This is a genomic window from Leifsonia shinshuensis, assembly GCF_013410375.1.
GTDB classification, from domain to species: domain Bacteria; phylum Actinomycetota; class Actinomycetes; order Actinomycetales; family Microbacteriaceae; genus Leifsonia; species Leifsonia shinshuensis.
The window spans coordinates 4,107,299-4,218,224 of record NZ_JACCFL010000001.1 but is presented as its reverse complement, the minus strand read 5'-3'; the positions used below and the strand labels follow the sequence as shown (position 1 = coordinate 4,218,224).

Below are 110,926 nucleotides of genomic sequence, written 5' to 3'. Positions count from 1 at the left end.
CGGCCGGAGCCCAGCAGCCGGCCGCCCAGAGCCTCGGCCAGGGCGGCGGCGTCCGCGTCGGCGGCAGCCGCCATCCGCTCACCGAGCCGCAGCGCCCGCAGAGAGGTGCCCACGATGCCGTGATCGCGCAGGTCGCCGACGGTGAAGCCGGCCATCAGGACGGTGCCGGTGCCGCCCGCTTGCACGACCGCCGCCCGCACCTGCGATTCGACGTCGGCGGCGCGCGTGGTCTCCACGACGGCGACGCCCCTCCCGGTGTCGCACACGGTGACGATGCCGGAGAGCCCGTCGACCAGGAGGGACACCTGATCGAGGCGCGGCAGGGCGCGACCCATGCAGTCCGCGTCCACGACGTCGAGACGGTCGGCCAGCAGCAGCGGCGCCAGCCCGTTCATCCCGCCGCCCTCCAGCGCGCACACCGCGGCGGCCCGCACTCCCGTCCAGCGCTCCGCGGCGGCCAGGAGCGGGTCGAAGGCGGTGGCCGGCGGGATGCGCTCGCTGAGCAGATACGTGGAGCCGGCGAAGGCGACGGTCACGCACGGGGTCGTCGGGTCGAGGTCGTCCACCGCGTACAGGGGGAGGGGCCAGATCGGCGCACGCTCCGCCATCAGCTGGAGCAGGGTGGCGCCACCGCCGCCGCCCGATCCGAGCAGCGAGAATCCCCGGCTCAGTGCGTCGAGACGCTCCAGGCCGAGGGTTCTCATGCTGTCAAGGTTAGGGGCTGCGGCGCCGCCCTGCGGCGGCGATTCAGGCCGAACCGGCCGGCGCGAGCGAGCGGCTCTCGACCGGGACGAACTCCTCGGTCAGCCCGAACGCGCGCGGCCCGAAAGCGGCCAGCGCCTCCGGCGTCCGCATCATCTCCGGGGTCGAGATGCCCAGCACGCGCACGCGCTGGCCGTAGCGCAGCCCTTCCGTCGTGATCGGCTCGCCCGACTCGATGTCGGTCACGCAGATCAGGTCGGGCACGATGGCCACCAGCGCGCCGTCGCGCAGGGCGATCAGGTTCTCGTTCTGGAACCGGATCTCCAGCTGCGAGTCGTCGCCGGCCGCCAGAGCGGAGATGGTCGCCCTGCCCTTGGCGAAGCCCTCTGTGGTGCGCCGCTCGACGTCGGTCACCTTCCCGCTGAACAGCTCCCGTACCTCCGAGTAGAGGGTCGTGGACAGGGTCTGCGCGATCGCCTCGAACGGTGAGCGGTGCGCCTCCCGCGCCTCGCGGATCGCCCGGCCGAGCGCGAGCGCCATCGACAGGGTGCGCGGGACGGCGGTGCGGCGCACGTCGGCGCCGGTCATCGCGTACTCCGCGATGTGGCCGACGCCGCCCAGGCGGATGGTGACGCCGCGGGCCAGCCACTCCATCTGCCGGTCGTCGTCGCCGGTGTCGATGACGACGGTCTCGCCGCGCTCGCCGGCGAGGGCGAGCGGGGAGCCGTGGACGCCGTAGACGGCGAAGGTCTCCATCGACAGCTCGGGGAAGGCGCGGCCCATGCCGTCGGCGTCCACCACCGGCAGCCCGGTCTCGGCGGCGACGATCAGCGGGATCATCGAGTTGATGCCGCCGCACTCGATCGGCATGGTGGCGTCCGCGGTGCGGCCGAGGTGCGCCTCCAGGGTCCGGAGTGCGAGCGTCGGCTCCGTGCCCGCCGGGATCTTCTCGATCATCACGGTCGGCGCGCCCATCTGCGCGGTCGGGACGACGAACAGGTCGTCGGCCAGATCGTCCGGGTCGAGGACGGTGATGGCCCGGTCGCCGAGCACGCGCTCGACCAGCATCTGGCCGATGTACGGGTCTCCGCCCCCTCCCGTCCCGAGCAGGGTGGCCCCGCGGGCGAGGTCGGGCAGGTCGGCCGCGGTGAGCGTCCAGCTCATGCTCCGGCCTCCACCAGCTGCCGCTCCGGCGTGCCGTCGAAACGGTGCGAGGGGAGGTCGTAGCCGAAGTACGCGGGACCCACCATCGCGAGCGCTTCCGCCGTGTGCCAGCGCGGATCGCTCGGCGCGGCCACCACCCGGACGCGCTGACCGTAGCGCAGGCCCTCTGTCGTGATCGGCTCGCCGCTCTCCGCATCGAGCACGATGATGAGGTCGGGCGTCGTCGCGAAGGTGACATCGCCCGACTGGGCGATCAGGTGCTCGTTCTGGAACGACAGCTCCAGCGCGGCCACATCGCCGGCGGCCTCGATGCGCGCGCGCCCGCGGGCGAACCCGGTCGTCGTCGCGCGCTCCACGTCGACCACCTTGCCGGAGAAGAACTCCCGGCCGGCGAGCCGTTCGACGGTCGCGGCGACCGGGTCGGTCTTCGCGAGCCGCGCCTCGGCGATCCCGGAGCCGATCGCGAGGCTGTGCGAGAGCGAGCCGCCGACGAGCGCGTCCCGCGCGACCGCACCGCTCATCGGGAAGCCGGAGATCATGACCGAGCAGCCCATCTCGACGCAGGCCACGCGGGCGATCCGCTCCGTCCAGTGGTTGTCGACGGTCTGGAGCACGCCGACATTGCCCTTCTCGTCGCTGAAGGCGAGCGGCGACGCCGTCACGCCGTACAGCGTCGGCAGCACCATCTGCAGCTCCGGGAATGCGCGTCCCATGCCGTCGGCGTCCAGCAGCGGGAGTCCGAGCGCGGCCGCAGCGGCGACCGGGATGGTGGAGTTGACGCCGCCGATCTCGGCGCACGCGACGTGGGTCACCGGCCGCCCGAGATACGTTCCGAGGGCATGGACGGGCGCCACCACCTCGTCGAGGCTGGGGAGCTTCTCCACCATGACGGTCGGCGCGCCCATCATCGCGACGGTGAGCACGAGCGCGTCGTCGGGCACCTCGTCCAGACCAACGACGGTGACCGGCCCGTGCTCGGCGAGCGCCTGCCGGGCCAGCAGCGAGCCGATGTACGGGTCGCCGCCGCCGCCGGTGCCGAGCACCGCCGCGCCGCGCGCGAGATCGCCGATGGCGTCCGCGGTCAGAGTCCAGCTCATACCCGCACCCCCATCGACAGGTCGCCGACCGCCTTGACGCGGATGCGCGTGGCGTTGCCGGGCAGGTACGGGATCGGCACCTCGTCGAAGTCGACGATCGCCACCGACGCGGGGGAGGCGCCGGCGGCGATCGCCTTGTCCACCGCCTCCGCCCGAACGGCGGCGATGGCTTCCTGGCGCCGGCCGGGCTCGACGGCGTACACCTTGTCGATCTCGCCCCCGACCTGCGCGATGGATGCGCCGATCGCGTTGGCGACGGCGTAGTTCTCCGGCCGGTGCACGGCGCCGAAGATCGGCAGTTCGTCCGGCAGCAGGATGGAGCCGCCGCCGACGGCGACCACCGGGATGGGGTCGGGCGAAGTGCGCATCCGGTCGACGGCCTCCGCGACGCGCTCGGCGATGCGGGCGAGGACGCGCTGCACGAAGGCGGGGTCGAGGTGCGCGACCTTCGACGGGTCGCCGACCGTGGCGCGGCCGGCGGCGACGGCGATGTCTGTCGCCGTGAGCGTCGAGCCGCCGAAGACGAGCGCCTCGGTGGTGAGCCGGTAGCCGACGGACTCCGGGCCGACCTCCGCGGTCTCGGTGTCGACGATGGAGCCGCCGCCGATGCCGATGGAGAGCACGTCCGGCATGCGGAAGTTGGTGCGGACCCCGGCGACCTTCACCTCGTTGGCCGTCTCGCGCGGGAAGCCGTTGATGAGCAGTCCGATGTCGGCCGTCGTCCCTCCGATGTCGACCACCGCGCAGGTCTCGAGACCGCTGGTGAGGGCAGCGCCCCGCATCGAGTTGGTGGGGCCGGAGGCGAACGTCGCGACCGGGTAGAGGCGCACGTAGTCCTCGTCCATCAGCGTCCCGTCGTTCTGGCTGAGGAAGATCGGCGCTTCGATGCCCTGAGCGCGGACGGCGGCCGTCAGGCCGTCGACGATCTCGGAGGCCAGCTCCCGCAGCGCCGCGTTGATAATGGTCGCGTTCTCGCGCTCCAGCAGGCCGATCCGCCCGATCTCGTGCGACAGCGAGATGGCGACATCGTCCCCGAGCTCCGCGGCGAGGACCGCGGCGGCCTGCGTCTCCACATCGTGGTTCACCGGCGAGAACACGGACGAGATGGCGACCGACCGGACGCCGTGCGCGGCCATGTCGGCCGCGATGCCCTTCAGCTCGGCGACGTCGAGGGCCGAGATGGGCCGCCCGTCGAACTCGTAGCCGCCGTGCGCGAGGTAGCCGCGGCCGCCGATCGCCTCGATCAGCGTCTCCGGCCAGTCCACCAGCGGCGGGAGTGCCTTGGTCGCGGGGAGGCCCAGCCGCAGCGCGGCGGTGGGCGCGAGCCGCTTGGCCTGCACGAGCGCGTTGATGAAATGGGTCGTGCCGATCATCACCGCATCGATGTCCGCGCCGTCGAAGCCGCGCGCCTCGCGCAGCGCCTCGATGGCGCTGACGATGCCGCTCGTCACGTCCGGGCTGGTCGAGTTCTTGACGCCGGCGAGGGTGGTCCGGCCGTCCATGAGCACTGCGTCGGTGTTGGTCCCTCCGACGTCGATGCCGATGTGCATAGGTTCCGCTTTCTGCTGTGCCGCGTGCGCGTGGACGGCGCACGCGGCTGGTGGATCGATGGTGCGCGGGTGCGCCGCTCAGTTCGTGGCGACCGCCTCCGGTCCGGCCGGCGCCGCCGGCTCGGAGTCCGCCGGATCGGCCTGCTTGGTGGTGGCGCGACCGACGCCCCGCACCAAGCCGAGCTTCCCGGCGACCGTGTAGAGCACGATCGAGAGGAGCAGCGACCAGATCGCGGGGATGCCCCAGGTGACGAAGTAGCCGACGAGGGAGGAGACGAGCCAGATGACGAGGGTCGCCGGGACGATCCGCGGCGCGAACTCGGGCAGCCGGCCGGAGCTCCGCGTCGCGTCGAGGTCGCCCCGCCACTTCCGGACGAAGAAGTACTCGGCGACCATGATGCCCGCGATGGGCGGGAAGGCGACACCGAGGACGATGAGGAAGCTGGTGAACGCCCCCAGGATGCCGGCTGCTGCGAGGATCGTGCCGACCACGCCGAGCACGATGGTGGTGGTCACGCGGTGCAGGTTCTTGGAGAACGCCGTCGAGATGAAGTTCACGAGGCCCAGCGTGGAGGAGTACAGGTTCCAGTCGTTGATCTTCAGCGTTCCGGTGATGACGATGATGAGCCCGATGAAGCCGATCGAGGAGGTCACGATCGCCACGATGTCGCCGGTCGCGGCTGCGTGGGCGAGGAGCACGCCGGCCAGCCCGATCACGAACTCGCCGAGGCTCACTCCGACCACGGTCTGCTTCACGACGTCCGCGCGGCTCCGGTTGAACCGGGTCATGTCGGCGGTGATGATCGCGCCGACGATGAGGCCGCCCGCGACGATGCCGGTGCCCTGCCAGACGGTCATGGTCGGGCCGGGAGCCGGGGAGGTGAGCAGGTCGCCGAGGGAGTGCTTGCTGAGCTCGGTGATCACCGACCAGCCGACCAGGATGAGGAAGAGCGGCACGGTGATGTTCGCCAGCCACTGCATCCCGACGAAGCCGTAGGCGACCACGGCCGTGACGGCGAGGCCGAAGATCACGCTCCACGCCCAGATCGGCAGGACCCCGGGCATGAGGGCGTCGAGCGACTGGGCCGAGATGGCCGACTGGATGCCGAACCAGCCGATGAGGCTGATGCCGATCGCCAGGCCAACGAGGGACGCTCCGATCTCGCCGAAGCCGGTCCAGCGGGCGAGCAGGGCGGTGTTGAGGCCCTCCTTCTGCCCGATGATCCCGACGATGCACATGATGACCTCGAGGATGATGGAGCCGAGCAGCAGCGCGAGCGCGGCCTGTCCGAAGGTCATGCTGTAGCCCAGGGTGGCCCCGAGCAGGAACTGCGAGAGGGCCGAGACCTGGCCGAAGCGCTGCACCGCGATCCCGAACCACGGCTTGCGGGCGTCGGGGGTAACGCGGGAGAGGGCGAAGTCGTCGGCATGTGCTGTACGTGCCATGAGGGTGTCCTTCTGACGGGGGAGGGAACGGTTGCGACAACCGTAGGCATCCGACGAAGCCGACGGAATGTGCGGATCGCCTGAATCGGCCGCCGATCTGTGCACATCGCACAGGCACTGGGTGGACCCGCCTGTCCACTCGGTAGCCCCGGATCCCGCAGCGTCACCGGGTGCTAGCGTCGCGGGCATGACGATCACCTCCCTCCTGGACCTGCGTTTCGCGGCCGACCATCTCGAAGACGGCCCGCGCGCCCTTCTCGACATCCTCGCGGACACGCGCGCGTTCGAGGGTTGTCTCGGCGTGCAGATCGTCACGGACGTCTCCGACCCTGCCCACGTGGTCGCGATCGAGCACTGGACATCGCTCGAGCACGACGACGCCTACCGCGCCTGGCGGGCGGGACCCGGCGCTTCGGGGCTGGGCGAGTATTTGGCCGGGCCGCCGGTACTGACGCGGTTCAGGGACGGCGTCTCGCTCTGACTCGTGAGGCCTTTCAGGTCTCGAGCAGGTTGAGGCGGACGACCTTGCGCACGGCGTCGATGCGCGAGGTGGCGCCGAGCTTGGCGTAGATGTTGGTCGTGTGCCTCTTGACGGTGCCTTCGGTGATGTTGAGGCGCGTGCTGATCTCGCGGTTGGTGTAGGCCTGCGCGATCATCCGGATCACCTCGAGCTCTCGCTCGGTGAGGACGCCGTCCGGCTGGTTCCTCTGCGAGGTGTCGTCGGGTGGAGTGGCCGCAAGGGGTTGCGCTGCGGCGATCAGCTGGCGGAGCGCGGTCTCGCTGATGCTCTTGTTGGCGAAGGCCGATGCGCCTGCTCGGGTGAGCTGGCGCTGGAGGACCGCGTCCGTGTGCATGGTCAGGATGACGACCGCCGTTCGCGGCGATCGCCGTCGAACCGTGCGGATGGTCTGCTCCGTCGGCGGACCCGGCATCTCGACATCCAGCAGCAGGACGTCGGGGGTGGTCTCCTCCACGAGCCGGATCGCGGTATTCCCGTCGCTCGCCTCGCCGACGACGTCGAAGTCGCGCTCGATGAGGGCGCGCACCCCCTGGCGGAAGAGCGCGTGGTCATCGGCGAGCACCACCGTCCGGGTCATCCGGACACCGCCCGGAGAGCGATCGTCAACGTCACGGTGGTCCCGGCGCCCGCCCGGGAGTCGATCGCGAGATCGGCGCCGATGAGCTCGGCGCGTTCCTGCGCCGCGATGAGGCCGAGGGCGCCCGGGCGGATCGTGTCCCGGCCGAAACCGACTCCGTCGTCGGCCACGCTGATCCGCAGGTCCTCGGCTCCCCACTTCGAGACGACGATGATGCGCTCGCCGTGGGAGTGGCGGCGAGCGTTGTGGATGGCTTCCCGAACGATGATGAACGCCTCCTCCTGGACGCCTGTGGGGAGGGTCCGCGGGGTCCCCTCGCTCGAAGCGTCGACGCGCGGCGGTTCCGTGCCGAGGTCGGCGACGTAGTCGAGGATGGCCTCGTCGAGGAGCTTCTCGCCGACCGAGTGGCGGAGGTCGAGAGCCACGGAGCGCGTCTCCTCCAGAGCCGACTCCAGCAGGCCGAGCGCTTCGGCGAGCTGCCCGGCAGCCGCGTCCGTCGGTTGGCGAGCGAGCCGGACGCGTTGGATTCCCGCGGCGATGCCGTGCGCGACCCGGTCGTGGAGTTCGCGCGAGATGCCGAGGCGTTCCTCGGTGTGCGCGACGGCCAGGCGTTCGAGCAGTGCGTCGACGTAGCCGAGCGAAGCCGGGACGACCTCGTCCATGATCGCCGCGTTGAGGGCGCGGGCGACCGCCGCCGCGTCATCGTGGTCGGACGCGAGTTCGGTCAGCGCGATGTCGAACAGGAGGGTCGCCGCGGCGAGACTGTCGCTCGGATGGATGTTCTGGGCCGCTCGTGTCCTCCCCACGCCGGAGGACCGTGCTGGAGGGGGCGCTTCCTCGATGGAGACGCCGAGCCGTTCGAACGTGCTTCGCAGGATCCGGTGCACTTGCGCGGCGACCTGTCGGGTGACCAGCGGGTCGGACGCGAGAGCATTCCCGTGCGCGGTCAGCCTGCGAACGAGTTCGGTGGTGATCCGGGACTCGAGGCAGGCGGCATCCTCCACAGACGCGGGGATTCCGGGGGCCACAGGACAATGATGGCTGTTCGGGTGCCGGGCTCCCGCCAACCGGGATGTTACTTTCGCTACATTCCGTCACCCGTCCCATCCCCATTAGCGTGACAACGTGCGTCGCACCGGGGGGACGGCGACGCTGGGTGGCAGGTGAGCGGGGGGCCTGCCACCCGAGCATCACGTCCCGGGAATTTCGACTCTCGTCACGCTCCGAGCAGCGTGCCAGTGTGTTGCGTGCACGGCGATGAGAAAACCCCCGCGCGCACGCGCCTTCTCTCTCCATCGACATCGGGAGGAACAATGTCATCCACTCGACCCTCTGCGCGATTCCCCGGTGAGTTCCGGCCAGGGAAGCTGACGACGCGATGAACATCGACCTGACCGGCAAGGCCGCCTTGGTCACCGGCTCGACGGCGGGGATCGGCCTGGCGATCGCGGCCTCGCTCGCCGCCAGCGGTGCGTCGGTGACGATCAACGGCCGCGACGCCGACCGGGTCGCGGAAGTGGCCGCTCGACTCGGGGTGAACGGCGTGGCCGGGGATGTGGCGACGGCGGAGGGCGCTCGCCGGATCACCGACGCGCTCCCGGACGTGGACATCCTCGTCAACAACGCCGGCGTCTTCGTCGCCGAGCCGGTCTTCGAGATCAGCGACGACGGGTGGCGGGAGGTGTTCGAGATCAACGTGCTCTCCGGCATCCGGCTCGCCCGCCACTACGCGCCGCGCATGGCGGGCCGCGGCAGGGGGCGGGTCATCTTCATCAGCAGCGAGGCGGGCATCCAGCCGCCGACGAGCATGGTCCACTACGGGATGACCAAGACAGCCCAGTTGGCGGTCTCGCGCGGCATGGCGCAGGAGCTCGCCGGAACCGGCGTGACCGTCAACAGCGTCCTGGCCGGCCCCACCATGAGCGAGGGTGTCCTGGCGATGTGGGACGACATTTACCCGGGACTGAGCCGGGAGGAGCAGGAAGCCCGCTTCGTCGAGGAGGGGCGGGCGGCCGGCTCGCTGCTCCACCGGGTGATCAGGCCGGAGGAAGTCGCGAACCTGGTCGCCTACCTCGCCTCGGACCTGTCCTCGGCGACGACGGGCAGGGCGCTCGGTGCTGATGGCGGCCTCGTGCCCACCGTGTTCCCCTGAGCCGGCGCCGCACACACGAGGAGCGTCGGTCGGACAGGAGGCGAACGTGGACGATGCGGCGTTCTTCGAACGGGCCACCCTCGCTTCCGCCGCGACCATCGACGATGCCGATGCCGTCCGTCAACTGCGCACGCTCTTAAGCGCGGAGGAGATGAGCGCCTGGGAGGCGGTGAAGAGCAGCGCGTTCCCGGTCGCCGTGCCGGTCGGGCACGACGACCCTCGTGACTTCTACTGGGCGAAGTGGGGAGCGTTCGGGCTCGAAGGGACCTCGCCGCACTCCTACGAGGAGGCGATCGCGGACCTCGCGGGCAAAGTGCGGACCTGGGCTGCGGCCATCGACGCGACGAGCTCAGGCGCCGGCGAGCGAGAAGTGGCCATGCTCGCCCGCCTCCTCAGCGAATCGACCGACGCTGAGCTGTTCGTGAATTTGCTGGTGCGGGCCAGTTTCGACCAGGGGCCGCTCCGGTTCCGCATCGCCGAGTTCGTCGACGAGACCGGAACCGCCTCGCAGCGGGCCATCCCGTTCTTCGACGGAGAGTCGCCTGCGGAGGTCGATGTCCATGTCCGAGGCCGCACGACGACGTACCAGGCGAACGTCCGAGGCGGAAAGGCGATCTATTCGCCGATCGGCTTCGCGCCCAGCATCGTCGACACCGTCAGACAGGAGGACCCGACTGTGGATTTCGACGTCCAGTTCCCTCGCCCCGACCTTCGCCCCAGAACCGTCGGAGCCGGTCGATGGGGCGCAGACCGCGATGACCCCGACCGGGCGCTGATCGATCGGATCGCGACGACCCCGCACCCCGTCCGTCGCGGAAAGCTTCCCCGGCCGCCCGGGCTGCACCGGGTCGGCGGCGGCCGGTGGATCGACGACGACGGAGAGCCGGTGACGGATCCGGCGGTGCTCGAGCGCCTGCGGAGCCTCGCGATCCCGCCCGCGTGGGTCGAGGTCTGGGCCTCAGCGGATCCGACCAGTCGCGTGCAGGCCACCGGTGTGGATTCGCGGAATCGCACCCAGTACCGCTACTCGGACGCGGCAGTCGCGGAGGCCGCCGAGAACAAGTTCGCGCACATGATCGACTTCGCCCGCCACCTTCCCCGGCTGCGTGCGGCGGTCGCCGCCGACCTCGGCGACGCCGATCACGACAGCGCGACCAGGGTCGCCGCGACCGTGGTGCGCCTCCTCGACCGGGGCCTGTTCCGGGTCGGGAACGCCGAGTACGCGCGCGACAACCACACGCACGGCCTGACCACGCTCGCTCGCAGCGACGTCGCCGTCGCGGGCGAGACGCTCACCTTCGACTTCGTCGGCAAAGAGCACCTGAACCTCCACCTGCAGCTCGCCGACCCGGTCGCGGCGAAGTTCGTGCGGCAGCTGTTGGAGGTCGACCGGCCGCCGGACAGCCTGCTCTTCGTCATCGAAGAGGAGGGCGCACTGCGCCACATCGACAGCGCGACCGTCAACGCGTACATCCACATGCTCGTGGGCGCGGGCGCGACGGCGAAGACATTCCGGACCTGGGGAGCGACGGCCGTCGCCGCCGCGGTCGCCGGCGGTGCGGAGTTCGAGCCGGCAGCAACCGGTCGTCGCAAGCCCGACTCCCTCGCCTACGCGGCGGCGGCCCACATGCTCGGCAACACCCCGGCGGTCGCTCGGCAGTCGTACGTCCATCCGGATGCGCTCAGTTCCGGTCGCAGCGCGGCCGTGCGCGCAGCGGTCGAACGGGCCGCGGACCAGAACGACACACGCGATGTCCGGATCCTGTTCCACGACGAAGAGCTTCAGCAGGCGATCTGGCGCGATCTGCCGCGGCACGCTGCGCGCTGAAGCAGCGCTTGACAACCGCCTCTCGTTCAGGTCTATATTTGGATCTAATCCAAATCCTAGACCTAAACGAGAGGCTCTCATGCGACGAGGCATGACGATCACGGCGGCCCTCACCGCCGTCGCACTGTGCTCCATCGGCCTTGCAGGCTGCTCCGCAGGGAGCGCGGGATCGGGCGACACCCTGCACGTGATCCGGTCCGAGTCGTTCGACGGCTGGAATCCCGACTCGGCGGCGGCGTACGCGACCTACCAGACGCTCGACAACGTGCTGGAGCCCCTGCTGAAGTCCAACCCGGACGGGCACAACGTCGACGCCGGCATCGCGACGAAGTGGTCGTACGACGACGCGGCGAAGACGTGGACGTTCACCCTCCGCCCCGGCGTGAAGTTCACCGACGGCACCCCGGTCACCCCGGCCGACGTGATCTTCTCGGCGGGCGTCTGGGCGAAGGGAAAGAACTACGGGTCGCTGTACGGCGACATCGGCAGCGTCACCTCTCCGGACGCGCACACGGTCGTGTTCCACATGACCGACACGAACACGATCCTGCCGGTCCTGATGACCTGGAGCTCCTCGGCGATCTTCCCGAAGGACTTCGGCGGCAAGACCGAGGACGCGTACTGGCAGAAGCCGATCGGAGCGGGCGCCTACGCGGTCGACTCCTGGTCGACGGGCGGCGAGACCGTCCTGAGCGCCAACCCGCACTACTACGAGAAGATCGGCGCGAAGCGCGTCGTCATCGACACCGTCACCGACTCCAACCAGGCCGCCGCGATGCTCCAGTCCGGGCAGGCCGACATCTCGCAGTACCTCGCCCCGCAGGACGCGAGCATCTACGGCTCGACACTGAAAGCCCTTCCGTCCAGCCAGATCGAGCATCTGAGCTTCAACACCACGCACGCAGCGCTCGCCGACCTCCACGTCAGGAAGGCGATCGCGTACGCCATCGACTACGCGGCGATCGTGAAGGGCGCGTTCAAGGGATACGGGACGCCGGCGAAGGGGATCATCCCGTCAGGCCTCGCCAACTGGTCCGCCCCCGACGTCCCGGGTTACACGCACGACCTGGAGAAGGCGAAGGCGGAGCTCGCGCAGGCCACGACGAAACCGGCCTCCCTGGAGATCGTGTACGACGCCTCCAATCAGAGCGACAACGACGTGGCCCAGATCCTCAAGCAGGATCTCGCTCCGCTCGGCATCCAGCTCAAACTGAGCCCGCTGGAGACCGGCGCGTTCCTCGACCGCGCATACGGGCTGACGGCGGACCTGACCCTCTGGTCCTACGGAGCCGTGTCACCCGATGTCGTCGATCCGCTCGCCTGGATCAGCGGGACCTCCTGGCTCTTCAGCGGCGTGAAGACCGACGAGGTGACGGCGCAGTTCCACGCGTACGCGTCCGCGCCGTCCGCGGCGGACAAGAAGGGCATCATCCGGCAGGTGCAGGACGACGGGATTACCGAGCTCCCGGCCGCCGCCCTCGCCCAGTTCCAGGTGCTGTACGCGGTCGCCGCGCGGGTCCACGGATTCGCGCCGACGCCGTGGGGCATGTACCACTGGAGCGACATCACCCTGAGCGGGAGCTGATCGTGTCCGGCCGGTACGCGTTCGTCCTGCGCCGGGTCGCCTACGCCATCCCGCTGACCCTGTGCGTGGTCCTGCTGGTGTTCCTGCTGCTCAAGATCACCCCGGGAGACCCGGCCCGGCTCGTCGTCGGACTGCGGGCATCGCCCGAGCAGCTCGCGATCGCGCGGCAGCAGCTGGGGCTCGACAAGCCGGCGATCGTGCAGTTCTTCGACTACGTCGCGAACGTCTTCACCGGTGACTTCGGCTTCTCCTTCAAGTCGCAGCAGCCGGTGACGGCGGTGATCGCGGAGCGGCTGCCGGTCTCGCTCTGGCTCCTCGGCTTCGCCGCCCTGTTCTCCGTGATCCTCTCGGTTCCCGTGGCGATCGCCTCCGCCCGCAAGCCGGGTGGCGTCTTCGACCACAGCGCTCGCGGCGCGGGCCTCCTGCTGTTCGCGATGCCGTCCTTCTGGACGGGGATCATCCTGGTGCTGCTCGTCGCGCTGCCGACCGGCTGGTTCCCGGTCGGCGGCTTCGGGTACACCACCGTCGACCACCTCCGCTCGATCGTCCTCCCGGCGATCACCCTCGCCGTGACGATGGCGCCGCTGCAGATCCGCAGCCTGCGGGCGAGTCTGATCGCCGTGCGGGAGTCGGAGTACATCACGGCCGCTCGCACCCTGGGGGTCAGCTCGGCCCGGGTGACCAGGCGCTTCGTGCTGAGGAACGCGTCCCCGCCCACCGTCTCGGTCCTCGCCCTGAACATCGGCTACATGCTCTTCGGCGCCGTCGTCGTCGAGACCACCTTCGCCCTGCCCGGCCTCGGTCAGGGGATCGTGCTGGCGTCGAGGCAGCGCGACATCCCTCTGATCCAGGGCTACACGATCGTCTTCGCGATCGCGGTCATCCTCGTGTACCTGATCGCCGACGTGGTCACGGCGATCCTCGATCCCCGATTGAAGGTGGACTCATGACGACCCTGGCACCCGCCGGCCCCGCCGCACCCGCATCGGCCGCGGTGGCCGTGCCGTCCCGCAGCAGGCGCGTCCCGCCGCCGGCGATGGTCTGGGTGGGCCTCGGCATCGTCGCCGTGTTCGTGGTCGTGGCTGGGCTCGCCCCGGCCGTCGCGCCGTACGATCCGCTCGCCCAGAACGTCACCGACGCGCTGGCGGCTCCATCGTGGCAGCACCTGCTCGGCACCGACGAGCTGGGCAGGGACGTGCTGTCCCGCCTGATCTGGGCGGCGCGGATCGACCTGCTGATCGGCTTCCTCGGAGCCGCTCTCCCGGCCGTGGTCGGCACCGTGCTCGGCGCGCTGGCCGGCTACTTTGGCGGCTGGGTCGACACCCTCGTCATGCGGGTCTCCGACCTCGTGCAGGCGTTCCCGAGCTACATCCTGGTCATCGCGCTGGTCTTCGTGCTCGGCGCAGGACCGGTGTCGATCCTGGTGTCGATGACACTGGTCTCGTGGGTCGCGTACGTGCGGCTGATGCGCACGGAGATGCTCCGCGTCCGCGAGTCCGACTACATCGCCGCCGCGAAGGTCTCCGGCTTCTCGCGCCAGCGGGTGCTCTGGCGGCACGCGTTCCCGAACTCGATCGGGCAGAGCCTGGTCTACCTGCCCTCCGACATCGTCGCGGCGACTCTGGGGCTCGCCGCCCTTTCGTTCCTCGGTCTCGGCATCCAGCCGCCCACGCCGGAGTGGGGAGCGATGATCGCCGAAGGCCAGCCCTACATCCGCGAGCAGTGGTGGCTCGCGACCGTCCCAGGCCTCGTGATCGTCGTGTTCGGACTGGGCCTCAGCATGATCGGCGAAGGAGTGGAAGCATGGGGACGCGAATGAGCGAGCCGGTGCTCGTCGTGCAGGACCTGGCAGTCGACCTGACCATCCGTGGCGAGGCCTTCTCGCCGGTGGACCGCGTCAGCTTCAGCGTCGCGCGCGGCGAGACGCTCGGGATCGTGGGGGAGTCGGGTTCGGGCAAGAGCCTCACGCTGCGGGCGGTGCTCGGCGTGCTGCCGGCGAACGGCACGGCGCGCGGCCGGGTGGAGCTCATCGGCCGGCCGGGAGCGAAGCGCGGTTCGGCCCGGCGCATCGCGATGGTGTTCCAGGAGCCGATGCTCGCGCTCAACCCGACCATGCGCGTGGGGGAGTTCATCGCGGAGGCCGTGCGCACCCACACCGGCGTCTCGCTGCGCGCCGCGCGCGCCCGCGCCGTCGAACTCATGTCCGATGTCGGCATCCCCCGGGCCGCCGAACACGCACGGGCGTGGCCGCACGAGCTCTCGGGCGGGCTGCGCCAGCGTGTGATGATCGCCGCCGCCCTCGGGACCGACCCTGACGTGCTGCTCTGCGACGAGCCGACGACCGCGCTCGACGTGACGATCCAGGCGCAGATCCTGAGGCTCCTCACGCGCGTGAGCGCGGAGCGCGGGATGGCGATGGTCTTCGTCTCGCACGATCTCGCCGTCATCGGCGAGATCAGCCAGCGCATCGCGGTGATGTACGCCGGGAGGATCGTCGAGACCGGAGCGACGGCGGAGGTGCTCCGGCATCCCCAGCATCCGTACACGGCCGGCCTGCTCTCGTGCACGCCGTCCGCCGTCGAGGCGGGCGAGCCGCTGGAGACGATCCCGGGCAGTCCGCCCGACCCCCGGGCCTTTCCCGTGGGATGCCGGTTCGCGCCGCGCTGCCGGTTCGCTGCGCCGGAGTGCGCGCACGCGCCCTACGAGCTCGCGGCGGCTCCGGGCGGCGCGACGGCGTGCATCCGGGCCGAGGTCGTCGAGGAGATCAGCGCATGACCGTTCTGCCCCTGCGTTCGCGCAGACCATCGGAGTTCGTGCTCGAGGCCCACGGGGTCACCGTGAGCTATGGGAGCCGACGGCATCACGGGCCGCTGGCCTTGGACGGCGGGGAGCTCAGCCTGCGGGCGGGGGAGTCGGTGGCCATTGTCGGCGAGTCCGGTTCCGGGAAGTCCACGTTCGCCAAAGCGCTCGTCGGCCTCGTCCCATGCATCGGAGGCGAGCTCCGGCTGGAGGGCGAGCGGCTCGGGCAGCGGCGCAGCCGGGAGCAGGTGCGTCGCCTGCAGATGGTGTTCCAGGATCCGAGCTCCTCGCTGAACCCGTCGATGACGGTCGGGCGCATGCTGGAGGAGCTCCTCCGCTTCCATCGCATGGTGCCGAAGGCGCGCGTGAGGGAGCGCGCACGGGAGCTGCTGGAGATGGTGGGGCTGCCCGCCTCCACGATCACGGCACTGCCGCGCCGGTTGTCGGGAGGGCAGCGACAGCGCGTCGGGATCGCACGCGCACTCGCGGTCGAGCCGACCGTGCTGATCGCCGACGAGTCGACGGCGGCGCTCGACGTCTCGGTGCAGGCGGCCATCCTCAATCTGCTGGCCAGGCTGCGCGCGGAGCTGGGACTGACACTGCTGTTCATCTCGCACGACCTGTCGGTGGTGCGCCACATCAGCGACCGGGTCATCGTCATGAAGGACGGGCGCATCGTCGAAGACCGGGACACCGCCGGGCTCTTCGCCGCGCCGGGTGCGGACTACACCCGGGAACTGCTCGCCGCCGCGCCCAGGCTCTGACGGCTCCGCCGCTAGCATCGAGGAAGCCGGAGTCGGCGGCTGAGGGAAGGAGCTGACGTGGACCGTCTCACCAAGGGCAAGCAGCGCGAGGAGAACGTCCTGCGTGCCGCAGCGCAGGCCATCGCCGATCTCGGTTACGGGAACGTCCGGGTCTCCGACATCGCCGAGCGGGCCCAGATGACGCCGGGCCATGTCACTTACTACTTCCCTTCCAAGAACGAGCTGCTGCTGCTGGCGATCCGCCGCAGCGAGGAGGAGCTCATCGAGACCTCGCGCGCCCGCCTCGCCGCGATCGAGGACCCCTTCGAGCGGCTTCGGCAACTCATCAGCCTGTCGGCCGCCAACGGTGCCCAGGACGAGGGCTGGGCGCTGTGGCTGAACGTCTGGGCCAATGGGATGCTCGACGACACGGTGTCGGTCGAGCACAACCGGCTCGAGTCGCGCTGGTTCGAGCTCCTGATCGAGGTGATCGAGTACGGACGCGACCGGGGCGCGTTCCCGGTCGATGATGTCGCTGACGTCGCCGAGATGATCTCGGCCCTCATCGACGGCCTCTCCATCCAGGTGACCGTGGGGTCGGAGCGCGTCGACCGGGACCGTGCTCTCCGGTTGTGCGAGGTGGGCGCTGCGCGCATCCTCGGCGTGAACCCGTAGCTCCAGAGCGGGGTTCTCACGGGTCTTGCGCTTTATTTGGATGTCATCCAAAATTGGATAACATCCAAACTGGAGGACATCGTGACCACTCTTCCCCTCACGCCGCTCGCGGCGGGCTACCGAATGCCCGCCGAGTGGACGCCGCACGCAGCCACCCTGATGATCTGGCCGGCTCGCCAGCGCATGTGGGGCGACCGCTACGAGTCGGCCTGCGCCGAGTACGCCGCCGTCGCCTCCGCGATCGCGGCCTTCGAGCCGGTGTTCATGGTCTGCCAGCCCGGCGAGGCCGCCACCGTCCGCAACTTCTGCGGCAGCGGCGTCGAGCCGCTGGAGTTCGGGGCCGACGACTCGTGGGCGCGCGATGCCGGCCCGATCTTCCTCACCAACGACAGCGCCGAGGTCGTCGCCGTCAAGTTCGGGTTCAACTCCTGGGGCAACCGCTGGCATCCCTACGACCAGGACGCGCTCATCCCCGACCGCGTCGCCGCGCACTTCGGCGTCCCGCTGTTCAGTGCGCCGCTCATCCTGGAGGGCGGCTCCTTCTTCATCGACGGCGAAGGGACGCTCATCACCACCGAGCAGTGCCTCCTGAACCCCAACCGCAACCCGGCGCTGGGGCGCACGCAGATCGAGGAGCTCCTGCACGACTATCTCGGCGCCTCGAAGGTCATCTGGCTGCCGTACGGACACAGCCTCGACACCGGCCCCGTCGGCACCGACGGCCACATCGACGGCGTCGCCCAGTACGCGGGTCCCGCACGGATCTTCCTGGAGTACCCGACCTCGCCCGAATCGAGCGAGTACGACCGTGCCCGCGCGAACCTCGCGGCCCTCGAAGGCCAGACGGACGCCCTCGGGCGCCCGCTGCAGATCGAACTCTTCGACCCGCCGCTCGACGCCGAGGTCTCCTACGCGAATCACTATCTGGCCAACGGCGCCGTCATCGTCCCGGTGGACTCCGGGGCCGACGTCGCGGATGCGCTCAGCGCGATTCAGGAGATCTACCCCGAACGCGAGGTCGTCGGTGTGAACGCGGAAACGGTCGCGACGGGCGGAGGCGGGCCGCACTGCATCACGCAGCAGATCCCGGCGGGGGTGCTCTAGGCGGTACTCGACTCGTCCGGCCTCTTCGACGTCGCGGCGGCTACTCGTCGTCCGCTGCGCGGGCGGCGCCCAAGCGGTCGAGGATGGTGAGACACGCCCCCAGCGCGGGGCGGAGGTCTCGGTCGGTGTCGTCGGCCGCGAGTTCCGGCTCGGAGTCGATGATGGCGCGCACCTCCGGGGACATCGAATCGAGCTGGCCCCGTTGTCGGAGCGCCCGAGTCGCCAGGAGCAGTTCAGAGGCGAGGACTGTGCGCCAGGAGGCGAGGGCGCGCTCGAGCTGGAGCACCCCTTGGCTCGCGAACGTCGCGTCCTCTTCCACGCCGCCGGAGAGGACGGTGGTGCCGCTGGCGGCGGGCGTCGCTGCTGCGCGGATCTCCGCGCCCGCCGCCGCGAGCACATATTCGACGATCATCGTCCCCGATGACCCGTCAGGCCCGGACGCGAGGAACCGGGCGAGGTGAGTGTAGTCGGGGTCGTTCAGCATCCGGACGCGCGCTGTGCTCAGCGGGACGTTGGCGGCCAGTGCGTTGAGGGCCGCGTCGATGTCCAAGGCGAGCTCGAGCTGGAAGAAGCCGCCGTGGTGCACTGCGTCGACGTGTTCACCGTCCAGGACGAACAGCGGGTTCTCCTGCGCGACCGAGGCGAGCGATTCGACGGTCTCGATGACCCGGGCCATCGCATCGTGCAGGGCTCCGGCCGCGAGTGGGAACGCGCGGATCCCGAACGGGTCCTGAACCCGGGCGCGCTCGGGGAGTCGCTGGGTGCGGAAAACGCGGCGGATCCGGGCCGAGACCTCACGAACTCCTGCGGAGGCTGAGGCTTCCGCGGCGGGCGCGGACCAGTGTTCGGCATTGGCTCCCACAGCGAAGGCGGTCAGCGCGAAGATCTCGATGGAGGCCGATTCCAGTCGCCGGAATGCGGCAGCGGCGAGGGCGGCTCTGCCGATCGTCAGGGCGCTGCTGCTCATGAACGGGAGGGCGCTGTCCGCTCCGAATGGGGCCAGCGGCGCCAGGGGGCGGCTCGCCGGGAGCTCGCCGGTGAGGGTGAGCGCTGTGCGCGCCAGCGCGGACAGGTCCGCCGTTCCGATGCTCGCGCCGAGCTCGTGCACGGTCGGGAGTGCGTCCTCGTTCAGCATCCCGGCGACGCCGTCGAGGATGTCGGGGCGGATGCCCGAACCGACAATGCTCAGCTGGTTCAAGCGGACGGCGAGCATCGCCCGCACTTGTTCGCCGGGAATCGGTGCGCCGACCTCCACTGCGTGGCTGCGCAGCAAGCGCATCCCATGCTCCGTGTCGCCTGCGGGGACCGCGGTTGTGCGATTGAATCCCACCCCGGTGGTCCGCCCGTATGCGCGGAGGCCTGATGCACCCGCGATGCGCTGATGCGCCTCGGCGACGGCCGCCCGCGTGTCGGCGCTCACGGCGACGGGCGCATGATCGCGGGCGATGGCCCGAATCATCTCAATCGTCATCCTGCTGTCCGGGGACATCCGGCCTCCTCGTCGAGATCTCGAAATTCGCACTTGCCGAAAACGCATTGCCGCGGGATGATAATACGCACAGCGGCCCCCTCTCCCACAAGAGAGAGTTTCGGCGGCCACTGCGACGACGAGGAGGTCTGGCACGTGGAGACGAACACCCGCACCGTGGAGCGTGCTTTCGACCTTCTTGCCGCGGTGTGCGATGCGGGTTCTCTCTCCATGGTGGAGGCCGCCCGAGCCGTCGACCTGTCTCCGAGCACCGCGACCCGGCTGCTCCGGACGATGACCCAACTGGGGTTCCTGCGCAGGGACATCACGAACTCGTACGTTCCGGGTGTGCGTCTCATCCAGCTGGGGGCGCACGTCCTCAGCAACGACGAGCTCATCCGCCTGTGCCAGCCTGTGATGAACCAGCTCGCCCAGTCGACTGGCGAGTCGATCTACCTGAGCATCCGGGGTGTGGACGACACCGCTGTCTACGTCGCCATGGCGGAAGGCACCTCCTCCGTCCGCCACGTCAGCTGGATCGGGCGCACCTTCCCCCTCGCAGGGTCTGCCGCAGGGCAGGTTCTGCTGGGACACCTCGGTGAGGCGGGGTTCGAGGTCGAATCGAACCTGATCGAACCCGATGTGACCGCCATCGCCGCGCCCGTGACCACCAACGGCCGCGTGGTCGCCGCGATGTCCCTTCTCGCCCCCACCTACCGCGCCGACACGACGACGATCCAGAAGCTCGGCCACGAACTGGCCGAGAGGACCGGGTCCGTCTCAGCCCTCCTCACCCGCAGCGCCGACGCAAGCGAGCCGGTCGCGGAGCTGGAGGCAGCATACGAGGTCCCGGCCGGCTGAGACCGGCCGAGACCGACGAAGTCCCTGCGTCCCCGACAGGGCTCAAGCATTCGAGCGAAGGAGCACCGAATGATCGGTCTGAAAGATGTGACCAAAGAGTACCCGGACGGCACCACCGCCGTTCACAGTCTCAACCTCGAGGCGCCCACCGGAAAACTGACCGTTCTGGTCGGACCGTCCGGATGTGGCAAGACCACGACGTTGCGCATGATCAACCGGCTGATCCGCCCCACCTCGGGCACGATCGAGCTCGACGGTGTCGACACTGCCACCCTCGGCGACGTCCAGCTCCGTCGGAAGATCGGCTACGTCATCCAGAACGCGGGGCTCTTCCCGCACCGCACCGCGCTGGACAACGTCGCCGCGTTGCCGATCCTGCTGGGCGAGAAGAAGGCGCCCGCCCGAGCGAACGCGATGGAGCTGCTGGAACGCGTGGGCCTCACCGCCGACCACGCCCGGCGCTACCCGTGGCAGCTCTCCGGAGGTCAGCAGCAGCGCGTCGGGGTCGCCCGGGCCCTCGCGACCGATCCGCCATACCTTCTCATGGACGAACCGTTCAGCGCGGTCGACCCCATTGTGCGGAATCAGCTGCAGGACGAGTTCCTCCGGCTGCAGCGGGAGATCGGCAAGACCATCGTGATGGTCACCCACGACATCGATGAAGCGCTCAAGCTGGGCGACCAGGTGGCGGTTCTGCAGGAGGGCGGCTTCCTGGCCCAACTCGACACACCGCAGCGGCTCCTCGAGCGCCCGGCCAGCCCTTTCGTGGCGGACTTCCTCGGCAACGGGCGCGGCTTCCGCTCGCTCCAGTTCGCGATCGGTGACGCCGTCGCCCGGCTCGCGGACGAGAGTCGCGTCGGCTTGGGCGCCACACCGCGCACGGACGGTTGGCATGTCGTCGTGGACGACCGGGAGCGTCCTCTCGGCTGGACCCGCGCCGCGAGCCCCGTCCGCGAGCAGGATGTCGACGTGAGCGGCACGGTCGCGCGCGCCGACGGGTCGCTCCGCGAGCTCTTGGACGCCGCCCTCTCGTCACCGACCGGGCGCGGACTCGTGGTCGACACGAGCGGCGTGTTCCTCGGGACGGTCAGCATCGAGGACGCCTCGCAGCTCGCCGCCGAAGCCCATCGCGGACGTGCGGCATGAACTCCCAGCTCGCGTGGCTGCAGAACAACCTCGCCTGGATCGCCCAGCTCACCCTGTCCCACCTCTACCTCTCGATCATCCCGGTCATCATCGGCCTGGCGATCGCGCTCCCCATCGGCTGGCTGGCCCACCGCTACCGCAAACTGCTCCCCGTCATCGTCGCCGGATCCTCCCTGCTCTACACGATCCCGTCGCTCGCCTTCTTCGTCCTGATGCCGGTGATCATCGGAACGAAGATCCTCGACCCGCTCAATGTCGTGATCGCGCTCACCGTCTACACGATTGCGCTCCTCGTCCGCGTCGTCGCCGACGGCCTCGGCTCCGTTCCGGAGGAGGCGGTGCAAGCCGCGACCGGGATGGGATACACAGCCGCTCAGCGGCTGGTCCGCGTCCAGCTCCCGGTCGCCGTTCCGGTCATCGGAGCCGGCCTGCGCGTGGCCGTCGTCGCCAACGTCAGTGTGGTCTCGATGGCGGCGTTGATCGGGATCCCCCAGCTCGGGTCGCTCTTCACATACGGTCTGCAGGTCTTCCAAATGCTTCCGGTGATCATCGGAATCCTGCTGAGCGCCGTGCTGGCGCTCGGGCTCGACCTCCTGGTCCAAGGCTCCATCCGCGGTCTCACCCCGTGGAATCGCAGAATGCGCGGTGCGTCATGAACTATCTGAGCTGGCTCGCCGACCCGGCGAACTGGAGCGGCCCGGGAAGCATCCCGGTCCAGATCCTGGTCCACCTGGCGTACTCGCTGATCTCGCTGGTCATTGCGATGTTCATCGCACTCCCGCTCGGTGTCTACATCGGGGTGACCGGCAAGGGCGTGAACCTCATCGCGGGCATCGCGAACACGCTGAGGGCGCTCCCGTCGATCGGTGTGCTCGTCCTCGCCGTCATGCTGGTGTCCCTCGCGTTCACCAACGACCTCGCCTACCAGATCCCCACGATCATCGTGCTGGTGATGCTCGGGATCCCGCCGGTTCTGACCAACACCTACGCGGGCATCCAGGCGACCGACCCCGCCGCGGTCGACGCTGCACGCGGGATGGGCTACTCCACCCGTCAGGTGCTGTGGCACGTGCAGATCCCGTGCGCGCTTCCGCTCATGCTCTCGGGCGTCCGGAGCGCGTTCCTGCAGATCATCTCGACGGCGACGATCGCCGCCGTGGTCTCCCTCGGCGGGCTCGGCCGCTTCATCATCGACGGCGGTGCCACGAGCAACTACCCCGAGATGGTCGGCGGCGCCATCGTCGTCGCAGCGGTCGCCTTGGCCGTAGAGCTCATCCTCGTCGGGGTGGGTCGGCTGGTCGTCTCGCCGGGCCTGCGTCGCACGAGCACCCGACGCGCACGCGTCTCCTCGGCGAAGCCGGAGCCCTCGACGGCGACGATCGCCTTCGATCTCACCCCCTGATCCCACAGATCCTCTGAACCATCGAACCAGGCGCGCAGCGTCAGGCCGGTGTCCGGCATGCCCCGGGACCCGGCAGCCCACCCCTCCATCCAGCCACCGAACCCCCTTGCACTTCCCTACCCCGAAGGAGTTCTCCACCATGAACCGTCGACTCATCCTCGCGGCCGCCGTCGCTGTCACAGCCGTCACCGCCCTCGCCGGCTGCGCAGCGGGCGGCGACCCGTTGAGCAACGGCTCGGGCAGCACGTCCGGCTCGGACAGCATCATCATCGGCTCGCTGAACTATCCCGAAAGCGAGACCCTCGCCGCGATCTACTCCCAGGCCCTGCAGGGCGCAGGCGTGAAGGTCCAGGAGAAGTTCAACATCGGAGCGCGCGAGATCACAATGCCAGCCCTCAAAGACGGGTCCATCGACCTGATCCCGGAGTACTCCGGCTCCGTGCTGACCTACCTCGACCCGAAGTCCACCGCGAGCGCACCGGATGACGTGATGACCGAACTGCAGAAGAAGCTCCCGTCCGGGCTCAAGGCGCTCAAGCAGTCCGCAGCACAAGACAGCGACGTCCTGGCCATCACTCAGGAGACCGCGGACAAGTACAAGCTCAAGAAGATCTCCGACCTGAAGGATGTGGCCGGCAGCTTCACCGTCGGTGGGAACCCCGAGTTCCAGACCCGCCAGGCCGGGATGGTCGGCTTGAAGTCGGTGTACGGTCTGACGTTCGGCGGCTACAAGAACCTCGACGAGGCCGGCCCGCTGACGATCACCGCCCTCGCCAACGGTCAGGTCCAGGCCGCCGACATGTTCAGCACTGACCCGTCGATGGACGAGAAGCACTTCGTCGCACTGGAGGACGACAAGCATCTCTTCGCAGCGCAGAACGTCTTCCCGCTGATCGCCGCGGGCAAGGCGAGCGACACCGTCCAGAAGACCCTCGACGCCGTCTCCGCCCAGCTCACCACCCAGGAGCTGATCTCGCTGAACGAGAAGGTCACCAACGGTCAGTCCTTCCAGAAGGTCGCCACCGATTGGCTGAACGCCAAGGGCCTGAAGTAGACCGCCGATACGGCGAGCGGAAGCGAACCATGTCGAAGAGAAATCCTGAAAGGCCGATGACGTGATCGAAACCACCACCACCCTCCGCGAAGCGACCAGGGCCCCGCGCGGCACGGAGCTCAGCGCGAAGAGCTGGCAGACCGAGGCGCCGCTGCGCATGTTGATGAACAACCTGGACCCGGAGGTGGCTGAGCGGCCCGACGATCTGGTCGTCTACGGCGGCACCGGCCGGGCCGCGCGGAGCTGGGAGGCGTACGACGCGATCGTCGCGACGCTCCGCGACTTGGAGGCGGATGAGACGCTGCTGGTGCAGTCGGGCAAGCCGGTGGGTGTGTTCCGCACCCACGAGTGGGCTCCGCGGGTGCTGATCGCCAACTCCAACCTGGTCGGGGATTGGGCGACCTGGCCCGAGTTCCGCCGCCTGGAGGCGCTCGGCCTGACCATGTACGGGCAGATGACCGCGGGCTCGTGGATCTACATCGGCTCGCAGGGGATCCTGCAGGGCACCTATGAGACGTTCGCGGCGATCGCCGACAAGCGGTTCGGGGGATCCCTGGCCGGGACGCTCACCCTGACCGGCGGCTGTGGCGGGATGGGCGGCGCACAGCCCCTGGCCGTCACCCTCAACGGCGGCGTCGTGCTGATCGTGGACGTCGACCGCACCCGCCTGCAGCGCCGCGTCGACCACGGGTACCTGGACGAGCTCACCGACGATCTCGACGACGCCATCGCCCGGGTCCTCGCCGCCAAGGACGAGCGCCGGGCGCTGTCGGTCGGGCTGGTTGGCAACGCCGCCACCGTCTTCCCGGAACTGCTGGCCCGCGGGGTGCCGATCGATATCGTCACCGACCAGACCAGCGCCCACGACCCGCTCAGCTACCTCCCCGAAGGCATCACCGTCGCGGAGTGGCACGACCGTGCCGCCGCCGATCCGGAGGCGTTCACGATCGCCGCGCGGCTGTCGATGGCGAAGCAGGTGCAGGCGATGGTCGGCTTCCTCGACGCCGGCGCCGAGGTCTTCGACTACGGCAACTCGATCCGCACCGAAGCCCAGCTCGGCGGCTATGACCGGGCGTTCGCGTTCCCCGGCTTCGTCCCCGCCTACATCCGCCCGCAGTTCGAGGAGGGCCGCGGCCCGTTCCGGTGGGCGGCGCTCTCCGGCGACCCGGCCGACATCGCCGCCACCGACCGGGCCATCCTGGAACTGTTCCCGAACGACCACAAACTGGCCCGCTGGATCACCCAGGCCGGCGAGAAGGTCCACTTCGAGGGCCTCCCGGCGCGGATCTGCTGGCTCGGCTACAAGGAACGCCACCTCGCCGGGCTGAAGTTCAATCAGATGGTCGCCTCCGGGGAGCTCTCCGCCCCGATCGTGATCGGCCGTGACCACCTCGACTCCGGCTCGGTCGCCTCCCCCTACCGGGAGACCGAGGCGATGAAGGACGGCTCCGACGCGATCGCCGACTGGCCGCTGCTGAACGCACTGCTCAACACCGCCTCCGGCGCCACCTGGGTGTCCCTGCACCACGGCGGCGGCGTCGGCATCGGCCGCAGCATCCACGCCGGCCAGGTCGTCGTCGCCGACGGCACCCCCCTCGCCGCCCAGAAGATCGAACGCGTGCTCACCAACGACCCCGGCACCGGCGTCATGCGGCACGTCGACGCCGGCTACGAGCACGCCGCCGACATCGCCCGCGAACGCGGACTCCACATCCCCATGGTCGAGCACAGTCCCATGCAGGAACGGTGATGGACACAGCGATCGCACCCCGGACGCAACCGATCCCGACCCTGGTCGAGACCGCTGGACACGCCGTCGTCCGCACGCTGGAGGAGCACGGCATCCGCCGCGCGTACGTCGTCCCCGGGGAGAGCTACCTCGACGTCCTGGACGGCCTGTACGAGTCGACCATCGACACCATCGTCTGCCGGCACGAGGGCGGCGCCGCCTACATGGCGGAGGCCGAGGGGAAGATCGGCCGTCTGCCCGGCATCGCGATGGTCACCCGCGGACCGGGAGCGGCGAACGCGCATGTCGGCCTGCACACCGCGTGGCAGGACTCGACCCCGATGATCCTGTTCGTCGGGCTGATCCCCACCGCGCATCGCGGACGGGAGGCGTTCCAGGAGTTCGACATCCAGGCCTGGTTCGACTCGGGCGCGAAGGCCGTCTTCGTCCTGGACTCGGCGGCTCGCGCGGCCGAACTGGTCGCCGAGGCGATCTTCACGGCGCGGTCCGGCCGGCCGGGCCCGGTCGTCGTTGGGCTCCCCGAGGACGTCCTGACCGAGAAGATCCCCGGGCTGCGCCATCCCGAGCTCCCGGTGGCGGGCGGCGGGCTCACCCGCCGCGACGGGATCGCGCTGGCGGGAGCCCTGGCACGGTCGGAGCGACCGCTCTTCGTCACGGGCGGAAGCGACTGGGACGACGATACGACGCAAAAGCTGACGGCTTGGCTGGAGCGCCACCACATCCCGGCGGCCGCCGAGTGGCGAACCGAAGGGGTCGTCCCCTTCGACTCGCCGTCGTACGCCGGCCCGATCGGCTACGGCCGGCCCAAGCCCACCGTCGACATCCTGGACCAGGCGGACCTGCTGATCTACGTCGGCACGGTCCCCGGCGACGTGCTCACCGGCGGCTTCCACGCCCGGCAGGGCTGGAGCAAGGAGAACGTGCTCGTCTCCATCGACACCCGGCTGCGCGGGCGGTCCGGAGCCGTGACGCAGCACATCGTGGCCCGTCCCGGTCACTTCGTGCGCGATCTGGTCGAGTTCGACATCCAGACACGGCCCGAGTGGGCTGCCTGGACGTCCCAGCTCCGCGCGCAGCAAGTGGCGTTCTCCGACCTCCCCGCCGTCGGCGAGGCGGAGGGCCCGGCCCGGATGGACACGTTGATGGCGAGCCTCGTGCCCTTGCTGGAGCGCGACGCCATCGTCACCTTCGGCGCGGGCGAGCACACGAACTGGGCGCACCGCTACTTCCCGGCCGCGACCTTCACCTCGATGCTGAGCGCCGGCAACGGGTCGATGGGCTACTCGGTGCCGGCCGCGGTCGCAGCGAGCCTCAACTTCCCGGGCCGCCAGGTGGTCTGCATCGCCGGAGACGGTGAGTTCCTGATGAACGGCCAGGAGCTTGCGACCGCGGCGCAGTACGGCCTCAGCCCGCTGGTGGTCGTCATGGACAACCAGGAGTACGGCACGATCCGCACCCACCAGGAGCGCAACTACCCCGGTCGCGTCTCTGGGACGCAGCTGCGCAATCCGAACTTCGCGACGCTCGCGGACGCGTACGGAGGCCGGGGCTACCGCGTCGAGGCGGACGGACAGGTCGGCGCGGCCGTCCGGTCGGCATTGGACTTCATCGCCACCACGGGAAGCTTCGCGCTCATCCACCTCCTCGTGGAACAACGGCGGCAAGCGTACTAGGGCTGCCGCCACCCGGCTCGTCGCGCCGGCCCGCGGGTCTTCGTGGGGCCCGGCCGGCGCGACGGCCGAACTCTCGGAACAGGAGAAGGGAAGATGAAACTGCTGTCGCGGGCTTCGCGCGAAGTCCGGCCGTGGAAGAACGCCTGCGGGGTCAGCGAGGACATCATCGTCGCGCCGACCGTCGATGCGAGCGGGGACCCGTCCTGGCGAGTCGCGCTGGCGACAGTCGACCGCGATGTGCCGTTCTCGAGTTTCCGCGGAATGGACCGGATCCTCATGCCCATCAGCGGCGCCGGGATGGAGCTGGCGGTCGACGGCGAGTTCAAGCGGCTGCCGCGCTACTCCATCCTCTCGTTCCGTGGCGAGGCCTCCGTCGCCGCGCGAAACGTTCGCACGCCGGCGCAGGACATCAACGTCATGATCGACCGGAGCGCGGGCGCCGCAGCGATGGCGCGACGCTACGTCGTGGGCTCGACGCCGCTCCGGAGAGCGGCCGACGGCCAGGTCACGGTCATCGTCGCCCTCGCTCCGACGCTTCGGCACAACGGCAAGCCGCTGCGGATCGGCGACGCCCTCCTCCTCGACGACACGGACGGGGGATACCTCACGGGATTCGGGGAGACGGCGCTCGTCCGCATCACGCTGGCGCGGTGATCTGCGCCGGAGGCCATCCGCTCGGAGAAGGCACTAGCTTACTCTGTAAGCCTGTTATACAGTTTTACAATGATCGGGCTGGATAACCGTGCGACAGCCGGCGCGTAGAGGAGTCGAAACCGTGGCGAACGACCCAGACACCGCACCGGCAGCGAGGATCGCGACGACGACCCCGATCGCGACCCTGTCGGTCGCCGACGCGGCGGAGGCGCACCTGCGCGCGCTGTTGTTCGGCGGCGCCTTCGAGGCCGGGCAGGAGCTTCGCGACACGGTGCTCGCGCGGGAGCTCGGCATCGCCCGGCCCACGGCCCGGACCGCGGTGCTCCGGCTGATCTCCGAGGGGCTCCTCGAGCGGCGGCCGGGGCGCAGCGCCCGAGTGCGCACGTTCACCGCCGCCGATGTGAAAGACAGCTACGACGTCCGTCGGCTCATCGAGTTCGAAGCGGTGCGGATCATCACCCAGCAGTCCCGGAGCACGACCCGGATCGAGGAGGCGCTCGCCGACTTCAAGAAGGCGGGCGACAGCTGGGAGGCCGGACCGGACGCCGACGCGCGGTTCCACACCGCCGTCGTCGCCGCGACCGGCTCGCCCCGGCTGACGAGGATGTTCGACGCGCTCGCGACGGAGATGCGGCTGATGATCGGGCTCCTGCGTTCCCGCTACGCCGATCTGACCGAACTCTACGACGAGCACGCCGTCCTGCTCGCCGCCCTCCAGTCCCGAGACACCGGCGCAGCGCTCACCCTGTGGGAGGAGCACATCAGGGACGCCGAGCGCTACCTGACGGCGTCGCTCACCGAGCACGAGTGATCGACCTCCCGGCCGGGCCGAGGCCGTCATCGCCCTCAACCGACGAAGGAGCACCATGACCCGTGACCTCACCGACTACGACGCACTGAGCTTCGATTGCTACGGCACTCTCATCGACTGGGAGGCGGGGATCGCCGCCGTCCTCGGACCGTGGGCGCGCCGTTCCGACCCGTCGATCACCGACGAGGACGTCCTCGTCGCCTACTCGGAGCATGAGGCCGCCGTCGAGGCGGAAGCGCCGGCCACCCTGTACCCCGACGTCCTCCGCGAGGCGTTCCGGCGCACCGGTGCGGCCCTCCGCTTCGAGGTCAGCGACGAGGACGCCGACGCGCTCGGCGCCTCCGTCCCGGACTGGCCGGCGTTCCCCGACTCGGCCGCCGCGCTCGCGCGCCTGAAGGCGCACTACACGCTCATCATCCTCTCGAACGTCCATCGCGACGGGTTCGCCGGCAGCAACCCCCGGCTCGGTGTGGAGTTCGACGAGGTGCTGACCGCACAGGACATCGGCAGCTACAAGCCCGACCCGGCGAACTTCGACGCGCTGCTGACCCGGGTCGAGCGGCTCGGCGCGAGCGGACGGCTGCTGCACGTCGCCCAGTCGCTGTTCCACGATCACGTCCCGGCGGCGCAGAAGGGGATCCCGGGCGTGTGGATCAACCGGCGCCACGACCGGCCGGGCTGGGGCGCCACTCCCGACCCTCGCGTCACGGTGACCCCCGCGCTCGAGTTCCCGTCGCTGGCCGCGTTCGCGGACGCTGTCGACGCCGCCTTCGCGAAGCGAGTGGCGCAGCGCGGCGCGCTGGAAGGCGCCCGGGAGTAGGGTCCGCGCCGCATCCTCGACTACCGCGGCGCCGGCAGATCCACGTTCCAGTGGCGTGACACGAGCATGATCCATTCCTCGTCGTGGTCGCCGTGCCCGGGTGGGCCGTGCGAGATGAAGAACCTCGAGACCACGCGCTGCGAGCCCTCGGCGTCCCCGTAGAGCACGTCGACCGAGAACCCGTCGCCCGCGGCGCCGGAGCGCACCACCCGGTAGTCCTCCGAGTCCGGCTCGCGGATGGCCACCTGGCAGAAGCCGGGGTCGTTCGTCGGCACGTAGATGTCGCGGGTGAGCCGGTAGAAGTCGTCGAGCGGGGGAAGGGGCGACCTGGCGTCCAGGGTGACGTGCCAGCCGTGCAGGATCGCGACGCCGGCTCCGGCGTTGCGCACGGACATCACCAGGTAGGCGGCCCCCTCGGTGATCTCGAGGGCCGCGCGGCCGCCCGGTGCGGTCAGCCAGCGGCCGTCCGCGAACCGCACCTTCTGGGGTGGGTCGGACCAGTTGGAGGGGAGCAGGATGGGGCGGATGCCTTCCAGGAGTGCCCGTTCGGCGACCCGCGCGGAGCGGTTGGCGGACCGGGTCGAGGAGAAGGTGGCGGCCGCGAGCGCCGTGGTCCCTACGGCCGTGCCCAGGTCGGCGATCAGCACCCAATCAATCACGGGCGCCATTCAACGCCACCGGGAGGGGCGTGCGGAAGAGGCCGCGTCGGCGGTGCTCCGCCTCCTCCCGCGCGCTCAGGCCGGCGGCGCGTCCGCGGTCAGAGCCTGGAGCGCCTCCAGCAGCGCCGCGCGCCGGTCCTCGTCGAGGGGCGCGAAAAGCTCGTCCAGCACCCCGGACGCCACCCGGTATCCGTCCTGGAGGGCGGCGCGTCCCGCATCCGTCAGCGCGTGCTCGAGCCGGCGTCCCCGGCCCGACGACCGGGTGATGAGGCCGCGGGCGAGGAGCCGGTTCGCGAGGGTGCCGAACGACTGGTCGCTCTGGAAGGTCGCGACGGCGAGGTCGTGCCCGGACGCGTGCGGCATCCGCTCGATGGCGCGCAGCGCGTCCCACTGCACGAGGCTGATGCCGACGTCCTGAAGCGCCGCGTCCATCGTGCGGTGGTTCCGGTACTGCGCGCGCTTGATCGTCTGGCCGAGCACTTCCAGGTTCGTCGTCATGGTGCTATCGTATCAACATCATTAAATAAACATGTTGATTTAGGAGTCGACCATGACTTTTCTCCATGACATCCCAGACATCCCCGTCCTCCAGGCCGGCGACCCCGCGACGCGGACCGTGCTCGTGCTCCACGGCGGCGGCGGGCCGCAGACGGTCGCCCCCATCGTGGGCCACGTCGGCGCGACGATGCACGCTGTCGCGCCGACGCACCCCGGGTGGGAGGGCACGCCCCTCCCCGCATCGATCGCCTCGGTCGCGGACCTCGCAGCCGACTACCTCGACCGCCTGTCCACTGCCGGGGAGCGGGACGTCGTGCTGATCGGCTCCTCGATCGGCGGGTGGATCGCGCTCGAGATGGCGCTGCAGGCCGCCGCGGAGGAGCGCTACGCCGGGCTGATCGGCGCCGTGGTCGCCATCGACGGCGTCGGGGCGGTGGTCGAGGGCGAGCCGATCGCGGACTTCTTCGCCCTCGACGCCCGTGGCCTCGCCGAGGCCGCCTGGCACGACCCCGACCGCGGCTACCGGGACCCGGCGTCGCTGACCGACGAGCAGCGTGCCATCCAGCAGGCGAACGGCCGCACGATGGCGACCATCGCGGGGGCGGGGATGAGCGACCCCGGCCTGCTCGGCCGGCTCGGCGCGATCCGGGTCCCCACCCTGGTGGTGTGGGGCGAGAGCGACCGGATCGCCACGCCGGCGTACGGACGTGCCGTCGCTGCCGCGATCCCGGGCGCGCAGTTCGCGGAGATCCCCGCGGCCGGGCACCTTCCCCACCTGGAAGCGCCGGAAGCGACCTGGGCGGCGATCGATCCGTTCCTCGCACGGGTCTGAGCGGGTGCCGGCGCGGGATCGGTCGGGCCGGCGGCGACCTGCGGGCGCGTCCCGGCGGTAGGCCCGCCGACCTCGGCGACGATGTCCTCCCGTACGCGTCGGAGGCCTTGTCCACCCGCTCGGCTCTGCGGTAATACGAGCGCATGCCCCGGGAGCGCGGTGAACGTCCGGACCTGGTCCCGATTCTCGGCCAGCTCCGGTCCTATCGGCGCGCGTGGCTCCGGGGCGACCTGATCGCCGGGGTCACCGTCGCTGCCCTCATCGTCCCGAAGAACCTGGGGTACGCCGGGATCGCGGGCATCCCGCTGCAGAACGGCCTCTACGCGGCCGCAGCCGGCGCGATCCTCTACGCGATCTTCGGCACGAGCCGGCAGATCTCCATGGGCCCCAGCTCCGGCCTCGCGGCGGTCGCGGCCAGCGCCGTGCTGGCGGCCGGCATCACCGGCGAGCAGGACGTCGCCTCGTTCGTCGCGGGCATCACGCTCGCCTCCGGGATCCTGTTCCTGCTGCTCGCCGTCTTCCGGATGGGCTGGATCGCGCAGTTCCTCTCGCGGGCCGTGGTCACCGGGTTCCTCTTCGGCGCCGCGATCGATGTCGTGATCGGGGAGCTGCCCAAGCTCACCGGGACCGAGACCAGCGGCGCCAACCCGATCCAGGAGCTGTGGTCGTGGTTCGGGACGCTGAACGACGCGCACCGGACGACCGTGCTCGTCGGGGCCGTCTCGCTGGTCGTCGTTTTCGGGCTCCGGGCGATCGCGCCGCGCGTGCCTGGCGCGCTGGTGCTCGTCGTGGGCGGACTGCTGGCCTCGGCGCTGCTCGGCCTGCAGGCCAAGGGCGTCGCCGTGGTGGGGGAGGTGCCGCGGGGCCTGCCGCTGCCGCGGCTCCCGAACGGGCCACTGCTGTGGGATCACGCGGGCACCGTCGCACTGGCCGCCGTGGCGCTGGTGATGATCGGCTTCTCCCAGACCGCGGGCGACGCGCGCACGTTCGCGGCCAGGCACCGCTACCGGATCGACATCAACCAGGAGTCGGTCGCCCAGTCCGCCGCGAACATCGGCGCGGGTCTGTTCCAGGGGATGCCGGTCTCCACGAGCCTGTCGGCGAGCTCGCTCAACGACCGCTCCGGCGCCAGGACCGGGCTGGCCTCGCTCACCTCGGGCGTCACGGTGCTGCTGACCCTCCTGATCCTCGCGCCGCTGTTCTCGATCCTGCCCAAGGCGGTCCTCGGGGCGCTCATCATCGAGGCCGTGGTCAGCGGCATGATGGACGTCCCGGAAATGCGGCGGCTGTTCCGGGTGAAGAAGGTCGACTTCTGGATCGCGATCGTCGCACTCCTCGCGACCCTGGTCTTCGGCGTCCTCGCCGGCGTCATCATCGGGATCGGGCTCTCCCTGGCGTGGCTGGTTTCCGTGGCGACCCACCCGGAGATGCCGGCCCTCGCGCGTGAGCGGGGCACGCAGGTGTTCCGCGAGGTCGACAGCCACCCGGACGACGAGCTCCTGCCCGACGTGGCCGTGGTCCGGTTCGACGGCGGCCTGTTCTTCGCCACCGCGGACGCTCTGGAGGACCACCTGCGCGACCTCATCCAGGCCAACCCGGGCCTGACCGGGATCGTCCTCGACTGCGGCGGCGTGAACTTCGTCGACGCCCAGGGCGCGGCCACCCTGGCGGATGTGGTGACCCTGACCCGGGACGCCGGCGTCCACCTCCGCTTCACCCGCCTCAAGCCAGGTCCGCGGGCCGTCCTCGACAAGGACGGCGTGATCGCACTCATCGGGGCCGACCACATCCACGGCAACATCCACCGCGCGGTCGAGGCGGAACGCAGCGCTGCCGGCGGTCGAAGCGCCACCGACGACGCGTAATGCCGTCAGCCGTCCGACACCCGCGCCTGGATGGTCCGGATCGTCGACCCGAGGACCCCCGTCGTGAGCAGGCCCGTCCCCAATGGCCCGGCGGGATCCTCGCCGAGAAGCGGCAACCGGGCGAGCGCCGCACGCGTCCCGTCGTCCAGGTGGGCGAGCTGCCAGCGGATCTCGTCCTCGGCCGCGTCGGGACCGGCGTCCGGTGCCAGCGTCACCGCCTTCACCGCATAGGCGGCGGCGCCGAGCGCGTGGGCGCCCATATGCGCGACCGCGGCGGCCTGCGCCGCCGACCGGGCGGCAGCGACGGCGGCGGGCGAGCTGACCGCGGCCGCGGCGCGCCCCGCGACGAACCGGATCCGGATCTCCTCCGCGGCCGGGCGCTCTCCGCGGGCGAACCCCTCGGCGCGGGCGATCGCCTCCCGCGGCGTCGAGTCGTCCGGCGCCTCCGCTTCGAACAGGGGCAGCACCCGGGCGGCGCAGTCGGCGGCCCACGCGGCTACGATGCGCCGGTCGGCGAGGCTCAGACTCTGTGATGAGACCACATCGGCATCCTGCCACGAGCGCTCCGGGTGACGGCGGCGGCCGTCGCGCACGCCGCACCCGCACGCGATCCGTCCACGCGGGGACTATCGCCGCGACCCCTTCCGGTGGACACTACCGCAGGAGGAACTAATGAGAGCATCCCGCATCGTCCTCGTCTCGGCCGTGGCCGTGGCGGCGCTCACCTCGGCCGCGCTGGCCGGGCCTCCCGGGACGGTCGCTCCCGCGTCAGCGGCCGAACAGGCGTGGAGCCAGTTCGGGAACGGGCCGTCGCACTTCGGGGTGAACAGTGCGGAGACGGAGATCGGGCCCTCCACGGTCGGGGCGCTCGCACCGCTGTTCACGGTCTCGCTGCCCGGCGCGGCCGACAGTCCTCCCGTCGAGCAGCCCGCCGTGGTCACCGCGGGCGGCACCCGCGACCTCCTGTTCACGACCACCAAGGCCGGCTGGATCGTCGCCCTCGACGCGGTCACCGGCGCGACCGTCTGGTCGCACCAGTACGGTCCGGGATCCTGCCGCATCAACGGCGGCTCGACGCCGTGCTACACGACCTCCTCGCCGGCTATCGACCCGAGCGGCGCGTTCGTGTACAGCTACGGGCTCGACGGCAAGGTGCACAAGTACGCGACGGGGACCGGCGCGGAGACGGTGGACTCCTCCTGGCCGGAGGTCACGACGCTCAAGCCGTCGGACGAGAAGATGTCTCCCGCGCTCACCATCGTGACCACGGGCGGCCACACCTACCTGTACGCGGCGAACGGCGGCTACCCGGGCGACAACGGCGACTACCAGGGCCACGTCACGACCATCGACCTGGCCAGCGGGGCGCAGCACGTGTTCAACACGCTCTGCAGCCAGCTCACCGTGCACTTCGCGCCGGCTCCGCCGACCGCCTGCGGCAGCGTCCAGTCCGCCGTGTGGGCGCGGCCGAGCGTGGTCTGGGATCCCGGCACGAACCACGTCCTGTTCTCCACCGGGAACGGGAGCTTCGACGGCTCGCGCAACTGGGGTGACAGCGTGCTCGCGCTGAACCCGGACGGCACCGGAACGGGCGGCGGGCCGGTCGACAGCTGGACCCCGACGAACCAGTCGCAGCTGAACCAGCAGGACCTGGACATCGGCAGCACCGCGCCGCAGGTCGTCACCCCGCCCGCCGGGTCGTCCGTCGCGCACCTCGCCGTGCAGAGCGGCAAGGACTCGATGATCCGGCTGCTGAACACCGCGAACCTCAGCGGGCAGGGCGGTCCCGGTCATCAGGGCGGCCAGCTGCAGTCGATCGCGGTGCCGCAGGGCGGCGAGGTGCTGACCCAGCCGGCGAACTGGGTCGACGGCTCCGGCACCTCCTGGGTGTTCATCGCCAACGGCAACGGGATCTCCGGGCTGAAGCTCACCACCGGCGCCGGCGGGGCGCCCGCCCTGACGACGGCGTGGACCCAGAGCGCCGCCGGGACGACGCCGATCATCGCGGGCGGTGTGCTGTTCTACCAGTCCACGAGCGGCATCCGGGCGCTCGACCCGACGAGCGGGACCCAGCTGTGGAGCGCCAGCGCCGGCGCCTCCGGGCTGCACTGGCAGAGCCCGATCGTGGTGAACGGCCGCCTCTACTTCTCCGACGGCAGCGGCGCGCTGCGCGCCTACTCCGTGCCGGCGAGCGCGCAGAAGGTGGGCCGGATCGCGGGCGCCGACCGCTTCGGCACGAGCGCGGCGGTGAGCGCCTCCGCGTTCGGCCCGAACGTGCCCGTCGCCTACGTGGCCTCCGGGCTGGACTTCCCGGACGCCCTCTCCGGGGCGGCCGCCGCGGCGCGGGCCGGCGGACCGGTGCTGCTGGTGCAGCCCGGCGCGATCCCGCCGGCCATCCAGACCGAGCTGACCCGGCTGAGTCCGCAGAAGATCGTGGTGCTCGGCGGCACGAACGCTGTGTCGGACGCGGTCCTCGCCCAGCTGGGCGGCTACACGAGCGGGACGGTGACCCGCCTCAGCGGCGCCGACCGGTTCGGGACCAGCGCCGTCGTGTCGCAGGCGACGTCGAGCACGTCGCCGCCGGTGGCCTACGTCGTCTCGGGCCAGTCGTTCCCCGACGCGCTCTCCGCCGGGCCGCTGGCGGCGCGGACCGCCGGGGCGCCGCTGCTCCTGGTGACCTCCGGGACGGTGCCCGCCGCCATCGGGACGGAGCTGGCGCGGCTGACGCCCGCGTCCATCGTGGTCGTCGGCGGGACCGACGCGATCTCGGACGGCGTGCTGACGGCGCTGAAGTCCTACACGTCCGGCTCGGTGACCCGGATCGCCGGCGGCGACCGGTTCGGGACCAGCGCGGCCGTGGCCGCCGCGTTCCCCACCGGCGGGGTCGCGTACACGGCGTCCGGGCTGGCGTTCCCCGACGCGCTCTCGGCCGCGGCGGCCGCGGGCTTCGGGAGCGCTCCGCTGCTGCTGACGACGTCCGGAGGCGTCCCCTCCTCCGTCGGCGGCCAGCTGACGCGGATCGGGCCCACGCACATCGCCCTCGTCGGCGGCACGGACGCGGTCAGCGACGACGTCCAGACGGCGCTGGCGACGTACGTGAAGTAGGGCTCCGTGTGAAGGAGGGGCTCAGCCGAGGAGCGGCTCAGCCGAGGAGTCTGGCCTCGGCTGGTTCGACGGGCTCGGCGGCGTCCGTGTGTGCCGCGAGCCCGGGGGAGCGGGTGAGTGCGAGCAGTCGCCGGATCGACCAGCCGAGCAGGACCAGGAACAGCGCGTTGCGGGCGGTGAGGACGGCGGCGGCGACCGGGTCCCCGTCGGTGAGCGGGATGTAGAGGATGGGGAAGATGAGCGTGGTCAGTGTGGCGATCGTCAGCGTCAGCATCGCCGGCACCCGCCACACCTGCGGGTCCGCCCAGACAAGGACGGCGACGACGGGGCCGATCCAGAGCACGTACTGCGGCGAGCCGACCTTGTTGAACACCACGAGGGTCGTCACCAGCGCGAGCGAGCCGACGACCACCAGGATCGGCTCGGGCCCGCGCGCCCGGACCGCGCGGAACAGCAGGATGGCGACGACCAGCAGGGCCAGCGGCAGCGCGTAGCCCATGACGGTCGCGGCGACGTCGTCGCCGGGCCCGCTGACCTCCTCGGTGCTCAGGAGGTTGTTCTGCCACACGTAGGTGTTGGGGGCGCGGACATCGGCCAGCCAGAGCCACGGCGTGCTGATCGGCGCCTCCAGCTGGAGCCCGCGGTCGGCCTGCGTGGTCAGGAACCCGGTGAGGAACCGCAGGCCGCCGAGAGCGGCGACCGTTCCGACGACCAGCACGCTCACCCCGAGCGCTGCGAGGATCAGCGGGCGGCGCCGACGATAGGCGATGCCCGCCGCCAGCAGCACGGCCGCCGGCCAGACCTTGATCCACGCCGCCGCGGTCAGCAGGGCCGCCGCGACGGCCGGCCGCCGCGTCAGCGTGGTGAGCGCGATGACGACGAGGGGAGCGGTGAAACCCTCCAGGCGCAGGAGCGCGACCGGGCTCATCACCAGCAGGAACACCAGCCACCACCACGCGGCCCGGTACCCCGCCGTCGAGCCCCCGCGGATCAGGAAGTGGATCGACGTGCCGTTGAGCAGCGTGATGAGCAGGAACCAGACCAGCTGGAATGCGCCGAGCCCGGCCACGCTGGCGGCCAGCAGCGGCGCCAGGGCCCCGACCGGGTACACCCACGGCACGGTGATGCCGGGCCACTGCCCGAACTGGAAGGCGTCCAGGACCCAGGTGCGATAGAGCGGCAGGTCGCCGAGGGCGTCGCCGGTGACGATGGCCGGCCCGAGGGCGATCAGGAAGACCACGTGCAGGCCGACGAACGCGGACACCACGTTCCGTCGCCGCTCGAACCACGGGACGGCCGGTGTCGCGACGTCCTCGGCCTCGACGGATGCGTCCACGGCACTCACGACGAGGACCTCCAACCGGCGACCGTTGATCTTCGTGACGGTGTCAGCGTACCGACGGCGCCCCGTCGCGGGCAGGGGGGATCCGCGGACGGGCTTTCCAGCGGCCGGCTTTCTTAGAGGGACCTTGCGTCGTGCCGGGGACACTGGGTCCCATGGCATTCCACGCATCCATCCCGCTGCTCGACGCCTCGGCCTGGCTGCACGCGTTCGGGCCGTGGGTGCTCGTCGGCATCGCAGTCGTGGTGTTCATCGAGTCCGGGGTCCTGTTCCCGTTCCTCCCCGGCGACTCGCTGCTCATCACCGCGGCCATCCTCGCACCGCACCTCGGCATCCAGCCCTGGCAGGTCGCCGTCGTCGCGGCGGTCGCGGCCTTCGCGGGGGACCAGGTCGGCTACTGGCTCGGGAAGCGGTTCGGCCGGCACCTCTTCAAACCGGACGCCCGCATCCTCAAGACGGAGCGGCTGGAGGCGGCGGACGCGTTCTTCGCCCGCTACGGCGGCGTCTCCCTGGTGCTCGGCCGCTTCGTGCCGTTCGTGCGCACCTACGTCCCGCTGGCCGCCGGCATCGCGGCCATGCGGTACCCGCGCTTCCTGCTCTGGAACGCGCTCGGCGGCGTCAGCTGGACCATCGTCATGGTGGTCCTCGGTGTGCTGCTCGGCGGCATCCCGCTCGTCGCGAACAACATCGACGTGCTGATGATCGTCGTCGTGGCGGTGTCCGTCCTGCCCATCGTGATCAGCGCGCTGCGCCGCAGGCGGACCCGTTCGCGGGAGTCCGCGCGGGAGGACGCACCGGTCGAGTGAGCGCTCAGCCGGAGTAGGCGGCCAGTTCGCCGAACGCCGGCTGCGAGCTCGGATCCGCCACCGCGGCGGCTCCGACCGCGCACGCGGTCGCGAGCGCCTGCTCGGGAGCCTGGCCGGAGCGCAGCGCGAGGACGAGCGCGGCGCAGAACGCGTCGCCCGCCCCGACCGAGTTGACCACCCGCGTCCTCACCGCCGGGGCGTACGCCACCCGCTCGCCGCGGGCGAGCAGGGCGGCGCCCTGCGAGCCGTAGGTCACCGCGACCAGGCGCCCCTCCGCGAGCTGCGGCAGCAGCGCGTACTCGCTCTCGTTCACGATGACGAGGTCCGCACGTCGCAGCACGGCGTCCGGCAGCGGGATCGCCGGGGCCGCGTTGAGCGCGAAGTAGCCCTGCACCCGCTCCGCCAGGGCGACGATCACCGGCATCGGGATCTCCAGCTGGGCGAGGACGGCGTCGCCGGGACCGAACTCGACGCCCTCCACGCCGACGAGCGCGTTGGCGCCCTCGCACACGGCGATCTGGTTCTCGCCGTCGGCGTCCACCACGATGAGCGCCGTCCCGGTCGGCTCGGCCACCGTCCGGACGGCCGCGACGTCGACGCCCGCCTCGGTCAGCGCCGCGCGCATCCGCTCGCCGTCGGCGTCGTCGCCCACTGCTCCGACCATGCGCACGCGAGCGCCGAGCCGTGCGGCGGCCGCCGCCTGGTTGGCGCCCTTGCCGCCCGGGTCGCGGCGGAGCCGGCCGCCGCCGACGGTCTCGCCGGGGCCCGGGAGCCGCTCGGTGACGGCGGTCAGGTCGGCGTTGACGCTGCCGACCACGATGAGGTCGATGTCGAGGGGCATGGGAGTCCTTGGGCGAGGATGGGGTCGACGAGGTGGAACATCGTACCGCGCCCCTCCCGCCGCGCCGCCCTGACGCGCACCCCAGGAAAGGAACCACCATGCCCCGCCCCCTCTACTTCGACTGCGACACCGGGATCGACGACTCGGTCGCCCTCGCCTACCTGCTGTCCTCCCCGGAGGTCGAGCTGGTCGGCATCGGCACGGTCAGCGGCAACGTCAGCTCGGCCACGGCCGCCGAGAACACGATCGGGCTGCTCGCGCTCGCCGGGCGCACGGACATCCGGGTCGCCGTCGGCGCGCACGACCACCTCGCGCACCCGTTCCACGGCGGGGCCCCGCACGTGCACGGCGACAACGGCCTGGGCGGCGTGGAACTCCCGCCGACCGACGTCCGGCCGGTCGCCGGGGACGCCGCGGACCTGCTCCTCCGCCTCTCCCACGAGTTCGCGGGAGAGCTGGAGGTGCTGACGGTCGGGCCGCTCACCAACCTCGCGATCGCCCTCCAGCGGGACCCCTCGCTGCCCGAGCGCATCGCGGCCGTCACGACGATGGGCGGGGCTGCCCTGGCGCCGGGCAACATCACGCCCGTCGCCGAGGCCAACATCCACAACGACCCGGAGGCCGCCGCCCTCCACCTCGCCGCCGGATGGCCGGTCGTGCTCGTCCCGCTCGACGCGACGATGGAGCACACCTTCGAGGAGGAGCACAGGGACGCGCTGGTCGCTTCCGGCGACCCGCTCGCGGTGGCCGTGGGCGGCATGCTGGACCACTACTTCGACTTCTACGTCGACGTCTACGGCCGGCGCAGCTCGGCCCTGCACGACCCCTTGGCCGCGGCCATCGCGGTCGGCGACGCGGTCGCCACCGTCGCGCCGGCGGTGCCCGTCGTCGTGGACACCACCGACGGGCCCGGCCGCGGCCAGACCGTCTGCGACCTCCGCGGCCAGCGCCTCGGCCCGGTCGACTGGGAGGGCGCGACCGTGCGGGTCGTCCTCGAGGTGGCCGAGCCGCTGGCGCCGCGGCTGCTCGAGCGCATCCTCGCCCGGGCGGGCTCCGCGGCGCGCTGATCCGGTCGCGTGACTCCGGCGACGTCCGTCAGGCGAAGGCCCGGCGGACCTCCTCGTGCGGGAGGGCGTAGCTGGCGTGCCCGTCGCGCCCGACCGTGTCCCTGGCCGCGACGAGGGCATTGAGCACTGCCTCCTCCGTCGCCTCGACCACCGCGGCGTAGAACGGGTCGATGCCTCCCCAGGCGATGTGCTCGAGGCGCTCGACGGCGATCTCGCCGCCGGTCATCCGTGACCCGAGGGCGCCCTCGTTCGCGGTCGAGAAGGCGAGGAAGATGTCGCCGGAGAAGTGGCTGCCGGTGGTCCCGGTCCGCGCCAGGCCGAGCGGGACCCGGCGCGCCAGCGCCTCGCACTGGCCGGGAAGCAGCGGGGCGTCGGTGGCGACGACCACGATGACGCTGCCGGCGCCCGCCGTGGCGCGGACCGCGGCTCCGGTGTCCCGTTCGAACCAGTCGGTGGTCTCCATCGGGTTGGGCGCCAGCGACCGGGAACCCAGGGGCCGCCCGGCGACGCGGAGCTCGTTGCGCGAACCGAAGTTCGCCTGCAGGAGCACGCCCACCGTCCAGGCGTTCGCGCCGGAGCGGACGATGCGCGAAGCGGTCCCTGTGCCGCCTTTGAAGCCGTAGCAGTTCATTCCCGTCCCGCCTCCGACATCGCCCTCGGCGACCGGGCCGCTGCGGGCGGCGTCGAGCGCCGCGGCGGCGTGCTCGGGGCGGACCGTGTCGGCGTTGATCGAGTTCAGGTAGCCGTCCCAGGTCTCGCCGACGACGGGCAGCATCCACTGGGCGGCCGTGAGCGGGTCGTGCTCGGCCAGCCACGCGTCGATCCCGCGATGCACCGCTCCGACGGCGTGGGAGTTCGTGATGGCGACCGGGGTCTGGAACTGGCCGGCCTCCTCGATCCAGCTGCGTCCGGTGAGCTCCCCGTTGCCGTTGAGCACGGCGACGCCGGCCGCGCACGGCGAGCCTGCTGCGGCGCGGCCGCGAGGAAGGATCGCGGTGACTCCCGTCCGCGCGACGACGGGCTCGTCCTCGACGATGGTCGCGAAGCCCACCTCCAGGCCGGGGACGTCGGTGATGGCGTTCCACGCGCCGGGCTCCCCGTCGAAGGGGACGCCCAGGTCGCGCGCCCTGGTCTCTGCGGGTGCGGTCATCGCTGCTCCTCGTCGGCCGGCTCGGGAAGGGTCCAGCGGTCGTGCGACCGCGGCTTCAGATAAAGGAAGTAGTAGGGGAAGCCGATCGCGAAGAGCGCAGCGGTGACCGCGACGGGCACCCAGTCGGCGACCAGGTTCTCGTAGATGATGACGATGGTCGCGAGCACCATGACGACGGGCACGACGGGCCAGAGCGGCATCCGGTACTCGGCGCGCGCGGTGGTGCGGTTGATCCGGCCGGCGAACGCGGCCACGCCGACGAGCAGGTAGGTGACAAGCAGGTTGGCCCCGGTGATGATGAGCAGGACGTCGAAGGGGATCAGCCACAGGCACAGCGCACCGATCGCGCCGACGACCAGGGTCGCGGCGATGGGCGTGTGGAGGCGCGGGTGCACGTGCGCGAGCGGGCGGTTGAGCCAGTCCGGCCAGGTGCGGTCCCGCGCCGACGAGTAGAGGAGCCGGCCCATCTGCAGGACGATCGCGAGCACGGCGTTGATGATCGCGATCGCGATGCCCAGGCTGACGACGGTGTTCAGCACGGTGCCTCCGCGCGCGTCCAGGAAGTACGTCATCGGGTCCGCCGCGGCGACGAGCTTCTCCAGGCTCGGGGTGCCGAGGAGGACGGCGACGAGCGGGATGAACTCGGCGGCGACCGTGATCCCGAGCGACCAGAGGATGGCGCGGCCGATCGTCGACCGGGCCTGCTTGGTCTCCTCGGCGTAGTACACGGCGGTGCCGTAGCCGTTGTAGGCGAACAGCGCCGTCGCGGTGAACGACACCACGAGTCCGGCCGAGGCGCCGACGAGCACGCCGCCGGGTCCGGCGGTGGTCGCCTGCCACAGCACGGACACCGGCTGGGTGACGTTGACGAAGCCCAGCAGCGCGAGCACCACGAGCGCGGCCACCTCGATGAGCAGGAAGACGCCGGTGACCCACGCGTTCGCTTTGATGCCGAAGCAGGCCACGATCGCTGTGACCACGATGACGGCGATGCCCACCCAGTTCGCGTTGAGACTGGACGACAGGACACCGAGGTACGTGCCGGCTCCCGAGGCGATGACGCCCAGGATCAGGATCCCGCCGACCAGGGTCAGCCCGAACAGCGCGAACCCGGCCGGTTTGCCGAGCACCCGGGCGACGAACGCGTACTCGCCTCCGGTGATCGGGAACGCGCTGGACAGCTCCGCGTAGCAGTAGGCCACGAGCACGCCGACGATCGCGGCGACGCCGAACGCGATCGCCGAGGCCCCGCCGATGCCGTTGATCACCGACGGCATGATGATGAACACGCTCGACGCGGGGGTGACCGCCGACAGCGTGATCAGGACGTTCTCGCGGAACGTCAGCGAACGGGAGAGGTCCTGCGCGTACTTCGCGGCCTCTCCGTCGGCGGGCTGCGCCTTCGCGCCGGCGACCTGAGCAGCCAGCCCCATGTCGCGATTCCAGTCGTCACTCATGCACTTCCTCCTTCTCGCGGAGGGTTGGGCTCGTCGGTGAGCCCAGCCGATTTGACTGGTGAGTCAATCAGTAGGAGCGAGCTTAAGTCAAGCAATTCATGACATGTAGCTGCAGATTTGATTTGCAAGTCAATGTGGCCTGGTCCGACCGCCGTCCGTTAGAGTGAGGTCATGGCGAAGGCGGGCGGCACACTCGATCGACAGTCGCAGCTGGTCGACGCGGCGATGGAGGTCATCCGCGATCGCGGGATCGTCAACATGCGCATCCAGGACGTCGCGCGCCGCGCCGGCGTCTCGACCGGGACGATCCACTACCACTTCACCGACATCGACCGGCTGATCTACGACGTGCACACCTGGGCCTGCGAGCGGTTCTTCGCCAAGCGGATGGCCGCCGTCACCGAGGAGACCGACGCACGCGATCAGCTCGTGCGGATGATCCGTTCGGGGCTCCCCGAGTCGGCGGACGACGCGGTGGTCGTCGCGATGTACGAGATCGACCTCTACGGCCGGGCGCGGGAGGACCCGGCCCACTCGCTGCTCACGCAGGCGCTGTTCGACCGTCAGGTCGCGCTCTACTTCTCCGTCCTCCAGCTCGGCACCGGGCAGGGCCATTTCGCGCTCACCGCGCCCGCGCTCGATGTCGCGCAGAACCTCGTCGCGCTCGAGGACTCCTACGGCATGCACATCATCAACGGCAACCGCTCCACGCCGGTCGAACGCTGCCAGGAGCTCATCCTCGGCTACGCGCGAACGGTGACAGGATGGGCCGGCCCGAGCGAGTGAGCGCGGGCGGCGCGGCCGTCGCCGCGTCGGCCCCCCTCGTCGACCCATAGAATCGACCTCTATGACGACGACCGAGCCCGCCACGACGACGGTCGTCGCACCCTCCGTCGTCACGGCTGACGACACCCGGAAACGCCGCCTCATCCGGGGCGTCCTCGTCGCCGCGAGCATCTGGGCCGTCACCCATATCGGCGCCCAGCTTGCCGCGGCGCTCGCCGTAGCGATCCACACGCCGCAGCTCCTCGCGCAGCCCTGGTCGTTCTTCACGCTCCTCGTCCACTGGGACGCGGCGAACTACCGGAACGTCGCGCAGTTCGGATACTTCTCGGAGGGGGCAGGTCCGTTCGCGCACGCCTTCCTCCCCGGCTATCCGTTCGTGTCGCGCTTCCTCGCGGAGGCGCTGTTCGTCACGGTGTCGCCGACCGCGGTGCAGATCGATGTGGCGCTCTGGACGGTCACCGCGGTCGCCGCCCTGGTCGCCGCCTGCCTGCTGTGGTTCCTGGTCGAGCCCCAGTACGGGCGCCGGGTCGCGTTCGGCTCCGTCGCGCTGCTGCTCGCCGGGCCGTACGCGCTGTTCCTGGTCGCGCCGTACCCGGAGGCGCTGTACCTCGTGCCCGCGATCGGGGCGTGGCTGGCGATGCGGAACGAGCGCTGGGTCATCGCCGGCCTCCTCGCCTGTTTCGCCGGGACCATCCGGATCGAGACCGTCTTCCTGGTGCCGGCGCTCATCGTGCTGTTCGCCGTCCAACGGCACCGGGAGGGGCTGCCCTGGCTCACCCGGGCGATCGGGTTCGGGGCGATCAGCGCCGTCGGCCTGACCTCGTACCTGCTCTGGCTCTGGCATCGCACCGGCAACATCCGCGCCTGGTTCGACGTCGAGGAGGCCGGCTGGCACCGGTCGACCCGCTGGCCGTGGGAGACGTTCGCGCGCAGCCTCGAGTACGCCACCTCGCCCGCGACGGTCCGTGCCGGGCACATCCAGGCGTGGGCGGACATCGTCTTCGTCGTGCTCTACCTCATCGCGATCGTGATGTTCATCCGGCTGCGCTGGTGGGCGGAGGCGGTCTACATCGGCCTGTCCACGGTGTCGATGGCGACGAGCTATGCGTACACGTCGATGGCGCGCGAGAGCACGACGCTGTTCCCGCTGACGATCCTGGTGGCGCTGACCCTGCGAACCCGGCGATGGCGGTGGGTGTTCTGGGTCGTGCTCGTCCTCAGCGCGCTCATCATGTTCGCGCAGGCCGGGCGCTTCGCGCTCGACGACTGGAGCGACTGACCCCCGGTCAGCCGACCGCCGTCCGGATCCGCACCTCGCGCTCCATCCGCTTCTCGTGCCGCTGCCGGCCCTTGACCGCCTCGGCTTCGCGGTTCTTGGGCGGGGCGTTCGTGACCAGCTGATCGAGCATCCGCCTGGTGGCCTCGGCGATCTCGTCGATCGCCTGGTCGAACGCGGCGGCGTTCGCGCGGGAGGGGCGTGTCGACCCGCTGACCTTGCGGACGAACTGGAGTGCGGCCTCCCGCACCTCATCGTCGGTCGTCGGCGGTTCGAAGTTGTGGAGGCAGCGGATGTTCCGGCACATGCCGTGACGATACCGCCATCCGCGCGGCGATGCTCTGCGTCTTCTCAGGTTCGATGGCGGAGGATTTCACGGTCACCCGCACCACAGCACGATAGGAACCACCCCCATGAGCTCGCTCCGCGACCACATCGAGCGCACCCTCCCCGAACTGGACGGCAGCATCGCCGCCGAGGCCGACGGCCTCACGAACACGGAGGCGATCGCGCTTCCGCAGCGCTGACCCGCGTCCGCGAGGCCGTGGCCGCCGGTCGGCCTGACCGCCGGTCAGTCCGCGGCGACCCGCCGCACGAACGTCGTGACGTGCTCGCGCAGCGCGTCGATCCGCTGCAGCCGCGCCGCCTCCACGTCGAACCCGACGTAGGCGAGCGGCGGGCGCTTGCGCACGTTGGCCGAGCACTCGAAGCCGGCGCAGACGAGCGTGCCCAGCGTGTTGCCGTTGCGTCCGGCCGCCCCGGCGCGCTTGGCGATGAAGAAGACGACCTCGTTGGGCAGGTGCACGTCCTCGCACCACGAGCACTGCGGCCGGCTGCGGACGCCGCCGTCGGCCTTCCGCAGCAGGACGCCGACGGGCTCGCCGCCGACCTCCGCGATCACGTACCCGAGGTTCGGGTTCCTGCGGTCGCGCCAGCCGAGGTAGTCGAGGTCGTCCCAGCGCACGGCGGCCAGGTCGGGAAGGGTGAGCTCCTTGCGCTCGCGCTGGGAGGCGTTGACGAAGGAGGAGCGGAGCTGCTGCTCGCTGAGGGGAAGCATGGAGGGATGTCCTGTCTGTCTGCGGACCGCGGGTCGCCGACGGCGCCGGGTCCGGCGTGAAGGGTGCTCGGGACGACGCCGCCGCACAAGGGCAGGGGTCGCCGCGCGGCAGCGGAGCGCGCGCGGACGAGCAGGGAAGCGCGCACGAGGGCGCGCGGGATCACGGGAGGAGAGGCAGGGCTATCTCACGCCGGCGCTGACGACGCCGACGACCTCCAGACGCCCGACGGGCTGAGACGTGATGATCCGGTCCACCTCGCCAGTCTACGACACGCCCGGGATGCGCGGTGCGGCCCGCTACGCCCGCGTCGCGCCGCCCTTGAGCTCGTAGGAGGCGAAGAACGTCCCGCCGTACAGCGCGGCCGCGACCAGGAACCCGACGGCCATCAGGTAGGACGCCCACTCGCTGCCGGTGGCCATCGTGCCGACGCCCGCGAGGAACGTGATCACGATGACGATGAGCCCCCACAGTGCCAGCCGCTGGCCGAGCCCGGCCTTCCGTGCGGCCAGGAGCACCCGGATGCTGACCGCGACCAGGCCGATCGCGACGAGGATGTGCAGGATGACGATGATCGTGTCGACGACGATGGCGAAGGTGCCCTTCGGGTCGCCGATGAGGTTGGCCGCCATCCCGAGCAGGAACTGGACGGCCAGGGCGGTGAGCGCCTCGCGGGAACGGCGGCGCAGGGTCTCGGACGGGGTCGGACCGGCGGCGGGTGCGGACATGGTGCTCCTTCGGCTCGAACGGCTCACGCTGCCGCCATTGTGCTCCCGTCGCGGGTGTTCGGGGTGGTCCGGTGCGCGTGTTGCGCGTGCCGATCGCACCCTCCGTGCTGGTCACCGTCCCGGTGCGAGGCCGAGGTCGGAGCAGAGCTTCTGGTCGGTGCGGTCGTCCGACGGATCCCGCGGGAAGACCGCGAGGACGTTGTCGGGGCGCGTGCAGACCACGAGGGCCGGCACGCCGGTGCTGTCGCTGAGGATGCCGGCGGTCCAGGCGGACGAGCACAGGTCGATCGCGCTCGCGACGCGGTCGGCGGGCGTCTCCACCGGCCGGGTGGCGCCGTCGGGGCCGGTGGCCTCATCGGGAATCCCGACCTGGGTGTACCGGGAGTCCGTGCTGTCGGCGCTGTAGCAGTACGCCGAGCGGGTCTGCAGGGTGCGCGGGGCGAGCGTGACCCAGGCCAGGCCGCCCGCGGCGAGGAGCACGGACGCGCCGGCCGCCACCGCGGTGAGGCGGCCGCGTCTCCGGCGGGTGCGGTCGTGGCGGGCGAGGCCGTCGTCGAGGAGCGCGCTGATCCGGCGATCGGCGCCGGTCGGGACCGTGGGAGGCGGGTTCGTCGTCATGGTGTCAGCTCCCCTCCCCGAGCTCCCGGCGCAGCCGCAGCCGCACGCGGGAGAGCCGGTTGCGCACGGAGCCGTGCGCGAGGCCGAGGCGCGCCGCCGCCTCCTTGTAGCTGAGCCCGTCGACCATGCACAGCCGGAAGATCCGCTGATCGACGACGGGCAGCTCGGCGATCACGCCGCGGATGAGCCGCATGGCCTCCTCCAGGGCGGCGAGGTCCTCCGCCGAGGGGGCGTCCGCCGGGTGGTCCGCGTCGTACAGAGGGTCCGTCCGTCTCCGCTCGTTGGCCCGCAGTCGGTTGCGGCTCAGGTTCTTGACGGTCACGATCAGCCACGGCAGCGCCGAACTGCCGAACACCTCCACCTCGCGGCGGCGCGTCCACAGGGTGAGGAAGGCGTCGGCGGTCATCTCCTCCGCGTCCGGCCGGGAGCGGAGGACGCCGTAGGCGTTCCAGTACACGGCGCCGGCGTGCCTCCGGTACAGCTCCGTCAGCGCTCCGCGGTCGCCGTGCCGGAGCCGGTCGACGGCGGGACGGTCGTCGACCGAGCTCCCCGTCGACTCCGGCGTTGGCGCGTGCACGGTTCCCCCTCCGCCGTTCGTGCGTCTCACTCACATCATGTCCGCTCGGGCCGGATCGTCTCACCGCCGATCGCGCGGCTCCCCTGATGACGGGGCCTTCCTCGTATGTGCACGGCCGCGAATGCGTCTCAGAACGGCGCCGGCGCCCGGCGTGTCGCGGAGACGCGCTTGCGTGCGGACGACGATGCCGTCTTGACTGAGGTGCCGGCCGCGGCCGGCCGATGCGTTCGCCGGGGGGCGAACCACAGGGGGGATGGCCGCGCCCCCGGGGCCGAGGGGGACTCGGGGGCGCGGTCTGGGCGGGGGCTACGCCTGTGGGAGCTCGGCCGTCCGCGGCGGTTCCGCGCCGGCGCGGGAGACCGTGATCGCGGCGGCGCGGGCGGCGAAAGCGCCGGCGTCCGCGAGCTCGGCCGCGGAGCGAGGCCGGCGGCGCAGCTCGCCCGACGTCAGGAACCAGGCGAGCAGGGCCGCCATGTAGCTGTCGCCCGCGCCGACCGTGTCGGCCACGACCACGGTGATCGGCGGGACCTCCGCCACCGCGTCGCCCGAGACCAGGAGGGAGCCGGCGGCGCCCCGGGTGACGGCGACGACGGCGCCGTGCGCCGCCAGGGCCGCGGCCGTTTCGGTGTCGGAGCGGTCCGGGTAGAGGAAGAGCGCGTCCTCGTCGCTGAGCTTGATGAGGTCGGCGCGCGCCGCGAGCCGCTCGAACCGGTCGCGCGCGGCACGGGGGTCGCCGACGAGGTCCGCGCGGATGTTCGGGTCCACGCTGACGGTCACGTCGGCGTCGGCGGTCAGGACGAGGTGCTCGATCCGGTCGGCGCCCGGAGCCAGGAACGCGGAGATCGAACCGACGTGGACGTGGCGCATCGCGGGGAGCTCGATCCTCTCCGCCAGCGTCCAGGCGATGTCGAAGGCGTACCGAGCCGACCCGTCGGGCTGGATGGCGGCCACCGCGCTCGAGGTCGCGGGAAGCAGCCAGGACTCGGGGAGGATGTCGACTCCGTCCCGCACGAGCCGCTCGGCGATCGTGTCGCCGCGTGCGTCGCGGCCGAGGGCGGTCAGGAAGGCGGTGGGCACTCCGAGGCGCGCGAGGCCGAGTGCGACGTTCGCGGGGGAGCCGCCCGGGTGCTCGCGGGTCCCGTCGGCGGAACGGATGACGTCGATGAGCGCCTCGCCCGCCACCAGGACGGGCGCGGTCGCCGTGGTGGTCGTTGCCATGCTCCGGTCTCCTTCGTGCGGGCCATCGGGGCCTGGGCGCGGCACTGCGGGGTTGACCTGCGCGGCGGAGCGATCCAGACTACGTACTGATCACTCTAGCCAATACGTATTGATTCGTCGACTTCGTTCCTTGTCGGCTGACTAATACGTATTGGTATCCCCTTCAGAGAGGAAGGCAACCCTATGTTCCGTTCTCCGCAACGGCCCGCTGCGCTCACGCAACGGCGGCCCGGTCGGTTCCGAGGTCGCATCGCGGTCCTCGTCGCCGCGGCAGCCGCCGGCAGCCTGGCCTTCGCCGGACTCGTCCCGGCCGCCGGCCCGGCAGCGGCAGCGACCCCGAGCGCTCCCACCACCACCTCGGCTCCGCCCGCGTACCACGAGCCGTACCGCCCCCAGTTCCACTACTCCCTCCCGACCGGCTGGATCGGCGACCCCAACGGGCTCGTCTACAAGGACGGCCTCTACTACCTGTTCAGCTACGGCACCTGGCGCGGCGCCGTGAGCAAAGACCTGGTGCACTGGACGAACATCGACGTGAAGGGGCCAGCGCCGGACCCCGGCGCAAGCGCCTTCTTCTCCGGCAGCGCGGTGGTCGACACCGGCAACACCAGCGGGTTCGGCACGGCGAAGAACCCGGCGATGGTGGCGATCTACACCAGCGTCCAGGCGGGAACGAACGTGGAATCCCAGGACATCGCCTACAGCACCGACGACGGCCGCACCTGGACGCGCTACGCCGGTGACCCGGTGATCGACCTCCACTCCGTCAACTTCCGCGACCCGAAGGTGTTCTGGTACGCGCCGAAGCACGAGTGGATGATGGCCGTCGCCCTCAGCGACCAGTACAAGGTGGCGTTCTACACCTCGCCCGACCTCAAGACCTGGACGCCGGCGGGAACCTTCGGGCCCGCCGGCGCGACCGCGGGCGTGTGGGAGATGCCGGACCTCTACCAACTCCCGGTCGACGGCGACGCGAAGACGCAGAAGTGGGTGCTGAGCGTGAGCGTCGGCAGCACCGGCGTGCAGTACTTCGTCGGGAGCTTCGACGGCTCGACCTTCGTCCCGGACGGCCCCGCGACGTACACGCCGCCGGCGGGCACTCCGCTCGACACGTTCGACTCCGGCAGCTACGGGAACTGGACCGCCACCGGGACGGCCTTCGGCTCGGCCCCGGCGTCCGGCGCCCTCCCGGACCAGCAACCCGTCACCGGCTACCCGGGCAGCCACTTCGTGGACAGCTTCACGGGCGGCGACGCCGCGACCGGGACGCTGACCTCTCCGGCGTTCACCATCGACAGGAGCAGGCTCAACTTCCTCGTCGGCGGAGGCGACAACCCGTACATCGCGGGAGCGGTCCCGTTCGGCACCCTCCCGCAGGGCACGGTCTTCACCGACTTCTCCGGCTCCTCGTACGGCCCGGGCTGGACGACGACCGGCGCGTTCGTGGGCACCGGACCCAGCCACGAGACGCTCGGGAACCAGGTGAGCCCGGGTGTGCTCGACACCTGGGGTCCGGTCGGCGACCCGGGCGAGGGCACGATCACGTCGCCGACGTTCACCGTCAGCTCGCCGTACATCGACCTCCAGGTCGCGGGCGGCACGCATCCGATGAGCCAGGCGAACCCGACCGCGGTGAACCTCGTCATCGGAGGAAAGGTGGTCGAGACCACGACCGGGAACAACTCCGGATCGCTGGCGTGGACGACGTGGGACACCTCCGCGTACCAGGGCCAGCAGGCGCAGCTCCAGGTGGTCGACCAGAACGACGGCTCGACCGGCTGGGGTCACCTCATGGTCGGCGACATCGTGTTCGCGAGCGAGAAGGCGCCGGTCTGGGACACCCAGACCTCCGTCGACCTCGTGGTGGACGGTCAGGTGGTGCGCTCCGCCACGGGGAAGAACAGCGAGAGCCTCGACTGGGCGTCCTGGAACGTCGCCGACCTCCAGGGCAAGCAGGCCAGCATCCGGATCGTCGACAACGCGACGGGCGGCTGGGGGCACATCCTCGCGGACGACTTCAGCCTCGCGGACGAGCCGGCCCTGAACCAGCTCCAGCGCGCCGACTGGATCGACTACGGCGCGGACTTCTACGCCGAGAACACCTGGAACGACGCGCCGGGAGGCCGGCGGGTCAACGTGGCGTGGATGAACGACTGGGCGTACGCCGCCAACGTCCCGACCACGCCGTGGCAGGGCGCGGAGACGTTCCCGCGCACGGAGTCGCTGCAGACGATCGGCGGGAAGGTCCGGCTCGTCCAGACCCCGGTGCCCGCACTGGCGAACCTGCGCACCGGCCCGGTCGTGACTGTGCGGAAGCAGTCGGTCGCGGGGACGAAGCCCCTCGCGGTGTCCGGCGCCGAGCTGGACGTGCAGGCACGGCTGACCGCGGGCACGGCGTCGACGTTCGGCCTGAACGTGCGGACCGGAGGCGGTCAGTACACGCAGATCGGCTACGACACCTCGACCGGCGAGCTGTACGTCGACCGGACGCACTCGGGCCAGACCGACTTCAACGCGGCGTTCCCCGGACGGGCCACCGCGCCGGTCGCGCTGGACGCCGCGGGCGGGATCGGCCTGCGCATCCTGATCGACCCGTCGTCCGTGGAGGTCTTCACCGCCGACGGCACCCGGGTGATCACCGAGCAGATCTTCCCGGATGCGGCCAGTACGGGTGTCAGCGCCTTCGCCACCGGCGGCACGGCCGGCATCGACTCGGTGCAGGCCTGGCACCTGAAGTCGATCTGGAACTGATCCCGGCCGAACGACAGAGCTCCCCCGCCCGGACGATCGGGCGGGGGAGCTCTTCCGTGTCGGCGTCGCGCGGTCAGACCAGCTGCCGCGCCACTCGACGGTCGTGCAGCGCGGCGACGGACCACGCGGCGTAGTACAGCGCGATCAGGGGACCGGCGAGGAGCAGCATCGAGATCACGTCGGCGGAGGGCGTCACGATCGCCGTGAAGCCGACGATCACGAGGAACGCGATCCACCAGCTGCGGAGGATCGACCGCGCGGGCAGGATGCCGAGCAGGTTGAGCAGCACCAGGAAGACCGGCGACACGAACGCAAAGCCGGCGGCGACGACGAGCTTCAGCACGAACTGGAAGTAGTCGTTGGCCTGGATGAACGAGGAAGACCCGTCTCCGGCGAAGCCGGTGAGCAGCAGCACGATGTGCGGCACGATCAGCCACCCGGCGACGCAGCCGCCGAGGAACAGCGGCACCGCCGTGAAGAAGAAGCCGAACCCGTAGCGGAGCTCCTTCCGGCTGAGGGCCGGGACGAGGTACGCCCAGGCCTGGTAGAGCCAGATCGGGCTGGAGGCGACCAGTCCGATCGCGAAGGCGGCCTGCATCCGGAGGTCGAACGCTCCCGTGATGGTGTCGAAGTTCAGCGCCGCCAGGCGGTGCTGGGAGGCGGCGGCCTCCGCGATGGGCGCGCGCAGCGCCGCGAGCAGCAGGGGCGAGACGAACCAGCCGCCGACCGTCCCCGCCAGCACGGCCGCGGCGGAGCGCACGGCGCGCTTGCGCAGCTCTGAGACGTGCGCGGCGAGTGACATCCGCGCGTCTCGCCGGGTCACGGGGACTCCTGGCGCGGCGCCGGGAGTGCCGCCGCTGCCTCCGTCGGCCCGGCGGGAAGCGGCACAGGTGCGGGCTTCGCGGGCACGGGCTCCGCGGGCACGGGCTCTGCGAGCACGGGCGCGGCGATCACCGGATCGGCGAGCAGCGCGTCGCGGATGATCCGGCGCGGGTCGTACTGCCGTGGGTCGAAGGAGCGCCAGTCCACGTCGACCGCGTCGCCGACCTCCTCGCGCACCGCGCGCTGCGCGTCGTCGGCCAGCGTGCGCAGCTTGCGGACGGCCAGCGCGAGCTTCGACGCGTAGGCCGGGAGCCGGGTCGGCCCGATCAGGAACGCCGCGATCACGCCGAGCACGAGCAGTTTCTCGAAGCTCATGACGGCACGCTCAGCTGCGCGTGGTGATCCCGTCGGAGCCCGCGACGCCCTCCGGCTGCTTCGCCGTCGCGTCCGGCTCCGAGAGGTCGTGGACCTCCTTGCGGAAGATCCGGATGGACTGTCCGAGGCCCTTCGAGAGGGCGGGCAGTCGCGTGGCGCCGAACAACAGCAGCACCACCGCGAGGATCACGAGCAGGTGCCAGCCACCCAGGTTCGCCAACATGGTCATCTCCTTTGATTGCGTTAGCTAATTCGTATAGCTAATTCGTATTAGTAGGGTAGGCAGCGTCACCGGCGATGTCAAGCGCGGGTGTCGGCCTCGGCCCAGGCGCTACGAGCGCAGCCGCGCCTCCAGGCGCACCAGTTCGAACTCCCCGTCGGTCGCGAACACGCCGACCCGGCCGGACGGCCGGTCGTACAGGCGCGTGCTGAGCGCGACCCGGTCGTCCACGACGACGACGCACAGATCGTGGTCGAGGTGGACCTCCACGGTGTGCCGTCCGGGCGCCAGCGGCACAGGTCGTTCCAGCTCGACGGCATGCGGCACGTCGCCGCGGATCTGCCACTGCTCGCCGCCGGTGGTCCCGCGCGGCCAGCGGTCGAAGACGATCCGGTCGCGCTGCGGTTCCAGGCGCAGCGCGTACGCCTCCTCGCCGTCGTCGCCGGCGCGGAGGAGGAGGCCGCAGGCCTGCGTGCCCGCGGCGATGTCGAACTCGGCGACGAGCAGCGTCTCGGCGGGGACCTCGGGTCCGAGCCAGGCGGCGTACCGGTCGAGCGCGCCGTGGCCGGGCGCCCCGTCCGCGTCGTCGAGGGGCGCCAGCTCGGGGCGGAGGTCGCGCGCGTCGTCGTAGAGCGCCACGACCGACCGGGGGAGGCCGAACGACAACGCGCCGCCGGGCGCCTGCGTCGCGCGCAGCACCGCCATCGTGCCGGCCCACTGCCAGGCGCCGGCGTCCCGCTCGCCCTCCTTGCTCGCAATCCAGCCGATGAAGTGCCGTTCGCCGTCGAGCTCCACGGTCTTCGACGCGTAGAACGCGCGTCCGTCGACGGTGTCGTGCTCGGGCGCCCGCCAGGGGCCCTCCGGCGAGTCGCCGATGCGATAGCGGGTCTGGAACGAGTCGGAGAACTCGGAGTACACGAGGTACCAGTGCTCGCCCCACTGGAAGACGTCCGGGCACTCCTGCGCGATGAACCGGCGCGGGTCCCAGAGCGGCGCGGCGTCGCGCCAGTGCACGAGGTCGTCGGAGACCAGGCGTGCCACCAGGCCGGACCGCCGGGAGGGCGCGTCCGCCCGGCGTGCGGCGAGCAGCAGCTGCCACGGCTCCCCGGGGGCGGTGCGGAAGACGAACGGGTCGCGCCAGTCCTCCGGTGCGTAGCCGTCGAGGGCGCCGAAGGTCCACTCCGGATGACGGGTCCAGACGGCGGGGTCTCCGGCCGACGTCGCGTGGCAGACGACCTGCACGTCGCCGTCGGCGGTGCGGATGCGCGGGTTGTGGCCGGTGTAGAAGAGGTGGAGGAGGCCATCGTCGTCCGTCACGACGCTGCCTGTGTAGCAGTCGAAGTCCTCGGCGCCGGGTCCCGCGGACGGCAGCACGACCCCGCGGTCGGTGAAAGTCGCGAAGTCGGTCGTGGTGACCGCCGCCCACGGCATCCCCTGCTCACGGTCGAGGGGACGCCGGGGGTCGCGGGTATCGAGGAGGTAGTAGAGCCAGACGGTCCCGTCCTGTTCGAAGGGGATGACGTCGCCGACGAAGCCGCCCGCGGGACGGAAGTGGGTGGACGCGCTCACCGGGACGAGGCCGTCCGCGGCGCGGCGAGCGAGGCGCGGTCGATGTACCGGCAGGGCACGAGCGTCCTGCCCGTCGGCTCGTCGTCGGCGATCAGCAGGCTGCCGGCGGTCATCCCCATCTGCAGGTGGGGGAGGGCCACGGTCGCGAGCGGGGGATGCAGCTCGGCCGCGAGCTCGGGCTGGTCGTCGAAGCCGACGATGCTGATGTCGCGCGGGCACTCCAGCCCTGCGGCGTGCGACGCGAGCAGCGCGCCGACCGCCATCCGGTCGTTGCCGCAGACGAGCGCGGTCGGGGACCCGTCCTGGAGGATCCGCGACGCGAGGTCGTAGCCGGAGGAGACATGGTACGTCCCGTACTCGCGCCGGATCGACGCCGGGTCGATCCCCGCAGCGGCGGCGGCGTCGACGAGCCCGCGCTCGCGCTCCTGGCACGCGTAGTCGGAGGCCGGGCCGCCGAGGAAGACGACGTCGCGATGGCCGGCGGCGAACGTCGCCGCGGCCACGTCGCGACCGCCCTGGTACTCGTCCGCGAGTACGAGCGCTGCGTCCGGCACGTTCGCGGGCCAGCAGTTCACGAAGATCGTGCGGATGTCCTCCCCGACGTCGACGGCCTGGACCGGCTCGGGGCCGGGGGCCGCGTAGACCAGCCCCGCCACGCCCTGGCGCACCAGGTTCTCGACGGCCGCTTTGCCGTTGTCCGGCGTCTCGGAGATCTCGACGACGAACGACACGTAGCCGGCCGGCTGGACGGCCTGCTGCACGCCGAGCACGATCTGGCCGGCGTACGGCTGCGAGACGACGCGGTCCGCGATCACGCCGATGGTGAACGGCCGGTTGGAGCGCAGCGACTGCGCCGCCCGGTTGGGCTGGAAGCGCAGCTCCTTCGCCGCCCTGAGGATGCGCTCGCGCGTCTCGGGAGCGACCGAGATGTCGCGCCGGTCGTTGAGCACGAAGGACACCGTCGGCTGGGACACCCCCGCGCGTTTGGCGACGTCCTTCATGGTGACGCGCTTCGCGGGCCTGTTGTCGTTCACTGCCATAGTCCGATCCTCCCGAACCGATCATGCCACAAAAGCCAATACGTATTTGCAATCGGCGCGACCGCGAGTTATGCTCGGAACCCCAATACGTATTAGTCAGGTCGCGGCACCCCACCGCGACCGAGACGCTCAGAGAGGAGCGCACGGATGACCAACACATTCGGACCGGCCATTGACCGTCGCACTTTGCTCAAGCTCGGCGGAGCCGGGCTGGCATTGACGGGACTGGCCTCGCTGGCTGCGTGCTCCACCGCAGGCGCGGGTGGCGGCACGAACGCATCGGGCACCATCAAGATGCTGTACTTCGGCGACCAGAAGGCCGCCACGGCCCTGCAGAACACCCTGCAGCCGCAGATCAAGAAGCTCGACAAGAACGCCACGCTCCAGGTCACCGCCATCAACGGCACCGACTGGAACGACTTCCTCGCGAAGGTGCTCACCCAGATCGCGGCCGGCGCCGCCCCCGACCTGGTGAGCGTCGCGACCGAGGGCCTGCAGCTCATGGCCTCCAAGGACCTGCTGATCCCGCTGGACAGCTACGTCACCAAGGACCTGTCCTCGCTGCAGACCTACTTCGACCAGATCCACCCGGCGCTGGTCGAGTCGATGATGTACCAGGGCCACCTCTACGAGCTGCCCGACAGCTTCAACGCCGGCAGCATGTTCTACAGCACGGACCTGTTCCAGAAGGCCGGGCTCTCCCGCCCCGCCGACAACTGGACGATGGACGAGTTCCACACCTACGCCACCAAGATCAAGGGCATCGGCGGCGACGTCAACGCCTTCGACTGGGTGGTGCGCCTCTGGGGCAGCTGGACCTCGTTCCTCTACGCCAACAACGGCAACCTGCTCGAGGAGGGCAAGTACTCCGGCGGCGACTGGCTGTGGAGCAAGGCCTTCGCCAACAACCCGGTCGGCGTCCACGGCCGCAAGGGCGGCTGGAAGTGGGGCACGCCGACGGCCAACTCGGAGGCGGCCATCGAGGCGCTCGAGTACGTGGTCGACCTGCAGCGCTCCGGCCTCTCGCCCTCGCCCGACGTCGGCGGCGGCTCGACCCTGCAGGGCCTGTTCTCGACCGGCCGGATCGGCATGACGATCGGCGGCGGCTTCTGGGCGGGCGGCCTGCACAACGCCGGCATGGCGGACGGCAGCTTCGACGTGCAGCGCTTCCCGACCTGGAAGAGCAACAAGTCGCTCTTCGGCGCCGGCGGCTACGGCATCTTCAACTCGTCGAAGAACAAGGACCTGGCCTGGGAGGTCGTGAAGATGATGGTGGAGCCCTCCACCTTCGACATCATGTTCCCCGGCAACGTCACCACGCCCGGCCGCAAGCAGCTCCTCACGGCCGACCGGTACAAGACGACCGGACCGGAGCACTGGTCGGTGTTCTACGACCAGCTCGAGGGCTCGGTGCCGATCTCGGCGCCGCCGTACTACAACGCCCTCGCCACCTCGCTGAACCAGCGGACCACGCAGGCCATCTCGTCGGGCAACGCCAAGGCGGCGCTCGACGGCATGCAGTCCGACTTCGAGAAGGCAGCGCAGGCGTCCTGATGGCTGTCCAGACCCAGGAGCGCCCGCGCGTGAATGGGGCGACCTCTCCTCGCCGTGCCGTCCGTCGCCCCGGTGTGCGACGGGCGGCCCGGCGGGAGGGCGCGTTCGGCTATTCGATGATCGGACTCGCGGTGGCGTTCGTCGCCGTGTTCACGTTCATCCCGATCCTCGCCTCGCTCGGGCTCTCGTTCTTCTCGTGGGACGTGATCTCGCCGCCGAAGTTCGTCGGCGTGGCCAACTTCACCCGGCTGTTCAGCGACGGCTCGACGCTCGCGTCGTTCGGCGTGACCATCCTGCTCGCCATCGGCATCGTGGTGCTCCAGATCACCCTGGGGCTGCTGCTCGCGGTGCTCGTCAACAGCCGCAAGCGGAAGTCCACGAAGGTCTTCTTCCGGACGACCTTCTACCTGCCACTGCTGGCCTCCACCGCCGCCGTGTCGATCTTCATGGGCTACCTGTTCGACGCCAAGTTCGGGCTGGTCAACTACTACCTGACCCAGCTCGGGCTGCCCGCCGTGCCGTGGCTGACGAACCCGGTGGCGGCGCAGATCACGATCGTCCTGATCGTGGTGTGGCAGCAGGTCGGCTTCACCTTCGTCCTGTTCGTGGCCGCGCTCACGTCGGTGCCGCAGGAGGTCCAGGAGGCCGCCGCGATCGACGGCGCGGGGGCGTGGCGCACGCTGCTGCGGATCAAGATCCCGCTGATCAGCCCGACCATCCTGTTCGCCACCGTCGTGGCGATGATCAACGCGATGCAGCTGTTCGACCAGCCCTTCATCATGACGAAGGGCGGCCCGGGCACGGCGACCACCACCGCGACGATCGCGATGTACCAGACCGGGTTCCAGAACCTGCAGTTCGGCTACGCCTCGGCGATCGCGATCCTGCTGCTGGTGATCATCCTCGCGCTGACCGGCATCCAATTCCTCGCCGCCAGAAAGCTGGTGTTCTACCAATGACCACAGATGTCGCTCCGAGCCCCGCGGTGGTGCTCGGCCGCCGCCGCCGGCCGATCGTGAAGGTCGGCAGCATCGTCGGAATGGTGCTGCTCATCCTCGCGGCCGTCTTCGCCCTCGGCCCGCTGCTCTGGACGCTGACCACCTCGCTGCGGACCCCCGCCGAGGCGTTCACCAACCCGCCGCAGTGGATCCCGACCAGCCCCGACTTCAGCAACTACGCGGCCGTGTTCAACCAGATCCCGATCGGGCAGTTCTTCCTCAACAGCGTCGTCGTGACGGTCCTCATCGTGGTGGGCCAGACGATCACCTGCACCCTCTCCGGGTACGCGTTCGCGATGGTGTCGTTCCCCGGCAAGAACACGATCTTCGGGATCTTCCTCGCCACCATGATGGTGCCGCTGCAGACGATCATCATCCCGGTGTTCGTCATCGTGAAGACGATGGGGATCAGCGACTCGCTCGCCTCGCTCATCATCCCGGCCCTCGGCAGCGCCTTCGGCACCTTCCTGATGCGGCAGTACTTCCTGCAGATGCCGCGGGAGCTCGGCGAGGCCGCCCGCATCGACGGAGCGTCCCAGTGGGGCGTGTTCTGGCACGTCTACGCGCGGATGGCGTCGCCGGCGATCGCGACGCTGGCCATCCTGAACTTCTCCGGGTTCTGGGCGGAGTTCTACCGGCCGCTGATCTTCCTGCAGACGCAGAGCAACTTCACGCTGCCCCTCGGCCTCGTCGGCCTGCAGGGCAACCTGGGCACCGGGTCCATCTCGGTCGTCCTGGCCGGCGTCATCCTCGCGATGATCCCCAGCGTGCTGCTGTTCATCTTCGCCCAGCGCTACTTCATCGAGGGCGTCACCGCGGGTTCCTTCCGCTGATCCCCCCTGTCCCCGGCCTGTCGGCTCCCCGCCGCCACGCCGCTTCGAAAAGAGAGACCGGTCCCATGCCCGACCACCACCTTCCGCAGTTCCACGTGCGCCTGCCGCGCGGGTACCTCAACGACCCCAACGGCCCTGTCGAGCTGGACGGCACGACGCACCTGTACTTCCAGTCGCGCCCGTACGCGGAGAAGGACGTCCCTGTCGAGTGGGGGCACGCCACGACGGAGGACCTCGTGCACTGGACGCTGCACCGGCCCGCGATGAGCCCGGTGCCGGGCGGCCTCGACTCGGGCGGCTGCTGGTCGGGCAACACGGTGGTCGACGGCGGCCGCGTCCGCGCCTTCTACTCGGGGAAGGTGGACCACAGCCCCTACCAGTCCGTGCTGACGGCGCTGTCCGACGAGGACGGCGCGAACTTCGGCCGGCCGGTGCAGGTCGTGCCCGATCCCGCACCGGAGGAGGGGGTCACCATGTTCCGTGATCCGTTCGTCTGGCGCGACGCGTCCCGCTGGCACATGGTGGTCGGCGTCGCCGCCGCCGACGGCGCTGCGGCCATGCGGCTGTACGGCTCGCCGGACGGCGTGGACTGGGAGTACGTGGGCGAGCTCTCGCGGCTTCCGCGGACCCTGGTCGACGGCGTCGACACCGGAGAGGGCTGGGAGTGCCCGCAGCTGATCGCGGCGGACGGCCGCGAAGTGGCGCTGGTGTCGTCGTGGTCGCACGCGGGCGGACCCGGCGAAGTGCTCGCCTTCCCCGTCGACTCCGCGCCGGTCCCGCGGCGTGTGGACGACGGCCACGACTTCTACGCGGCCTCGGTGATGCGCGAGGGGTCCCACGGCCACGTGCTGTTCGGCTGGATCACCGAGGGCCGCGAGGACGCGCGCTGGCAGGAGGCCGGCTGGGCCGGCGCCATCTCGCTGCCGCGGCGCGCGTGGCTGGACGGCGACGCCCTCCGCACCGAGCCGCATCCCGCGGTCGAGGCGCTGCGCAGCGGGCCGGGGCGCCCGGCGGACGGCGCGACCATCGGCGCCCAGGCGGAGCTCGTCCTCCCCGCCGTGTCCGGCACGGTCCGGCTCCGCTTCGGCGCGGAGGAGTGGCTCGACCTCGCGGTCGACCTCGAGGCCGGGACGCTGTCCCTCGACCGCAGCGCGGCGAGCACCGCGCCGGGCGTCGAGACCGCGGGAGCGCTCGCCGTGGAGGCGTTCGGCGACCGCGCCGAATGGGCGGCCCGCGTCTTCCTCGACGGGTCAGTCGTGGAGGTCTTCACGAGCGCAGGCCGCTCGATCACCACCCGTGTCTACCCGACGACGCCGCCCCCGTGGCGCGTCGAGGCGCCCGCGGGAACGGTCGTCTGGGATGTCGCCCCGGCGATCGGGGCCGTGACGGACCGCGCGGCCGCGGAGGAACCCCTCCCCGTCAGCTAGCCCGCCGGCGCCGTCGAGTCCCGGACGACGATGCTCGGCGGCACGAGCTCTCGGCCGATCGGGATGGTGTCGCCCGCGATGAGCCGGAGCAGTGCGTCCAGGGCTCGGCGGCCCAGCTCCTCGTAGGGCTGGCGGACGGTCGTCAGCGGCGGGTCGACGATGACCGCCGGACGGTCGTCGTCGAAGCCGACCACCGAGATCTCGTCGGGGACGCTGCGGCCGGCGGCGCGCAGGGAGCGCAGCACCGGGGCGGCGATCTCGTCCGCCTCGCAGAAGATCGCGTCGATGTCCGGCTCCGACTCCAGGAAGCGGTCGAACTCCGGGTAGGTGCGCCGCGACTCGTCGATCGTGTACGCGCAGGGGATCACGAGCTCCTCGCGGAAAGGGATGCCGGCGCCGGCCAGCGCGTCGCGGTAGCCGAGGAGGCGCTCCTTCACGTAGAACGCGTCGTACTGGCTGCCGACGTAGGCGATTTTGCGGCGGCCCAGCCCGATCAGGTGCTCGACGCCCTCGCGCGCGCCGACCCGGCTGTCCGTCACGATGGTGGGGAGCACCAGGTCCTGCGCGACGTCGTCGACCGTCATGATCGGCAGGCGCAGGCGGCGGGCCGCCTCCGCGACACCCGTGTCGTCCGCCGAGCCGAAGATCAGGAGGCCCTCGGTCGGGACCTCGACCAGGCTCGCGACGATGGCGGCGGCGTTGGACGGCCCGGCGTACGGGAGGGTGCGCAGCCCCTCGTCCGCGGTGTGCTCGGGATTGGCGAACTGCTGCACGAGCACCCGGTAGCCGAGCCGGTCGGCAGCCGCGGTGGCGCCCCGGACCGCCGGGTCCCACCAACCCCAGATCCCCTCTGGGAGCAGGATGCTCACCGCGTGGTAGTCGGAGGTGCGCAGCGCGCGCGCCGTGACGGAGGGGCGGTAGCCGAGCCGGTCCGCCACCGCCCGGATGCGGGAGCGCGTCTCGGCGCTGACGTCCGGATGGTCCTGCGGCGCGAGCGCGCGCGAGACGGTCGCGATTCCGACGCCGGCCTCCTTGGAGACGTCGGCGAGCGTGACCCTGCGAGTCACCATCCACCCCCTTGTCGAACGACGCCCGGATGCGTTTCTTGACATCCCGACGACTAGAGATTACCTTACCGGTAGCGTCACCGGAAACGTTACCGGTATCGAATCCGGTACCGGCGCTCCACCGGGTCGCTCCACCGTCGAAGAACATCAAAGGAGATACGACGTGAACCGATCACACGGCAGCACCGGACGCCGGCGCCGCTCCCGGATCGTGCTCGCCACGCTCGCGGCAGGGGCCGCCGTCGCGGTCGGGCTGGCCGGATGCTCGCTCTCGCCGAGCACCGCGGGCACCGGGAGCGACACCCTCACCGTCGCGACCTGGAAGGGCTACGGCGCCGACCTCTCCTGGGTCGCCGCGGAGTTCAAGAAGGAGACCGGAGCGACCGTCAAGTACCAGTTCATCGACTCCGAGGCGAGCGAGCTGCAGCTGGTGAGCAAGGCGAACGGCGCGATCGACGTGGCGCTGCCGAACATCCAGTACATCGGGCAGGGCATCGACCAGGGCCTCTTCCACTCGCTCGACACCGCCAAGCTGACCAACTACTCGGACATCTACCCCGAGTTCTCCGGCCGCAAGGAGATCCGCAAGGGCGGCGACCTGTACGGCATCCCGTGGACCTGGGGCAGCTCCGGCGTCTTCTACGACAGCGCGAAGGTCTCGCCCGCCGACTCGCTCGGCGTGCTCTGGGACCCGAAGTACAAGGGCCGGATCGCGCTGTTCGACGACCCGACCGTCCTGGTCCCGCTCACCGCGCTGTACCTGGGCGAGGACCCGCAGAACCCCGACATGGCGAAGATCACCCCGGCGCTGCAGAAGCTGAAGGACAACGCGAAGCTGCTCTACTCCTCGAGCGACGACCTCGCGAAGGCGATCGCGAGCGGTTCCGTCGTCGCGGGCACCGGCGACTCCGGCAGCCTCGGCAGCCTGTTCGCGAGCAAGGCCGCGGGGACCGCCGGCTTCACGTACGAGATCCCGAAGGAGGGCGCGGTCGGCTGGATCGACAACTGGGCGATCGCGGCGAAGACCCAGCACCTGGACCTCGCCTACAAGTGGCTCAACTACATGACGAGCCCGGCGTTCCTCGCCAAGTGGGCGAACACGCCCGCCGACGCCTCGCCGGCCCCGGCCAACAAGAGCGTGGTCGACTCCCTGCCCGCCGCCACGATGGACCGCCTGCAGGCGAACCCGGACAAGATCTCGAGCCTCGCGCTGCAGCTCCCGCAGCCGGCGGACCGGCTCCAGTCGTGGGTGGACGCCTGGACGCAGGTCAAGGCGGGGTCCTGATGACCACCGCCCCGCTGTCCCTGTCCCGCCGCCCGAAGCGGCGGGCCAGGGGGAGGCTCGGCACGGCGTTCCTGCTGACGCCGGGCGGGCTGCTGCTGGCGCTGTTCGCGGTGCTGCCGCTCGCCGCGATCGTCGTGATCGGGTTCACGACGGACGCCGGGTCGTTCACGACCGCGAACTTCGCTCAGATGCTCGGGAGCCCGGTGTACATGTCGTTGCTGGGCCGGACGCTGCTGATCGCGTTCGGCGTGACGGTGGTGAGCATCGCTTTGGCGTGGCCGGCGGCGTGGGCGCTGGCCCGCTACACCAGCCCGCGGGTGAAGCCGTTGATCCTCGGGTTCGTCATCATCCCCTACATCACCTCGCAGTTGCTGCTGATCTACGGGTTCGTCAGCCTGATCCAGGCCGGCGGGCCGGTGATGTCGCTGCTGTCGGCGATCGGCATGGCGGACCCGCAGGCGTCGATCATGTACACGCCGGCGGCGAACATCCTGATGCTGGTGCAGGAGTCGATCCCGACGGCGATCCTGGTGATGTACTCCGCGTCCGAGCAGATCAGCGGCTCCGTGCTGGAGGCCTCCCGCACGCTGGGCGCGTCGAAGGGGTTCGTGTTCACCCGGGTGATCTGGCCGCTGTCGACCGCGATGATCGGGGTGAACTTCGCCCTCACCTTCGTCCAGACCGTCGGCGCGTTCGCCGAGCCCACGATCCTCGGCGGACCCAACGGGCAGATGCTCGGGAACGCGCTCGCCACGCAGCTCCAGTCCGGCGTCCATCAGCAGTTCGCGGTGGCCATGTCGCTGGTGCTCCTGGTGACGTCGCTCGCCATCGTCGGGGCGGTGACCGGACTGCTCGCCTGGTCGCGGTCGGCGCTGTCCGGGGTCGCGAAGCCGCGGACCCGGAAGGCGGTGGCGTCTCCGCCGCAGCCACGCGCCGTCGACGAGGCCCTCGCCACGGAAGGAGTGCTCCGATGAAGACCGCTGCGCTGCCCCGCCTGATGAAGATCTGGCTCTACGTCGTGCTGGTCGTCCTGGCGCTGCCGTTGGTGAGCATGCTCGTGCTGAGCCTCAACCAGTCGCGCTACGGGACCTTCCCGTTCCACTTCACGCTCGACTGGTACGCGACGCTCGGCAACGACACCGCCCTGATCGGCGCGCTGGAGACGAGCCTCAACCTCGCCACCCAGGCCACGATCTTCGCCGTCGTCGTCGGCACCCTGCTCTCGCTCGGCATGGCGCGGAGCCGGATCTACATCACGGTCCCGATCAACAGCCTGCTGCTGGCGCTGCTGACGGTCCCGGCGCTGATCCTCGCGGCGGGCTTCGTGATGGTCTTCGCGTGGTTCGGGCTCGGCTCCAGCTCGGTGGGATTGATCCTCGCCTCGATCGTGACCTCGGTCCCGTTCGTCGTCCTCCTGGTGTCCGGCAGGCTGAAGGAGCTGAACCCGCACTACGCGGAGGCGGCGCACTCGCTCGGCGCCGGGCCGGTGCGCACCTTCCTGACGATCACGATCCCGCTGATCGCTCCCTCGATCATCGCCGGGGCGATGCTGGCGTTCGTGATCACGTTCAACAACTTCGCGATCCAGCTCTTCCTCGCGCCGATCGGTGTCTCCACCCTGCCGGTGCAGATCTATTCGATGGTGCGGTTGGGGGTGACGCCGGATGTGGATGCGTTGGCGACGATCATCATCCTCTCCACGGTGTTGCTGGTGGTCATCCTGAATTGGTTGTCCGGTAACGCCGCCAAGCTCTTCACGACTTCTACGAACAAAGGAAACTGATGGCCGAGCTCACTGTGATGGGTGTGTCCAAGACGTTCAACGGCACCCGGGTGCTGGAACCGTTGGAGTTGCGGGTCGGTGATGGCCGGTTCTGCTGCATGCTGGGCTCCTCCGGGTCCGGTAAGTCGACGCTGCTGCGGATCATCGCCGGGTTGGAGGACCCGGATGGCGGGTCGATCCGGGTGGGGTCGCGGGAGGTGACCCGGGTGTCGGTGGAGAAACGCAACATCGGGTTCGTGTTCCAGAACTACGCCCTGTTCCCGCACCTGAGCGTGCTCTCCAACGTGATGTATGGGCTGCGGGCCCGGCGCACCCCACGCGCGGCGGCGAAGCGGAAGGCGGAGGAGATGCTCGGGTTGGTGGGGTTGGGCGACTTCGGGGGTCGTTCCCCGGCCCAGCTCTCCGGCGGGCAGCAGCAACGCGTCGCCCTCGCCCGGGCGCTGGTGACCAGCCCGGATCTGCTGCTGCTGGATGAGCCGTTGTCGGCTTTGGATAAGAAGATCCGGGGGGAGATGCAGCGCGAGCTCAAACGCATCCACCGGGAGACCGGGTTGACCACGATCATGGTCACCCACGATCAGGAGGAGGCGATGGACCTGGGCGATCAGGTGATGATGCTGGACCACGGGGTGGTGCAGCAGAACGACACCCCCGAAGCGATGTATCGGGCGCCGGGGAACCGGTTCGTCGCGCAGTTCCTCGGCGGGCAGTCCCTGGGCACCGGCATCGTCCACGGTTCCGGCCCGACCGCGACCGTGGAGATCGGCGGCCTGTCGCTGACCACGTCGCAAGACGACCTCCGTCACGGCGACCGGGTGGATGTGCTGGTCATGGCCGAACGCGTCCGAATCCTGCCCGAGGACACTGCGACCACGGCGGGGTCGGCTTCGGGTGTGCTGGGCGCGCTGGACTTCTTCGGCCCGTTCGCCCGCGCCGAGATCCTCGCCGGCGACCTCCGCATCCCGGTCACCATGCTCTCCCAAGCCGCCGACGCACTCACCCCCGGCCAGCCGGTCCACTTCACCATCGCCCCCGAAGGCCTCCACGCCTTCACCCAACAACACGCCGCCTGACCATCGATCCCGGAGTTGTGCACGCTCACACCCGCGTGTCGCGTACACAACTCCGGAACGGACGGTCAACCACCAGCGCCCCGGCGCCCAGCCCGGAAAGTGATCACCCATGACCACCCCTGACTATCTCGACCGCGCCCTGACACCGGAACAGCGCACCGCCGACCTGCTCCCGCGGATGACCCTGGAGGAGAAGGCGGGCCTGCTGTTCCACCCGCAGTCGGAGCTGCCATCGTCCGTCGGCTTCAGCGTCGAGCGTGCGGACGAGGTCGCCCGCGGTGACGTGTCCGGCAAGCGCATCTCGCACTTCAACATCCTCAACGGCACCAGTGCCGTCGAGGTCGCCGCCTGGACAAACCGCCTGCAGGAGTGGGCGGCCGACACCCGGCTCGGCATCCCGATCACCTTCTCGTCGGACCCGCGCAACGGTTACCGCAGCACGCCCTTCACCGGGCAGTCGATCGACGAGCTGTCCAAGTGGCCGGAGCCCACCGGGCTGGGCGCGATCGGCGACCCGGACCGCGCACAGGAGTTCGGCGACACCGTCCGCCGGGAGTTCCTGGCGATGGGCATCCGCGTCTACCTGGGACCGATGGCGGACCTGTACACCGAGCCGCGCTGGAGCCGCGGGTTCGGCACGTTCGGGGAGGACGTCCGCGTCGTGTCGGAGCTGACCCGCGCGTTCATCGCGGGCCTCCGCGGCGGCCCCGCGCTCGGGGCCGGCAGCGTGGCGGCCGTGCTCAAGCACTTCCCGGGCGGCGGCCCGCAGAAGGACGGCAACGACGCCGTGGACTCCCGCTTCCCCGACCAGGTCTATCCGGGCGGCCGGCAGGAGCTGCACCTCCAGCCGTTCGTCGACGCGATCGCGGACGGCGTCACCCAGGTCATGACCTACTACGGCCGCCCGCTCGGGACGGACTGGGAGGAGGTCGGCTTCGCGTTCAATGCGCCGGTGGTGCGCGACCTGCTGCGCGGGCGGCTCGGCTACCGCGGGATCGTGATGAGCGACTGGAACGTCGTCGGCACCGCCACGATCGAGGGCACGACGTTCGGTCCGAACGCGTACGGTGTGGAGGACCTCACGATCGAGGAGCGACTCGCCCGGGCGATCACCAACGGCATCGACCAGTTCGGCGGCGACACGCTGACCGAGGAGCTGACGCGGGTCGTGCGCGACGGACTGGTCCCGGAGGACCGGATCGACGCGTCGGTCGAACGGCTCCTGCTCGAGAAGTTCCGGCTCGGGCTGTTCGAGAACCGCTTCGTCGATCTCGACCACGCGCGCGCGGTCGGCTCCGACCCGGACTTGGCGGCCAAGGGGGTGCGCGCGCAGACCGACGCGATGGTGTTCCTCGGCGGCGAGCGTCCCGGCACCCTGCCGCTGCCGGCGCTCACGCGGGTGTACGCGGAGGGTGTCGACTTGTCCCGGACGGAGCACGACTTCGTGCCGGTCGACGCTCCCGCGGACGCCGATGTCGCCCTGGTCCAGCTGGATTCGCCGTGGCAGTCCGACCCGGGGAGCCCGCTGGGCGACTACTTCCGGACCGGGAGCCTGGAGTTCCCGGGGGAGACCGTCGCGCACCTCCGCGAGCTGGCGGAGCGGCTGCCGGTCGTGCTGTTCGTCTACCTGGAGCGCCCCGCGGTGCTGACGGCGCTGGCGCCGACGGCTGCCGCGATCGTGGGCCACTTCGGCGCGAGCGACCAGGTGATCGTGGACGCCGTCGCCGGCGGCGCCCCGTTCACGGCCACGCTCCCGTTCGACCTGCCGCGCAGCATGGCGGCGGTGGAGGCGTCGCGGGAGGACGTCCCCTTCGACACCGCCGATCCGCTGTTCCTGGCGGGCGACGGCAGCGTGCCGTACGCGGATGCGGCGGTCGCGCTGTCCGGAACGGAGCCGGGCGAGTAGCGACGGTGCGCGCGCCGCTCTCGGGCGTACAGTGCGTACCGTGCCGAACGACGCCTCCGATTGGTTCCTGAGCCGAGCCGAGCGGGGCAACCCGGCGTCCGCTGTGCAGGCCGGGCCCTCCGGGTCCGCGTCCTGGTCGGACGGCAACCTGGTGCGGCCCCTCGTCCACGGCGCGACCTACTTCGCCCGGCTGCACGAGGAGCTGTCGGCGTTGGAGCCCGGCGACCGGGTCTTCTTCACCGACTGGCGCGGCGACAAGGACGAGTTGCTGCTGCCCGGCGGCCCGACGATCGGCGAGCTGCTGGCGGACATCGCGCGAGCGGGCGTCGAGGTGCGCGGCCTGGTGTGGCGGTCGCACGGCGAACGCATCCGCGGGCGCATGAGCGGACTGTCGAACGCGCTGCTGGGCCGCGAGATCAACGACGCCGGCGGCGAGGTCCTGCTCGACCAGCGGGTGCGCGCCTTCGGGTCGCACCATCAGAAGCTCTTCGTCATCCGGCACACGCACGACCCGGCGCGGGACGTCGCGTTCGTCGGCGGGATCGACCTCTGCCACAGCCGCCGGGACGACATCCGGCACGCCGGGGACCCCCAGGCGCTGGAGATCGACCGGCGCTACGGCGAGCGGCCGCCCTGGCACGACGCCGCGCTCGAACTGCGCGGACCGGTGGTCGGCGACCTGCTGGACACGTTCTCCGAACGCTGGAACGACCCGCACCCGCTGGACCATCGCAACCCTACCGGATGCTCGTGCAGCGTCTCGCCGACATGCCACGGCATCCGAAGCCGCTCCCCGAGGCGGCCCCGCCGCCGCCGACGGCCGGGGAGCACGCGGTGCAGGTGCTGCGGACGTACGCCCCGAAACGGCCGCCGTTCCCGTTCGCGCCCAAGGGGGAGCGCAGCATCGCGCGCGCCTACCTCAAAGCTTTCGCCCGGGCGCGCTCCTTCATCTACATCGAGGACCAGTTCCTCTGGTCGAGGGAGGTCGTCGCCGGGATCGCGCAGGCGCTCCGGTCGAACCCGGCGCTGCAGGTGATCGTCGCGGTGCCGCGCTACCCGGACGACGACGGCGGCATCTCGGGGCCGCCCGGCCGCCTCGGTCAGCACCGGGCGGTCTCCATGCTCCGGCGGGCGGCGCCCGGCCGGGTCGGGGTGTTCGACCTCGAGAACGACGCAGGCACGCCGATCTACGTGCACGCGAAGATCTGCATCATCGACGACGCCTGGATGACGTGCGGCTCCGACAACTTCAACCTGCGCTCCTGGACCACGGACAGCGAGCTCACCTGCGCGGTCGTCGGAGCGGACGTCGCGCGCGACCTCCGTACGCAGCTCTGGGCCGAGCACCTCGGTCTGGGCCCCGATGACCCACGGCTCGGGGATGGCGGCGACGGGCTGGCGCTCTGGACGGAGAGCAGCGACGCGCTCGACGCCTGGCACCGTTCGGGACGGCGCTCGCCCCGCCCGCGCGGCCAGGCGCGACGCCACCGCATCGAACCAGTGACGTGGATGCAGCGGCTCTGGGCGGAACCGCTCTACCGGATCGTCGTGGACCCCGACTCGCGCCCTCGGCACCTGCGGCGCGGCGCGCGGTTCTAGGGGGAATGCGGTCTTCGACGACCCCCGTGTAGTGTTCGCCGCATGGGGGATGACCGAGTGCGGCTGCGACCGTGGACCGAGGCCGACCTCGCCGTGGAGCTGCGGAACAACGCCGCCGACATGACGACGTTCCTGGGCGGCCCCCAGCCGGAGGAGGTCGTTCGCAACCGCCACGAGCGCTTCCTCCGCGGGCAGGCGGACGGAACCATCTCGCCGTTCACGGTCTGGTCCGACGCGGCAGGCGACGCGGTCGGCGCGGCGGCCTACTGGCAGATCGACCACAACGGTCGGGCCGTGTACGAGTGCGGGTGGTTCGTGTTCGTGCCGTTTCAGCGTCGCGGTTACGCTCACCGGGCGATCCGCCTCCTGCTCGAGCACGCCGCGCTGAGGGGCGAGCGGGACACCATGTTCGCCTTCCCGCGCGTGGACAACATCGCCTCCAACGCGCTCGCCCGCTCGGCCGGCTTCGTGAACACGGGCGTCGAGGACTTCGAGTACCCGAAGGGCGTGCCGATCACGGTCAACGCCTGGGCGTTCGACCTGCGGACGCTGCGCTGACAGGTGCGCCGCCCCTGTAGCGTGTCCCCATGTTCGCGAAGACCCTCGCCTCCGGCGCGCAGCTGAAACCCCTCGAGCCGTGGATGGCGGAGGAGTTCGCCGCCCATCTCGACCGCGCCAGGGAGCACATCCGCCCCTGGGTGGGGCCGTCGTTCGTCACCGAGGACGTCGCGGGCGCCCGCGCCACGCTCGGCCGGTACGCCGACCGGGCCGCACGGGAGGGCGCGGGCATCTACGGCATCTGGGCGGACGGCACGCTCGTCGGCGGGGTCATGTTCGTCGACTTCGTGCCGGCGACGGGCGTCTTCGAGGTCGGCTGCTGGCTGGAGCCGGCCGCCGAAGGCCGGGGGCACATCACGAGCGCCGTGCGCGACCTGCTGGAGTACGCGTTCGTCGTCCGCGGCATGCACCGCGCCGAGTGGCGCTGCCGCAGCGACAACGACCGCAGCGCCGCCGTCGCGCGCCGCCTCGGGATGACCCTGGAGGGCGTCCTCCGCGAGGCCTGGCCGGTGGGCGGCGTGTTCCACGACAAGCAGGTCTGGTCCGTGCTCGCCGCGGAGTGGCCCCCCGCGGGGGAGTTTCCTCCCGCGGGGTGGCCGCCCGTCGCGACTACTTCTTCTTCAGCGCCTGCCTGATCGCCTTCGCGTCGGCCTGCGCCTTCTTCACGGCCGCCCGGGCCGAGGCGAGCGAGGACTTCGCCGACGAGAGGGCCGAGTGGTTGGCGTCGTACGCGCTCGGCGTCACCGCCAGGGCCGCGGCCGCGACGCCGCTCGCGTCGTGCGATGCCGTGGAGAGCTGCGAGCCCAGGTCGCTGAGCTCGGACTGCAGCGCCGGGGTCGACTTCGCCTTGTCCTTGCCCGAGAGCAGGCCGGCGAGGGTCGACTGCTGCGTGGTGAGCTTGGGGATGGTGGTGCCGGTCAGCCGGTCCGCGTCGGAGGCCAGCCGCGCCTGGGGGAGGGCGACGGCGTACACGCGGTACGCGTCGTAGACCTTCTTGAGGTCGGCCTCCGCCTGGGTCGTGGTGGTGTCGGCGGCGATCGCCGAGGCCGAGGACTTCATGGCGGCCAGGTTGGCGTTCAGCGTCCCGAGGATCGTGGACTTGTCGCCCGAGCTGAGGTACGTGTCCGCGTTCACCTTCGCGATCGCCGCGGTGATCTTGGTCTCGCGGTCGCTGGTCGCCTTTGCGCCGGCCGCCTGGAGTTGGGCGAGTGTCTTGGGCGCGTGCGACGCGGACGGCGACGGGGTCGGCGTCGGGGTGTCGGCCAGGGCCGGGCCGCCGATGAGGGCTGCGCACGCGATTCCCGCGGTCGCCGCCGTGATGATGCCGATGGATCGTCTGGACATGGTTCTCCCGTTCACAGGTAAGCCGCCGGTGGTTCTTCCGGCTGAGGACAGCCTCGTCGGCGAATGTTCGGGGATCGTAAAGTCCGGGTTCGGGGTCGGTACGCGCGATCAGCGGCGCCGGACCGGCCGCACGGTCAGCGCCTCCACCATCCCGGTGCTGGGCAGATCGACGGCGACGCGCACGGTGGCCGCGACCATCTCCGGCGTGATGGTGTACGTCGCGTCGTACTCGTGGCCCTCGCGGGCGACCAGCGCGCGCTGCATGTCGGTGTCGACCCGGCCGGGGTGGATGCTCGTGACGCGGACGCCGTTCGGGCGCTCCTCCTCCCGCAGTGCGTCGGTGAGCGCGCGCAGCGCGAACTTCGACCCGGAGTAGACGCCGCCGCCCGGCCCGCTGCTCAGCCCCGACCCGCTGTTGATGGCGACGACCAGCCCCTCCGCGGCCCGCAGCGCGGGCAGTGTCGCCCGCAGCAGCGCGGCGACCGCGAACACGTTCACCTCGAAGACGTGCCGCCAGGTCTCGTCCCCGGTCTCCGCGATGGTGCCGCCGTCCTCCACCCCGGCGGACAGCACCAGCACATCCAGCCGTGCCGGGATGGGCGGAAGCGCGCCGGACGTCAGCTCGGCGACGAACGGCTCGGCCGAGGGCAGCGCCGCCACCACGGCGTCCACCGCCGCGGCGTCCCGCCCGCCGACCAGGATGTGGTGCGTGCTCCCGAGCTCGACGGCGATCGCCCGGCCGATGCCGCGGGACGCTCCGGTGACGAGGGCGGTCGGGCGGGAGCTGTCGGTGTGGGCCATGCCTCGAGCCTAGGCCGGAAGCATCAGGCGGCGCGCGCCGTCCCGATGCTGAAGATGCGCTTGGTGAGGTCGATCGCGCGCGCGTCGTCCTCGACCAGCAGTGCGGCGGAGAGCGCGGTGTAGTCCCGGGCGAGCTGGGCGAGGTCCGCGTCCAGCGCCCGGTAGGTGACGTTGACGTGGTAGCCGAGCGAGGGCGCGGCCTGCGCGATCACCTCGTTCAGCACCGGGTTCGGGCAGAGGCGGACGAGGGAGCCGAAGTAGTTCTCGGCCGCCTTCGAGATGGACGGGATGTCACCGCGCTCCTGCTGGACCGTCACGGCCGCCGCCAGCTCGGCGAGCGCCGCGCGGTCCGCATCTCCGAGCTGCGGGAGCGTCAGGATGGTCGCGCCGACGACCAGCACCCCGAGCGTCTGGAGGGTGTCGTGGGCCTCCTCGGGGCGCGGCGCGATGACGGCGGAGTGCGACTGCGGCGCCGTGTCGACCAGGCCCTCCAGGCTGAGGGTGTGCAGCGCCTGCCGGATCGGCGTCCCGGAGACGCCGAGCCAGGCCCGCAGCTCGCCCTCGTCGAGCCGTTCGCCGGGCAGCAGCACGCCGGAGAGGATGGCCTCCCTCAGCTGCGCGTACACGCGCTCGCGGACGAGCTCGCGCGGGCTCGCGCTCTGCTCGGGGGAGCGGGGGATCGGCATCAGGCCCGCCCTCCCTCGCGTGCGGAGTCGTGCGCCGGCCGCACCGGCCGCACCGCGTCGATGCGGAACACCTCGCGGGCCGCCGCGGCGACGGCCCGGGCATCCTCGGCCGCGAGGGCCGATCGCAGCGCGGCGTAGGACTGCGCGGCCTCCGGCCAGTCGATCCCGAGCGCGCGATAGGCGACGCCCACGTAGAAGGCCCTCGCCGCGAGCGTCCGCTCGGCGAGCCGGAGCAGCACCCGGTTCGGGCAGAGCGCCATCAGGCGCGTGTAGAACAGTCGGGAGGCGTCGATGGAGCCCTCCAGGTCGGCGGCCCGCAGCCCGGCGATCAGCCGGTCCACGTCGGCGATGAGGGCGTCCCGGTCGGCGGCGGCCAGGCCGTCGAGGGTGAGGTCGAGCACGCCGAGGACGAAGACGCCGATCGTCTGCATGTGCAGCACGGCGTCGTCGACGCGCGGCTCCACCACGCGGGTGTACGACTGGGCGGCGGTCTCGACGAACCCCTCGACCGTCAGCGCGTGGAGGGCCTGCCGGATCGGTGTCTTCGACATCCCGAGCCACGCCTCCAGCTCGCCGTCGTCGAGGCGCTCGCCGGGATGGAGCGTGCCGTCCAGGATCGCGGCGCGGATCGCCTCGTAGGCGCGGTCGCGCGCCAGCACGCGCGTCTGTCGGACCTCCGACACCCCCGGGACGGGCATCACACACCTTCTCTCGCGCACGCAGTACGCGGCACTCCACCCCGATCGTAGCGATGTCGACCGGATGAATGGAACTGCAACGTGGATTAAAGTTCCAGTTCGACGTATGCTTCCCCTAGGAACACATCCGTTCCGAAGACTCCCCCCAGGGAGGGATCCGCCCCCCGCTGACCCCTCCACCCGACGGGCTCCCGCATTCGGGTGTCGGGCGCCCGTCGAGGGGTCCTGCGTTTCGGGTACGCAGGACCCCTCAAACCCTTCGCGCACCTGCTTGCATCAGCCGCACCAAGGAGGTTCCGCCGATGGGATCACCAACAGACCATACGCCGTCGACCTACTTCGAGCGCCGGTTCCGCTCCCGCGACCGCGACGAGACCCAGGAGTGGCTGGCCGGCCACTACGGCCGGGTCGACCTCGGCCGCCGCTTCTCCGGCTACGCCGAGCACGTGGTCGGCGACGACCGCTTCCTACTCGCCGACGCCGCGATGCTCGGCGAGCTGCGCTGCGTGGTCGACCCCGACGTGCTCCTGGTCTCCACCGGAACGCCGGGGAGCGGCTGGGAGGTCGGCGAGGACACCGGCAGCTTCGCCGCCGAGCCCGTGGTGTTCCAGCCCGGCGAGTCGTCGGTGCACCGGCTGGCCGACACCGAGGGGCGCGCCGTCGCGTTCCGCATCCCCGAGCTCACCCGCACCGCCCGGCTCCTCTACGCCCAGGAGGACCTGGAGCTCAGGTTCGACGGCCCGCGGCCGGTGAACGCGCGGCGCGCGGCGTACTGGCTGGCGGCCCTGGAGGTCGCCCGCCGGGAGCGCAGGACGGGCGCGCTCTCCAACGACTCGATGCGCGCCACGACCTACCGCCAGCTGGCCATCGCCGCCCTGGAGACCTTCCGGCTGGTGGGCGACAGGCGCGAGCTCCGGCTCTCGGCCGAACGCCGCGCCCGTGTGTACCGCGTCGGTGCGCAGTACCTGCGAGACCATGCCGCGGCGCCGGTCACCATCGAGGACGCCGCCTCCGCGGCCGGCGCCTCCACCGGCGAGCTGGTGCTCGCCTTCCACTCCCAGTCGGACGGCGTCGGCCCCACAGCCTACCTGCGCCGGTCACGGCTGAACGGCGCGCACGACCAGCTCACCAGCACCGGCGAGACGATCCGCACCGTGGCCGCGAAGTGGGGCTTCTCCTCCGAGGCGGCCTTCGTCCGGCACTACCGCGACGAGTACGGCGCCGACCCGGTCGGCTCGGGGGCGTAGCGGGGGCGCGAGCCCGGCTGAGCCGACCTCAGCCCGGCTCCTCCTCCGACTCCAGCGCCTCGTCCGCGTCCACCCCGGTGTCGTCGGTCTCCGTCGCCTCGATCGCCGCCTCGGCCTGAGCCTGCGCCTGGGCTTCTGCGGCGGCCTCCCGCTCGCGTTCGTGTCTGCTCATAGGCTCCAGTGTCGCTCGAAACGGTCTGCTGCGCCTACGTTGGAGGGGATGAACGCCGACACCACCATTCCCGCCGCCTACTTCGTGCAGCGGAGCGAGAACGTCTTCACCCCGACCCCGCACGCCGGGGGCGCCTGGGCCGACGACGAGATGCACTTCAGCCCGCTCGGCGGCCTGATCACGCACGCGATCCTCCGCCACGCCGCGAACCCGGACGGCCCCGCGCTGCAGCTGTCCCGGATCAGCTTCGACATCCTCGGCTTCCTCGCGCTGGACGAGGTCGAGCTCTCGGTCGAGACGATCCGCCCGGGCCGCACGATCGAGCTGGTGGAGGCGACGGCCGTCATCCACGGCCGCACCGCCGTGAAGGCGCGCGCGTGGCTGCTGTCCGCGTTCGACAGCGCCGAGGTGGCCGGTGGTGCGGCCGGCCCGCTCCCCGCGCCGGAGACCGCGACGCCGTGGTCGATGATGGAGGCCTGGCAGGGCGGCTACGTCGCCTCCCTCGACACCCGTGCCGTCCACCCGCCGGAGGCCGGCCGCGCGACCGTCTGGCTGTCGACCGGCTGCGAGCTCATCCAGGGCGTGGCGGTCGACCCGGTGACCGCGTGGATCACGCTGGTCGACACGGCCAACGGCGTGGCGGTGCGCGAGCACCCGACCCGCTGGATGTTCCCCAACGTCGACCTGACCCTCCACCTCCACCGCGCCCCGTCCGGCGACTGGCTGGGCCTCGACACGGAGGTGGTCTTCGGCTCCACGGGCCTCGGGATCACGCGCTCGGTGCTGCACGACAGGGACGGTGCGGTGGGGTTCGCGGAGCAGGCGCTGACGGTGCGGAGGTTGACGGAGTAGGGGGTCGGTCAGTAGCTCAGCCAGAGCTTGTCGACGGGGATGACGTGGATGCGGTCCTCGTACGTGTAGGACCGCTCCCCCAGATAGAGCGCCACTCCGGCGACGAAGCTCCCTCCGAGCCGTTCTCGAAGTCGCCTGAGGGGTTGGAGATCGCTCCCGGACACGCGTCGACCCGTCTTCACTTCGATTGCGACGACACTTCCGTCGTGGCGTTCGGCGACGAAGTCGACCTCGTCGCCGTCGTAGGTGCGCCAGTGCCCGGTTCCTGCGATGCCGTCCATCCAATCGGTCTGCCGACCGATCTCCCCGACGACGAAGGTCTCCAGCAGGTGGCCGAACTCCGTCAGAGCGGTGGGGTCGCGCCTCGCCAGCCGTTCGGCGCTGAGGCGTAACAGGTGCGCCGCAACGCCGGAGTCGACGACATGGATCTTGGGCCGGTTGCTGCTCCGCGCCGTCAGGGTCGTTCCCCAGGCGGGCAACTGCTGGACGAGGAAGACCGCTTCGAGGATGCGCGTGTAGCTCTCGACAGTCGGAGCGGAAAGACCGACATCCGCCCCGGCATCGGTGAGGCTCAGAACCTGCGCCGTCCGTCCGGCCAAGCGGTTGAGGAGACGGGGGAGGGCGGCGGCCTGACGGAGTTTGCCGAGCTCCTGCGCGTCCCGCTCGAGCGTCAGCCGTACATAGCTCTCGAACCATCGGGACCGGGATGCGGAGCTCGCTCGCTCGATCGCCAGCGGGAACCCGCCGCGCACGATCCTCTCGATGTACTCCTCGCGCGATGTCGCGGACGTGGCCGCCGTGATGAGGGAGTCGGGATCGGCGAAGAGCCGTTCGACGAAGGTGTTGCCCGTCCTCTCGATCTCCGATTGGGTGAAGGGCTGGATCGGCACGCGCTCGAGCCGACCGGTGAGCGACTGTGCTGCCAGGGGCAACGTCTCGTAGCGTGTCGAGCCGGCCAGAAGGAACCGGCCAGGCGAGGTCGAGCGGTTCAGCTCGGCTTTTATCGCGTCCAGCACGGACGGCACCTTCTGGTACTCGTCGACGCAGACCAGGGGTGCGCCAGAGAGGAAGAGCGCCGGATCGGCGGCAACGGCATCCCGGGTCGCAAGGTCATCGAGATCGATGACCGTGGACCCGGCCGCCGCGGCCAGCTCGCGAAGCGCGGTCGACTTTCCCACACTTCGCGGCCCTTCGAGGAGCACCGCCGGGTCCTCGGTGAGGCGCTGCCGGGCGACCTGGAGAGCACGGCGGTCCAGCGGTGAGCTAGCGGTTTCTGACACGAGCACAGTCTATTCTGTTTGAGATTTTCGAGCCAATCTAATTGAGTTTTTCGAGGCATTCAGTTTGGCGTTTTCGAGCCACCTTCTTGCCTTTTTTGGAGGCAGGGCGGTCCTCTCACGAAACGGGGGTATTGACGCCCCACTTGTTTTTTGCAAGTGTAGGCACCAGCAACAGCGGACCACGAAAAGGGAGACCACGATGTCCATGATGTTCGTCAACCTGCCGGTGACTGACCTGGAGCGCGCCAAGGCGTTCTACGAGGCCGTCGGATTCAGCATCAACCCGCTCTTCACCGACCACAACGCCGCCTGCGTCGTCGTCGACGAGGACCACAACTACTTCATGATCGTCACGCGCGAGTTCTTCCAGACCTTCTCAGACCGCCCGGTCGGCGAGCCCTCGAAGACCGTGTCCGCGTCGACCTCGATCATGCTCGACAGCCGCGAGCTCGTCGACGCGACCGTCGCCGATGGGATCGCCGCGGGCGGCGTGGAGGAGCGGCCGGCCGCCGACTACGGCTTCATGTACCAGCGGCAGCTCGCTGACCCGGACGGCAACATCCTCGAGTTCGGCTGGATGGACCCCGTCGCCGCGCAGCAGGGCCCCGAGGCGTACCTGAGCCAGCAGGCCTGAGGTCGATGGTCGCGCGCGACTACGGGCAGTACGACGGGATCACCCAGGCCCTGGAGCTCGTGGGGGAGCGCTGGGCGCTGCTGATCGTCCGCGACCTGCTCGTCGGGCCGCGCCGCTACGGTGAGCTCGCGGCGGGGCTTCCCCGCATCCCGAGCAACATCCTGGCGGCGCGGCTCAAGGAGCTGCAGGCGGCCGGCGTCATCCGCCGGGCGCCGCGCTCGCGCATCGTCCTGTACGAGTTGACCCCGTACGGGCGGGAGCTGGAACCGGTCGTGCTCGCGTTCGGCGCCTGGGGGTTCAAGGCGTTAGGGGATCCGCGCGCCGAGCAGATCATCACCCCGGACTCGATGACGATCTCGCTGCGGACGGCGTTCCGGCCGCAGGTGGCCGCCGAGCTGCCGGCGACCGCCTATGGCGCACGGTTCGGCGGCGACGACCTGCTGATCCGGGTGCAGGGGCCGGAGTTGGCCGTGACGCGGGGGGACGGCCCGGCCGACCTGGCGTTCGCGAGCGGCCCCGGCATCCACCGGCTCATCTCCGGGGAGCTCACGCCGGAGGCCGCGATCGACGCCGGGGTCGTGGAGGTCCTGGACGGCCCGCGCATCCTCCTCACCCGCTTCGCGACCACGTTCCACCTGGCCGCGTAGCGGGGGAGCGGCGCCTCAGCGCAGGACGCGGTACCCGACCAGCAGGTAGCCGGTGGACGAGACCGTGCAGCCGATCGTCTCGAAGCGCAGCGCGGGCAGCCCCTCCAGCAGCCGGCGGCCGCCCTCCGCGATGCCGGGGGCGATGACGAGCCGCAGCTCGTCGACGACGCCGCCGGCCAGCAGCGCCCGCGCGACCGAGATGCTGGCGTGCACGCCGATGTCGCCGCCCTCGCCCTCCTTCAGCCGGCGCGCGAACTCCACGACGTCGCCGTCGATCGCCGACGCCCCCGCCCACTCGGGGTCGAGCGGTGCGGAGGTCGCGACGTGTTTGGTCACGCCGTTGATGAAGTCCGAGAACGGCTGGATGTCCTTGCCCGGCCAGTACCGCGCCCAGTCGTCGTAGCTGCGCCGGCCGAGGATGACGGCGTCCTGCGGGCCGATCACTGCGCCCAGGTTGGCGTCCATCTCCGCGTCCCAGTCCGGGATGAACGTGTCGGGGGCCTCCGCGACCCCGTCGAGCGAGACCAGTTCGTACACCACGATCTTCCGCATGCGTCGAACCTAGCCCTCCGGCGCGGGAACGGGGTCGGCGGTCAGGCGGCGCGGCGTGCGCGGCGACGCGTCCGGCGCTCCGGACCGCGCCGTGCGGCGGCCAGATCGGCGACCGGAGCGGTGGCGCTGCCCGGGCCGGCGGCCCGACCTTCGACGGCGACCAGCGGAGCGCCCGCGCGCACGCGCGACCAGACGGCGGTGCGGATCAACGGCGGACGGCTCACGTCCAGAGACGGTAGTGGGGCTCGGGCGGCCGGTCAACCCGGGACGGCCCGATTCACCTGTCCTTCACCTGTCGCTGTGCGGCTGTTCACCCCAGGAACGCGTCCACCCGGTCGCGCCAGGTGTCCGCGTCCGCCGCGTTCTCGGCGACGAAGAGCTCGGAGTCCGCGATCAGCTCGTGCAGCCGGTCGGCGGTCGACAGCGGGTGACCCGGGTCGCCGGCCCAGGGGAGCAGGAGCACCGGAAGCCGCAGCGCCGCGATGTCATCGGGCGCGGGCAAGTCGGACAGCGCCGCTCCGCGCAGCACTGCCGGTGCGGTGTCGGGCTGCAGCTGGGGCTCCGGCGTCACGCCGCGCTCGGCGAGCACCGGCGGCAGCGCGAGCGTGGAAGTGGCCATCAGGGTCATCAGGGCCTCCCAGCCCTGCGCCTCCAGGAGGTCGGCCATCTGCCGGTAGATCCCGGCCTGCGCCGCGCGCGTCTCCCAGGCCGTCGGCGGAAGGGCGAGCACGAGGCGGCGGAAGCGCTCGGGATGCCGGACCGCGGCGGTGAGGATGGTGCCGGTGCCCATTGAGATCCCCACCGCGTCCACCGGCTCGGTCGCGCCCACCGCGTCGAGCAGGGCCAGCAGGTCGTCGGCGAGCGCGGTCCAGCGGTAGCGCTCCGGGTCATCGGGGCCGGCCGAGCGGCCGTGCCCGGCGGCGTCATAGCGGAGCAGCCGGCGGCCGTTCCCGGCGAGCGGACGGAGGTCGAGCAGCTCCAAGTCGGCCTCGCGGCTGGAGGTCAGCCCGTGCGCCTGCAGCATCGTGCGGCCGTCGCCGTCGATGTCGTAGTGCAGGGTGGCGCCGGCTCGGGCGAGCGTCAGGTCGGTCATCGTGACTCCCTCCTCGCGCTCACGCTACCCGCGCCCGCCGGAACGTCACCCCCGAGGTGATTCCCAGCACCACGATCCCGATCGCCTCGATGATGACCGTCTCCGGGACGAGGGTGAACGTCCACACCTCGGTGATGCCGAACAGGCCGACCGTGAGGGCGAGCAGGAGGGCGGCGAGGCTGGCGAGGACGAACAGCAGGCTGAGGACGGTCGCGAGCCGCAGCCAGGTGCCGTGGAGGGCCAGCATCCCGACCGCCAGGACGAAGCCGGCGATCGCGTTCAGGACGAACATCACGCCCAGCAGCCCGCCGACGCCGTCGAAGATGAGGAACAGATGGATCCCGGCGATCAGCACGAGCACGATCGCACTCAGGATGCGCATGAGCCACAGAGGGCCCTGGCGGCTTTCGGTCATGGCACTACCCGCTTCCGGTCCGGGTCTCCCGGCGGGGAGGCCTCATGGGGAACACGAACGGGTCACAGTATCGGTTCAATCCGGCGGCCGGCGCGAGGGGGGCTGACGGGGAGGGGGCTAGCATCGCAACCATGCCTCACGCCTCGGACCGGAGTCCCGGATCCGTGCGCGAGGCGGCGGGCGGCCTGGTCGCGCTGACCGCCGCCACCTTCCTCGCGGTCACGACCGAGATGCTGCCGGTCGGACTGCTTCCGGCGATCGGGCACGACATGCGGGTGTCCGACCCGGTGACCGGCCTGCTCGTCACGATCTACGCCTTCATGGTCGCCGTGCTCGCGGTGCCGCTCACGCTGTCGACCTCCCGGTTCTCCCGGAAGGGCCTGCTGCAGGCCACGCTCGTCGCGTACACGGTGAGCAACCTCCTCGTCGCGGTCGCCCCGGACTTCGGCGTGCTCGCCGCCGGGCGGGCGTTCGGCGGGATCGCGCACGCCCTCTTCTTCTCGGTCAGCATCGGGTACGCCTCCCGGCTGGTGGCCCCTGCGTTCACCGGGCGCGCCCTGGCGCTGGTCACCGCCGGGGCGGCGGCCGGATTCGTGCTCGGGGTGCCGCTGTCCACCTCGCTCGGCACGGCGCTGGGCTGGCGTGCGGCGTTCGGCGTGCTCGCCGGGGTGTGCGCGATCACGGTCGTGATCGTCGCGCTGCTGCTGCCGGCGGTACCGGGAGGCGGCACCGGGCACCTCGGGGAGGGCGCCGGCGCCCGACGGGTGCGGCTGGCGGTGGTGTCGACGACGAACGCGGTGGTGTACCTCGGCCAGTTCACCGTCTACACGTTCGTGTCGGTGATCCTGCTGGCGACGGGGCTGCCCGCGGCCGGGGTGGGGCCGGTGCTGCTCGGGATCGGCGCGGTCGGACTCCTGGGCACGTGGTTCGCGGCGGCGACCCTGGACCGCCGGCCGCGCGCGACCGTCCTCACCCTGCTCGGCGCGGTGACGGCGGGGCTGGTCGGTGTCGGGCTCGCCTTCCCGGCGCTCGCCGGAGTGCTGGCGGCCGCGGTGGTGTGGGGCGCCGGCTTCGGCGGGGTTGCGTCGGTGTTCCAGACGGCGGCGATCCGCACCCGCGGCGCGACGCCGGAGGTCATCGGGGCGCTGGTCAACGCGACGGCCAACGTCGGGATCGGCGCGGGCGCCGCCGTGGGAGCAGCCGTGCTCGCCGGCCCGGGGCTCGGCTGGCTGCCGTTCGCCGGGGCGGCCCTGATCGTCGTGGGCCTCGTGATCGTCCTGGTGGCGCGGCGCTCGTTCCCGTCGTCGCCGGAGGCGTGACCTGCCGCCCCCACATTCGGGGCGAATGTCGCGAATAGCGGCGCGATACGCGACATTCGTGCCGAATCGCAGGGACGCGCGGGGCTCGTCAGGGGCCATAGGCGGTCAGGAAGCGATTGCGGAAGGCGTCCATCCGCCACACCGGCGCCGTCGGAGACGGCAGCAGCCCGGGCTGCCAGCCCCAGGAGGCGATCCGGTCGGTGACGGCGGGGTCCTTGGCGATGATGCTGATCGGGACGTCGTGGTTCGCGCCGGGGCCGCTGACGATCGTGGCGGGCTGGTGGTCGCCGAGCACGACCATCACCAGGTTCGGGTCGTCGAACGTGGTCAGGAAGGAGATCAGCGAACCCATGGAGTACTGGATCGACTCCCCGTACAGCTGCTGCACGTGGTGCGGGTCCTGCCAGACGACGCTCGGCGGGAGGCCTTCAGCCGGCTGCGGGTCGTAGACCGAGCCGTCCCCGAGCTGGTCCCACGGCAGCAGTCTGGGCAGCGGCGTCCAGGGCGTGTGCGAGGAGACCAGGTCGATCTCCGCCATCAGCGGCTTGTGCGGCCCGGCGAGCTCGTGCTGCTGGAAGTACGCCCAGGTGTACTGGTCCGGCACCTGCGCGTAGCTGAAAGTCGGTCCGCGATAGCCGACGTTCGTGGCGTCCAGCTCGTGCTCGTAGTGGTAGAACGAGTACCCGACCGGCCACGGCGTCGAGTCGGAGGGAACGTCGCTGACCGTCTCCCAGCCCGCCGTGCGGAAGGCGTCGCTGAGCGTGAAGCGGGTCCCGGCGGTGACCCGGTCGTAGAGCTGCTGGGAGTCCACCCACAGCCCGGTCTGCAGCGTCGAGTGCGCGAGCCAGCTGATCCCGCCGAAGGTGGACGAGGTCAGGAAGGCGCTGCGCTCGGTGTACCCGTGCGCGGCGAGGGCGGCGTTCCCGTCGCGGAGGACGGCGTCCACGCCCGGCGAGAACGAGGTGCCCTGCACCGCGACCTGGCCGTAGCTCTCGACGAAGGCGATGATCACGTCCTTGCCCTTCAGCCCGGTGAGGAGGGCGGAGGGCGGAAGCGTGGCGTAGGGATCGGTCGAGGCCGCGCGGTCGAAGGCCGCATGGTCGGCGGCGGCGACCTGGACCTGGCCGACGGTGGACGCCGCCGCCGAGAGCGCGTCGTCGGCCGCGACCGGCTCGCCGGGCACCAGCTGTGCGCCGACCAGCGCGAGGACCAGCCAGCCCGCGGTCACGGCCGACGCGGCGATCAGGCTGGGGCGCCTCCGCGTCGCGAGCACACGACCGAGGTGGAGCAGGGCGGCCGCGACCGCGACGACGGCGCCGATCGCGAGCAGGCCGACCAGCGCGAGCAGGGCGATCGCCCCCGCCGTCCCGGTGGAGTCGCGGACCACGCCGTACCCGTCGGACAGCTCGGACCAGCCGCTCACGACGTCGAACGGGCGACCCACGGACGCTTCGAAGGCCCGGTCGAGCGCGGCCATCAGCGTCGCCGCCACGATCAGCACAGCGACGAGGATCGCGACCGCGCGGCGCGCCCAGCGCCACGGCAGCAGGATCACCGCGACCAGGGCGAGGACGCACTCCAGCGGGATGCGCACGAGCGCCAGCGCCGAGCCGGAGCCGACCAGGCCGGGGGCGAGCGCGGCGACGAAGAGGGTGACAGCGGAGAGGACGGTCGCGATGGTGCTCCGGCCACGGCTGCTGCGACGGCGAGGTGCGCGGGTCACGGGTCGCCCCCGAACCGGTCGGACAGGGCGTAGCGCAGCAGCACGACGTCCCCGATCGGCCGCGCCTCCACCAGCGTTGCGCGGTGGTCGGTCGTCCACGGGAAGGCGCCGTCGCCGACGAATCGCGGCGCCGTGGGATCCCCGACGAAGAACGGCGCGACCGCGAGCTGCAGCTCGTCCGCCAGGCCCTCCCTCAGGAACTGGGTCAGCGTCGTCCCGCCGCCTTCGACCATCAGCCGCCGCACGCCGCGCTCGCCGAGGTCGTCGAGCAGGTCGGCCATCCGCGGGCGGTCGCCGAGCGGGACCACCGTGGCGGCGTCCCCGAGCCGGTCGACGATCCGCGTGCGGGCGCTGCGCGGGCAGTACACGAGCTTCACGGTCTCGCCGAGGGTGAAGAAGTTCGCTCCGGGGTCGAGCTCGCCGGTCGCGGTGACCGTCGCCTTCCAGGGCGTGCGGCACCTCCCCGCGGCCTCCCGCCGGTCCTGGCGCTCGGGACTGCGGACCAGCAGCCGCGGGTTGTCGCGGCGGACCGTGCGCGCGCCGACGAGGATGACGTCGCTCTGGGCGCGCACCTCGTCCACGCGGTCGAAGTCGGCGGCGTTCGAGAGCGCCAGCTTGGGCGGCAGGGCGGTGTCGAGGTAGCCGTCGAGGGACACGGCGCAGCTGACGGTGACGTACGGTGTGGCGCTCATGACCGCATCCTCCTCCGCCGCACCACAAGGGTCGACTGCGCGATCAGCGCGGCAGGGGCGAAGCAGACGAACGCCAGCACCCCGTACAGCGTCGCCGCCGAGATCCCCGCCGCCGCCCCGAACCCGGCCATCGCGAACGCCCAGCCGGCCGCGCCCTCGCGCGGGCCCCAGCCGCCCAGGTTGACGGGGATGGAGGCCGCGAGCAGCACGACAATCCCGAGCGCGAGCACGCGCAGCGGCGGCACGTGCGCGCCCACCGCGGCGGCGGCGATCGCGAAGGTGGCGAGGTGGCACGCGCAGACCAGCACGGAGGCGACGACCGCCTGGACGAACACCCCCACGGAGCCGAGCCCGGCCCTGACCTCGCCCAGCTCGTGCGTGAGCGCGCGCCGGACCCGGCGGCTCGCCAGGGCGACGCCCGCGACCCCGGCGACCCCGGCCACGACGGCGACGCCGAGCAGGGGGAGCAGCACGCCCGCGAACTCCATCCCGAACACCCCGAGGACGACCACGGCGATCGCGACCTGCACCGCCTGGCCGAGCAGCCGCTCGAGCGCGACTGCGCGCGCCGCCGGCCCGACCCGCTCCGCGCTGCGTCCGTGGTCCACGGCGCGCTGGACGTCCCCGACCACGCCGCCGGGCAGCACCGTGTTGACGAACTGGGAGCGGTAATACATCCCCACGGCCGTCGACCAGCGCAGCCCGACGCCGAGCCGCCCGGCGATCAGCCGCCAGCGCCACGCGGCCGCACCGGTCGCGACCGCGGTGAGCGCGAGGGCGGCGACCACGGTGGGGCCGTCGAGGCTGAGGAGGCCGTGGAGGAACGGGCCCGTGCCCACCCGCGCGACGATCGCGACGAGCACCACGGCGCCGACGAGCGCGCGGACGGCGGCGCGGACCCACGGGCGGCCCAGCACCGTGCGGAGTCGCAGCACCTCGCGGAGTCGCAGCACCTCGCGGACCCGGAGGGTCGCCGTCCCCTCCGGAGCCGCCGTCCCCTCGTGGGGCGGACTCAGCCGGACGGTCATCGCGGCCACGCCAGGACGTCGAGGTGGTACACGACGGCGGACAGCGCGCCGAGCCGCTGCTGGTCGCGTCGCAGCTCCCGGTAGCCGCGGGCCTGGTCGAGCAGGACGCGATCGCGGTCGCCTTCCTCCTGCTCCACGGCGGCGTCGAGCCAGCCGTCGAACCACTCGGCCAGCAACCGGGGATCGCGGCGGTCCAGCCGCCAGGTGGTCAGCGCCGTGCGGACGTGCCAGCCGGCGCGACCGAGGAGACCGCGCGCGATCGGCGCGCCGAACCGCCCGAGCAGCCGGCGGCCGTCCACCTCCCGGCGCTGGTGCTCGTTGAACGCGCGCGCGACCAGGATGTCGCGCGGATCCCACGGCCGCAGCTCGACGTCCCCGGTCACGCTGAGCGGCAGGAGGACGGGCGCGCCGACCGCGACGCAGGCGTCCACGATCGCGTGCGCCTCCTGCGCGGTGACGACGTCGAGCAGTGCCGACGCGGTCACCAGGTCGGCGCCCGCGAGGTCCGCCGGCGCGAGCCGGTCGAGGGGGGTGACCCGCGACTCGATCGCGACGGGACGGCCGGAGCGGTCCTCGGGAGGCTCGCCGGCCACCGCGCGCGCGGTCAGCCCGGCGTTCCAGTCGTGGAGGACCCAGGTCTGCGGTCCGGGGAGCTGCGGTGCGAGCCAGCGCATCATCGAGCCGGTGCCGCTGCCGAGGTCGTGCACGGCGAGCGGCCGGGCGCCGGCCGCGCGCCCGTCGGGAACGCCGCCGAGGATTCCGGGCACCGCGCGCGCGAGCCGGCGCGACCGCGCGCGTGCGTCCTCCGCCTCCCGCAGCGCGAGCCAGTCGGCGCTGACCTCCAGGACGCCGCTCATGAGGGCACCGCCTCCGGCCGCAGTCCCTCGACGGCGGCCTCGCGGAGCGCGGCCGCGACGGTCGAGGTGGTGTCGTCCCAGCGGCGGCCGGCGGCACGGGCCTCCAGCGCCGCCGCCTTCAGCGCGGCGCGGCGGTCGGCGCTCGCCCACCACTGCTGCAGCACGACGTGCAGCGCCCACGGGTCGTCGGGCGGCACGATCATCGCGGCCTCCGGGCGGGCGATCGCCTCGGGGATGCCGCCGACAGCCGTCGCGAGCACCGGGACGCCGTGTGCGAGCGCCTCGGCCAGGGCCATCCCGTAGCTCTCGCTGCGCGACGGCAGCACGACCAGGTCGGCGTCCGCGTACGCCGCGTCGAGCGCGCGGGCATCGAGCACGCCGGCGAACCGGATCCGGCCGGCGAGGCCGGCGGCGTCGATCACCGCGGTCAGCGCGGCGACGAAGTCCGGTGCGACCGCCACGGAGCCGGCCAGGGTGCAGCTCCAGCCGTCGCGGTCCGCGAACCCGGCGAGCGCGCGCAGCAGCAGGTCCTGGCCCTTGTGCGGTGCGACGGTCGCGACGCACAGCAGCCGGCCGCCCGCGGCGGACGCCCGCGTCGCCGGCGCGGGATCGACGCCCGGGTGGGCGACGACGATCCGGTGCGGGTCGGCGGCGTCCTGCTCCAGGAGCTGCGAGCGGGTCCAGGCGCTGGTCGCCACGATGCGACGAGCGGACCGGAGGGCCGCGATGACGGCGTCGTCGAGGTCCGCGCCGGGCTCTCCGCCGCCTGGCTCACCGCCCGGCGACGGCGCGGCCATGTGGGCGAGGACGACGATCCGCAGGCGGCTCCGGTGCGCCGCGACCGCCTCCGGCTCGCGGAAGACGAGGAGGCCGTCGATCAGCGCGAGCGCCCCCTCCGGCAGCTGGGCCAGCGCCCGGGCGGTCCAGCCGGTGCCGCGCCCGGTGACCAGGAGCAGGTGCACGGTCCAGCCCTCGGCGCGCAGCCCGTCGCGGACGCGCTGGTCGTACCGGTTGCCGCCGCTCACCTGCCGCGGGTCGTCGATGGTGTCGGGGACGACGAAGAAGACGTCGTTCACAGCGGCCTCGAATAGCTCGCCCACGCGATGTGGGACTCGTGCAGGGTGACGGTGAGCGAGGTGAGCCCGGTCGCCCGGCCGAGCGATCCGGCCGCAGCGGCGTCGGCCAGCCGGTCGGCGATGGCGCGGCAGAGCACCTCCGTGGTGGTGTTCAGCCCCGCGAACGCGGGTTCGTCGTCCAGGTTCCGGTAGCCGAGCGAGCCGGTGATCTCCGCGAGGGCGGCCGTCGCGCGCCCGATGTCGACCACCACGCCGTTCGGGTCGAGCTCGTCCGCGCCGAAGGTGGCGTCGACCACGAAGGTCGCGCCGTGCAGCCGCTGCGCCGGGCCGAACGCCTCTCCGGTGAAGCTGTGGGCGACCATCAGGTGGTCGCGGACCGTGACCGTGAACGGCATCAGGCGTCCCTCCAGTCGATGCTGTGGCAGAGCTCGGGGCCGGGGTCGCCCGCCAGCCGGGCGAGGACCTCCGGCAACTCCCGCCACGACGAGGTGCCGGTCAGGAGCGCGTCGAACGCCGGGTCGCGCAGCAGGTCGAGCGCGAGCGCCAGCCGGTCGGCCGTGCTGCGTCGGTCGCGCAGGCGGGGCGGGACGGCGCCGACCTGGCTCGACCGGATGGTCAGCCGGCGGGAGTGGAAGTCCTCGCCCAGCAGGAGGGTCACCGGCTGGTCGCCGAACCAGCTCGCCTCAATCACCTCGCCCTCGGAGACGACCGTCTCCAGCGCCAGCCGCAGCCCCGCCTCCGACCCGCTCGTGTGGATGACCAGGTCGCGTTCGTGGGGTGCGTCGGCCGGGAGGGCGAAGGCCACGCCCAGCCGCTCGGCGACCTCCCGTCGCGCCGGGGCGACGTCCACCAGCACGACCTCGGCGCCCGGGATGCCGTGCGCCAGCCGCGCGACGCAGCAGCCGATCATGCCCGCGCCGATCACCGCGATCCGGTCGCCGACCAGCGGCGCGGCGTCCCACAGGATGTTGACCGCGGTCTCCAGCGCGCCCGCGAGCACCGCGCGTGCGGCGGGGACCCCCTCCGGCACCGGGACCACGGCCGCGGCCGGGACGACGAACGCCGACTGGTGCGGGAACAGCGTGAACACGGTGCGCCCGGTCAGCTCGGGAGGCCCCTGCTCCACCACGCCGACGTTGAGGTAGCCGTACTTCACCGGCCCCGGGAAGCCGCCCTCCTGGAACGGCGCCCGCATCCGCTCGTGCTGGCTCGCTGGAACGCGGCCGGCGAACACGGTCGCCTCCGTGCCCCGGCTCACACCCGTGCGCAGCGTCCGGACCAGGACCTCCCCGTCGGCCGGCTCGCGCAGCGGCTCGGGCCGCAGGGCGCCGACGCCGGGCTCCACGACCCAGAACGCGGTGGCTTCGAGCACGTCCAGCTCCTCTCGCGGCGGCCCCGGTATGGGAGCGGGGCTTCGTGAACCATCCGTGCACACGCTGCGTGTTAAGGCAAGATGCGGCATCCGCACGGTGCCGTTCCCCAGAGACACGAGGCTCACGTGAAAAGGGTTCAACTCGCAGCGGTCGGCTGGGCCGGCGCGGGCCTCGCGCTCGTTCTCCTCCTCGGCCTGCTCGACGTCGAATGGTGGATGACGCCGCTGCCGCCCGTGGGCTGGGCGGCCGCCGCCGCGTACCTCCTGGTGTCGAACACGCTGCTCGTGCGCGGCCTCCAGCGCCGCAGGTCGGAACGCTTCGGCCCGGCGAACATCGTCACCTCGATGCGGTCCACCCTGGTCGGGCTGATCACCGGGCTCGTGGTGGCCTCCCTCTTCGGCGCGGTCCCCGTCGCTCTGCTCGTCGGCCTGGTGATCCCGGCCCTCGCGCTCGACGCGGTGGACGGCTGGGTCGCACGCCGGACCGGGACGACGAGCGAGCTCGGCGCGCGCTTCGACATGGAGGTGGACGCGTTCCTGCTGCTGGTGCTGAGCGTCCACGTGGCCTCGCTGCTCGGGCTCTGGGTGCTGGCGATCGGCGGCCTCCGCTATGCGTTCGTGGCGGCGGGATGGGCGCTGCCGTGGCTGCGCGCACGGCTGCCCTACCGCTACTGGCGGAAGGTGGTGACCGCGTACGCCGGGATCGCGCTCGCGGCGGCGTGCACGGGGGCGCTGCCCGCGGTCTCCGCTGTGCTGGTCGCGGTGGCGCTGCTGCTCCTGCTGGAGTCGTTCGGGCGCGACGTGGTGTGGCTGGTGCGGGAGCGGGAGCGGGTGCGGGACGCGGTTCGCGAACCCCTCCGGGTGGAGGACTAGGCTGGCCACCCGACCACCCCTCTCCGAAAGGCCGCCCTCACCATGCCGAACCCCATCGGACGGGCGCTGCGCGATCGGCGCGCCGGGCACGACAAGATCGTCTGGCTGCGCGACGGGCTCGTCGGGCCCGAGTCGTTCGTGCTGACGAGCCCGGCGTTCGCCGACGGCGCCCCCATCCCCGCCCAGTACCGCGGCCGGCTGCTCGGGCAGGACCTGTCGCCGGCGCTCGCGTGGACGGCGCCGCCGGTCGCCGCCGAGGAGCTGGTGCTCGTGGTCGAGGACCCGGACGCGCCGCGGGCGGATCCGGCCGTCCACACCATCGCGCGCGGCATCGATCCGGCGCTCGGCGGGTTGCCGGAGGGCGCGCTGGCACGGAGGGGCGCAGTGCCCGGGATCGCCTACGGCCGCGGCTCGCTCGGCTCACGCGGCTGGCACGGCCCGATGCCGGTGCCCTCGCACGGGCCGCACACGTACGTCTTCCAGCTGTTCGCCGTGGATCGCCGGCTCGACCTCCCCGCCTCGTTCGGGCTGGAGGACGTCGTGCGAGCCATGCGCGGCCACGTCATCGCGCGCGCCCGCCTGGACGGGACGTACGAGAACCCGTAAGCGCACGAACGGCCCGGCTACGACGAACGCCCCCGCCCACGAGGGGCAGGGGCGTCCGCGCTCCGACGGCTACTGGTCGTCGTGGTTGGTCGATCCCGGCGCGATCCCGGGCACGTCGTCCGGACCGTAGATCTTGGCGTCTCCCGGGTAGGGCGACGTCCAGTGCTTGGTCTGGTACCAGGTGTAACGGTTCATCAGCAGCGGGTTGTCGTAGTCCGGGATGGCCGGGTGGCCGGCCGTTCCGGTGAAGTGCTGCTTGCCGGCCCACTTCTGCCACTGGGCGGCGACGGCCTGCTCGGAGGCGGGCACGGCGGCGTCCTTCGCGGCCTGGGCGTTCACCGCGTCGGCCGCGGCTCCGGTCTGGCCGAGGGTGTCGTAGCCGCAGGCGGGCTTGGTCGCCACGCCCTCGGTCAGCGGCACCTGGTTGGCGACCGCGGTGTACGGGGTCAGGTCCGGCTTGTTCGTGAACGCGTCCACCATCGGCGTCGCCGCGGCGATCTTCTGGTTCAGCGGCTGCGCGCCGAGGATCTGCTCGATCGTGCGGACCATGCTGATCTGCGAGTAGTACGTGCTCACCGTCTTGCCGTGCACGGCGTACGGGCTGATCACCTGGATGGGCGCACGGTGGCCGTCGACGTGGTCGGCGGAGTCCTGGCTGTCGTCCTCCGCGACGAAGATCGCGGAGTCCTTCCAGTACTGCGAGTGCGAGATCTCGTCGACGATCTTGCCGAGGGCCAGGTCGTTGTCGGCGACCATAGCCTTCGGGTCGGCGGTGCCTCCGGTGTGGTCGCTGGAGAGCCAGACCATGTTGAAGTTGGACGGGCCGTTCTTCTCGAAGTCCTGCTTCCAGGTCTCGTACCGGTAGATGTCCGGCACGGCGAGGTCGAACGGCGCCGCGTTCGGGTCGGAGATCGCATTGAGCGACGGGATCACCGAGCCCGCGTTCCACTTGATCGAGGGGTCGAACAGCTGGGCGGGCGAGCCGCCGGCCATGACGCTCGTGGCCGCGCAGTAGTACTGCTGCCAGGTCGCGCCGGCCGGCTTGCCCTCGCCGTACTCGAACTCGCCGTAGTTCTTCGCGCTCTTGCCGGCGGACTGCACCGAGTTCCACAGGAAGCCGCTGCGCTGGTGGCCCAGCACGTCCTCCTCCGTGTCGTACGAGCGGGTGTACTCGCCTGCGCTGGTCTGGGTGTAGGCGGTGTTGTCGCCCTGCATGAGCCAGTTGTGGCCTTCGGCGGAGTTCGTCCCGATGTCGTACGTGTTGTCGTACAGGCCGAACTGCGTGGCGAGGGCGTGCTGGTTCGGCGTCACCGTCTGGCCGAACTGGGTCAGCGACGGGTCGCCGTTACCCTGCTTCATGTCGCCGTAGAGCTGGTCGTAGCCGCGATTCTCCTTGACGACGAGGAACACGTGCTTGATCGGCGAGGGGTCGCCCAGGCGCTTCGGGATGACCGCCGACGCGCCGTTCTCGCCCTGGTCGCCCTGGTCGCCCTGGTCGCCCTGGGCCTGCTTGAACGAGTTCTCGGTCCAGCCGTTCTGGGCGAACACCTGAGCGGTCGCCTTGCGGATCTCCTTGTCGCTCGGAAGCGCGAACTTCGTGAGGGACGCGGTGGTCGAGTGCGTGCCGTGCCCGGTCACCACCGGGACGCCCGCGCCCTTGTTCACGGTGATCCCCGGGCCGCGCGCGTCGATGCCGCGCGTGTTCGTGACGACGACCGAGCCGTTCACCGCCGCGACGTTCTCCGGGTAGTAGTCGGTGGGCAGGAGCCCGATGAGCGCGGCGGGGTCGCGCGGGTCCTTCGCGTCGACCTTGTAGACGGCGATCGCGTTCGCGTTGCCGAGGGAGACCAGGAGGTGGTCGCCCTGCAGCGTGACGGCGGTCGGCTGGTAGCCGGTCTTCGACGACGCCCACGGCTGGGTCGCGATCGTCTGGACGACGGCGCCGGAGCGCGTGTCGATCACCGAGACGGTGTCGCTGTTCGTGTTGACGACATAGAGGGTGTTCCCGCTGACGTGCATGGCCGTCGGGTGCAGCTCGACCGGGATGGAGCCGACCGCGGCCGACGGGTTCGCCGTGTCGATGACGCTGACCGTTCCGGTCGTCGAGGTTCCGAGGGTGGTGTTCGCGGGGACCTGCGTGCCGTACGAGCCCATCGTGGTCTCACCCGGGAGCGCGTAGCGGCCGCCTTCGTTGGAGACGTAGAGCTTGGTCCCGACGAACGCCAGCTGCCGCGGTGCGATGCCGACGGGAAGGATCCGCGTGATCGTGCCGGCGGTGGGGTCGATCGCGACGACGGTGTTCTGGCCGTTCACCGCGGCGTAGAGCGTCGAGCCGTCGGGCGAGAAGGTCATCCCGGCCGTCAGCGCCTCCTGGCCCGCGGCCGAGTTCGGGATGGCGATCTTCGTGCCGGCGCCGAGCGAGCCGTCGGCGTTGAACGGGTAGCGCACGATGCCGGTCGCGACCGGCTCGAACAGGAACTTGCCGTCGGGCGAGAAGACCGGGCCTTCCTGGCCGACGGTCCCGTCCGAGATCTTGAGGTAGTTCATCGAGCCGTAGCCGGCGTTGGCGGCCGCGGTCGCGAACGAGGCCGCCGCGAGGGTGCCCGCAGCTGCGACGGGCTTGTACGAGTTCAGGTCGAAGACCTGGAGGTCGACGGAGCGGTCAGTGCTGGTGCCGACGAGGTAGTGCCCGTCGGGGCTGACCGTCGATCCCATGAGCTTGCCGAACGGCGTCATCAGGCGGGTCCCGGCGGGCTGGATCACCTGGTCGGACGAGATCTGCTCGCCGTTGGCGTACTGCGTGCCGACCTGCTGGTTCCCGAAGGCGAGGGTGGAGGCGGTGGCGATGCCGCCGCCGAGGACGACGAGCGCGCACGTCGCCGCCGTGACGGCGAGGACGCGCTGCCGCGGCGTGAGGGAGGAGAAGCGGCGCCGGCCGGATTTCTGGCGGCGCGAGGTGTTGCGAGGCATGGAGCGAGACCTTTCCCGAGAGCGGAGGAGCTGAGAAGGCGGCCCGGCCGGGAGCGATGCGAGGGTGTCCCGACCGGTTGAGGGACCTCATGGCGAGGTCACAGGCACGACACTGCTGCGTCCCTCATGAGGGGGTCAACCAAACGGTTCATGAATGCGGGGTTACGCCGTCCGGGGCGCGCTCGGTGTGTCGGGCGCGGCATCCCAGGCGGCGGGCGGGAAGCGCAGGTGAACGCCGGCTGGGCGATGCGCGCGTCGTCTGTCAGGACTCTCAGGAGTCCCGCACGGGGCCGCGCGGTGGGACGATGACGACATGGACAACCTGGAGACCGCCGAGGACGCCATCCGCCGGGCCCGCAAGAGCCTCGCCGTCGCCGCGACCGCCGCAAGCGCCGGCCCTGCGGCGTGGGTGGAACCGCTGCGGCTCGCGCTCGACGCGATCGAGAGCGCTGTCGCCGAGCTCAGCGAGCTGCGCGACCCGCCGTTGGAGAGCTCCGGCGACACCGGCCCAGACGCCTCCTACCTCCGCTGACCGCCGCTATCGCTAGCCGCCGAGTGCGGCGACGACGGTCTGCGCCTCGCCCCAGTACTGCGCGTAGTAGTCGGGGTCGGCGTTGACCTGGACGGCGTGCGCGGCCTGGGTGGGCGTCATCGACTGCCAGCCGGGGAGGCGTTCCAGCTTCCGGAAGAAGTTCGTCGCGGCGGTGTAAGGGTCCATCCGGTCGGCGAGCGTGCCCCAGGCGCCGTTGTCGCGCTGCTGGAACAGGCCGCGGCTGTCCGGACCGGCGGCGTCGCCGTAGTCGAGGTTCCGGAGGCCGGACTCGCCGATCGCGGTCATGACGCCGATCGTCTCGCCGTACTGCCCGACGCCCTGGTCCCGCGCGGCGGCGAGGATCGTGGCGGCCATCGCGAGCTCCGGCGCGCAGAACCCGGCGACGGGCCCCTTCGGCACGGCGCGTCCCGCCACCGTCGTGGCTGCGGCGTCCGCGCACGGGGGAGTCGCGGAGCCGGCCGGCTCGATCGTGATCCGGGAGGCGGCGAACAGTCCGCCGGCGACCACGAGGGTGGCGACCATCAGGGCGACGACAGCCTTGCGCATCCCGTGCCTCCCTCCCGGACCACTCGCTCGGACCACCCACCCTAGGAAGCCGCCCTTTGCGCCCCCTGAACGCCTCCTGGCCGACCACTGGACGGCGCCGGAGCCGCACCCCTCGCGCAGCGCGCCGCCCCTGAGTACCGTGGCCCTCGCGTCGGGACGACCAGACGTCGGGACGACCAGGCGCCGCGACGAGCGGGGAGGCACGACCATGACCATCACCTCCGGAGGAGTGGACGTCCGCACGCTCGCCGGCGCGCTCGCCGACCGGGTCGACGGGGAGGTCCGGTTCGACGACGGCAGCCGCGCGGCCTACGCCACCGACGCCTCCAACTACCGGCAGGTGCCGATCGGCGTCGTCGTCCCGCGCACGGTTGAGGCCGGCGTGGAGGCCATCGCCGTCTGCCGCGAGTTCGGCGCGCCCCTCCTCAGCCGGGGAGGCGGCACGAGTCTCGCCGGGCAGTGCACCAACCATGGCGTGGTCATCGACTGGAGCAAGTACTGCGACCGGGTGGTCTCGCTCGACGTGGACGCGCGCGTGGCAGTGGTCGAGCCCGGCATCGTGCTGGACGACCTGAACGCGGTCCTCGCGCCGCACGGGCTGCAGTTCGGCCCGAAGCCGGCCACCCACTCGCACTGCACGCTCGGCGGAATGATCGGCAACAACTCGTGCGGCTCCAGCGCGCAGGCCTACGGCAAGACGGACGACAACGTCCGTCGGCTGGAGGTGCTGACCTACGAGGGCGACCGGTTCTGGGCTGGGCCGACCTCCACCGAGGAGTTCGAGCGCATCCAGCGCGCCGGCGGCCGGGTCGCCGAGCTGTACACCGCCCTGCGCGACCTCGCCGAGGAGGACGGCGACCTGATCCGCGAGCGCTACCCGCGCATCCCTCGGCGCGTCTCGGGCTACAACCTCGACGCGCTGCTGCCGGAGGCGGGCTTCGACGTGGCGAAGGCGCTGGTCGGCTCCGAGTCCACCCTGGTCACCGTGCTGCACGCCGAGCTCGACCTGGTGCCGGTGCCCGCGGCGCGCACCTTCCTGGTGCTCGGCTTCCCGAGCATCGAGGACGCCGCCGACGCCGCCCCCACGATCGCCGAGCACGGCCCGCTGACCATCGAGGGCCTGGACAGCGTCCTGGTGGACGACCAGAAGACCAAGCGGCAGAACGTGGAGGCGCTGCACCTGCTCCCGGAGGGCGGCGGCTGGCTGGTCTGCGAGTTCGGCGGCGACAGCAAGGAGGAGTCCGACGCGAAGGCGCAGCGGACGGTCGCCGCGCTCCGCGAGCGCGACGTCGTCCCGGACGACCGCGCGTTCGACGATCCGGCGCACCAGAAGGAGATCCTGGAGGTGCGCGAGGCCGGCCTCGGCGCGACCGCGTGGATCCCCGGCCGGCCCGACACGTGGGAGGGCTGGGAGGACGCCGCCGTCCCCCCGGAGCGGCTCGGCGCCTACCTGCGCGACTTCGGCGCGCTCCTCGACGAGTTCGGCTACGAGAACGTCTCCCGGTACGGCCACTTCGGCCATGGCTGCGTGCACTGCCGCATCCCCTTCGACCTCGTCACCGAGGAGGGGATCGCGCACTACCGCGCGTTCATCGGCCGCGGCGCCGAGCTGGTCGCCCGCTACGGCGGCTCGCTGTCGGGGGAGCACGGCGACGGCCAGTCCCGCGCGGCCCTGTTCCCCGTCATGTTCGGCGACGAGGTCGTCCGGCTGTTCGAGCGGTTCAAAGCGCTGTTCGACCCGCTCGACCGGATGAATCCGGGCAAGCTGGTGCGCCCCTACCTGCCGACCGAGAACCTGCGCCTCGGCGCCGGCTACGGACCGAAGGTCGACGTCGAACTGCACTTCTCCTACCCGAAGGACCGCGGCCGGTTCGACCGCGCCGCCCTGCGCTGCGTGGGCGTCGGCAACTGCCGCAGCCACAGCGGCAACGTCATGTGCCCGTCGTTCCGCGCGACGAACGAGGAGGAGCACTCCACCCGCGGCCGGTCGCGCCTGCTGTTCGAGATGCTGGAGGGCCAGTACCGGGAGAGCCCGATCGAGGACGGCTGGCGCTCGACCGAGGTGCGCGACGCGCTCGACCTGTGCCTGTCGTGCAAGGGTTGCAAGACCGACTGCCCGGTGAACGTCGACATGGCGACCTACAAGGCGGAGTTCCTCTCGCACCACTACGCGGGGAGGCTGCGCCCCGCCGCGCACTACACGATGGGCTGGCTGCCGGTCTGGGCCCGGCTGGCGAGCGTCGCGCCGACGCTGGTCAACCGGCTCGCGCGCGTCCCCGGCGTCTCCCGCGCCGCGAAGCGCCTGGGCGGGGTGGAGCCCGACCGGCCGGTCCCGCGGTTCGCGCCGCAGCGCTTCACCGACTGGTTCGCCGCCCGGCCGCCCGCGCCTCCGGCGCCGCTGGGCGACGTGATGATCTGGCCGGACACCTTCACCGACAACTTCCACCCCTCCATCGGGCGCGCCGCCGTCGCCGTGCTGGAGGACGCCGGCTATCGCGTCGTGCTGCCGCCCGGGCACCTCTGCTGCGGCCTGACCTGGATCTCGACAGGGCAGCTCGCGACGGCGTCCCGGATGCTCGCGCACACGGCGGCGGCGCTCGCCGCGGCGCTGGGCGACGGCGTGCCGCTGGTGGGGCTGGAGCCGAGCTGCCTCGCCGTGTTCCGCTCCGACGCGCCGGAGCTGCTGCCGGACGACGCGAACGTGGCCGCGGTCGCCGAGCGGGCGACCTCCTTCGCCGAGCTGCTGCTGCGGACCCCCGAGTGGTCGCCTCCGCACGTCGGCGGCTCGGCGGTCGTGCAGCCGCACTGCCACCAGCACGCCGTGGGCGGCTTCGGCGCCGACCAGGCCCTCCTCGACGCGGCCGGCGTCGAGACCACCACCGTGGAGGGCTGCTGCGGCCTGGCCGGCAACTTCGGGTTCGAGGCCGGGCACCTCGACGTGTCGGCGGCGGCTGCCGAGCACGCGCTGCTGCCGGCCATCCGTTCCGCCGGGGCGGACGCCCGCGTGATCGCGGACGGGTTCAGCTGCCGCACGCAGGTGGAGCAGTTGGGCGGCACCGCCGGGCTGACCGAGACCTCCCGGCCGCTGCACCTCGCCGAGGTCCTGGCCCTGCGGCTCGGGGCGCGCCGCGGCGTGCCCGCGCGAGTGGACCGGCCCGGCCGGGTCGCGGAGCGCGTCCCCGCCGTCGCCGTCGAGCGCGCGCTCGCCTCGGACCGGGTCCGGCAGCGCTCCTGATCGCACGTCGTCCGAAGGCGGGGACGAGGTCCCGAACACTCGTCCCCGCCGCTGGTCTCCCGCCCGTCACGGCGAGCAAGCCCGGGTGGCGACCGCTGCCCTTCGGGTCAGCGCTGTCACGTCAGCGCAAGTGTTGTCCGATTCGCGCAGAAAGTCGATGCCTTGCCGACGATTTCGGCTAGCATCGTCGGCACCCGCACCAGCCCCTTCATCCGCCGAGCCGAGCCGCTGGAGGTCCGATGACCGTCTTCCGCACCGTCCTGGAGTCGACCGGCGGCAACAACGTCGCGATCGTCGTCCCGGAGGAGGTCGTGCTCGGCTTCGGCCGCGGCAAGCGCGTGCCCGTCATCGTGACGATCGACGGCGGCTACACCTACCCGAACACCATCGGAGTGCTGGGCGGCCGGTACCTCGTCTCGTTCAACGCGGCGACCCGCAAGGCCACCGGCCGCGGAGCGGGCGACGAGGTCGAGGTCGAGCTGGTGGCCGACCCCGACCGCTGAGCTCCGCCCCGCCGCCCGCCGTCCCCAGCCATCGCTTCCTCACTTCCTCTCGCGACACGCCGCGCCCGAGCGGGAGGAAGTGAGGAAGAGATGGCTGCGCGCGGGAGCAGCGCGCGGCATGATGGGCGCATGAGCTCACGTCCTCCCGCCGTGGTCGTGCGCGGCCTCCGCAAGTCGTACGGGTCGTTCGAGGCCCTGCGCGGTGTCGACTTCGAGATCGCCGACGGGGAGACGTTCGCGCTGCTCGGGCCCAACGGCGCGGGGAAGAGCACGACCATCGAGATCCTGGAGGGCTACCGCGACCGGTCCGGCGGCGAGGCGAGCGTGCTCGGCGTCGACCCCGGCAAGGCGGGGACGGCGTGGAAGGCGCGGCTCGGGATCGTGCTGCAGTCGGGCGCCGAGGCCGCGAACGTGACCGTGCGCGAGCAGCTCACCCAGTTCGCGCGGTACTACCCGCGCAGCCGCGACGTCGAGGAGGTCATCGCTGCGGTCGGGCTGGAGGAGAAGGCGAAGGTCCGCATCCGCAACCTCTCCGGCGGCCAGCGCCGGCGGCTGGACGTCGCGCTCGGCGTGATCGGGCGTCCCGAGCTGCTGTTCCTGGACGAGCCGACCACCGGGTTCGACCCGGAGGCGCGGCGGCAGTTCTGGGAGCTGGTCCGCACGCTGAAACGGGAGGGCACGACCATCCTGCTCACCACCCACTACCTGGACGAGGCCGCGCAGCTCAGCGACCGGGCCGCGGTGATCGCGCACGGCGCCCTGCTCGACATCGGGGCGGTGGACGCGATCGGCGGTCAGGCGGCGCGCGTACCGATCGTCCGCTGGCGGGACGCGACCGGCGCGCCGCACGAGGAGCGCACGGACACCCCGGGCGCGCTCGTCGCCCGGCTGTCCGCGGAGGCCGGCGGTGAGCCACGCGACCTGGAGGTGATCCGCCCGAGCCTGGAGGACATCTACCTCGGCCTGGTGCGGGAGGCCGACGAGCGGGCGGCCACGGCGAGCGGAGCCGGCGCCCGGGGCGCGGCGTCCGGCGAGGAGGTGGCGGCATGACCTCGGTCGCCCTGGGCTGGGCCAGGATCCGCTACGAGGTGCTCGTGTACTTCCGCCAGGCGGACACGATCTTCTTCACATTCCTCTTCCCGGTGGTCATGCTCGGGATCTTCTCCGTCGCCTTCCAGGGCCTCGGCAAGGTCGGCGCCGCCCCGGACGGCAGCGGCGGCATCAGCCAGGCCGCCTACTACCTGCCCGGGATGATCGCCGCCGGCATCCTGCTGAGCGGGGTGCAGAACCTGGCCGTCGACATCGCCATGGAGAAGAGCGACGGGACCCTGAAACGCCTGGGCGGCACGCCGCTGCCGGTGGTCTCCTACTTCCTCGGCAAGATGGGCCAGGTCATCGCGACGAGCATCCTGCAGATCGGGCTCCTGCTGTTCGTCGCCCGGGTGCTCTTCGGGGTGGCGCTGCCGACCGACCCGCAGTCCTGGCTGCGCTTCGCCTGGATCTACGCGCTCGGCATCGTGACCTCCGCGGTGCTGGGTATCGCGCTGTCGGCGGTTCCGCGCACGGGCAAGAGCGCGACGGCGGTGATCATCCCGATCGTGCTGGTGCTGCAGTTCATCTCCGGCGTCTACCTGGCGTTCAACCTGCTGCCGACCTGGCTGCAGAACATCGCCAGCCTGTTCCCGCTCAAGTGGATCGCGCAGGGGATGCGGAGCGTGTTCCTGCCCGCGAGCTTCGAGGCGGCGGAGCCGAGCGGCAGCTGGCAGCTCGGCTGGATCGCCGTGGTGCTCCTGATCTGGCTGGTCGCCGGGCTGATCGCCTGCCGGCTGTCCTTCCGGTGGATCCGGAAGGACAGCTAGTCCGGTCGCTCACTCGATCGGCGTGTCCGTCTCGTGCCCCCACTCCGCCCACGAGCCGTCGTAGACGCGCGCGTTCGCGTGCCCGAGCAGGTACCGCAGCACGAACCACTCCGCCGCGCCGCGGTTGCCGATCGTGCAGTAGGTGATGACGTCCGCGTCCGGGTCGACCGACGCGAACATGCCCGCCAGGGTGTCGCGGTCGCGGAACCGGCCGCGCTCGTCGAACACGCCGGCGGCATCCACGTTCACCGCCGACGGGACGTGACCCGTGCGGCCACCCGGCTCCGGGGTCCCGGACGGCCAGAAGCGCTCGCCGGTGTACTCGGCGGCGCTGCGGGCGTCCACGATCGTCGTGCCGGGGCGTCCGATCGCCGCGCGCACGTCGGCGGCGGTGGCCCGGATCGAGTCGTCCGGAGCGGGCAGCGGATACCGGGAGGGCGTCACCTCGGGCGTCTCGGTCGTGAAGGGCCGGCCGGCCTCCTGCCAGACCGCGCGGGAGGTGTCGAGGATGCGCACATCCCTGTGCCGGTACAGCTTCAGGAGCCAGAACGCGAGCGACGGAGCGTAGCCGTAGAGCACGACGGTCGTGTCGGGCGTGATGCCCGAGCGTTCGAACAGCGCCCGGATCGCGTCGTCGCCGACCGGCCGGTAGTCCGGGCGTTTGAAGTCGGCGTACGGGTTCCAGAGCACGGCGCCCGGGAGGTGGCCGGACGTGTACGCGGTGGCGTTCACATCCACCTCGATGACGCGGACGCCGGGGTCCGCGAGATGGGATTCGAGCCAGTCCGGCCCAACGACGGGGACGGGGTCGAGGGGCGCAGCGGCGCGCACATCGCGCGCGGCCGCTCTTGTGGTGGTGGAGCTCATGGTGGCCTCCTTACGGCTCACTCCAACTGGATCCAGCCGAGCAGGTCCTCCCGCGCGACTGCCTGGAAGAGGGCAGGATGGTCGGCCTCCAGGTGGGCGCTGATGTCGTCGACGACCGCGGCGTCGGTCTCGCCGCGGGCGATGTAGCCGCATTCGCACCGGATGATCCTGGTCATCTCGTCCTCCCTCATAGTTCTACGCACGGCCCGTTGGCAGAATGTTGGCATGACGTTGGCGTCCGGTGGAGTGCGGGTGCAGCTCTGCGGGACCCTGCACCTCGAGCGCGCAGGCGAGCGGCTGGAGGACGGCCTCCCCGGCCGCCAGGGACGCCTGCTGTTCGCCTACCTCGTGCTCAACCGGCACCGCCCCTGCACGCGGGAGGAGCTGGCCGAGGCGGTCTGGCCCGGCGCGGTCGCCGTCCACGGAGCGGGGCTGAACCCGCTGGTGTCCAAGCTGCGGCGGCTCCTCGGCGTCGACGCCCTGGAGGGACGGTCGGCCCTGCGGCTGGAGCTGGGGGAGGACGCCCACGTGGATGTCGAGTGGGCCGAGCAGGCCGTCCACCGCGCCGAGTCGCAGGTCGCCCTCGGGCACTGGGCGGCGGCGTGGGGTCCCGCGATCGGCGCGATGCTGGTGGCCCAGCGGGACTTCCTGCCCGGCGAGGACGCCGGCTGGATCGAGGAGGAGCGCCGCGCGCTCGGCGACATCCTCGTGCGCGCTCTGGAGGCCTACGGGGTCGCGACCCTGGAGATGGGCGGCACCGAGCTTCCCGCAGCCGTGCGCGTCGGGCGCCGGCTGGTGACGATCGCGCCGCTGCGTGAGACCGGCTACCAGGTGCTCATGCGGGCGCTGCAGCGGCAGGGCGATGTCGGGGCCGCCGTCGCGGTGTACGGCGAGCTCCGTTCGCTGCTGCGGGACGAGCTCGGTGTCTCGCCGAGCCCGGCCACGCAGCAGCTCTACGCGTCGCTGCTCGCGGAGCCGTAAGCGGTCAGTCCGCCAGCCCCTTCGCGAGCATGCTCTCGGCGGCGGCGGTGACCGCCTCCTGCCACGGCCGCGGGGCGAAGCCGAGCACGCGCCGCGCCTTCTCGCTGGACACCTTCTTCCGGTAGCCGAGCTCGGCCGCCATCGGCCGCATCCCCGGGTTCGCCTCGGCGGCGGCCCGCACCGCCGCGTCGGGGAGCAGCGCCGTCGACGGGGGCACGCGGCTCGCGCGCTCGCCGAGTTCGTCGCGCAGCACCGCTCCGACCTCCGCGAGCGGCACGGCGTCCTCCTGGGCCGCGAGCAGGAAGCGTTCGCCCGCCGCACCCTCCGCGGTGAGCGCCGCGACGTGCGCCGCCGCGACATCCCGCACGTCCACGAACGGGACGGCGAAGTCCGGATACGCGGGCAGCTCTCCCGTGAGCACGCGCCGCACCAGGTGGTTCGCCCCCGACATCCCGGTGCCGATCAGCGGTCCGACGACCGCGACCGGGAGCATCGTGACCAGCTCGGTGCGGCCGTCGCCGACCAGCTCCCACGCCGCCCGCTCCGCGAGCACCTTACTGCGCCCGTAGGCGTCCATCCCCGGACCGTCGAGAGGCGACCAGTCCGCCTCCGTGAACGCGCGGTCGAGCGGCGGATGCCCGAACCCGACGGCGTGGAAGGCGGACGTGAGCACGACGCGCCGCACTCCCGCGTCCCGGGCGGCGCGGAGCACCCGCAGCGTGCCCGCCCGCGCCGGCACGATCACGTCGTCCTCGTCCGCCACCGGCCCGAGGTGCACCGGGGAAGCGACATGGAGGACCGCATCGACGCCCGTCACGGCCTCGGCCCAGCCGGCGTCGTCCAGGAGGTCGGCAGCGACGAACTGCAGCGCGTCGCCGTTCGTCATCCCGGCTTCCAGAAGGGCTGCGCGCGCGGCGTCCTCGCGGTCGAGCGAGCGGATGGTGGCGCGGACCTCGTGGCCGCTGCCGAGGAGCCGGAGGATGATGTGCCCGGCGATGAAGCCGGAGCCGCCGGTGACGAGGATGCGCTGGTCGGCCATGCTCGGGTCCTTTCGGTTGGTGGGGTGCTGACCTTTCGATGCTTCCCCAGCCCGTCGGAGGCAGCCAGCCCCTGTCCACACTGGTAGTGGGAGGGACAGCCGGGACGGCGCCGGGCCCGCGTAGCGTGGACCGCATGAACGTGCAGTCGGAGGGCCCGGGCAACCTGCTGGGGGAGTTCCTGCGCGCCCGCCGCGAGCTGGTCTCGCCGGAGAGCGTCGGGATCCCCGTGCTCGGCACGCGCCGGGTCGCCGGCCTGCGCCGCGAGGAGGTCGCGATGCTGTCCGGCATCAGCGCCGAGTACTACCTCCGGCTGGAGCAGGGGCGCGACCGCAACCCGTCCGGGCAGGTGCTGCGCTCGATCGCGCGCGTGCTGCAGCTCGACGACGAGGCGACGGCGTACCTGCTCGGCCTGCCGGAAAGCGACCGCGCGCCGCGGCGCCCGCGCCGCCCGCGGGCGGAGACGCTCCCCGAGAGCCTGGCCGCTCTCGTGCCGCAGCTCCCGTTTCCGGCGTTCGTGGAGGGCCGGTACCTGGACGTCCTCGCCGCCAACTCCCTCGCCACTGCGCTGTCACCGCGGCTGGTGCCCGGCCGCAACCGGATGCGCGACGTCTTCCTCGATCCGGCCGAGCAGGCGCTGTTCCCCGACTGGGAGGCCGCGTCCGCCGTGCTCATCGCCGGCTTCCGCCGCTCGGTCGGCGCCGACGCGGACGACGCGCGCGTGGTCGAGCTGGTCGGGGAGCTGTCGATCGCGAGCCCGACCTTCCGCCGGCTGTGGAGCAGGCACGACGTCCGCGAACGCCAGGGCGCGACCTTCGCCTTCCGGCATCCCCAAGTCGGGCCGGTCACCGTGCACCGCGAGAAGCTGCAGGTCACCGGGACCGACGGGATCGTCCTCGTGCTCTACCACGCCGCGACCGAGGCGGACGCGGAGAAGCTGCCACTGCTCGGCGCGCTGGCCGGCACAGCCGACACGGCGGACACGGCGGACACGACGCAGGAGACGACGACGGAGCGCTCGACAGCGTAAGGTGGGGGAGGTCCGGGGGGACTCGCCTATCGGGGCGACTTGTCTGGTTCGATTTCCAGAGTCCTCCACCACGTCGTCATCGCGCCCCACCCGCAACGTTCCCTGCCCTGAGCGCCGGGACGGCCGAGCCTCATGGGACGGTCACGCGGCCGACGCGCTCGGGACCGCGAGTTCTCCGGTGAGGTACTGCGACCGGCCGAAGCCGAAGGACCAGTCCTCCGGGCCGTTCTCGACATAGCCGATGAAGACGTCCTCCCCGGCCACCCCGACCGCTGCGAGCTGTCGCGCGATCTCGGCGAACAGGGCCTGCTTGGCCTCCGCCGCCCGACCGCGCTGCGTGAAGATCTGGATGACCACGACGCCGTCGGTGCGGTCGAAGCCGAGCCCGGCGTCCTCCGCGATGATCGATCCGGCCGGCCGCTCCGCGATGATCTGGAAGCGGTCGCGCACGGGGATGCGGTACTCGCTCACGATCGCGGCGTGGACGGCGTCGGCGATGGCGCGGACGGCGGCGGGCGTGCGGCCCTCCTGCAGTTCGATGCGGACGAGGGGCATGGGGTCCTCCGGTGGTTCAGGACGAATGATCCCTTCCATAGTGGCAGAAAGCTTGTCAGTTTGATAGAACATACGGTGTAGGCTGTGATCAGCGAGCACAGCACAGGCCCGACGAAGGAGTTCCACGACATGACCGAGCAGGGGCAGCCGTTCGACCTGATCACCATCGGGCGCATCGGTGTCGACATCTACCCGCTGCAAGACGGCGTGGGCCTGGAGGATGTCGAGACCTTCGGCAAGTTCCTCGGCGGCAGCGCGACCAACGTGTCGATCGCCGCAGCCCGGCACGGCCTCCGCTCGGCGGTGGTCACGGCCGTGGGCGACGACCCGTTCGGGCGTTACGCGCATCGCGAGCTGCGCCGGCTCGGCGTCGACGACCGGTTCGTCGGCACGGTCGGCACTCTCAAGACACCGGTGACGTTCTGCGAGATCTTCCCGCCGGACGACTTCCCGCTGTACTTCTACCGCGACCCGCTCGCGCCCGATCTCGCGATCACCGCGAAGGACCTCGACCTCGACGCGATCAGCCGGGCCCGCATCTACTGGTCGACGGTCACCGGACTCTCCCGCGACCCCAGCCGCACCGCGCACCACGTGGCGTGGGAGGCGCGGGGCCGCAGGCCGCTCACCGTCCTGGACCTCGACTACCGGCCGATGTTCTGGTCGAGCGGCGCCGCGGCGACGGCCGAGGTCGAGCGCGCCCTGGGCCATGTCACGGTCGCCGTCGGCAACCGCGAGGAGTGCGAGATCGCTGTCGGCGAGACCGAGCCCCGGCGGGCGGCGGACGCCTTGCTGGAGCGCGGCGTCGAGCTGGCCGTCGTCAAGCAGGGCCCGCGCGGCGTCCTCGCCAAGACGCGCGAGGAGACCGTGGAGGTGCCCCCGTACCTCGTGGAGGTCGTCAACGGCCTCGGCGCCGGCGACGGCTTCGGCGGCGCGCTCTGCTACGGGCTGCTGCAGGACTGGTCGCTGGAGCGGGTCATCCGCTTCGCCAACATCGCCGGAGCGATCGTGGCCACGCGCCGCGAGTGCTCCACCGCCATGCCGACGACCGCCGAGGTCGAATCCGTGCTGAAGGAGCTCCAGAATGTCCACAGCTGACCTGATCGCCGGCAGCGCTCCGATCATCGACCCGGCCGCCTTCGAGCGGCTCCGCGCCCGCCGCCACGCCAGCCCCGACGACGTCGCGACCGTGCTCGCCGCCCGCAGCCGCCGCCCACTGGTGCGCGACGACGGCCGGCTCTTCATCGTCGCGGCCGACCACCCGGCCCGCGGCGCGCTCGGCGTCGGCGACGACCCGATCGCGATGGCCGACCGCTACGACCTGCTGCAGCGGCTCGCGCTCGCGCTGTCCCGCCCGGGGGTGGACGGCGTGCTCGGCACCCCCGACATCATCGAGGACCTGGCTCTGCTCGGAGCCCTCGACGACAAGATCGCCGTGGGCTCGATGAACCGCGGCGGCCTCCGCGGCGCCGTCTTCGAGATGGACGACCGCTACACCGCCTACGACGTCGACGCGATGGTGCACGACGGCGTCGACGCGGCCAAGCTGCTCGTCCGCGTCAACCTGGAGGACGCGGGCACGGCGCGCACGCTGGAGGCCACGGCGAACGCGGTCACGGCGGCGGCGAGGGCGCGCCTCCCGATCCTGCTCGAGCCGTTCATGAGCCGCTGGGACGACGGCCGCATCGTCAACGACCTGACGACCGCTGCCGTCATCCAGTCCGTCGCCATCGCGTCGGGGCTGGGCGCCTCGTCCGCCTACACCTGGCTCAAGCTCCCTGTCGTCCCCGAGATGGAGCGGGTGATGGCGGCGACCACGCTGCCCACCCTCCTGCTCGGCGGCGACACCGACGCCGCGCCGGAGGAGACCTTCGCGTCGTGGGAGGCCGCGCTGGCGCTCCCGGGCGTGCACGGTCTCGTCGTCGGGCGTACGCTCCTCTACCCGAAGGACGGGGACGTCGGCCGCGCCGTCGACATCGCCGCCGCCCTCGTCCACGGCCGCTGATCCGGCCCGCTCACCGCACGCAGTACCGCGAAGGAACACGATCATGACCAGCACCGACACCACTGCCGCCCCCGTCGCCGCGGGCGAGCTGCCGACGATCCCGCACTGGATCGACGGGGCCGAGCACCCGTCCACGAGCGGTCGCACCGCTCCCGTCTTCAACCCCGCGCTCGGCGTCGCCACCAAGCGGGTCGCGCTCGCGGACCAGGCCGAGATCGACGCGGCCATCGCCTCCGCCCAGCGCGGCTTCGAGGAGTGGGGGCAGTACTCGATCGCCAGACGGCAGTCGGTGCTGTTCGCGTTCCGCGAGCTGCTGAACGCCCGCAAGGGCGAGCTGGCCGCGATCATCACGGAGGAGCACGGCAAGGTGCTCTCCGACGCGATGGGCGAGATCCTGCGCGGGCAGGAGGTCGTGGAGCTGGCCACCGGGTTCCCGCACCTCATCACAGGCGCCTACTCGGAGAACGCCTCGACCGGCATCGACGTGTACTCGCTCAAGCAGCCGCTCGGTGTCGTCGGAATCATCTCGCCGTTCAACTTCCCGGCGATGGTGCCGATGTGGTTCTTCCCCATCGCCATCGCGGCGGGCAACGCCGTGGTCCTCAAGCCGTCCGAGAAGGACCCGTCCGCCGCGCTCTGGCTGGCCGCGCTCTGGAAGGAGGCCGGCCTGCCCGACGGCGTCTTCACCGTGTTGCAGGGCGACAAGCTCGCCGTCGACGGCCTGCTGAACAGCCCGGTCGTCCAGTCGATCTCCTTCGTCGGCTCCACGCCGATCGCCCAGTACATCTACGAGACCGCGTCGAAGAACGGCAAGCGCGTGCAGGCGCTCGGCGGCGCCAAGAACCACATGCTCGTGCTGCCCGACGCCGACCTCGACCTCGTCGCCGATCAGGCGGTCAACGCCGGCTACGGCGCCGCGGGCGAGCGCTGCATGGCCGTCTCGGTCGTGCTCGCGGTGGAGCCCGTAGCCGACGACCTGATCGCCAAGATCACCGAGCGCATCGGGAGGCTCCGCATCGGCGACGGCGCGGGCGACGCGCAGGGCGAGCCCGACATGGGCCCGCTGATCACCGGCGAGCACCGCGCCAAGGTGTCCGGCTACGTCGACATCGCCGAGGCCGACGGCGCGGACATCGTGGTCGACGGCCGCGGGTTCACGGTCGAGGGCCACGAGGACGGCTTCTTCTTCGGGCCGACCCTCATCGACAACATCCCGATCACCTCCGCCGCCTACCGCGAGGAGATCTTCGGCCCGGTGCTGTCCGTGGTGCGCGTGCAGACCTTCCAGGAGGGCCTGGACCTCATCAACTCCGGCCGGTTCGGCAACGGCACCGCGATCTTCACCAACGACGGCGGCGCTGCCCGGCGCTTCCAGACCGAGGTGCAGGTCGGCATGATCGGCATCAACGTGCCCATCCCCGTCCCCGTCGCGTACCACTCGTTCGGTGGCTGGAAGGCGTCCCTGTTCGGCGACGCCAAGGCGTACGGCGTGCACGGCTTCGACTTCTTCACCCGGGAGAAGGCGATCACCAGCCGCTGGCTCGATCCGGCAACGCGCCATCAGTCGGACAATCGCGGCATCGACCTCGGCTTCCCGCAGAACAGCTGAGGCCCCGCATGGCACAGCACAACGAATGGTTCTTCCCGCGCGGCGCGCTGAGTGACCGCTGGTGGGAGTCCGTCGTGGACGACTCCCTCGACGGGTGGCAGCACACCGGCCTGCGGGTCGCGGAGCTCGCCGGCAACGCGGTCGAACTGGAGGCGGGCGATGTCGAGCGCATCGTCGTGCCGCTCGCCGGCTCGTTCTCGGTCGCGCACGAGGGGGAGACGACCCATCTCGCCGGTCGCTCCAGCGTCTTCGACGGGCCGACCGATGTGCTCTACGTGGGAGCCGGCAGCGGCCTGTCGATCAGCGGGTTCGGCCGGGTAGCGGTCGCGGAGGCGCCGACCAGCGTCCGCAAGCCGTCGGCGTACATCGCGCAGAGCGAGGTGCCGGTCGAATTGCGTGGAGCCGGTCGCGACACCCGGCAGGTGCACAACTTCGGCACCCCCGGTGCGCTGGATGCCGCAGCCCTGATCGTCTGCGAGGTCATCACGCCGGCCGGCAACTGGTCGTCGCATCCCGCGCACAAGCACGACGAGGACCTCCCCGGCCACGAGTCCCGGCTCGAGGAGATCTACTACTTCGAGGCCGCACCGGTCCGCGGCGCGAGCGCGCCGCCGACAGCGGACGCCTTCGGCACCTTCGCCACCTACCGCTCGGCGGCCGGAGACATCGAGACCAGCGCGCTCGTGCGCACGGGCGACATCGCCCTGGTGCCGTTCGGCTACCACGGCCCTGCGGTCGCTGCGCCCGAGTACGACCTCTACTACCTCAACGTCATGGCCGGCCCCGGCGAGGAGCGCGCCTGGCTGATCAGCGACGACCCGCGCCAGGCCTGGCTGCGGTCCACCTGGGAGGGCGTGGAGACGGACCCGCGCCTGCCCTATGCGACCAGGGCCGAGACGAACACCGCCGCGACGAACACCGCCGCGATAACCACCGCCACCGAGACCACCCCCAGCGCCGAAGGAGCCGCCCGATGACGACCCGCAGGATGACGGTGGCCCAGGCGCTCGTCGAGTTCCTCGCCAACCAGTGGACCGTCGACGGCGACGCGCGCGAACGCACCATCCCGGGGATGCTCGGGATCTTCGGGCACGGCAACGTCGCCGGCCTGGGCCAGGCGCTCGCGCAGGCGAACGCGCAAGAGCCGACCCTGATGCCCTACTACCAGGCGCGCAACGAGCAGGCGATGGTCCACCAGGCGGTCGGCTTCGCGCGCATCCACCGTCGCAGGGCCACGCTCGCCTCGACCGCGTCGGTCGGACCGGGCGCCGCCAATCTGATCACCGGCGCCGCCCTCGCCACGGCCAACCGGCTCCCGGCGCTGCTGCTACCGTCCGACACCTTCGCGACCCGGGTCGCGGACCCGGTCCTCCAGCAGCTGGAGCACCCGCACGACCTCGGCCTCCAGGTGACCGACGCGTTCCGCCCGGTGTCGCGCTTCTTCGACCGTGTGCAGCGGCCGGAGCAGCTGTTCTCGATCGCGCTGGCCGCGATGCGCGTGCTGACCGACCCGGCCGAGACCGGCGCGGTGACCATCGCGCTCCCGGAGGACGTCCAGGCCGAGGCGCTGGACGTGCCGGAGGAGTTCCTGGCCCCGCGCGAGTGGCATGTCCGCCGTCCCCCCGCAGAGGGCTGGGCGCTGGCCGCTGCGGTCGAGGCGATCCGCAGCGCGCAGCGCCCGGTGATCGTCGCCGGCGGCGGCGTCCTGTACTCGGGTGCGGAGGATGTCCTGCGGGCGTTCGTGCAGGCCACCGGCATCCCCGTCGGCACGACACAGGCGGGTGGCGGCTCGCTCAAGTGGGACCACCCGCAGTACCTGGGCGGCGTCGGCGCGACCGGCACCACCGCCGCGAACCGGATCACGGGACAGGCCGACGTCGTCCTCGGCGTGGGCACCCGGTACAGCGACTTCACCACCGCCAGCCGCACCGTCTTCCAGAACCCGGACGTGCGGTTCGTGAACCTCAACATCGCCCCGTTCGACGCCTACAAGCACGGTTCGCAGCTCCCGCTGATCGCGGACGCGCGGGAGGCGCTCACCGCGCTGGCGGAGGCCCTGGCGGGGCACCGCGTGACCGCCGGGTACGCGACCTGGATCGCCGAGGAGAAGGCGGAGTGGGACGCGACCGCCGACCGGGCGCTCGCTCCGGCAGAGACGGAGGCCCCCGGCCAGGCGGCCCTCCTCGGGCAGCCGGCCCTCATCGGTGCCGTCCAGCGCGCCTCCGACCCGCGCGACGTCGTCGTCCAGGCGGCCGGCTCGCTCCCCGGCGACCTCCACAAGCTGTGGCGCGTGCGCGACCCGCTCGGCTACCACGTCGAGTACGCGTTCTCCTGCATGGGCTACGAAATCGCCGGCGGTCTGGGCGTCAAGCGCGGCCTGGAGGCCCTCGGCGACGACCGTGACGTCATCGTCCTGGTCGGCGACGGCTCGTACCTGATGCTGCACACCGAGCTCGCGACCGCGGTCGCGGAGGACATCAAGATCGTCGTGGTGCTCATCCAGAACCACGGGTACGCCTCCATCGGCCACCTCTCCGAGACGGTCGGGTCGCAGCGCTATGGCACCCGCTACCGGTACCGGGACGCGGCCGAGCTGAACTTCGAGCGCGGCGACTTCCTGCCCGTCGATCTCGCCGCCAACGCCCGCAGCTTCGGCATCGACGTGATCGAGGTCGCGCCGGGCCCGGACGCGGCAGCGCGGCTCGAGGACGCCGTGCGCACGGCGAAGGCGAGCAGCACCTCCACGCTCATCCACATCGACTCCGACCCGTTCGTGTACGCACCGGACGGCGAGGGCTGGTGGGAGGTTCCGGTCGCGGAGGTCTCCGACATGGAGAGCACGCGGACCGCCCGCAGCGCCTACCTCGAGCAGCGGCAGCGGCAGCGGC

General features: G+C 71.5%; 110 protein-coding genes (2 of these 110 cut by a window edge). 59 read left to right on the top strand and 51 right to left on the bottom strand.

Going from position 1 to position 110,926, the window contains the following annotated elements:
- From HNR13_RS20330 to HNR13_RS20310, 5 genes are all read right to left on the bottom strand, one after another.
- Positions 1 to 704, bottom strand: the 5' portion of a protein-coding gene (locus tag HNR13_RS20330) for an S-methyl thiohydantoin desulfurase domain-containing protein (protein ID WP_179608696.1). 325 nt of this gene lie to the left of the window's left edge; 704 of the gene's 1,029 nt are visible here — the first part of the coding sequence; it begins with the start codon at positions 702 to 704; its stop codon lies beyond the left edge, outside the window.
- Positions 705 to 747: 43 nt separating this feature from the next.
- A complete protein-coding gene (locus tag HNR13_RS20325) occupies positions 748 to 1,866 on the bottom strand; it encodes an S-methyl thiohydantoin desulfurase family protein (protein WP_179608694.1) in 1,119 nt (372 codons plus the stop codon).
- Positions 1,863 to 2,963, bottom strand: coding sequence for an S-methyl thiohydantoin desulfurase family protein (locus HNR13_RS20320; RefSeq protein WP_179608692.1), 1,101 nt, complete (start codon positions 2,961 to 2,963; stop codon positions 1,863 to 1,865). Before HNR13_RS20320 ends, HNR13_RS20325 begins: the two co-directional genes overlap by 4 nt.
- Positions 2,960 to 4,513 carry a hydantoinase/oxoprolinase N-terminal domain-containing protein gene (locus tag HNR13_RS20315; RefSeq protein WP_179608690.1) on the bottom strand — a complete coding sequence of 518 codons (1,554 nt, stop codon included), beginning with the start codon at positions 4,511 to 4,513 and terminating at the stop codon, positions 2,960 to 2,962. The genes HNR13_RS20320 and HNR13_RS20315 overlap by 4 nt, the downstream gene beginning before the upstream one ends.
- Positions 4,514 to 4,591: 78 nt before the next feature.
- Positions 4,592 to 5,959, bottom strand: coding sequence for a purine-cytosine permease family protein (locus HNR13_RS20310; RefSeq protein ID WP_179608688.1), 1,368 nt, complete (start codon positions 5,957 to 5,959; stop codon positions 4,592 to 4,594).
- 187 nt (positions 5,960 to 6,146) lie between these two features.
- Between HNR13_RS20310 and HNR13_RS20305 the strand changes: the two genes are divergently transcribed.
- On the top strand, positions 6,147 to 6,440 hold the full coding sequence (locus HNR13_RS20305; protein WP_179608686.1) for a putative quinol monooxygenase: 294 nt from the start codon (positions 6,147 to 6,149) through the stop codon (positions 6,438 to 6,440).
- Between the two features lie 13 nt (positions 6,441 to 6,453).
- On the opposite strand, the gene HNR13_RS20300 is transcribed toward HNR13_RS20305, so the two are convergent.
- Positions 6,454 to 7,056 carry a response regulator transcription factor gene (locus HNR13_RS20300; RefSeq protein ID WP_179608684.1) on the bottom strand — a complete coding sequence of 201 codons (603 nt, stop codon included), beginning with the start codon at positions 7,054 to 7,056 and terminating at the stop codon, positions 6,454 to 6,456.
- Positions 7,053 to 8,084 carry a sensor histidine kinase gene (locus HNR13_RS22100; RefSeq protein ID WP_343063641.1) on the bottom strand — a complete coding sequence of 344 codons (1,032 nt, stop codon included), beginning with the start codon at positions 8,082 to 8,084 and terminating at the stop codon, positions 7,053 to 7,055. Before HNR13_RS22100 ends, HNR13_RS20300 begins: the two co-directional genes overlap by 4 nt.
- Before the next feature lie 350 nt (positions 8,085 to 8,434).
- On the opposite strand from HNR13_RS22100, the gene HNR13_RS20290 reads away from it, so the two are divergent.
- The 9 genes from HNR13_RS20290 (at position 8,435) to HNR13_RS20250 (ending at position 17,942) form a co-directional block, all read left to right on the top strand.
- Positions 8,435 to 9,208 carry an SDR family NAD(P)-dependent oxidoreductase gene (locus HNR13_RS20290; RefSeq protein WP_179608682.1) on the top strand — a complete coding sequence of 258 codons (774 nt, stop codon included), beginning with the start codon at positions 8,435 to 8,437 and terminating at the stop codon, positions 9,206 to 9,208.
- Positions 9,209 to 9,254: 46 nt separating this feature from the next.
- Positions 9,255 to 11,036, top strand: a complete 1,782-nt coding sequence (locus HNR13_RS21935; RefSeq protein WP_179608680.1) for a DNA topoisomerase IB — start codon at positions 9,255 to 9,257, stop codon at positions 11,034 to 11,036.
- A 91-nt stretch (positions 11,037 to 11,127) separates the two neighbouring features.
- Positions 11,128 to 12,621, top strand: coding sequence for an ABC transporter substrate-binding protein (locus HNR13_RS20280; protein WP_179608678.1), 1,494 nt, complete (start codon positions 11,128 to 11,130; stop codon positions 12,619 to 12,621).
- A 2-nt stretch (positions 12,622 to 12,623) separates the two neighbouring features.
- A complete protein-coding gene (locus HNR13_RS20275) occupies positions 12,624 to 13,571 on the top strand; it encodes an ABC transporter permease subunit (protein WP_179608676.1) in 948 nt (315 codons plus the stop codon).
- Positions 13,568 to 14,440, top strand: a complete 873-nt coding sequence (locus HNR13_RS20270) for an ABC transporter permease (protein WP_179608674.1) — start codon at positions 13,568 to 13,570, stop codon at positions 14,438 to 14,440. Before HNR13_RS20275 ends, HNR13_RS20270 begins: the two co-directional genes overlap by 4 nt.
- Complete coding sequence (locus tag HNR13_RS20265) at positions 14,425 to 15,396, top strand: ABC transporter ATP-binding protein (protein WP_179608672.1); 972 nt, start codon at positions 14,425 to 14,427, stop codon at positions 15,394 to 15,396. The genes HNR13_RS20270 and HNR13_RS20265 overlap by 16 nt, the downstream gene beginning before the upstream one ends.
- Positions 15,393 to 16,184 carry an ABC transporter ATP-binding protein gene (locus HNR13_RS20260; protein WP_179608670.1) on the top strand — a complete coding sequence of 264 codons (792 nt, stop codon included), beginning with the start codon at positions 15,393 to 15,395 and terminating at the stop codon, positions 16,182 to 16,184. Before HNR13_RS20265 ends, HNR13_RS20260 begins: the two co-directional genes overlap by 4 nt.
- A gap of 57 nt (positions 16,185 to 16,241) precedes the next feature.
- The gene (locus tag HNR13_RS20255) at positions 16,242 to 16,838 is read left to right on the top strand and encodes a TetR family transcriptional regulator C-terminal domain-containing protein (protein WP_179608668.1); all 597 of its coding nucleotides are present in this window, start codon (positions 16,242 to 16,244) and stop codon (positions 16,836 to 16,838) included.
- Positions 16,839 to 16,919: 81 nt separating this feature from the next.
- Entirely contained in the window at positions 16,920 to 17,942 is a 1,023-nt protein-coding gene (locus HNR13_RS20250) for an agmatine deiminase family protein (RefSeq protein ID WP_218881279.1), read from the top strand.
- A 40-nt stretch (positions 17,943 to 17,982) separates the two neighbouring features.
- Here HNR13_RS20250 and HNR13_RS20245 read toward each other — a convergent pair whose 3' ends face one another.
- Positions 17,983 to 19,566 carry an aromatic amino acid lyase gene (locus HNR13_RS20245; RefSeq protein ID WP_343063640.1) on the bottom strand — a complete coding sequence of 528 codons (1,584 nt, stop codon included), beginning with the start codon at positions 19,564 to 19,566 and terminating at the stop codon, positions 17,983 to 17,985.
- Between HNR13_RS20245 and HNR13_RS20240 the strand changes: the two genes are divergently transcribed.
- From HNR13_RS20240 to HNR13_RS20195, 10 genes are all read left to right on the top strand, one after another.
- A complete protein-coding gene (locus tag HNR13_RS20240; RefSeq protein WP_343063639.1) occupies positions 19,567 to 20,271 on the top strand; it encodes an IclR family transcriptional regulator in 705 nt (234 codons plus the stop codon).
- A 69-nt stretch (positions 20,272 to 20,340) separates the two neighbouring features.
- Positions 20,341 to 21,417, top strand: coding sequence for an ABC transporter ATP-binding protein (locus HNR13_RS20235; protein ID WP_179608664.1), 1,077 nt, complete (start codon positions 20,341 to 20,343; stop codon positions 21,415 to 21,417).
- A complete protein-coding gene (locus HNR13_RS20230; RefSeq protein ID WP_179608662.1) occupies positions 21,414 to 22,073 on the top strand; it encodes an ABC transporter permease in 660 nt (219 codons plus the stop codon). Before HNR13_RS20235 ends, HNR13_RS20230 begins: the two co-directional genes overlap by 4 nt.
- On the top strand, positions 22,070 to 22,819 hold the full coding sequence (locus HNR13_RS20225) for an ABC transporter permease (RefSeq protein ID WP_179608660.1): 750 nt from the start codon (positions 22,070 to 22,072) through the stop codon (positions 22,817 to 22,819). Before HNR13_RS20230 ends, HNR13_RS20225 begins: the two co-directional genes overlap by 4 nt.
- A gap of 139 nt (positions 22,820 to 22,958) precedes the next feature.
- Entirely contained in the window at positions 22,959 to 23,873 is a 915-nt protein-coding gene (locus HNR13_RS20220) for an ABC transporter substrate-binding protein (RefSeq protein ID WP_179608657.1), read from the top strand.
- A gap of 61 nt (positions 23,874 to 23,934) precedes the next feature.
- Entirely contained in the window at positions 23,935 to 25,623 is a 1,689-nt protein-coding gene (gene hutU / locus HNR13_RS20215; protein WP_343063638.1) for a urocanate hydratase, read from the top strand.
- Entirely contained in the window at positions 25,623 to 27,296 is a 1,674-nt protein-coding gene (locus HNR13_RS20210; protein ID WP_179608655.1) for a thiamine pyrophosphate-dependent enzyme, read from the top strand. The genes hutU and HNR13_RS20210 overlap by 1 nt, the downstream gene beginning before the upstream one ends.
- A gap of 93 nt (positions 27,297 to 27,389) precedes the next feature.
- Positions 27,390 to 27,950, top strand: coding sequence for a HutD/Ves family protein (locus HNR13_RS20205; protein WP_179608653.1), 561 nt, complete (start codon positions 27,390 to 27,392; stop codon positions 27,948 to 27,950).
- A gap of 121 nt (positions 27,951 to 28,071) precedes the next feature.
- A complete protein-coding gene (locus HNR13_RS20200) occupies positions 28,072 to 28,761 on the top strand; it encodes an FCD domain-containing protein (RefSeq protein WP_179608651.1) in 690 nt (229 codons plus the stop codon).
- Positions 28,762 to 28,816: 55 nt separating this feature from the next.
- A complete protein-coding gene (locus HNR13_RS20195) occupies positions 28,817 to 29,581 on the top strand; it encodes an HAD-IA family hydrolase (protein ID WP_179608649.1) in 765 nt (254 codons plus the stop codon).
- Between the two features lie 20 nt (positions 29,582 to 29,601).
- Here HNR13_RS20195 and HNR13_RS20190 read toward each other — a convergent pair whose 3' ends face one another.
- A complete protein-coding gene (locus tag HNR13_RS20190) occupies positions 29,602 to 30,240 on the bottom strand; it encodes a hypothetical protein (RefSeq protein ID WP_179608647.1) in 639 nt (212 codons plus the stop codon).
- Positions 30,241 to 30,315: 75 nt separating this feature from the next.
- Positions 30,316 to 30,738: a MarR family winged helix-turn-helix transcriptional regulator gene (locus HNR13_RS20185; protein WP_179608645.1), complete on the bottom strand. Its 423-nt coding sequence runs from the start codon at positions 30,736 to 30,738 to the stop codon at positions 30,316 to 30,318.
- A gap of 52 nt (positions 30,739 to 30,790) precedes the next feature.
- On the opposite strand from HNR13_RS20185, the gene HNR13_RS20180 reads away from it, so the two are divergent.
- Positions 30,791 to 31,570: an alpha/beta fold hydrolase gene (locus tag HNR13_RS20180; RefSeq protein ID WP_179608643.1), complete on the top strand. Its 780-nt coding sequence runs from the start codon at positions 30,791 to 30,793 to the stop codon at positions 31,568 to 31,570.
- Positions 31,571 to 31,713: 143 nt separating this feature from the next.
- Entirely contained in the window at positions 31,714 to 33,435 is a 1,722-nt protein-coding gene (locus HNR13_RS20175) for a SulP family inorganic anion transporter (protein ID WP_179608641.1), read from the top strand.
- Between the two features lie 5 nt (positions 33,436 to 33,440).
- On the opposite strand, the gene HNR13_RS20170 is transcribed toward HNR13_RS20175, so the two are convergent.
- Complete coding sequence (locus HNR13_RS20170) at positions 33,441 to 33,977, bottom strand: putative immunity protein (RefSeq protein WP_179608639.1); 537 nt, start codon at positions 33,975 to 33,977, stop codon at positions 33,441 to 33,443.
- 130 nt (positions 33,978 to 34,107) lie between these two features.
- Here HNR13_RS20170 and HNR13_RS20165 point away from each other — a divergent pair, with 130 nt between their 5' ends.
- Positions 34,108 to 36,540, top strand: coding sequence for a cell wall-binding repeat-containing protein (locus tag HNR13_RS20165; protein ID WP_179608637.1), 2,433 nt, complete (start codon positions 34,108 to 34,110; stop codon positions 36,538 to 36,540).
- 37 nt (positions 36,541 to 36,577) lie between these two features.
- On the opposite strand, the gene HNR13_RS20160 is transcribed toward HNR13_RS20165, so the two are convergent.
- On the bottom strand, positions 36,578 to 37,885 hold the full coding sequence (locus tag HNR13_RS20160) for a glycosyltransferase 87 family protein (protein WP_179608634.1): 1,308 nt from the start codon (positions 37,883 to 37,885) through the stop codon (positions 36,578 to 36,580).
- Positions 37,886 to 38,037: 152 nt separating this feature from the next.
- Between HNR13_RS20160 and HNR13_RS20155 the strand changes: the two genes are divergently transcribed.
- Entirely contained in the window at positions 38,038 to 38,688 is a 651-nt protein-coding gene (locus tag HNR13_RS20155) for a DedA family protein (RefSeq protein ID WP_179608632.1), read from the top strand.
- A gap of 4 nt (positions 38,689 to 38,692) precedes the next feature.
- Here HNR13_RS20155 and HNR13_RS20150 read toward each other — a convergent pair whose 3' ends face one another.
- Complete coding sequence (locus tag HNR13_RS20150; protein WP_179608630.1) at positions 38,693 to 39,529, bottom strand: ribokinase; 837 nt, start codon at positions 39,527 to 39,529, stop codon at positions 38,693 to 38,695.
- A gap of 98 nt (positions 39,530 to 39,627) precedes the next feature.
- Between HNR13_RS20150 and HNR13_RS20145 the strand changes: the two genes are divergently transcribed.
- The gene (locus HNR13_RS20145; protein ID WP_179608628.1) at positions 39,628 to 40,596 is read left to right on the top strand and encodes a nucleoside hydrolase; all 969 of its coding nucleotides are present in this window, start codon (positions 39,628 to 39,630) and stop codon (positions 40,594 to 40,596) included.
- Between the two features lie 28 nt (positions 40,597 to 40,624).
- On the opposite strand, the gene HNR13_RS20140 is transcribed toward HNR13_RS20145, so the two are convergent.
- Positions 40,625 to 41,746 (bottom strand): DmpA family aminopeptidase, encoded by a 1,122-nt coding sequence (locus HNR13_RS20140; RefSeq protein WP_179608626.1) that lies wholly within the window; start codon positions 41,744 to 41,746, stop codon positions 40,625 to 40,627.
- Positions 41,743 to 43,203 (bottom strand): APC family permease, encoded by a 1,461-nt coding sequence (locus HNR13_RS20135; protein ID WP_218881278.1) that lies wholly within the window; start codon positions 43,201 to 43,203, stop codon positions 41,743 to 41,745. The genes HNR13_RS20140 and HNR13_RS20135 overlap by 4 nt, the downstream gene beginning before the upstream one ends.
- Before the next feature lie 171 nt (positions 43,204 to 43,374).
- Between HNR13_RS20135 and HNR13_RS20130 the strand changes: the two genes are divergently transcribed.
- Positions 43,375 to 43,989, top strand: coding sequence for a TetR/AcrR family transcriptional regulator (locus HNR13_RS20130; protein ID WP_179608624.1), 615 nt, complete (start codon positions 43,375 to 43,377; stop codon positions 43,987 to 43,989).
- Between the two features lie 61 nt (positions 43,990 to 44,050).
- Positions 44,051 to 45,268, top strand: a complete 1,218-nt coding sequence (locus tag HNR13_RS20125) for a mannosyltransferase family protein (protein WP_179608622.1) — start codon at positions 44,051 to 44,053, stop codon at positions 45,266 to 45,268.
- Positions 45,269 to 45,275: 7 nt separating this feature from the next.
- Here the strand turns inward: HNR13_RS20125 and HNR13_RS20120 are convergent, their stop codons facing one another.
- The 6 genes from HNR13_RS20120 to HNR13_RS20095 all read right to left on the bottom strand — a co-directional run bounded on the left by HNR13_RS20120 (position 45,276) and on the right by HNR13_RS20095 (position 49,461).
- A complete protein-coding gene (locus HNR13_RS20120; RefSeq protein WP_179608620.1) occupies positions 45,276 to 45,572 on the bottom strand; it encodes a DUF2277 domain-containing protein in 297 nt (98 codons plus the stop codon).
- 264 nt (positions 45,573 to 45,836) lie between these two features.
- Positions 45,837 to 46,322, bottom strand: a complete 486-nt coding sequence (locus HNR13_RS20115; protein WP_179608618.1) for an FBP domain-containing protein — start codon at positions 46,320 to 46,322, stop codon at positions 45,837 to 45,839.
- Between the two features lie 297 nt (positions 46,323 to 46,619).
- Complete coding sequence (locus tag HNR13_RS20110; protein ID WP_179608616.1) at positions 46,620 to 47,048, bottom strand: hypothetical protein; 429 nt, start codon at positions 47,046 to 47,048, stop codon at positions 46,620 to 46,622.
- A 111-nt stretch (positions 47,049 to 47,159) separates the two neighbouring features.
- Positions 47,160 to 47,666, bottom strand: coding sequence for a hypothetical protein (locus HNR13_RS20105; protein WP_179608614.1), 507 nt, complete (start codon positions 47,664 to 47,666; stop codon positions 47,160 to 47,162).
- Positions 47,667 to 47,670: 4 nt separating this feature from the next.
- On the bottom strand, positions 47,671 to 48,243 hold the full coding sequence (locus HNR13_RS20100) for a sigma-70 family RNA polymerase sigma factor (RefSeq protein WP_179608612.1): 573 nt from the start codon (positions 48,241 to 48,243) through the stop codon (positions 47,671 to 47,673).
- A 306-nt stretch (positions 48,244 to 48,549) separates the two neighbouring features.
- Entirely contained in the window at positions 48,550 to 49,461 is a 912-nt protein-coding gene (locus tag HNR13_RS20095; RefSeq protein ID WP_179608610.1) for a PfkB family carbohydrate kinase, read from the bottom strand.
- A 183-nt stretch (positions 49,462 to 49,644) separates the two neighbouring features.
- Between HNR13_RS20095 and HNR13_RS20090 the strand changes: the two genes are divergently transcribed.
- A complete protein-coding gene (locus tag HNR13_RS20090) occupies positions 49,645 to 52,212 on the top strand; it encodes a GH32 C-terminal domain-containing protein (RefSeq protein WP_179608608.1) in 2,568 nt (855 codons plus the stop codon).
- Positions 52,213 to 52,285: 73 nt separating this feature from the next.
- Here the strand turns inward: HNR13_RS20090 and tatC are convergent, their stop codons facing one another.
- The 5 genes from tatC to HNR13_RS20065 form a co-directional block, all read right to left on the bottom strand.
- Positions 52,286 to 53,035: a twin-arginine translocase subunit TatC gene (tatC, locus tag HNR13_RS20085; RefSeq protein ID WP_343063637.1), complete on the bottom strand. Its 750-nt coding sequence runs from the start codon at positions 53,033 to 53,035 to the stop codon at positions 52,286 to 52,288.
- Entirely contained in the window at positions 53,032 to 53,409 is a 378-nt protein-coding gene (locus tag HNR13_RS20080; RefSeq protein ID WP_179608606.1) for a twin-arginine translocase TatA/TatE family subunit, read from the bottom strand. The genes tatC and HNR13_RS20080 overlap by 4 nt, the downstream gene beginning before the upstream one ends.
- Positions 53,410 to 53,419: 10 nt before the next feature.
- Complete coding sequence (tatA, locus tag HNR13_RS20075) at positions 53,420 to 53,632, bottom strand: twin-arginine translocase TatA/TatE family subunit (RefSeq protein ID WP_179608604.1); 213 nt, start codon at positions 53,630 to 53,632, stop codon at positions 53,420 to 53,422.
- Positions 53,633 to 53,740: 108 nt separating this feature from the next.
- A complete protein-coding gene (locus HNR13_RS20070) occupies positions 53,741 to 55,198 on the bottom strand; it encodes a GH32 C-terminal domain-containing protein (RefSeq protein WP_179608602.1) in 1,458 nt (485 codons plus the stop codon).
- Positions 55,195 to 56,238: a LacI family DNA-binding transcriptional regulator gene (locus HNR13_RS20065; RefSeq protein ID WP_179608600.1), complete on the bottom strand. Its 1,044-nt coding sequence runs from the start codon at positions 56,236 to 56,238 to the stop codon at positions 55,195 to 55,197. Before HNR13_RS20065 ends, HNR13_RS20070 begins: the two co-directional genes overlap by 4 nt.
- Positions 56,239 to 56,385: 147 nt before the next feature.
- On the opposite strand from HNR13_RS20065, the gene HNR13_RS20060 reads away from it, so the two are divergent.
- From HNR13_RS20060 to HNR13_RS20045, 4 genes are all read left to right on the top strand, one after another.
- Complete coding sequence (locus HNR13_RS20060) at positions 56,386 to 57,792, top strand: ABC transporter substrate-binding protein (RefSeq protein ID WP_179608598.1); 1,407 nt, start codon at positions 56,386 to 56,388, stop codon at positions 57,790 to 57,792.
- A complete protein-coding gene (locus HNR13_RS20055) occupies positions 57,792 to 58,751 on the top strand; it encodes a carbohydrate ABC transporter permease (RefSeq protein WP_218881277.1) in 960 nt (319 codons plus the stop codon). The genes HNR13_RS20060 and HNR13_RS20055 overlap by 1 nt, the downstream gene beginning before the upstream one ends.
- Positions 58,748 to 59,623 (top strand): carbohydrate ABC transporter permease, encoded by an 876-nt coding sequence (locus tag HNR13_RS20050; RefSeq protein ID WP_179608596.1) that lies wholly within the window; start codon positions 58,748 to 58,750, stop codon positions 59,621 to 59,623. The genes HNR13_RS20055 and HNR13_RS20050 overlap by 4 nt, the downstream gene beginning before the upstream one ends.
- Positions 59,624 to 59,688: 65 nt before the next feature.
- The gene (locus HNR13_RS20045; RefSeq protein WP_179608594.1) at positions 59,689 to 61,050 is read left to right on the top strand and encodes a glycoside hydrolase family 32 protein; all 1,362 of its coding nucleotides are present in this window, start codon (positions 59,689 to 59,691) and stop codon (positions 61,048 to 61,050) included.
- On the opposite strand, the gene HNR13_RS20040 is transcribed toward HNR13_RS20045, so the two are convergent.
- Positions 61,047 to 62,120, bottom strand: a complete 1,074-nt coding sequence (locus tag HNR13_RS20040; RefSeq protein ID WP_179608592.1) for a LacI family DNA-binding transcriptional regulator — start codon at positions 62,118 to 62,120, stop codon at positions 61,047 to 61,049. The two genes, HNR13_RS20045 and HNR13_RS20040, sit on opposite strands and share 4 nt — an antisense overlap.
- Positions 62,121 to 62,280: 160 nt before the next feature.
- Here HNR13_RS20040 and HNR13_RS20035 point away from each other — a divergent pair, with 160 nt between their 5' ends.
- The 5 genes from HNR13_RS20035 (at position 62,281) to HNR13_RS20015 (ending at position 68,164) form a co-directional block, all read left to right on the top strand.
- A complete protein-coding gene (locus HNR13_RS20035; RefSeq protein WP_179608590.1) occupies positions 62,281 to 63,402 on the top strand; it encodes an extracellular solute-binding protein in 1,122 nt (373 codons plus the stop codon).
- Positions 63,402 to 64,376 carry an ABC transporter permease gene (locus HNR13_RS20030; protein ID WP_179608588.1) on the top strand — a complete coding sequence of 325 codons (975 nt, stop codon included), beginning with the start codon at positions 63,402 to 63,404 and terminating at the stop codon, positions 64,374 to 64,376. Before HNR13_RS20035 ends, HNR13_RS20030 begins: the two co-directional genes overlap by 1 nt.
- Complete coding sequence (locus HNR13_RS20025) at positions 64,373 to 65,185, top strand: ABC transporter permease (RefSeq protein WP_179608586.1); 813 nt, start codon at positions 64,373 to 64,375, stop codon at positions 65,183 to 65,185. Before HNR13_RS20030 ends, HNR13_RS20025 begins: the two co-directional genes overlap by 4 nt.
- Positions 65,185 to 66,258: an ABC transporter ATP-binding protein gene (locus HNR13_RS20020; protein ID WP_179608584.1), complete on the top strand. Its 1,074-nt coding sequence runs from the start codon at positions 65,185 to 65,187 to the stop codon at positions 66,256 to 66,258. The genes HNR13_RS20025 and HNR13_RS20020 overlap by 1 nt, the downstream gene beginning before the upstream one ends.
- A gap of 109 nt (positions 66,259 to 66,367) precedes the next feature.
- Positions 66,368 to 68,164 (top strand): glycoside hydrolase family 3 protein, encoded by a 1,797-nt coding sequence (locus HNR13_RS20015; RefSeq protein ID WP_179608582.1) that lies wholly within the window; start codon positions 66,368 to 66,370, stop codon positions 68,162 to 68,164.
- 177 nt (positions 68,165 to 68,341) lie between these two features.
- Here HNR13_RS20015 and HNR13_RS21930 read toward each other — a convergent pair whose 3' ends face one another.
- Positions 68,342 to 68,476: a hypothetical protein gene (locus HNR13_RS21930; RefSeq protein WP_281369292.1), complete on the bottom strand. Its 135-nt coding sequence runs from the start codon at positions 68,474 to 68,476 to the stop codon at positions 68,342 to 68,344.
- A 456-nt stretch (positions 68,477 to 68,932) separates the two neighbouring features.
- Here HNR13_RS21930 and HNR13_RS21755 point away from each other — a divergent pair, with 456 nt between their 5' ends.
- The 3 genes from HNR13_RS21755 to HNR13_RS20000 are packed head-to-tail and all read left to right on the top strand — an operon-like array spanning position 68,933 to position 70,956.
- Entirely contained in the window at positions 68,933 to 69,763 is an 831-nt protein-coding gene (locus HNR13_RS21755) for a phospholipase D-like domain-containing protein (protein WP_246312821.1), read from the top strand.
- A 42-nt stretch (positions 69,764 to 69,805) separates the two neighbouring features.
- The gene (locus tag HNR13_RS20005) at positions 69,806 to 70,321 is read left to right on the top strand and encodes a GNAT family N-acetyltransferase (protein ID WP_179608580.1); all 516 of its coding nucleotides are present in this window, start codon (positions 69,806 to 69,808) and stop codon (positions 70,319 to 70,321) included.
- Between the two features lie 29 nt (positions 70,322 to 70,350).
- Positions 70,351 to 70,956, top strand: coding sequence for a GNAT family N-acetyltransferase (locus tag HNR13_RS20000; protein WP_179608578.1), 606 nt, complete (start codon positions 70,351 to 70,353; stop codon positions 70,954 to 70,956).
- Here HNR13_RS20000 and HNR13_RS19995 read toward each other — a convergent pair.
- The 4 genes from HNR13_RS19995 to HNR13_RS19980 form a co-directional block, all read right to left on the bottom strand.
- On the bottom strand, positions 70,931 to 71,665 hold the full coding sequence (locus tag HNR13_RS19995; RefSeq protein ID WP_179608576.1) for a hypothetical protein: 735 nt from the start codon (positions 71,663 to 71,665) through the stop codon (positions 70,931 to 70,933). The two genes, HNR13_RS20000 and HNR13_RS19995, sit on opposite strands and share 26 nt — an antisense overlap.
- Before the next feature lie 108 nt (positions 71,666 to 71,773).
- Entirely contained in the window at positions 71,774 to 72,466 is a 693-nt protein-coding gene (locus HNR13_RS19990; protein ID WP_179608574.1) for an SDR family oxidoreductase, read from the bottom strand.
- Positions 72,467 to 72,489: 23 nt separating this feature from the next.
- Positions 72,490 to 73,152, bottom strand: coding sequence for a GntR family transcriptional regulator (locus tag HNR13_RS19985; protein WP_179608572.1), 663 nt, complete (start codon positions 73,150 to 73,152; stop codon positions 72,490 to 72,492).
- Positions 73,152 to 73,850 carry a GntR family transcriptional regulator gene (locus HNR13_RS19980; protein ID WP_179608570.1) on the bottom strand — a complete coding sequence of 233 codons (699 nt, stop codon included), beginning with the start codon at positions 73,848 to 73,850 and terminating at the stop codon, positions 73,152 to 73,154. The genes HNR13_RS19985 and HNR13_RS19980 overlap by 1 nt, the downstream gene beginning before the upstream one ends.
- 302 nt (positions 73,851 to 74,152) lie before the next feature.
- Between HNR13_RS19980 and HNR13_RS19975 the strand changes: the two genes are divergently transcribed.
- Complete coding sequence (locus tag HNR13_RS19975; RefSeq protein ID WP_179608568.1) at positions 74,153 to 75,097, top strand: helix-turn-helix domain-containing protein; 945 nt, start codon at positions 74,153 to 74,155, stop codon at positions 75,095 to 75,097.
- Positions 75,098 to 75,125: 28 nt separating this feature from the next.
- Here the strand turns inward: HNR13_RS19975 and HNR13_RS19970 are convergent, their stop codons facing one another.
- The gene (locus tag HNR13_RS19970) at positions 75,126 to 75,269 is read right to left on the bottom strand and encodes a hypothetical protein (protein ID WP_179608566.1); all 144 of its coding nucleotides are present in this window, start codon (positions 75,267 to 75,269) and stop codon (positions 75,126 to 75,128) included.
- A 48-nt stretch (positions 75,270 to 75,317) separates the two neighbouring features.
- Between HNR13_RS19970 and HNR13_RS19965 the strand changes: the two genes are divergently transcribed.
- Positions 75,318 to 76,121: a thioesterase family protein gene (locus HNR13_RS19965; RefSeq protein ID WP_179608564.1), complete on the top strand. Its 804-nt coding sequence runs from the start codon at positions 75,318 to 75,320 to the stop codon at positions 76,119 to 76,121.
- 8 nt (positions 76,122 to 76,129) lie between these two features.
- Here the strand turns inward: HNR13_RS19965 and HNR13_RS19960 are convergent, their stop codons facing one another.
- A complete protein-coding gene (locus tag HNR13_RS19960; protein ID WP_343063636.1) occupies positions 76,130 to 77,407 on the bottom strand; it encodes an ATP-binding protein in 1,278 nt (425 codons plus the stop codon).
- Between the two features lie 193 nt (positions 77,408 to 77,600).
- Here HNR13_RS19960 and HNR13_RS19955 point away from each other — a divergent pair, with 193 nt between their 5' ends.
- Entirely contained in the window at positions 77,601 to 78,035 is a 435-nt protein-coding gene (locus HNR13_RS19955; RefSeq protein WP_179608563.1) for a VOC family protein, read from the top strand.
- A gap of 5 nt (positions 78,036 to 78,040) precedes the next feature.
- A complete protein-coding gene (locus HNR13_RS19950) occupies positions 78,041 to 78,682 on the top strand; it encodes a winged helix-turn-helix transcriptional regulator (protein WP_179608561.1) in 642 nt (213 codons plus the stop codon).
- Positions 78,683 to 78,697: 15 nt separating this feature from the next.
- On the opposite strand, the gene HNR13_RS19945 is transcribed toward HNR13_RS19950, so the two are convergent.
- The 4 genes from HNR13_RS19945 to HNR13_RS19930 all read right to left on the bottom strand — a co-directional run bounded on the left by HNR13_RS19945 (position 78,698) and on the right by HNR13_RS19930 (position 80,742).
- Positions 78,698 to 79,234 (bottom strand): dihydrofolate reductase family protein, encoded by a 537-nt coding sequence (locus HNR13_RS19945; RefSeq protein WP_179608559.1) that lies wholly within the window; start codon positions 79,232 to 79,234, stop codon positions 78,698 to 78,700.
- 41 nt (positions 79,235 to 79,275) lie between these two features.
- Positions 79,276 to 79,458 carry a hypothetical protein gene (locus tag HNR13_RS19940; RefSeq protein ID WP_179608557.1) on the bottom strand — a complete coding sequence of 61 codons (183 nt, stop codon included), beginning with the start codon at positions 79,456 to 79,458 and terminating at the stop codon, positions 79,276 to 79,278.
- 86 nt (positions 79,459 to 79,544) lie between these two features.
- On the bottom strand, positions 79,545 to 80,327 hold the full coding sequence (locus HNR13_RS19935; protein WP_179608555.1) for an alpha/beta fold hydrolase: 783 nt from the start codon (positions 80,325 to 80,327) through the stop codon (positions 79,545 to 79,547).
- Between the two features lie 19 nt (positions 80,328 to 80,346).
- The gene (locus tag HNR13_RS19930; RefSeq protein WP_179608553.1) at positions 80,347 to 80,742 is read right to left on the bottom strand and encodes a hypothetical protein; all 396 of its coding nucleotides are present in this window, start codon (positions 80,740 to 80,742) and stop codon (positions 80,347 to 80,349) included.
- A gap of 131 nt (positions 80,743 to 80,873) precedes the next feature.
- Here HNR13_RS19930 and HNR13_RS19925 point away from each other — a divergent pair, with 131 nt between their 5' ends.
- Positions 80,874 to 82,061, top strand: coding sequence for an MFS transporter (locus HNR13_RS19925; protein ID WP_179608551.1), 1,188 nt, complete (start codon positions 80,874 to 80,876; stop codon positions 82,059 to 82,061).
- Positions 82,062 to 82,149: 88 nt separating this feature from the next.
- Here the strand turns inward: HNR13_RS19925 and HNR13_RS19920 are convergent, their stop codons facing one another.
- The 7 genes from HNR13_RS19920 to HNR13_RS19890 are packed head-to-tail and all read right to left on the bottom strand — an operon-like array spanning position 82,150 to position 88,809.
- On the bottom strand, positions 82,150 to 83,784 hold the full coding sequence (locus HNR13_RS19920; RefSeq protein ID WP_179608549.1) for an alkaline phosphatase family protein: 1,635 nt from the start codon (positions 83,782 to 83,784) through the stop codon (positions 82,150 to 82,152).
- Complete coding sequence (locus tag HNR13_RS19915; RefSeq protein ID WP_179608547.1) at positions 83,781 to 84,476, bottom strand: RibD family protein; 696 nt, start codon at positions 84,474 to 84,476, stop codon at positions 83,781 to 83,783. The genes HNR13_RS19920 and HNR13_RS19915 overlap by 4 nt, the downstream gene beginning before the upstream one ends.
- Positions 84,473 to 85,504 carry a lysylphosphatidylglycerol synthase transmembrane domain-containing protein gene (locus HNR13_RS19910; RefSeq protein WP_246313247.1) on the bottom strand — a complete coding sequence of 344 codons (1,032 nt, stop codon included), beginning with the start codon at positions 85,502 to 85,504 and terminating at the stop codon, positions 84,473 to 84,475. The genes HNR13_RS19915 and HNR13_RS19910 overlap by 4 nt, the downstream gene beginning before the upstream one ends.
- Positions 85,501 to 86,361 carry an SAM-dependent methyltransferase gene (locus HNR13_RS19905; protein ID WP_179608543.1) on the bottom strand — a complete coding sequence of 287 codons (861 nt, stop codon included), beginning with the start codon at positions 86,359 to 86,361 and terminating at the stop codon, positions 85,501 to 85,503. Before HNR13_RS19905 ends, HNR13_RS19910 begins: the two co-directional genes overlap by 4 nt.
- Positions 86,358 to 87,461 carry a glycosyltransferase gene (locus HNR13_RS19900; RefSeq protein ID WP_179608541.1) on the bottom strand — a complete coding sequence of 368 codons (1,104 nt, stop codon included), beginning with the start codon at positions 87,459 to 87,461 and terminating at the stop codon, positions 86,358 to 86,360. The genes HNR13_RS19905 and HNR13_RS19900 overlap by 4 nt, the downstream gene beginning before the upstream one ends.
- Complete coding sequence (locus HNR13_RS19895) at positions 87,434 to 87,832, bottom strand: 6-pyruvoyl trahydropterin synthase family protein (RefSeq protein ID WP_179608539.1); 399 nt, start codon at positions 87,830 to 87,832, stop codon at positions 87,434 to 87,436. Before HNR13_RS19895 ends, HNR13_RS19900 begins: the two co-directional genes overlap by 28 nt.
- Positions 87,832 to 88,809: an MDR/zinc-dependent alcohol dehydrogenase-like family protein gene (locus HNR13_RS19890; protein ID WP_179608537.1), complete on the bottom strand. Its 978-nt coding sequence runs from the start codon at positions 88,807 to 88,809 to the stop codon at positions 87,832 to 87,834. Before HNR13_RS19890 ends, HNR13_RS19895 begins: the two co-directional genes overlap by 1 nt.
- 126 nt (positions 88,810 to 88,935) lie before the next feature.
- On the opposite strand from HNR13_RS19890, the gene HNR13_RS19885 reads away from it, so the two are divergent.
- Positions 88,936 to 89,682, top strand: coding sequence for a CDP-alcohol phosphatidyltransferase family protein (locus HNR13_RS19885; RefSeq protein WP_343063635.1), 747 nt, complete (start codon positions 88,936 to 88,938; stop codon positions 89,680 to 89,682).
- 42 nt (positions 89,683 to 89,724) lie between these two features.
- Positions 89,725 to 90,288 carry a YbhB/YbcL family Raf kinase inhibitor-like protein gene (locus tag HNR13_RS19880; RefSeq protein ID WP_179608534.1) on the top strand — a complete coding sequence of 188 codons (564 nt, stop codon included), beginning with the start codon at positions 89,725 to 89,727 and terminating at the stop codon, positions 90,286 to 90,288.
- A 69-nt stretch (positions 90,289 to 90,357) separates the two neighbouring features.
- On the opposite strand, the gene HNR13_RS19875 is transcribed toward HNR13_RS19880, so the two are convergent.
- Positions 90,358 to 93,258 (bottom strand): alkaline phosphatase family protein, encoded by a 2,901-nt coding sequence (locus HNR13_RS19875; RefSeq protein ID WP_179608532.1) that lies wholly within the window; start codon positions 93,256 to 93,258, stop codon positions 90,358 to 90,360.
- Between the two features lie 313 nt (positions 93,259 to 93,571).
- Here HNR13_RS19875 and HNR13_RS19870 point away from each other — a divergent pair, with 313 nt between their 5' ends.
- The gene (locus HNR13_RS19870; RefSeq protein ID WP_179608530.1) at positions 93,572 to 93,790 is read left to right on the top strand and encodes a hypothetical protein; all 219 of its coding nucleotides are present in this window, start codon (positions 93,572 to 93,574) and stop codon (positions 93,788 to 93,790) included.
- 12 nt (positions 93,791 to 93,802) lie between these two features.
- On the opposite strand, the gene HNR13_RS19865 is transcribed toward HNR13_RS19870, so the two are convergent.
- A complete protein-coding gene (locus tag HNR13_RS19865; RefSeq protein WP_179608529.1) occupies positions 93,803 to 94,357 on the bottom strand; it encodes a hypothetical protein in 555 nt (184 codons plus the stop codon).
- 208 nt (positions 94,358 to 94,565) lie between these two features.
- On the opposite strand from HNR13_RS19865, the gene HNR13_RS19860 reads away from it, so the two are divergent.
- The 4 genes from HNR13_RS19860 (at position 94,566) to HNR13_RS19845 (ending at position 99,954) form a co-directional block, all read left to right on the top strand.
- Positions 94,566 to 97,592, top strand: coding sequence for an FAD-binding and (Fe-S)-binding domain-containing protein (locus HNR13_RS19860; protein ID WP_179608527.1), 3,027 nt, complete (start codon positions 94,566 to 94,568; stop codon positions 97,590 to 97,592).
- A gap of 239 nt (positions 97,593 to 97,831) precedes the next feature.
- Positions 97,832 to 98,095: a DUF1905 domain-containing protein gene (locus HNR13_RS19855; RefSeq protein ID WP_179608525.1), complete on the top strand. Its 264-nt coding sequence runs from the start codon at positions 97,832 to 97,834 to the stop codon at positions 98,093 to 98,095.
- Positions 98,096 to 98,224: 129 nt separating this feature from the next.
- The gene (locus HNR13_RS19850; RefSeq protein ID WP_179608523.1) at positions 98,225 to 99,145 is read left to right on the top strand and encodes an ABC transporter ATP-binding protein; all 921 of its coding nucleotides are present in this window, start codon (positions 98,225 to 98,227) and stop codon (positions 99,143 to 99,145) included.
- Positions 99,142 to 99,954: an ABC transporter permease gene (locus HNR13_RS19845; protein ID WP_179608522.1), complete on the top strand. Its 813-nt coding sequence runs from the start codon at positions 99,142 to 99,144 to the stop codon at positions 99,952 to 99,954. Before HNR13_RS19850 ends, HNR13_RS19845 begins: the two co-directional genes overlap by 4 nt.
- Before the next feature lie 9 nt (positions 99,955 to 99,963).
- On the opposite strand, the gene HNR13_RS19840 is transcribed toward HNR13_RS19845, so the two are convergent.
- Positions 99,964 to 100,821 carry a sulfurtransferase gene (locus HNR13_RS19840; protein WP_179608520.1) on the bottom strand — a complete coding sequence of 286 codons (858 nt, stop codon included), beginning with the start codon at positions 100,819 to 100,821 and terminating at the stop codon, positions 99,964 to 99,966.
- A gap of 17 nt (positions 100,822 to 100,838) precedes the next feature.
- On the bottom strand, positions 100,839 to 100,997 hold the full coding sequence (locus HNR13_RS19835) for a hypothetical protein (RefSeq protein ID WP_179608519.1): 159 nt from the start codon (positions 100,995 to 100,997) through the stop codon (positions 100,839 to 100,841).
- A 49-nt stretch (positions 100,998 to 101,046) separates the two neighbouring features.
- Between HNR13_RS19835 and HNR13_RS19830 the strand changes: the two genes are divergently transcribed.
- Complete coding sequence (locus HNR13_RS19830) at positions 101,047 to 101,802, top strand: AfsR/SARP family transcriptional regulator (RefSeq protein ID WP_179608517.1); 756 nt, start codon at positions 101,047 to 101,049, stop codon at positions 101,800 to 101,802.
- A 4-nt stretch (positions 101,803 to 101,806) separates the two neighbouring features.
- On the opposite strand, the gene HNR13_RS19825 is transcribed toward HNR13_RS19830, so the two are convergent.
- A complete protein-coding gene (locus HNR13_RS19825; protein ID WP_179608516.1) occupies positions 101,807 to 102,841 on the bottom strand; it encodes an NAD-dependent epimerase/dehydratase family protein in 1,035 nt (344 codons plus the stop codon).
- Positions 102,842 to 102,975: 134 nt separating this feature from the next.
- Here HNR13_RS19825 and HNR13_RS19820 point away from each other — a divergent pair, with 134 nt between their 5' ends.
- A complete protein-coding gene (locus tag HNR13_RS19820; RefSeq protein ID WP_179608514.1) occupies positions 102,976 to 103,869 on the top strand; it encodes a helix-turn-helix domain-containing protein in 894 nt (297 codons plus the stop codon).
- 141 nt (positions 103,870 to 104,010) lie between these two features.
- Here HNR13_RS19820 and HNR13_RS19815 read toward each other — a convergent pair whose 3' ends face one another.
- Complete coding sequence (locus HNR13_RS19815; protein ID WP_179608512.1) at positions 104,011 to 104,424, bottom strand: tautomerase family protein; 414 nt, start codon at positions 104,422 to 104,424, stop codon at positions 104,011 to 104,013.
- Between the two features lie 129 nt (positions 104,425 to 104,553).
- On the opposite strand from HNR13_RS19815, the gene iolC reads away from it, so the two are divergent.
- The 5 genes in view from iolC to iolD are tightly spaced (at most 43 nt apart) and all read left to right on the top strand, a layout consistent with a single transcriptional unit that may run on beyond the window.
- Complete coding sequence (gene iolC, locus HNR13_RS19810; protein WP_179608511.1) at positions 104,554 to 105,522, top strand: 5-dehydro-2-deoxygluconokinase; 969 nt, start codon at positions 104,554 to 104,556, stop codon at positions 105,520 to 105,522.
- Complete coding sequence (locus HNR13_RS19805) at positions 105,509 to 106,429, top strand: class I fructose-bisphosphate aldolase (protein ID WP_179608509.1); 921 nt, start codon at positions 105,509 to 105,511, stop codon at positions 106,427 to 106,429. Before iolC ends, HNR13_RS19805 begins: the two co-directional genes overlap by 14 nt.
- 43 nt (positions 106,430 to 106,472) lie before the next feature.
- Positions 106,473 to 108,038: a CoA-acylating methylmalonate-semialdehyde dehydrogenase gene (locus HNR13_RS19800; RefSeq protein ID WP_179608507.1), complete on the top strand. Its 1,566-nt coding sequence runs from the start codon at positions 106,473 to 106,475 to the stop codon at positions 108,036 to 108,038.
- 8 nt (positions 108,039 to 108,046) lie between these two features.
- On the top strand, positions 108,047 to 109,015 hold the full coding sequence (gene iolB, locus HNR13_RS19795; RefSeq protein ID WP_179608505.1) for a 5-deoxy-glucuronate isomerase: 969 nt from the start codon (positions 108,047 to 108,049) through the stop codon (positions 109,013 to 109,015).
- A protein-coding gene (gene iolD, locus HNR13_RS19790; RefSeq protein WP_179608503.1) for a 3D-(3,5/4)-trihydroxycyclohexane-1,2-dione acylhydrolase (decyclizing) crosses the window boundary here: on the top strand, positions 109,012 to 110,926 show its 5' portion. The gene runs 14 nt beyond the window's last position; 1,915 of the gene's 1,929 nt are visible here — the first part of the coding sequence; the start codon lies at positions 109,012 to 109,014; its stop codon lies beyond the right edge, outside the window. The genes iolB and iolD overlap by 4 nt, the downstream gene beginning before the upstream one ends.

Bases quoted from the DNA above. Each gene is read 5' to 3' on its own strand.
- HNR13_RS20325 (WP_179608694.1), bottom strand. From the start codon at position 1,866: ATGAGCTGGACGCTCACCGCGGCCGACCTGCCCGACCTCGCCCGCGGG.
- HNR13_RS20320 (WP_179608692.1), bottom strand. From the start codon at position 2,963: ATGAGCTGGACTCTGACCGCGGACGCCATCGGCGATCTCGCGCGCGGC.
- HNR13_RS20315 (WP_179608690.1), bottom strand. From the start codon at position 4,513: ATGCACATCGGCATCGACGTCGGAGGGACCAACACCGACGCAGTGCTC.
- HNR13_RS20310 (WP_179608688.1), bottom strand. From the start codon at position 5,959: ATGGCACGTACAGCACATGCCGACGACTTCGCCCTCTCCCGCGTTACC.
- HNR13_RS20305 (WP_179608686.1), top strand. From the start codon at position 6,147: ATGACGATCACCTCCCTCCTGGACCTGCGTTTCGCGGCCGACCATCTC.
- HNR13_RS20300 (WP_179608684.1), bottom strand. From the start codon at position 7,056: ATGACCCGGACGGTGGTGCTCGCCGATGACCACGCGCTCTTCCGCCAG.
- HNR13_RS20290 (WP_179608682.1), top strand. From the start codon at position 8,435: ATGAACATCGACCTGACCGGCAAGGCCGCCTTGGTCACCGGCTCGACG.
- HNR13_RS20280 (WP_179608678.1), top strand. From the start codon at position 11,128: ATGACGATCACGGCGGCCCTCACCGCCGTCGCACTGTGCTCCATCGGC.
- HNR13_RS20270 (WP_179608674.1), top strand. From the start codon at position 13,568: ATGACGACCCTGGCACCCGCCGGCCCCGCCGCACCCGCATCGGCCGCG.
- HNR13_RS20265 (WP_179608672.1), top strand. From the start codon at position 14,425: ATGGGGACGCGAATGAGCGAGCCGGTGCTCGTCGTGCAGGACCTGGCA.
- HNR13_RS20260 (WP_179608670.1), top strand. From the start codon at position 15,393: ATGACCGTTCTGCCCCTGCGTTCGCGCAGACCATCGGAGTTCGTGCTC.
- HNR13_RS20235 (WP_179608664.1), top strand. From the start codon at position 20,341: ATGATCGGTCTGAAAGATGTGACCAAAGAGTACCCGGACGGCACCACC.
- HNR13_RS20230 (WP_179608662.1), top strand. From the start codon at position 21,414: ATGAACTCCCAGCTCGCGTGGCTGCAGAACAACCTCGCCTGGATCGCC.
- HNR13_RS20225 (WP_179608660.1), top strand. From the start codon at position 22,070: ATGAACTATCTGAGCTGGCTCGCCGACCCGGCGAACTGGAGCGGCCCG.
- HNR13_RS20220 (WP_179608657.1), top strand. From the start codon at position 22,959: ATGAACCGTCGACTCATCCTCGCGGCCGCCGTCGCTGTCACAGCCGTC.
- HNR13_RS20210 (WP_179608655.1), top strand. From the start codon at position 25,623: ATGGACACAGCGATCGCACCCCGGACGCAACCGATCCCGACCCTGGTC.
- HNR13_RS20205 (WP_179608653.1), top strand. From the start codon at position 27,390: ATGAAACTGCTGTCGCGGGCTTCGCGCGAAGTCCGGCCGTGGAAGAAC.
- HNR13_RS20195 (WP_179608649.1), top strand. From the start codon at position 28,817: ATGACCCGTGACCTCACCGACTACGACGCACTGAGCTTCGATTGCTAC.
- HNR13_RS20185 (WP_179608645.1), bottom strand. From the start codon at position 30,738: ATGACGACGAACCTGGAAGTGCTCGGCCAGACGATCAAGCGCGCGCAG.
- HNR13_RS20180 (WP_179608643.1), top strand. From the start codon at position 30,791: ATGACTTTTCTCCATGACATCCCAGACATCCCCGTCCTCCAGGCCGGC.
- HNR13_RS20175 (WP_179608641.1), top strand. From the start codon at position 31,714: ATGCCCCGGGAGCGCGGTGAACGTCCGGACCTGGTCCCGATTCTCGGC.
- HNR13_RS20165 (WP_179608637.1), top strand. From the start codon at position 34,108: ATGAGAGCATCCCGCATCGTCCTCGTCTCGGCCGTGGCCGTGGCGGCG.
- HNR13_RS20155 (WP_179608632.1), top strand. From the start codon at position 38,038: ATGGCATTCCACGCATCCATCCCGCTGCTCGACGCCTCGGCCTGGCTG.
- HNR13_RS20150 (WP_179608630.1), bottom strand. From the start codon at position 39,529: ATGCCCCTCGACATCGACCTCATCGTGGTCGGCAGCGTCAACGCCGAC.
- HNR13_RS20145 (WP_179608628.1), top strand. From the start codon at position 39,628: ATGCCCCGCCCCCTCTACTTCGACTGCGACACCGGGATCGACGACTCG.
- HNR13_RS20140 (WP_179608626.1), bottom strand. From the start codon at position 41,746: ATGACCGCACCCGCAGAGACCAGGGCGCGCGACCTGGGCGTCCCCTTC.
- HNR13_RS20135 (WP_218881278.1), bottom strand. From the start codon at position 43,203: ATGAGTGACGACTGGAATCGCGACATGGGGCTGGCTGCTCAGGTCGCC.
- HNR13_RS20130 (WP_179608624.1), top strand. From the start codon at position 43,375: ATGGCGAAGGCGGGCGGCACACTCGATCGACAGTCGCAGCTGGTCGAC.
- HNR13_RS20125 (WP_179608622.1), top strand. From the start codon at position 44,051: ATGACGACGACCGAGCCCGCCACGACGACGGTCGTCGCACCCTCCGTC.
- HNR13_RS20120 (WP_179608620.1), bottom strand. From the start codon at position 45,572: ATGTGCCGGAACATCCGCTGCCTCCACAACTTCGAACCGCCGACGACC.
- HNR13_RS20115 (WP_179608618.1), bottom strand. From the start codon at position 46,322: ATGCTTCCCCTCAGCGAGCAGCAGCTCCGCTCCTCCTTCGTCAACGCC.
- HNR13_RS20110 (WP_179608616.1), bottom strand. From the start codon at position 47,048: ATGTCCGCACCCGCCGCCGGTCCGACCCCGTCCGAGACCCTGCGCCGC.
- HNR13_RS20105 (WP_179608614.1), bottom strand. From the start codon at position 47,666: ATGACGACGAACCCGCCTCCCACGGTCCCGACCGGCGCCGATCGCCGG.
- HNR13_RS20095 (WP_179608610.1), bottom strand. From the start codon at position 49,461: ATGGCAACGACCACCACGGCGACCGCGCCCGTCCTGGTGGCGGGCGAG.
- HNR13_RS20090 (WP_179608608.1), top strand. From the start codon at position 49,645: ATGTTCCGTTCTCCGCAACGGCCCGCTGCGCTCACGCAACGGCGGCCC.
- HNR13_RS20080 (WP_179608606.1), bottom strand. From the start codon at position 53,409: ATGAGCTTCGAGAAACTGCTCGTGCTCGGCGTGATCGCGGCGTTCCTG.
- tatA (WP_179608604.1), bottom strand. From the start codon at position 53,632: ATGTTGGCGAACCTGGGTGGCTGGCACCTGCTCGTGATCCTCGCGGTG.
- HNR13_RS20065 (WP_179608600.1), bottom strand. From the start codon at position 56,238: ATGGCAGTGAACGACAACAGGCCCGCGAAGCGCGTCACCATGAAGGAC.
- HNR13_RS20060 (WP_179608598.1), top strand. From the start codon at position 56,386: ATGACCAACACATTCGGACCGGCCATTGACCGTCGCACTTTGCTCAAG.
- HNR13_RS20055 (WP_218881277.1), top strand. From the start codon at position 57,792: ATGGCTGTCCAGACCCAGGAGCGCCCGCGCGTGAATGGGGCGACCTCT.
- HNR13_RS20050 (WP_179608596.1), top strand. From the start codon at position 58,748: ATGACCACAGATGTCGCTCCGAGCCCCGCGGTGGTGCTCGGCCGCCGC.
- HNR13_RS20045 (WP_179608594.1), top strand. From the start codon at position 59,689: ATGCCCGACCACCACCTTCCGCAGTTCCACGTGCGCCTGCCGCGCGGG.
- HNR13_RS20040 (WP_179608592.1), bottom strand. From the start codon at position 62,120: ATGGTGACTCGCAGGGTCACGCTCGCCGACGTCTCCAAGGAGGCCGGC.
- HNR13_RS20030 (WP_179608588.1), top strand. From the start codon at position 63,402: ATGACCACCGCCCCGCTGTCCCTGTCCCGCCGCCCGAAGCGGCGGGCC.
- HNR13_RS20025 (WP_179608586.1), top strand. From the start codon at position 64,373: ATGAAGACCGCTGCGCTGCCCCGCCTGATGAAGATCTGGCTCTACGTC.
- HNR13_RS20020 (WP_179608584.1), top strand. From the start codon at position 65,185: ATGGCCGAGCTCACTGTGATGGGTGTGTCCAAGACGTTCAACGGCACC.
- HNR13_RS20015 (WP_179608582.1), top strand. From the start codon at position 66,368: ATGACCACCCCTGACTATCTCGACCGCGCCCTGACACCGGAACAGCGC.
- HNR13_RS21930 (WP_281369292.1), bottom strand. From the start codon at position 68,476: ATGTCCGCCAGCAGCTCGCCGATCGTCGGGCCGCCGGGCAGCAGCAAC.
- HNR13_RS21755 (WP_246312821.1), top strand. From the start codon at position 68,933: ATGCCACGGCATCCGAAGCCGCTCCCCGAGGCGGCCCCGCCGCCGCCG.
- HNR13_RS20005 (WP_179608580.1), top strand. From the start codon at position 69,806: ATGGGGGATGACCGAGTGCGGCTGCGACCGTGGACCGAGGCCGACCTC.
- HNR13_RS20000 (WP_179608578.1), top strand. From the start codon at position 70,351: ATGTTCGCGAAGACCCTCGCCTCCGGCGCGCAGCTGAAACCCCTCGAG.
- HNR13_RS19995 (WP_179608576.1), bottom strand. From the start codon at position 71,665: ATGTCCAGACGATCCATCGGCATCATCACGGCGGCGACCGCGGGAATC.
- HNR13_RS19990 (WP_179608574.1), bottom strand. From the start codon at position 72,466: ATGGCCCACACCGACAGCTCCCGCCCGACCGCCCTCGTCACCGGAGCG.
- HNR13_RS19985 (WP_179608572.1), bottom strand. From the start codon at position 73,152: ATGCCGATCCCCCGCTCCCCCGAGCAGAGCGCGAGCCCGCGCGAGCTC.
- HNR13_RS19980 (WP_179608570.1), bottom strand. From the start codon at position 73,850: ATGCCCGTCCCGGGGGTGTCGGAGGTCCGACAGACGCGCGTGCTGGCG.
- HNR13_RS19975 (WP_179608568.1), top strand. From the start codon at position 74,153: ATGGGATCACCAACAGACCATACGCCGTCGACCTACTTCGAGCGCCGG.
- HNR13_RS19970 (WP_179608566.1), bottom strand. From the start codon at position 75,269: ATGAGCAGACACGAACGCGAGCGGGAGGCCGCCGCAGAAGCCCAGGCG.
- HNR13_RS19965 (WP_179608564.1), top strand. From the start codon at position 75,318: ATGAACGCCGACACCACCATTCCCGCCGCCTACTTCGTGCAGCGGAGC.
- HNR13_RS19955 (WP_179608563.1), top strand. From the start codon at position 77,601: ATGTCCATGATGTTCGTCAACCTGCCGGTGACTGACCTGGAGCGCGCC.
- HNR13_RS19950 (WP_179608561.1), top strand. From the start codon at position 78,041: ATGGTCGCGCGCGACTACGGGCAGTACGACGGGATCACCCAGGCCCTG.
- HNR13_RS19945 (WP_179608559.1), bottom strand. From the start codon at position 79,234: ATGCGGAAGATCGTGGTGTACGAACTGGTCTCGCTCGACGGGGTCGCG.
- HNR13_RS19935 (WP_179608555.1), bottom strand. From the start codon at position 80,327: ATGACCGACCTGACGCTCGCCCGAGCCGGCGCCACCCTGCACTACGAC.
- HNR13_RS19930 (WP_179608553.1), bottom strand. From the start codon at position 80,742: ATGACCGAAAGCCGCCAGGGCCCTCTGTGGCTCATGCGCATCCTGAGT.
- HNR13_RS19925 (WP_179608551.1), top strand. From the start codon at position 80,874: ATGCCTCACGCCTCGGACCGGAGTCCCGGATCCGTGCGCGAGGCGGCG.
- HNR13_RS19915 (WP_179608547.1), bottom strand. From the start codon at position 84,476: ATGAGCGCCACACCGTACGTCACCGTCAGCTGCGCCGTGTCCCTCGAC.
- HNR13_RS19910 (WP_246313247.1), bottom strand. From the start codon at position 85,504: ATGACCGTCCGGCTGAGTCCGCCCCACGAGGGGACGGCGGCTCCGGAG.
- HNR13_RS19905 (WP_179608543.1), bottom strand. From the start codon at position 86,361: ATGAGCGGCGTCCTGGAGGTCAGCGCCGACTGGCTCGCGCTGCGGGAG.
- HNR13_RS19895 (WP_179608539.1), bottom strand. From the start codon at position 87,832: ATGCCGTTCACGGTCACGGTCCGCGACCACCTGATGGTCGCCCACAGC.
- HNR13_RS19880 (WP_179608534.1), top strand. From the start codon at position 89,725: ATGCCGAACCCCATCGGACGGGCGCTGCGCGATCGGCGCGCCGGGCAC.
- HNR13_RS19875 (WP_179608532.1), bottom strand. From the start codon at position 93,258: ATGCCTCGCAACACCTCGCGCCGCCAGAAATCCGGCCGGCGCCGCTTC.
- HNR13_RS19870 (WP_179608530.1), top strand. From the start codon at position 93,572: ATGGACAACCTGGAGACCGCCGAGGACGCCATCCGCCGGGCCCGCAAG.
- HNR13_RS19865 (WP_179608529.1), bottom strand. From the start codon at position 94,357: ATGCGCAAGGCTGTCGTCGCCCTGATGGTCGCCACCCTCGTGGTCGCC.
- HNR13_RS19860 (WP_179608527.1), top strand. From the start codon at position 94,566: ATGACCATCACCTCCGGAGGAGTGGACGTCCGCACGCTCGCCGGCGCG.
- HNR13_RS19855 (WP_179608525.1), top strand. From the start codon at position 97,832: ATGACCGTCTTCCGCACCGTCCTGGAGTCGACCGGCGGCAACAACGTC.
- HNR13_RS19850 (WP_179608523.1), top strand. From the start codon at position 98,225: ATGAGCTCACGTCCTCCCGCCGTGGTCGTGCGCGGCCTCCGCAAGTCG.
- HNR13_RS19845 (WP_179608522.1), top strand. From the start codon at position 99,142: ATGACCTCGGTCGCCCTGGGCTGGGCCAGGATCCGCTACGAGGTGCTC.
- HNR13_RS19840 (WP_179608520.1), bottom strand. From the start codon at position 100,821: ATGAGCTCCACCACCACAAGAGCGGCCGCGCGCGATGTGCGCGCCGCT.
- HNR13_RS19835 (WP_179608519.1), bottom strand. From the start codon at position 100,997: ATGACCAGGATCATCCGGTGCGAATGCGGCTACATCGCCCGCGGCGAG.
- HNR13_RS19830 (WP_179608517.1), top strand. From the start codon at position 101,047: ATGACGTTGGCGTCCGGTGGAGTGCGGGTGCAGCTCTGCGGGACCCTG.
- HNR13_RS19825 (WP_179608516.1), bottom strand. From the start codon at position 102,841: ATGGCCGACCAGCGCATCCTCGTCACCGGCGGCTCCGGCTTCATCGCC.
- HNR13_RS19820 (WP_179608514.1), top strand. From the start codon at position 102,976: ATGAACGTGCAGTCGGAGGGCCCGGGCAACCTGCTGGGGGAGTTCCTG.
- HNR13_RS19815 (WP_179608512.1), bottom strand. From the start codon at position 104,424: ATGCCCCTCGTCCGCATCGAACTGCAGGAGGGCCGCACGCCCGCCGCC.
- iolC (WP_179608511.1), top strand. From the start codon at position 104,554: ATGACCGAGCAGGGGCAGCCGTTCGACCTGATCACCATCGGGCGCATC.
- HNR13_RS19805 (WP_179608509.1), top strand. From the start codon at position 105,509: ATGTCCACAGCTGACCTGATCGCCGGCAGCGCTCCGATCATCGACCCG.
- HNR13_RS19800 (WP_179608507.1), top strand. From the start codon at position 106,473: ATGACCAGCACCGACACCACTGCCGCCCCCGTCGCCGCGGGCGAGCTG.
- iolB (WP_179608505.1), top strand. From the start codon at position 108,047: ATGGCACAGCACAACGAATGGTTCTTCCCGCGCGGCGCGCTGAGTGAC.